Annotated in this window: 106 protein-coding genes, 2 tRNA genes and 1 pseudogene (2 of these 109 running past the window's edge); 70 read left to right on the top strand and 39 right to left on the bottom strand. The window is 61.8% G+C overall.

Annotated elements, in window-relative coordinates:
* From CIW50_RS08225 to CIW50_RS08215, 3 genes are all read right to left on the bottom strand, one after another.
* Window positions 1-239, bottom strand: partial view of an SDR family NAD(P)-dependent oxidoreductase gene (locus CIW50_RS08225; RefSeq protein ID WP_149530779.1) — the start only. The gene continues 508 nt to the left of window position 1, outside the view; only the first 239 of its 747 coding nucleotides appear in the window; the start codon lies at window positions 237-239; the stop codon falls past the left edge of the window.
* A 17-nt stretch (window positions 240-256) separates the two neighbouring features.
* Window positions 257-991: an SDR family oxidoreductase gene (locus CIW50_RS08220; protein WP_068730627.1), complete on the bottom strand. Its 735-nt coding sequence runs from the start codon at window positions 989-991 to the stop codon at window positions 257-259.
* Window positions 992-1,144: 153 nt separating this feature from the next.
* Window positions 1,145-2,983 (bottom strand): IlvD/Edd family dehydratase, encoded by a 1,839-nt coding sequence (locus CIW50_RS08215; protein WP_149530778.1) that lies wholly within the window; start codon window positions 2,981-2,983, stop codon window positions 1,145-1,147.
* 234 nt (window positions 2,984-3,217) lie between these two features.
* Between CIW50_RS08215 and CIW50_RS08210 the strand changes: the two genes are divergently transcribed.
* The 15 genes from CIW50_RS08210 (at window position 3,218) to CIW50_RS08140 (ending at window position 19,821) form a co-directional block, all read left to right on the top strand.
* Window positions 3,218-4,285, top strand: a complete 1,068-nt coding sequence (locus CIW50_RS08210) for an ABC transporter ATP-binding protein (RefSeq protein ID WP_149530777.1) — start codon at window positions 3,218-3,220, stop codon at window positions 4,283-4,285.
* Between the two features lie 72 nt (window positions 4,286-4,357).
* Window positions 4,358-5,683: an ABC transporter substrate-binding protein gene (locus CIW50_RS08205; RefSeq protein ID WP_149530776.1), complete on the top strand. Its 1,326-nt coding sequence runs from the start codon at window positions 4,358-4,360 to the stop codon at window positions 5,681-5,683.
* 97 nt (window positions 5,684-5,780) lie between these two features.
* Window positions 5,781-6,194, top strand: a complete 414-nt coding sequence (locus CIW50_RS08200) for a RidA family protein (RefSeq protein ID WP_172980267.1) — start codon at window positions 5,781-5,783, stop codon at window positions 6,192-6,194.
* A gap of 70 nt (window positions 6,195-6,264) precedes the next feature.
* Window positions 6,265-7,224: a carbohydrate ABC transporter permease gene (locus CIW50_RS08195; protein ID WP_116660289.1), complete on the top strand. Its 960-nt coding sequence runs from the start codon at window positions 6,265-6,267 to the stop codon at window positions 7,222-7,224.
* Window positions 7,217-8,134 carry a carbohydrate ABC transporter permease gene (locus tag CIW50_RS08190; RefSeq protein ID WP_149530774.1) on the top strand — a complete coding sequence of 306 codons (918 nt, stop codon included), beginning with the start codon at window positions 7,217-7,219 and terminating at the stop codon, window positions 8,132-8,134. The genes CIW50_RS08195 and CIW50_RS08190 overlap by 8 nt, the downstream gene beginning before the upstream one ends.
* 159 nt (window positions 8,135-8,293) lie before the next feature.
* Window positions 8,294-9,280, top strand: coding sequence for a D-erythronate dehydrogenase (gene denD / locus CIW50_RS08185; protein ID WP_149530773.1), 987 nt, complete (start codon window positions 8,294-8,296; stop codon window positions 9,278-9,280).
* 7 nt (window positions 9,281-9,287) lie between these two features.
* The gene (locus CIW50_RS08180) at window positions 9,288-10,226 is read left to right on the top strand and encodes a sugar kinase (protein ID WP_172980266.1); all 939 of its coding nucleotides are present in this window, start codon (window positions 9,288-9,290) and stop codon (window positions 10,224-10,226) included.
* Window positions 10,223-10,885, top strand: coding sequence for a bifunctional 4-hydroxy-2-oxoglutarate aldolase/2-dehydro-3-deoxy-phosphogluconate aldolase (eda, locus tag CIW50_RS08175; protein WP_149530771.1), 663 nt, complete (start codon window positions 10,223-10,225; stop codon window positions 10,883-10,885). The genes CIW50_RS08180 and eda overlap by 4 nt, the downstream gene beginning before the upstream one ends.
* Before the next feature lie 49 nt (window positions 10,886-10,934).
* Entirely contained in the window at window positions 10,935-12,104 is a 1,170-nt protein-coding gene (locus CIW50_RS08170; protein WP_149530770.1) for an acetyl-CoA acetyltransferase, read from the top strand.
* A 29-nt stretch (window positions 12,105-12,133) separates the two neighbouring features.
* Window positions 12,134-13,687 (top strand): class I adenylate-forming enzyme family protein, encoded by a 1,554-nt coding sequence (locus CIW50_RS08165; RefSeq protein ID WP_149530769.1) that lies wholly within the window; start codon window positions 12,134-12,136, stop codon window positions 13,685-13,687.
* A 146-nt stretch (window positions 13,688-13,833) separates the two neighbouring features.
* A complete protein-coding gene (locus CIW50_RS08160; RefSeq protein ID WP_283808830.1) occupies window positions 13,834-15,057 on the top strand; it encodes a CaiB/BaiF CoA transferase family protein in 1,224 nt (407 codons plus the stop codon).
* Between the two features lie 3 nt (window positions 15,058-15,060).
* Window positions 15,061-16,227: an acyl-CoA dehydrogenase family protein gene (locus tag CIW50_RS08155; protein ID WP_149530767.1), complete on the top strand. Its 1,167-nt coding sequence runs from the start codon at window positions 15,061-15,063 to the stop codon at window positions 16,225-16,227.
* A 17-nt stretch (window positions 16,228-16,244) separates the two neighbouring features.
* Window positions 16,245-17,381 (top strand): thiolase family protein, encoded by a 1,137-nt coding sequence (locus CIW50_RS08150; RefSeq protein ID WP_149530766.1) that lies wholly within the window; start codon window positions 16,245-16,247, stop codon window positions 17,379-17,381.
* Window positions 17,378-17,746, top strand: coding sequence for a Zn-ribbon domain-containing OB-fold protein (locus CIW50_RS08145; RefSeq protein ID WP_149530765.1), 369 nt, complete (start codon window positions 17,378-17,380; stop codon window positions 17,744-17,746). Before CIW50_RS08150 ends, CIW50_RS08145 begins: the two co-directional genes overlap by 4 nt.
* On the top strand, window positions 17,743-19,821 hold the full coding sequence (locus tag CIW50_RS08140) for an acetate--CoA ligase family protein (RefSeq protein ID WP_149530764.1): 2,079 nt from the start codon (window positions 17,743-17,745) through the stop codon (window positions 19,819-19,821). The genes CIW50_RS08145 and CIW50_RS08140 overlap by 4 nt, the downstream gene beginning before the upstream one ends.
* A 213-nt stretch (window positions 19,822-20,034) precedes the next feature.
* Here the strand turns inward: CIW50_RS08140 and CIW50_RS08135 are convergent, their stop codons facing one another.
* Complete coding sequence (locus CIW50_RS08135; RefSeq protein WP_149530763.1) at window positions 20,035-21,162, bottom strand: S-(hydroxymethyl)glutathione dehydrogenase/class III alcohol dehydrogenase; 1,128 nt, start codon at window positions 21,160-21,162, stop codon at window positions 20,035-20,037.
* A gap of 101 nt (window positions 21,163-21,263) precedes the next feature.
* On the opposite strand from CIW50_RS08135, the gene CIW50_RS08130 reads away from it, so the two are divergent.
* Window positions 21,264-22,151 (top strand): DMT family transporter, encoded by an 888-nt coding sequence (locus CIW50_RS08130; protein ID WP_149530762.1) that lies wholly within the window; start codon window positions 21,264-21,266, stop codon window positions 22,149-22,151.
* 82 nt (window positions 22,152-22,233) lie between these two features.
* On the opposite strand, the gene CIW50_RS08125 is transcribed toward CIW50_RS08130, so the two are convergent.
* The 3 genes from CIW50_RS08125 to CIW50_RS08115 form a co-directional block, all read right to left on the bottom strand.
* Complete coding sequence (locus tag CIW50_RS08125; protein WP_149530761.1) at window positions 22,234-22,599, bottom strand: hypothetical protein; 366 nt, start codon at window positions 22,597-22,599, stop codon at window positions 22,234-22,236.
* Between the two features lie 74 nt (window positions 22,600-22,673).
* Window positions 22,674-24,170 carry a cryptochrome/photolyase family protein gene (locus CIW50_RS08120; protein ID WP_149530760.1) on the bottom strand — a complete coding sequence of 499 codons (1,497 nt, stop codon included), beginning with the start codon at window positions 24,168-24,170 and terminating at the stop codon, window positions 22,674-22,676.
* Window positions 24,171-24,524: 354 nt separating this feature from the next.
* Complete coding sequence (locus CIW50_RS08115) at window positions 24,525-25,184, bottom strand: peroxiredoxin (protein ID WP_149530759.1); 660 nt, start codon at window positions 25,182-25,184, stop codon at window positions 24,525-24,527.
* Window positions 25,185-25,569: 385 nt separating this feature from the next.
* On the opposite strand from CIW50_RS08115, the gene CIW50_RS08110 reads away from it, so the two are divergent.
* Window positions 25,570-26,136, top strand: a complete 567-nt coding sequence (locus tag CIW50_RS08110; RefSeq protein ID WP_149530758.1) for a hypothetical protein — start codon at window positions 25,570-25,572, stop codon at window positions 26,134-26,136.
* Between the two features lie 70 nt (window positions 26,137-26,206).
* On the opposite strand, the gene CIW50_RS08105 is transcribed toward CIW50_RS08110, so the two are convergent.
* Window positions 26,207-28,036, bottom strand: coding sequence for an alkaline phosphatase family protein (locus CIW50_RS08105; RefSeq protein ID WP_149530757.1), 1,830 nt, complete (start codon window positions 28,034-28,036; stop codon window positions 26,207-26,209).
* A 156-nt stretch (window positions 28,037-28,192) separates the two neighbouring features.
* On the opposite strand from CIW50_RS08105, the gene CIW50_RS08100 reads away from it, so the two are divergent.
* From CIW50_RS08100 to CIW50_RS08090, 3 genes are read left to right on the top strand one after another with little or no spacing between them, the layout of a single operon-like run.
* Window positions 28,193-30,208 (top strand): acetyl-CoA carboxylase biotin carboxylase subunit, encoded by a 2,016-nt coding sequence (locus tag CIW50_RS08100; RefSeq protein ID WP_149530756.1) that lies wholly within the window; start codon window positions 28,193-28,195, stop codon window positions 30,206-30,208.
* A gap of 56 nt (window positions 30,209-30,264) precedes the next feature.
* Window positions 30,265-31,086, top strand: coding sequence for an isocitrate lyase/PEP mutase family protein (locus tag CIW50_RS08095; protein ID WP_149531556.1), 822 nt, complete (start codon window positions 30,265-30,267; stop codon window positions 31,084-31,086).
* Window positions 31,087-31,386, top strand: coding sequence for an acylphosphatase (locus CIW50_RS08090; RefSeq protein ID WP_149530755.1), 300 nt, complete (start codon window positions 31,087-31,089; stop codon window positions 31,384-31,386).
* A 6-nt stretch (window positions 31,387-31,392) separates the two neighbouring features.
* Here the strand turns inward: CIW50_RS08090 and lipB are convergent, their stop codons facing one another.
* Window positions 31,393-32,121, bottom strand: a complete 729-nt coding sequence (gene lipB, locus CIW50_RS08085) for a lipoyl(octanoyl) transferase LipB (RefSeq protein ID WP_149530754.1) — start codon at window positions 32,119-32,121, stop codon at window positions 31,393-31,395.
* Between the two features lie 81 nt (window positions 32,122-32,202).
* Here lipB and CIW50_RS08080 point away from each other — a divergent pair, with 81 nt between their 5' ends.
* Window positions 32,203-32,445 carry a FliM/FliN family flagellar motor switch protein gene (locus CIW50_RS08080; RefSeq protein WP_149530753.1) on the top strand — a complete coding sequence of 81 codons (243 nt, stop codon included), beginning with the start codon at window positions 32,203-32,205 and terminating at the stop codon, window positions 32,443-32,445.
* Window positions 32,446-32,546: 101 nt separating this feature from the next.
* Window positions 32,547-32,631 (top strand) — tRNA-Leu (locus CIW50_RS08075).
* Window positions 32,632-33,059: 428 nt separating this feature from the next.
* Here CIW50_RS08075 and CIW50_RS08070 read toward each other — a convergent pair.
* Together CIW50_RS08070 and CIW50_RS08065 are read right to left on the bottom strand one after the other, a co-directional pair.
* Window positions 33,060-34,139, bottom strand: coding sequence for a phosphatase PAP2 family protein (locus tag CIW50_RS08070; protein ID WP_149530752.1), 1,080 nt, complete (start codon window positions 34,137-34,139; stop codon window positions 33,060-33,062).
* A 253-nt stretch (window positions 34,140-34,392) separates the two neighbouring features.
* Window positions 34,393-35,577, bottom strand: a complete 1,185-nt coding sequence (locus CIW50_RS08065; protein WP_149530751.1) for an MFS transporter — start codon at window positions 35,575-35,577, stop codon at window positions 34,393-34,395.
* Window positions 35,578-35,906: 329 nt separating this feature from the next.
* Here CIW50_RS08065 and CIW50_RS08060 point away from each other — a divergent pair, with 329 nt between their 5' ends.
* Window positions 35,907-37,607 carry a UGSC family (seleno)protein gene (locus CIW50_RS08060; protein WP_149530750.1) on the top strand — a complete coding sequence of 567 codons (1,701 nt, stop codon included), beginning with the start codon at window positions 35,907-35,909 and terminating at the stop codon, window positions 37,605-37,607.
* Window positions 37,608-37,648: 41 nt separating this feature from the next.
* Here CIW50_RS08060 and CIW50_RS08055 read toward each other — a convergent pair whose 3' ends face one another.
* Window positions 37,649-38,515, bottom strand: coding sequence for a helix-turn-helix transcriptional regulator (locus CIW50_RS08055; protein WP_149530749.1), 867 nt, complete (start codon window positions 38,513-38,515; stop codon window positions 37,649-37,651).
* 207 nt (window positions 38,516-38,722) lie between these two features.
* Here CIW50_RS08055 and CIW50_RS08050 point away from each other — a divergent pair, with 207 nt between their 5' ends.
* A complete protein-coding gene (locus tag CIW50_RS08050) occupies window positions 38,723-39,937 on the top strand; it encodes an ABC transporter substrate-binding protein (RefSeq protein ID WP_149530748.1) in 1,215 nt (404 codons plus the stop codon).
* Between the two features lie 152 nt (window positions 39,938-40,089).
* On the top strand, window positions 40,090-40,464 hold the full coding sequence (locus CIW50_RS08045) for a hypothetical protein (RefSeq protein ID WP_149530747.1): 375 nt from the start codon (window positions 40,090-40,092) through the stop codon (window positions 40,462-40,464).
* Between the two features lie 8 nt (window positions 40,465-40,472).
* Here CIW50_RS08045 and CIW50_RS08040 read toward each other — a convergent pair whose 3' ends face one another.
* Together CIW50_RS08040 and CIW50_RS08035 are read right to left on the bottom strand one after the other, a co-directional pair.
* Entirely contained in the window at window positions 40,473-41,771 is a 1,299-nt protein-coding gene (locus tag CIW50_RS08040; protein WP_149530746.1) for a polysaccharide deacetylase family protein, read from the bottom strand.
* 120 nt (window positions 41,772-41,891) lie between these two features.
* Entirely contained in the window at window positions 41,892-42,662 is a 771-nt protein-coding gene (locus CIW50_RS08035) for a polysaccharide deacetylase family protein (RefSeq protein ID WP_149531555.1), read from the bottom strand.
* Between the two features lie 172 nt (window positions 42,663-42,834).
* On the opposite strand from CIW50_RS08035, the gene mgtE reads away from it, so the two are divergent.
* From mgtE to CIW50_RS08020, 3 genes are read left to right on the top strand one after another with little or no spacing between them, the layout of a single operon-like run.
* Complete coding sequence (gene mgtE, locus CIW50_RS08030; RefSeq protein WP_149530745.1) at window positions 42,835-44,265, top strand: magnesium transporter; 1,431 nt, start codon at window positions 42,835-42,837, stop codon at window positions 44,263-44,265.
* An 11-nt stretch (window positions 44,266-44,276) separates the two neighbouring features.
* The gene (locus tag CIW50_RS29855) at window positions 44,277-44,660 is read left to right on the top strand and encodes a c-type cytochrome (RefSeq protein ID WP_149530744.1); all 384 of its coding nucleotides are present in this window, start codon (window positions 44,277-44,279) and stop codon (window positions 44,658-44,660) included.
* 41 nt (window positions 44,661-44,701) lie between these two features.
* Window positions 44,702-45,925: a CaiB/BaiF CoA transferase family protein gene (locus tag CIW50_RS08020; RefSeq protein WP_149530743.1), complete on the top strand. Its 1,224-nt coding sequence runs from the start codon at window positions 44,702-44,704 to the stop codon at window positions 45,923-45,925.
* 89 nt (window positions 45,926-46,014) lie between these two features.
* Here CIW50_RS08020 and CIW50_RS08015 read toward each other — a convergent pair whose 3' ends face one another.
* A complete protein-coding gene (locus CIW50_RS08015) occupies window positions 46,015-46,410 on the bottom strand; it encodes a hypothetical protein (protein WP_149530742.1) in 396 nt (131 codons plus the stop codon).
* 218 nt (window positions 46,411-46,628) lie between these two features.
* Between CIW50_RS08015 and CIW50_RS08010 the strand changes: the two genes are divergently transcribed.
* From CIW50_RS08010 to CIW50_RS07985, 6 genes and pseudogenes are all read left to right on the top strand, one after another.
* The gene (locus tag CIW50_RS08010; protein ID WP_149530741.1) at window positions 46,629-46,976 is read left to right on the top strand and encodes a hypothetical protein; all 348 of its coding nucleotides are present in this window, start codon (window positions 46,629-46,631) and stop codon (window positions 46,974-46,976) included.
* A complete protein-coding gene (locus CIW50_RS08005) occupies window positions 46,973-47,458 on the top strand; it encodes a lysozyme inhibitor LprI family protein (RefSeq protein WP_149530740.1) in 486 nt (161 codons plus the stop codon). Before CIW50_RS08010 ends, CIW50_RS08005 begins: the two co-directional genes overlap by 4 nt.
* A 137-nt stretch (window positions 47,459-47,595) precedes the next feature.
* Window positions 47,596-48,309, top strand: coding sequence for a hypothetical protein (locus CIW50_RS08000; RefSeq protein ID WP_149530739.1), 714 nt, complete (start codon window positions 47,596-47,598; stop codon window positions 48,307-48,309).
* Between the two features lie 292 nt (window positions 48,310-48,601).
* Window positions 48,602-48,922, top strand: a complete 321-nt coding sequence (locus CIW50_RS07995) for a helix-turn-helix domain-containing protein (protein ID WP_172980265.1) — start codon at window positions 48,602-48,604, stop codon at window positions 48,920-48,922.
* Window positions 48,923-49,009: 87 nt separating this feature from the next.
* Window positions 49,010-49,828, top strand: a complete 819-nt coding sequence (locus CIW50_RS07990; protein ID WP_149530737.1) for an aldo/keto reductase — start codon at window positions 49,010-49,012, stop codon at window positions 49,826-49,828.
* Window positions 49,829-49,914: 86 nt separating this feature from the next.
* Window positions 49,915-50,717 (top strand): annotated as a pseudogene (locus CIW50_RS07985) (YdcF family protein).
* Between the two features lie 4 nt (window positions 50,718-50,721).
* On the opposite strand, the gene CIW50_RS07980 reads toward CIW50_RS07985, so the two are convergent.
* Window positions 50,722-51,033: a DUF3253 domain-containing protein gene (locus CIW50_RS07980; protein WP_149530736.1), complete on the bottom strand. Its 312-nt coding sequence runs from the start codon at window positions 51,031-51,033 to the stop codon at window positions 50,722-50,724.
* A gap of 116 nt (window positions 51,034-51,149) precedes the next feature.
* On the opposite strand from CIW50_RS07980, the gene tolA reads away from it, so the two are divergent.
* The gene (gene tolA, locus CIW50_RS07975; RefSeq protein WP_149530735.1) at window positions 51,150-52,025 is read left to right on the top strand and encodes a cell envelope integrity protein TolA; all 876 of its coding nucleotides are present in this window, start codon (window positions 51,150-51,152) and stop codon (window positions 52,023-52,025) included.
* Here tolA and CIW50_RS07970 read toward each other — a convergent pair.
* Window positions 52,000-52,716, bottom strand: a complete 717-nt coding sequence (locus tag CIW50_RS07970) for a DUF599 domain-containing protein (protein ID WP_149531554.1) — start codon at window positions 52,714-52,716, stop codon at window positions 52,000-52,002. The genes tolA and CIW50_RS07970 overlap by 26 nt on opposite strands.
* A gap of 128 nt (window positions 52,717-52,844) precedes the next feature.
* On the opposite strand from CIW50_RS07970, the gene CIW50_RS07965 reads away from it, so the two are divergent.
* From CIW50_RS07965 to CIW50_RS07925, 9 genes are all read left to right on the top strand, one after another.
* Complete coding sequence (locus CIW50_RS07965) at window positions 52,845-53,501, top strand: glutathione S-transferase family protein (RefSeq protein WP_149530734.1); 657 nt, start codon at window positions 52,845-52,847, stop codon at window positions 53,499-53,501.
* Between the two features lie 245 nt (window positions 53,502-53,746).
* A complete protein-coding gene (locus tag CIW50_RS07960) occupies window positions 53,747-54,697 on the top strand; it encodes a hypothetical protein (RefSeq protein WP_149530733.1) in 951 nt (316 codons plus the stop codon).
* 50 nt (window positions 54,698-54,747) lie between these two features.
* Window positions 54,748-55,185 (top strand): DUF1489 family protein, encoded by a 438-nt coding sequence (locus tag CIW50_RS07955; RefSeq protein ID WP_149530732.1) that lies wholly within the window; start codon window positions 54,748-54,750, stop codon window positions 55,183-55,185.
* A gap of 1,058 nt (window positions 55,186-56,243) precedes the next feature.
* Complete coding sequence (locus CIW50_RS07950; RefSeq protein WP_149530731.1) at window positions 56,244-57,392, top strand: thiolase family protein; 1,149 nt, start codon at window positions 56,244-56,246, stop codon at window positions 57,390-57,392.
* Window positions 57,392-57,781 (top strand): Zn-ribbon domain-containing OB-fold protein, encoded by a 390-nt coding sequence (locus CIW50_RS07945; RefSeq protein ID WP_149530730.1) that lies wholly within the window; start codon window positions 57,392-57,394, stop codon window positions 57,779-57,781. The genes CIW50_RS07950 and CIW50_RS07945 overlap by 1 nt, the downstream gene beginning before the upstream one ends.
* Window positions 57,782-57,877: 96 nt before the next feature.
* The gene (locus tag CIW50_RS07940; RefSeq protein ID WP_149530729.1) at window positions 57,878-58,738 is read left to right on the top strand and encodes a MaoC/PaaZ C-terminal domain-containing protein; all 861 of its coding nucleotides are present in this window, start codon (window positions 57,878-57,880) and stop codon (window positions 58,736-58,738) included.
* Window positions 58,739-58,860: 122 nt separating this feature from the next.
* A complete protein-coding gene (locus CIW50_RS07935; protein WP_149530728.1) occupies window positions 58,861-59,739 on the top strand; it encodes an SDR family oxidoreductase in 879 nt (292 codons plus the stop codon).
* Between the two features lie 79 nt (window positions 59,740-59,818).
* On the top strand, window positions 59,819-60,775 hold the full coding sequence (locus tag CIW50_RS07930) for a dihydrodipicolinate synthase family protein (protein ID WP_149531553.1): 957 nt from the start codon (window positions 59,819-59,821) through the stop codon (window positions 60,773-60,775).
* A gap of 99 nt (window positions 60,776-60,874) precedes the next feature.
* The gene (locus CIW50_RS07925) at window positions 60,875-61,675 is read left to right on the top strand and encodes an NUDIX hydrolase (RefSeq protein WP_149530727.1); all 801 of its coding nucleotides are present in this window, start codon (window positions 60,875-60,877) and stop codon (window positions 61,673-61,675) included.
* Between the two features lie 7 nt (window positions 61,676-61,682).
* On the opposite strand, the gene CIW50_RS07920 is transcribed toward CIW50_RS07925, so the two are convergent.
* The gene (locus CIW50_RS07920; protein WP_149530726.1) at window positions 61,683-63,251 is read right to left on the bottom strand and encodes a long-chain-fatty-acid--CoA ligase; all 1,569 of its coding nucleotides are present in this window, start codon (window positions 63,249-63,251) and stop codon (window positions 61,683-61,685) included.
* Window positions 63,252-63,614: 363 nt separating this feature from the next.
* Here CIW50_RS07920 and CIW50_RS07915 point away from each other — a divergent pair, with 363 nt between their 5' ends.
* Window positions 63,615-65,675 (top strand): PQQ-dependent dehydrogenase, methanol/ethanol family, encoded by a 2,061-nt coding sequence (locus CIW50_RS07915; protein ID WP_502707399.1) that lies wholly within the window; start codon window positions 63,615-63,617, stop codon window positions 65,673-65,675.
* Window positions 65,676-65,777: 102 nt separating this feature from the next.
* A complete protein-coding gene (locus tag CIW50_RS07910; RefSeq protein ID WP_149530724.1) occupies window positions 65,778-68,459 on the top strand; it encodes a PAS domain S-box protein in 2,682 nt (893 codons plus the stop codon).
* A gap of 3 nt (window positions 68,460-68,462) precedes the next feature.
* Here the strand turns inward: CIW50_RS07910 and CIW50_RS07905 are convergent, their stop codons facing one another.
* Entirely contained in the window at window positions 68,463-68,819 is a 357-nt protein-coding gene (locus CIW50_RS07905) for a GrlR family regulatory protein (protein WP_149531552.1), read from the bottom strand.
* Between the two features lie 418 nt (window positions 68,820-69,237).
* Between CIW50_RS07905 and CIW50_RS07900 the strand changes: the two genes are divergently transcribed.
* Entirely contained in the window at window positions 69,238-69,690 is a 453-nt protein-coding gene (locus CIW50_RS07900) for a hypothetical protein (RefSeq protein ID WP_149531551.1), read from the top strand.
* A gap of 90 nt (window positions 69,691-69,780) precedes the next feature.
* Here CIW50_RS07900 and CIW50_RS07895 read toward each other — a convergent pair whose 3' ends face one another.
* Complete coding sequence (locus CIW50_RS07895) at window positions 69,781-70,059, bottom strand: hypothetical protein (protein ID WP_149530723.1); 279 nt, start codon at window positions 70,057-70,059, stop codon at window positions 69,781-69,783.
* Between the two features lie 493 nt (window positions 70,060-70,552).
* Between CIW50_RS07895 and CIW50_RS07890 the strand changes: the two genes are divergently transcribed.
* A complete protein-coding gene (locus CIW50_RS07890; RefSeq protein WP_149531550.1) occupies window positions 70,553-70,792 on the top strand; it encodes a hypothetical protein in 240 nt (79 codons plus the stop codon).
* Here CIW50_RS07890 and CIW50_RS07885 read toward each other — a convergent pair.
* The 3 genes from CIW50_RS07885 to CIW50_RS07875 form a co-directional block, all read right to left on the bottom strand.
* Window positions 70,761-71,039: a hypothetical protein gene (locus CIW50_RS07885; RefSeq protein WP_149530722.1), complete on the bottom strand. Its 279-nt coding sequence runs from the start codon at window positions 71,037-71,039 to the stop codon at window positions 70,761-70,763. The two genes, CIW50_RS07890 and CIW50_RS07885, sit on opposite strands and share 32 nt — an antisense overlap.
* A gap of 102 nt (window positions 71,040-71,141) precedes the next feature.
* Window positions 71,142-71,360 (bottom strand): hypothetical protein, encoded by a 219-nt coding sequence (locus tag CIW50_RS07880; RefSeq protein ID WP_149530721.1) that lies wholly within the window; start codon window positions 71,358-71,360, stop codon window positions 71,142-71,144.
* Window positions 71,361-71,514: 154 nt separating this feature from the next.
* Entirely contained in the window at window positions 71,515-71,826 is a 312-nt protein-coding gene (locus tag CIW50_RS07875) for a PilZ domain-containing protein (RefSeq protein WP_149530720.1), read from the bottom strand.
* A gap of 279 nt (window positions 71,827-72,105) precedes the next feature.
* On the opposite strand from CIW50_RS07875, the gene CIW50_RS07870 reads away from it, so the two are divergent.
* Window positions 72,106-73,029 carry a hypothetical protein gene (locus tag CIW50_RS07870; RefSeq protein ID WP_149530719.1) on the top strand — a complete coding sequence of 308 codons (924 nt, stop codon included), beginning with the start codon at window positions 72,106-72,108 and terminating at the stop codon, window positions 73,027-73,029.
* 33 nt (window positions 73,030-73,062) lie between these two features.
* On the opposite strand, the gene CIW50_RS07865 is transcribed toward CIW50_RS07870, so the two are convergent.
* A tRNA-Arg gene (locus CIW50_RS07865) sits at window positions 73,063-73,139 on the bottom strand.
* A gap of 193 nt (window positions 73,140-73,332) precedes the next feature.
* Between CIW50_RS07865 and CIW50_RS07860 the strand changes: the two genes are divergently transcribed.
* Complete coding sequence (locus tag CIW50_RS07860) at window positions 73,333-74,775, top strand: O-antigen ligase family protein (protein ID WP_149530718.1); 1,443 nt, start codon at window positions 73,333-73,335, stop codon at window positions 74,773-74,775.
* On the opposite strand, the gene CIW50_RS07855 is transcribed toward CIW50_RS07860, so the two are convergent.
* Entirely contained in the window at window positions 74,772-75,863 is a 1,092-nt protein-coding gene (locus CIW50_RS07855; protein ID WP_149530717.1) for an acyltransferase family protein, read from the bottom strand. The two genes, CIW50_RS07860 and CIW50_RS07855, sit on opposite strands and share 4 nt — an antisense overlap.
* A 206-nt stretch (window positions 75,864-76,069) precedes the next feature.
* On the opposite strand from CIW50_RS07855, the gene ilvA reads away from it, so the two are divergent.
* Window positions 76,070-77,587 (top strand): threonine ammonia-lyase, biosynthetic, encoded by a 1,518-nt coding sequence (gene ilvA / locus CIW50_RS07850; RefSeq protein ID WP_149530716.1) that lies wholly within the window; start codon window positions 76,070-76,072, stop codon window positions 77,585-77,587.
* A gap of 159 nt (window positions 77,588-77,746) precedes the next feature.
* Entirely contained in the window at window positions 77,747-78,199 is a 453-nt protein-coding gene (locus CIW50_RS07845; protein WP_149530715.1) for a hypothetical protein, read from the top strand.
* A gap of 30 nt (window positions 78,200-78,229) precedes the next feature.
* Here CIW50_RS07845 and CIW50_RS07840 read toward each other — a convergent pair whose 3' ends face one another.
* From CIW50_RS07840 to CIW50_RS07830, 3 genes are all read right to left on the bottom strand, one after another.
* Window positions 78,230-80,305: a TRAP transporter permease gene (locus CIW50_RS07840; RefSeq protein WP_246664194.1), complete on the bottom strand. Its 2,076-nt coding sequence runs from the start codon at window positions 80,303-80,305 to the stop codon at window positions 78,230-78,232.
* A 50-nt stretch (window positions 80,306-80,355) separates the two neighbouring features.
* Entirely contained in the window at window positions 80,356-81,507 is a 1,152-nt protein-coding gene (locus tag CIW50_RS07835) for a TAXI family TRAP transporter solute-binding subunit (protein WP_149530714.1), read from the bottom strand.
* A gap of 178 nt (window positions 81,508-81,685) precedes the next feature.
* The gene (locus CIW50_RS07830; protein ID WP_068730696.1) at window positions 81,686-81,907 is read right to left on the bottom strand and encodes an acyl-CoA carboxylase biotin carboxyl carrier protein subunit; all 222 of its coding nucleotides are present in this window, start codon (window positions 81,905-81,907) and stop codon (window positions 81,686-81,688) included.
* Between the two features lie 237 nt (window positions 81,908-82,144).
* On the opposite strand from CIW50_RS07830, the gene CIW50_RS07825 reads away from it, so the two are divergent.
* Window positions 82,145-83,113 carry an IclR family transcriptional regulator gene (locus CIW50_RS07825; protein WP_149530713.1) on the top strand — a complete coding sequence of 323 codons (969 nt, stop codon included), beginning with the start codon at window positions 82,145-82,147 and terminating at the stop codon, window positions 83,111-83,113.
* Window positions 83,043-84,599: an acyl-CoA carboxylase subunit beta gene (locus tag CIW50_RS07820; RefSeq protein WP_149530712.1), complete on the top strand. Its 1,557-nt coding sequence runs from the start codon at window positions 83,043-83,045 to the stop codon at window positions 84,597-84,599. The genes CIW50_RS07825 and CIW50_RS07820 overlap by 71 nt, the downstream gene beginning before the upstream one ends.
* Before the next feature lie 10 nt (window positions 84,600-84,609).
* Here CIW50_RS07820 and fabF read toward each other — a convergent pair whose 3' ends face one another.
* The 4 genes from fabF to CIW50_RS07800 all read right to left on the bottom strand — a co-directional run bounded on the left by fabF (window position 84,610) and on the right by CIW50_RS07800 (window position 89,369).
* Window positions 84,610-85,872 (bottom strand): beta-ketoacyl-ACP synthase II, encoded by a 1,263-nt coding sequence (gene fabF / locus CIW50_RS07815; protein ID WP_149530711.1) that lies wholly within the window; start codon window positions 85,870-85,872, stop codon window positions 84,610-84,612.
* Between the two features lie 51 nt (window positions 85,873-85,923).
* Window positions 85,924-87,207 (bottom strand): MFS transporter, encoded by a 1,284-nt coding sequence (locus CIW50_RS07810; RefSeq protein WP_149530710.1) that lies wholly within the window; start codon window positions 87,205-87,207, stop codon window positions 85,924-85,926.
* A 74-nt stretch (window positions 87,208-87,281) separates the two neighbouring features.
* On the bottom strand, window positions 87,282-88,475 hold the full coding sequence (locus CIW50_RS07805) for an acetyl-CoA C-acyltransferase (RefSeq protein ID WP_149530709.1): 1,194 nt from the start codon (window positions 88,473-88,475) through the stop codon (window positions 87,282-87,284).
* 123 nt (window positions 88,476-88,598) lie between these two features.
* Window positions 88,599-89,369, bottom strand: coding sequence for an enoyl-CoA hydratase (locus tag CIW50_RS07800; RefSeq protein ID WP_149530708.1), 771 nt, complete (start codon window positions 89,367-89,369; stop codon window positions 88,599-88,601).
* Window positions 89,370-89,534: 165 nt separating this feature from the next.
* Here CIW50_RS07800 and CIW50_RS07795 point away from each other — a divergent pair, with 165 nt between their 5' ends.
* The 9 genes from CIW50_RS07795 to CIW50_RS07755 all read left to right on the top strand — a co-directional run bounded on the left by CIW50_RS07795 (window position 89,535) and on the right by CIW50_RS07755 (window position 99,631).
* Window positions 89,535-90,215 (top strand): TetR/AcrR family transcriptional regulator, encoded by a 681-nt coding sequence (locus tag CIW50_RS07795; protein WP_149530707.1) that lies wholly within the window; start codon window positions 89,535-89,537, stop codon window positions 90,213-90,215.
* Between the two features lie 154 nt (window positions 90,216-90,369).
* Window positions 90,370-91,866, top strand: a complete 1,497-nt coding sequence (locus tag CIW50_RS07790; protein ID WP_149530706.1) for a CoA-acylating methylmalonate-semialdehyde dehydrogenase — start codon at window positions 90,370-90,372, stop codon at window positions 91,864-91,866.
* Between the two features lie 87 nt (window positions 91,867-91,953).
* Window positions 91,954-93,099, top strand: coding sequence for an isobutyryl-CoA dehydrogenase (locus CIW50_RS07785; protein ID WP_149530705.1), 1,146 nt, complete (start codon window positions 91,954-91,956; stop codon window positions 93,097-93,099).
* Window positions 93,096-94,166: an enoyl-CoA hydratase/isomerase family protein gene (locus tag CIW50_RS07780; RefSeq protein WP_246664193.1), complete on the top strand. Its 1,071-nt coding sequence runs from the start codon at window positions 93,096-93,098 to the stop codon at window positions 94,164-94,166. Before CIW50_RS07785 ends, CIW50_RS07780 begins: the two co-directional genes overlap by 4 nt.
* A gap of 82 nt (window positions 94,167-94,248) precedes the next feature.
* Window positions 94,249-95,136, top strand: coding sequence for a 3-hydroxyisobutyrate dehydrogenase (mmsB, locus tag CIW50_RS07775; protein ID WP_149530704.1), 888 nt, complete (start codon window positions 94,249-94,251; stop codon window positions 95,134-95,136).
* 14 nt (window positions 95,137-95,150) lie between these two features.
* Window positions 95,151-96,890, top strand: coding sequence for an AMP-binding protein (locus CIW50_RS07770; RefSeq protein WP_149530703.1), 1,740 nt, complete (start codon window positions 95,151-95,153; stop codon window positions 96,888-96,890).
* A gap of 89 nt (window positions 96,891-96,979) precedes the next feature.
* Entirely contained in the window at window positions 96,980-97,441 is a 462-nt protein-coding gene (locus tag CIW50_RS07765) for a MaoC family dehydratase (protein WP_149530702.1), read from the top strand.
* Between the two features lie 12 nt (window positions 97,442-97,453).
* Window positions 97,454-98,371: an SDR family NAD(P)-dependent oxidoreductase gene (locus CIW50_RS07760; RefSeq protein ID WP_149530701.1), complete on the top strand. Its 918-nt coding sequence runs from the start codon at window positions 97,454-97,456 to the stop codon at window positions 98,369-98,371.
* Window positions 98,372-98,410: 39 nt separating this feature from the next.
* Window positions 98,411-99,631, top strand: coding sequence for a BaiN/RdsA family NAD(P)/FAD-dependent oxidoreductase (locus CIW50_RS07755; RefSeq protein WP_502707395.1), 1,221 nt, complete (start codon window positions 98,411-98,413; stop codon window positions 99,629-99,631).
* Here the strand turns inward: CIW50_RS07755 and CIW50_RS07750 are convergent.
* The 3 genes from CIW50_RS07750 to CIW50_RS07740 all read right to left on the bottom strand — a co-directional run bounded on the left by CIW50_RS07750 (window position 99,628) and on the right by CIW50_RS07740 (window position 103,106).
* Window positions 99,628-100,707, bottom strand: coding sequence for a D-TA family PLP-dependent enzyme (locus tag CIW50_RS07750; protein ID WP_149530699.1), 1,080 nt, complete (start codon window positions 100,705-100,707; stop codon window positions 99,628-99,630). The two genes, CIW50_RS07755 and CIW50_RS07750, sit on opposite strands and share 4 nt — an antisense overlap.
* Window positions 100,708-100,769: 62 nt before the next feature.
* Complete coding sequence (locus CIW50_RS07745) at window positions 100,770-102,584, bottom strand: ABC-F family ATP-binding cassette domain-containing protein (RefSeq protein ID WP_149530698.1); 1,815 nt, start codon at window positions 102,582-102,584, stop codon at window positions 100,770-100,772.
* Window positions 102,585-102,593: 9 nt separating this feature from the next.
* Window positions 102,594-103,106, bottom strand: coding sequence for a YaiI/YqxD family protein (locus CIW50_RS07740; RefSeq protein WP_246664192.1), 513 nt, complete (start codon window positions 103,104-103,106; stop codon window positions 102,594-102,596).
* A 127-nt stretch (window positions 103,107-103,233) separates the two neighbouring features.
* Here CIW50_RS07740 and CIW50_RS07735 point away from each other — a divergent pair, with 127 nt between their 5' ends.
* The 4 genes from CIW50_RS07735 (at window position 103,234) to CIW50_RS07725 (ending at window position 106,343) form a co-directional block, all read left to right on the top strand.
* A complete protein-coding gene (locus CIW50_RS07735; RefSeq protein WP_149530697.1) occupies window positions 103,234-104,034 on the top strand; it encodes a hotdog family protein in 801 nt (266 codons plus the stop codon).
* Window positions 104,035-104,940: 906 nt separating this feature from the next.
* The gene (locus tag CIW50_RS07730) at window positions 104,941-105,774 is read left to right on the top strand and encodes an arylamine N-acetyltransferase family protein (protein WP_349636739.1); all 834 of its coding nucleotides are present in this window, start codon (window positions 104,941-104,943) and stop codon (window positions 105,772-105,774) included.
* 87 nt (window positions 105,775-105,861) lie between these two features.
* Window positions 105,862-106,017, top strand: coding sequence for a hypothetical protein (locus CIW50_RS28985; protein ID WP_172980264.1), 156 nt, complete (start codon window positions 105,862-105,864; stop codon window positions 106,015-106,017).
* 83 nt (window positions 106,018-106,100) lie between these two features.
* A complete protein-coding gene (locus tag CIW50_RS07725) occupies window positions 106,101-106,343 on the top strand; it encodes a DUF2171 domain-containing protein (protein WP_149530696.1) in 243 nt (80 codons plus the stop codon).
* Window positions 106,344-106,417: 74 nt separating this feature from the next.
* Here the strand turns inward: CIW50_RS07725 and CIW50_RS07720 are convergent, their stop codons facing one another.
* Together CIW50_RS07720 and CIW50_RS07715 are read right to left on the bottom strand one after the other, a co-directional pair.
* On the bottom strand, window positions 106,418-107,422 hold the full coding sequence (locus CIW50_RS07720; protein WP_149530695.1) for a Bug family tripartite tricarboxylate transporter substrate binding protein: 1,005 nt from the start codon (window positions 107,420-107,422) through the stop codon (window positions 106,418-106,420).
* A gap of 211 nt (window positions 107,423-107,633) precedes the next feature.
* Window positions 107,634-108,539, bottom strand: a complete 906-nt coding sequence (locus tag CIW50_RS07715; protein WP_149530694.1) for a LysR family transcriptional regulator — start codon at window positions 108,537-108,539, stop codon at window positions 107,634-107,636.
* Window positions 108,540-108,644: 105 nt separating this feature from the next.
* Between CIW50_RS07715 and CIW50_RS07710 the strand changes: the two genes are divergently transcribed.
* A complete protein-coding gene (locus tag CIW50_RS07710) occupies window positions 108,645-109,511 on the top strand; it encodes an NmrA/HSCARG family protein (RefSeq protein WP_149530693.1) in 867 nt (288 codons plus the stop codon).
* A 187-nt stretch (window positions 109,512-109,698) separates the two neighbouring features.
* On the opposite strand, the gene CIW50_RS07705 is transcribed toward CIW50_RS07710, so the two are convergent.
* Together CIW50_RS07705 and CIW50_RS07700 are read right to left on the bottom strand one after the other, a co-directional pair.
* On the bottom strand, window positions 109,699-111,315 hold the full coding sequence (locus CIW50_RS07705; RefSeq protein WP_149530692.1) for an ABC transporter substrate-binding protein: 1,617 nt from the start codon (window positions 111,313-111,315) through the stop codon (window positions 109,699-109,701).
* A gap of 192 nt (window positions 111,316-111,507) precedes the next feature.
* Window positions 111,508-111,978 (bottom strand): outer membrane protein assembly factor BamE, encoded by a 471-nt coding sequence (locus tag CIW50_RS07700; protein WP_172980263.1) that lies wholly within the window; start codon window positions 111,976-111,978, stop codon window positions 111,508-111,510.
* Window positions 111,979-112,085: 107 nt separating this feature from the next.
* Between CIW50_RS07700 and CIW50_RS07695 the strand changes: the two genes are divergently transcribed.
* Together CIW50_RS07695 and CIW50_RS07690 are read left to right on the top strand one after the other, a co-directional pair.
* Window positions 112,086-112,640 (top strand): ubiquinol-cytochrome C chaperone family protein, encoded by a 555-nt coding sequence (locus tag CIW50_RS07695; protein ID WP_149530690.1) that lies wholly within the window; start codon window positions 112,086-112,088, stop codon window positions 112,638-112,640.
* Window positions 112,637-112,789, top strand: partial view of a YceD family protein gene (locus CIW50_RS07690; RefSeq protein ID WP_149530689.1) — the beginning only. It continues 438 nt past the right edge of the window; the window shows 153 of its 591 coding nt (coding positions 1-153); it begins with the start codon at window positions 112,637-112,639; its stop codon lies off the right edge, out of view. Before CIW50_RS07695 ends, CIW50_RS07690 begins: the two co-directional genes overlap by 4 nt.

Genomic DNA, 112,789 nt, shown 5'->3' with positions numbered 1-112,789 from the left:
AACTCTTGAAGCGTCGCATCGCGAGCTTCATCAATTGAAGCCACGTCGGTGACGTCGACTTTGAGCGCAATCACTTCGTCGCCGATTTCGCTTGCCGTCTTCACGGCCAGGTTAATATCCTGATCCCAGATCGCCACCTTGGCGCCGGAAGCCACGAAGCGTTCGGTGATCGCGCGCCCGAATCCCTGAGCGCCGCCGGTGACAACGGCGCAGCGGCCGTTCAGGTCGATCTTGTTCATGGTGATGATTCCTTACGCTACAGCGTCCAGCCGCCGTCGATGATGTGCGCGACGCCGGTGGTGAAGGCGCTCTCGTCGCTGGCGAGATAGACGGCGAGGGATGCGATTTCCTCGGCGGTGCCCAGGCGCCCCATCGGCTGCCGGCTCACGAAAAGTTCGCGGCCATTCGGACCAGCGGCCGCGGCGCGGTCGAGCATCGATGGCGTTTCGATCGTGCCGGGGCAGATCGCATTGCAGCGAATGCCTTTGGTGATGTAGTCGACGGCCACAGCACGGGTGAGGGCGGCGACGGCGGCTTTGGTTGCGCCATAGACGTAGCGGTTCGGCGCTGCCTTGAAGACACCGGCGGCCGAGGAAATGTTGACGATCGCACCATTGCCGCGCGCGAGCATGCCGGGCAGGAACGCACGGATGGTCCGGTGCATCGATTTGACGTTGAGGTCGAACGAGAAGTCCCAGTCGGAATCGGAGCATTCCAGTGCTGCGCCATGATGCACGAAGCCGGCGGCATTCAGCAGGATATCGATATCGCCGACCTTCTTCGCCATCGCTTCGACGGCAGCCGTGTCGCGCACGTCGAGCCGCGCGGTCTCGGCGATGCCATCTTTAGTCAACAGCGCCACGCCCTTGTCGTCGATATCGGTGGCGAACACTGTTGCGCCTTCCCGTGCAAAGGCCAGCGCGCAGGCGCGGCCGATGCCGACGGCGCCAGCGGTGACGAAGGCGCGTTTGCCTTTCAAGCGGTCAGACATGTGAGTTCTCCCTGAAATTTTTCATTCACTCTCCGCCGTCGTTGCGAGCTCAGGAAAAGCCGGAGGTTTTTCCCGAGCGAAGCGACGAAGCAATTCAGAAGCCAAGAAGAAAGACCGGATTGCTTCGCTGCGTTCGCAATGACGACCGAGGGATTAGTGGTTATGCCGCGCCGTTCCGACCTTGCCGGCGATATCGTGATAGCGCGTGGCAAGTTCGAGACAAGCACCGGTAGCCTGCTGGCCGACGGTGTTACGATAGAGCTCCTGCCACGGCGTCTGGTTGGCCGGATATTTGAAGCCGCCATTCGCCATCAGTTCGGTGCGACGTCGCTTCAGCTCCTCGTCGGAGATCAGGATATTCGCCGAGCCCTTGTTGAGGTCGATGCGGACCTTGTCGCCGGTTTTCAGGATTGCGAGGCCGCCATTGGCCGCAGCCTCCGGCGTTGCGTTGAGGATCGACGGCGAGCCCGATGTACCGGATTGCCGGCCATCGCCGATGCAGGGAAGCGAGTGGATGCCGCGTTTGATGAGTGCAGCAGGCGGCTGCATGTTCACGACTTCCGCGCCGCCGGGATAACCGATCGGCCCGGTGCCGCGGACGAACAGGATGCAGTGTTCGTCGATGTCGAGGGACGCATCGTCAATGCGGTCGTGATAATCCTCCGGCCCCTCAAATACGATGGCGCGGCCTTCGAACGCATTCAGATCCTTCGGATTGATCAGATAGCGATCGCGGAACTCCTTGGAGATCACCGAGGTCTTCATGATCGCGGAGTCAAACAGGTTGCCGCGTAGCACGAGGAAGCCAGCATCTTTCACCAGCGGCTTGTCGTAGGACCAGATCACATCGTTATCCGGCACTGGCGATTTGGCGCAGTTCTCGCCCATCGAACGGCCGTTCACGGTGATCGCATCTTCATGGATGCGCTTGTGCTTCATCAATTCGCGCACCACAGAAGGGACGCCGCCGGCGCGGTGATATTCCTCGCCGAGATAGAAGCCGGCCGGCTGCATGTTGACCAGCAGCGGGACGTCATGGCCGAATGTCTGCCAGTCGTCGATATCAAGCTCGACACCGATATGGCGCGCGAGGGCATTGATATGGATCGGCGCATTGGTCGAACCACCGATGGCGGAATTGACCACGATGCAGTTCTCGAACGCCTTGCGCGTCAGGATATCCGATGGCTTGAGGTCCTCCCACACCATGTCGACGATGCGGCTGCCCGTCTCATAGGCAATCTGACCGCGCTCGCGATAGGGAGCAGGGATGGCGGCGCAGCCGGGCAGGGACATGCCCAATGCTTCCGCTAGCGAGTTCATCGTCGACGCTGTGCCCATCGTGTTGCAATGGCCGACCGACGGTGCGGACGATGCCACCAGCGTCATGAATTCTTCGTAGTCGATCTCGCCTGCGGCCAACCGCTCGCGCGACTTCCACACCACGGTGCCGGAGCCCGTACGCTGGCCTTCGTGCCAACCATTCAGCATCGGTCCGCCCGATAAGACAATGGCGGGCAAATTCACGGTAGCCGCAGCCATCAGGCAGGCGGGAGTTGTCTTGTCGCAGCCGGTCGTGAGGACGACGCCATCGAGCGGATAGCCGAACAGGATTTCCACAAGGCCGAGATAAGCGAGGTTGCGATCAAGCGCCGCAGTTGGCCGCTTCCCGGTCTCCTGAATCGGATGTACCGGGAATTCCATCACCAGGCCGCCGGCGGCGGTAATGCCTTCGCGCACGCGCTTGGCGAGTTCGAGATGATGGCGATTGCAGGGCGACAGGTCGTTGCCGGTCTGCGCAATGCCGATGATTGGCTTGCCGGACTGCAATTCGTGACGCGTCAGGCCGTAGTTCAGATAGCGCTCAAGATAGAGTGCAGTCATTCCGGGATTGTGGGGATCGTTGAACCATTCGCTCGAACGAAGTTTGCGCTTGGTTGCCTTTGAAGGCGAGGTCCCCGCGGTCGGCGTGGACGAAGTCGGCTTGGTCATCATTTCTCCCGCAGCGCACACTTTACATTCTGGTGCGTCGTCTCTTTTGATTGGTCACGAATGTTTGCACGCCACTGGCCGCTTCGCAATGTTTGCATCTGCGAAGTTTTTCTACGACTATGATCCAACGACACACCGCCGGAAAAGCTGGTAGGATGTCAGACAAGTAAGAACAGGCGGCCCCGGCAATCGGAGGGCGCTGTCTCGAAAATGGGACATTTGGGAGGGAAATGTATGGCGTCCGTGCAGATTCACGACGTGCGTAAGTCTTTTGGCGGTTTTGAGGTTCTCCACGGCGTATCGGTCCCCATCGAGGATGGCCAGTTCGTGGTTCTGGTTGGGCCATCCGGCTGCGGAAAATCCACATTGCTGCGCATGTTGGCAGGCTTGGAGAAGATCACGTCTGGCACGATTTCGATCGGTGACCGCGTGGTCAATGATGTCCAGCCGAAAGAGCGCGACATCGCCATGGTGTTCCAGAACTATGCGCTTTATCCGCATATGACGGTTGCCCAGAATATGGGCTTTTCGCTCAAGCTGCGTGGCGCCGACAAAAGCGAGATCGATCAGAAGGTCAATCGCGCCGCCGATATTCTCGATTTGAGGCGTTTGCTCGAGCGCTTTCCCCGGCAGTTGTCGGGTGGTCAGCGCCAGCGCGTCGCCATGGGCCGTGCCATTGTTCGCGATCCGCAGGTCTTCCTGTTCGACGAGCCGCTGTCGAATCTCGATGCCAAGCTGCGCGTCGCCATGCGCGCCGAGATCAAGGAGCTGCATCAGCGCCTGAAGACGACGACAGTCTATGTCACCCATGATCAGATCGAGGCCATGACCATGGCCGACAAGATTGTCGTGATGCAGGACGGCATCGTCGAGCAGATGGGGGCGCCCCTGGAACTCTATGATCACCCGGAGAACAAGTTCGTTGCGGGCTTCATCGGATCGCCTGCGATGAATTTCCTCGAAGGCACGCTGAAGGTGAATGGCGGACAGCCATGGGTCGAAACGGCCAATGGCGCGAAGCTGCCGATTACGGCAGCGCCTGCGGCAGGGAACGACAAGGCTGTCACTTATGGAATCCGCCCCGAGCATCTCGAATTCGCCGATGACGGCATCGAGGCAGAGGTCGTGGTGGTCGAGCCGATGGGGTCGGAGACTCAGGTCGTCGCCCGCATCGGCACCCAGGACATCATCGCGATCTTCCGCGATCGTCGTCCGGTCGCGCCGGGCGACAAGATCCATCTGAGGCCGCGCGCCAATTCGGCGCATCTGTTCGACAAGGAGACCGGCAAGCGCGTCAACTGACGCGTTCTGCGCCAAATCGATTTCAAAACATTGGTCGATCAACGAACCAATATCACAGGGAGAAGACGAAAGATGACTGGATTTACACCGGATCGCCGATCTCTGCTCAAGGGCGGCGCGATCACGCTGGCTGCCGCGGCGACCATGTCCGCGGATCAACTGTTGGGCTATGCCAAGGCATGGGCGCAGGCCTCGCAATGGAAGCCGGAAGCCGGCGCCAAGATCAATCTGCTGCGCTGGAAGCGCTTCGTCGAAGCCGAAGATGTTGCCTTCATGAAGATCGTCGATGCCTTCCAGAAGGCGACCGGCGTCACCATCAACGTCTCCAACGAATCCTACGACGACATTCAGCCGAAGGCCTCGGTCGCAGCGAATACCGGGCAGGGCCTCGACATGGTCTGGGGCCTGTATTCACTGCCGTTCCTGTTCCCGACTAAGTGCATGGACGTTTCCGACGTCGCCGATTATCTCGGCAAGAAGAACGGCGGCTGGGCCGAGTCCGGCAAACAGTACGGCATGTATAACGGCAAGTGGATCGGCGTTCCGGTCGCCGCGACTGGTGGCCTCGTGAACTACCGCGTCGCTGCTGCTGAAAAGGCCGGGCACAAGACGTTCCCGAACGATCTCGCCGGTTTCTCGGATCTCGTGAAGGGCATGAACAAGAACGGCACGCCGGCCGGCATGGCGCTTGGCCACGCCTCGGGCGATGCCAATGGCTGGGTGCATTGGGCGCTGTGGGCCCATGGCGGCAAGCTGATCGACAAGGACAACAAGGTCACGATCAATTCTCCAGAAACGGCCAAGTCGCTTGAGTATGTGAAGGGCCTCTACGACAACTTCATTCCCGGCACTGCATCCTGGAACGACTCGTCGAACAACAAGGCATTCCTCGCTGGCCAGCTGCATCTGACCACCAACGGCATCTCGGTCTATGTGACCGCGAAGAAGGAAGCCCCGGCGATTGCCGAAGACATGAACCATGCGCATTTGCCGGTCGGTCTGGATGGCAAGCGGCGTGAGCTTCATCTGGGCTTCCCGATCCTGATCTTCTCCTTCACCAAGTTCCCGCAGGCCTGCAAGGCGTTCACCGCCTTCCTGATGGAGCCGGAGCAGTTCAATCCATGGGTCGAGTCAGCCCAGGGCTACCTGTCGCCGTTCCAGCTCGCTTTCGAGAAGAACCCGATCTGGACCGCCGATCCGAAGAACACGCCATATCGCGACGTGGCCTCGACGGCATCGACCCCGGCGGGCGAAGCGCAGATGAGCGAGAATGCGGCGGCGGCGATCGCCGACTTCGTGGTCGTCGACATGTATGCCAATTACTGTACTGGCCGTGAGGACGTGAAGACTGCGATGTCATCAGCCGAGCGCGCGGCGAAGCGCATCTTCCGCGCCTGAGGATGACCTGCCGGCGCGGAGCGACCCGCGCCGGCAACTCTCCGGAGCAGCCATGAATCTCGTTTCACAAAAGGCTGCCTGAATGATGGGAATGGGAATGCCTGAGATCGACTACAAGACAGTTCTTCCGGAAGGCTGGGCGCGGCCGCGCGGTTTCACGCATGCGGTGGTGGCGGGTGGTACGCGGAGCGTCCGCATCTCCGGTCAGCTCGGCAAGGAGAACGGGCAGGGCGAGGTTGCTGAGGGATCCGACTTCGGGACGCAGTGGCGTTACGCGATGGAAAATCTCGTCACCGTGCTGAAGGCGGCTGGCGGCGAACCCAGACAGATCGTGATGCTGCGCGCCTATGTCACCGACATCAACGCATTCAAGACGTCCGGCGCTGCCATCGGCGAAGCCTGGGCTGCGACGCTGGGCAAGCATTTTCCGGCGATGACGCTGGTACAAGTTTCCGCACTGATCGATCCGCACGCTCGTGTCGAGATCGAGGGCGAAGCGATCCTGCCGTAACCGGATAGTGACGCATGACTGACTGCACGACATCAGACCGAAGCCGACATCCGACTGGAGCTATTTTGTAATGACCACGATCCAGACATCGATGCCGGGGGCGGGGAAAGTGATCCCCAGATCCTCGGCCTGGGACCGGCTGCGGATAAACCGCAACTGGCTCGCCATGTGGTTCATGTTGCCGGCTGCGGCCTTCCTGATTTTGTTTCTCGCTTATCCGCTGTTTCTCGGCGTCTGGATGAGCTTCACCGACGACCGCATCGGCCGCGGCGGCGTCTTCGTCGGCCTCGAGAACTATGAGTGGCTTCGCGACGATTCCATCTTCTGGCTCTCGGTGTTCAATACGCTGCTCTATACGATCGTCGCCTCGGCCATCAAATTCGCCGTTGGCCTCTATCTGGCGCTGCTCTTGAACCGGCATATGCCGTTCAAGGCGCTGATCCGCGCCGCCGTGCTGATCCCGTTCATCGTGCCGACGGTGCTCTCAGCCATCGCCTTCTGGTGGATCTACGACTCGCAGTTCTCGATCATCTCGTGGTCGCTGATCAAAATGGGTCTGATCGATCACAACATTAATTTCTTGGGTGACAGCAACTGGGCACGAGGGAGCGTGATCTTCGCCAATATCTGGCGCGGCGTGCCGTTTGTGGCGATTACGTTGCTGGCGGGCCTGCAGACGGTGTCACCGTCGCTCTATGAAGCGGCGACGCTGGATGGCGCCACCTCGTGGCAGCGCTTCCGCTTTATCACCTATCCGCTGCTGACGCCAATCATCGCGGTCGTCATGACCTTCTCGGTGCTGTTTACGTTCACCGACTTCCAGCTGATCTGGGCGCTGACTCGCGGCGGTCCGGTGAATGCAACGCATCTGATGGCGACGCTGAGCTATCAGCGCGGCATTCTTTCGGGTCGGCTCGGCGAGGGCGCCGCCATCGCCACCGCCATGATCCCGTTCCTTCTGGCGGCCATCGCCATTTCCTGGTTCGGCATGCAACGCCGCAAGTGGCAGCAAGGCACTGACAATGACTGATCACGCCGTCGATCACCGTACTGCCGTCGCGCCGACCGTCGAGAAAGACGATCATAGCGAGGGCATGGCTTATCTGGAGTCGCTGCCGAGGCGCATCGTCACGCTCTACATCCCGCTGTTCATCATCGTCGTGATCCTGCTGTTTCCGTTCTACTGGATGGCGCTGACCTCGATCAAACCGGATGAGCAGCTGATCGACATGGAGCGGTTCAATCCGTTCTGGGTGATCAAGCCGACCTTCAAACACATCCAAAAGCTGCTGTTCGAAACCAACTATCCGCAGTGGCTCTGGAACACTATGTACGTAGCCGCAGCGTCGACGCTGCTGTCGATCATCGCCAGCGTGCTCGCCGCCTATGCTATCGTGCGGCTGCGGTTTCGTGGGGCGCAGACGGTCGGCGCGTTGATTTTCATGGCCTATCTCGTGCCACCGTCGATCCTGTTCATCCCGCTGGCATCGGTCATCCAGGCCTACGGCCTGTTCGACTCGCCGCTATCGCTGATCCTGGTCTATCCGACGCTGCTGATCCCGTTCTCGACCTGGCTCCTGATGGGCTATTTCAAGACCATTCCGTTCGAGCTCGAAGAGTGCGCGCTGATCGACGGCGCCTCGCGCTGGCAGATCCTGGTCAAGATCATTATCCCGCTGGCGGTGCCCGGCCTGATCTCGGCCTTCATCTTCTCGTTCACTTTGTGCTGGAACGAGTTCATCTATGCGCTGACCTTCCTGCAATCGACCCAGAACAAGACCGTGCCGGTGGCCATCGTCAACGAATTCGTTGACGGCGACATCTACAAATGGGGCTCGCTGATGGCCGGCGCGCTGGTCGGCTCGCTGCCGCTGGTGATCCTGTATGCGTTCTTCGTCGAGCACTATGTATCGGCGATGACGGGCGCGGTGAAGGAGTGACCTCTTGGTCATTCCGGGGCGAACGCGGCGCCAGCCGCGGGCGAACCCGGAATCCCGACATGTTCATCACCACTCCGGGATTCCGGGGTCGCGCGCCGTAAGTGCGACGCACGCCCCGGAATGACGAGTGAGAAACCAATCAAGAAAAGGAAACCTCCCTTGCACATCCTCATTCTCGGCGCCGCCGGCATGGTTGGCCGCAAGCTCACAGAGAAACTGGTTCGCGACGGCCGTCTCGGCAATCGCGCCATCACCCGCATGACTCTGCAGGATGTGGTGGCGCCGGCAAAGCCCGCGGGTGCGTCGATCCCGATCGAACTGGTGACGTCGGACTTCGCCGATCCAAAGACGGCTGCGCCGCTGGTTGCCCACAAACCGGAGGTGATCTTCCATCTCGCCGCCATCGTGTCAGGGGAGGCGGAGGCCGATTTCGACAAGGGCTATCGCATCAATCTCGACGGCACCCGCTACCTGATCGATGCTATCCGGGCCATCGGTGGCGGCTACAAGCCGCGGCTGGTCTTCACCTCGTCCATCGCGGTATTCGGCGCGCCGTTCCCCGACAAGATCGGCGACGAGTTCATCCACACGCCGCTGACCTCCTATGGCACCCAGAAGTCGATCTGCGAAATGCTGATCGCCGACTACACCCGCAAGGGTTTCCTGGACGGCATTGGCATCCGCCTGCCGACCATATGCGTCCGTCCGGGCGCACCGAACAAGGCCGCCTCCGGTTTCTTCTCCAACATCATCCGCGAGCCGCTGGCCGGTAAGGAAGCGATCCTGCCGGTGTCCGAGGATGTCCGCCACTGGCACGCATCGCCGCGCTCCGCCGTCGGCTTCCTCGTCCACGCTGGCACCATGGACCTTCAGGCGATGGGCCCCCGCCGTAATCTCAGCATGCCCGGCATGTCGGTGACCGTCGGTGAGCAGATCGCCGCACTGGATCGCGTGGCCGGCAAGAACGTTGTCGCTCGTATCAAGCGCGAGACCGATCCGGTCATCACCGGAATTGTCTCCGGCTGGCCGCGTGATTTCGACACCGCACGCGCACTGAAGCTCGGCTTCACCACCGCCGAGAAAACCTTCGACGACATCATCCGCATCCATATCGAGGATGAACTCGGCGGCAAGTTCGTCGATTGAGGCCAACATGCGGATCGCCAGCATCGGCGAATGCATGATCGAACTGCGTCAGATGCCGGGTGGGCACCTGACGCGGTCCTTTGGCGGCGACACGTTGAATACTGCGGTCTATCTCGCCCGGCTTGGCGCGAAGGTCGATTATGTCACCGCGCTCGGTGACGATCCGCTCAGCGACGAGATGATTGCCGGCTGGCAGGCCGAGGGCATCAGCACTGCACGTGTGATGCGCATCAAGGGCAGGCTGCCCGGTTTGTATATGATCGAGACCAATGAGGCGGGCGAGCGCCGCTTCTATCACTGGCGCGATGCGTCAGCTGTTCGCAGCTTGCTAAGTCTACCCGAGACCGACGCGCTGCTGTCGGCGCTCGCGGACTACGACCTGATCTATCTCTCGGCCATCACGCTGTCGCTGTTCGACGTGGCGGGCCGTGACCGCCTGATTGCGGCGCTTCAACATGCGCGCGGCGCAGGTGTCCGCGTCGCCTTCGATACCAATTTCCGCGCCCGCGGTTGGCCCGATCTCGATCTGGCGCGCGTCGCGTTTCAGGATGCTTTTGTGGTCTCCGATATCGTTCTGGCCTCGGTCGAGGACTTGTTGCCGCTCTATCCGGGCGAGGCCGAGGAAAAGCTGCTCTTGCGTATCGACGCAGATGAGGTGGTGCTCAAACTCGATACCCCCGCGAGCATCATACGGCACGATGGCCAGTCGAGGCGTGTCGAGGCCGAGCCGGTCAGTGGCGCGGTGGTCGATACCACGGCGGCCGGCGACAGTTTTGCCGCTGCCTATCTGCACGCACGTCTGAGTGGCGCTCAGCCTGTCGCCGCCGCAAAGGCAGGTCACTATCTCGCCGGGACGGTCGTCTGCCATCCCGGCGCTATCATCCCGTGCGAGGCGATGCCCGATATGATCGCGTTCGACACCCTCATGAGAGGACCATCCGCATGAACAGGCCTCTCGATACCGGTCAGCGTCAGGATTATCTGCGAAAGCTGCTGAAGGCAGCATTCGTCGTTCCCGTGCTCACGATCGAACGTGTTGCCGATGCCGTGCCGCTTGCGCGTGCGTTGGTCGCCGGCGGTATCCGCACGCTGGAAATCACCTTGCGCACCGAGGCCGCGGTGGAGGCGGCGAAAGCCGTCATCGCCGAGGTGCCGGAGGCCATTGTTGGCATCGGCACGGTGCTTACGCCGGCGGATTTCCAGAAGGCCTATGCCATCGGGGCGCGCTTCACGGTCAGTCCCGGCGCGACGCGCGAATTGCTGGATATCGCAGCGTCCAGCGATCTGCCGTTCTTGCCGGGCGTCGCCACCGCATCGGAACTGATGCTCGCGCGCGAACGCGGTTTTGACACTCTGAAATTCTTCCCCGCAGAACAGGCAGGCGGCATCGCGATGCTGCGCGCCTGGGCGGGGCCATTTCCTGACGTGAAATTCTGCCCCACGGGTGGCATTGGCGAGGCCAATGCGGCGAGCTGGCTCAACGAGTCAATGGTTCTGGCGGTCGGCGGTTCCTGGATCTGTCCATCGTCAATGGTACGTTCCGGCGACTGGGCAGGCATAACGGCCATGTGCGCGCGGACCATGAAAACCCTGCAAGCGCCATGAAGCCGGGCTATAACGGGCCCAATACTTGAAATCGATCAGGGAGACGACCATGACTGCCAGCATCGTTGGTTGGGCGCATATGCCGTTCGGAAAATTCGACGCCGAGACCGTCGAGAGCATGGTAGTTCGCGTTGCGACCGAAGCCATGGCCGATGCGGGCATCTCCGCCGCCGATGTCGATGAAATCGTGCTCGGCCATTTCAACGCCGGCTTCTCGCCGCAGGACTTTACCGCGTCGCTGGTGCTGCAGGCCGATCCGGCGCTGCGCTTCAAGCCCGCCACGCGCGTCGAGAATGCCTGCGCCACCGGTTCCGCCGCCGTGCATCAGGGCATCAAGTCGATCGCCGCCGGCGCCGCCAAGATCGTTCTCGTGGTCGGCGTCGAGCAGATGACCCGCACGCCCGGACCTGAAATAGGCAAGAACCTGCTGCGTGCTTCTTATTTGCCGGAAGACGGCGAGACGCCTGCGGGCTTCGCCGGCGTGTTCGGCGGCATCGCGCAAAAATACTTCCAGAAATACGGCGACCAGTCCGATGCACTGGCCATGATTGCCGCCAAGAACCACGCCAACGGTGTCCACAATCCCTATGCGCAGATGCGCAAGGACGTCGGCTTCGAATTTTGTCGCTCCGAAAGCGACAAGAACCCGTTCGTCGCCGGTCCGTTGAAGCGCACTGACTGCTCGCTGGTGTCGGACGGCGCCGCGGCATTGGTGCTGACGGCTTCCGAAACCGCCAAGACCATGGGCAAGGCGGTCAACATCAAGGCCACCGGCCATGCGCAGGATTTCCTGCCGATGTCCAAGCGCGACATCCTTCAGTTCGAGGGCTGCACGGTCGCGTGGCAGAAGGCGCTGAAATCTGCCGGCGTCGAGATTGGCGATCTCTCTTTTGTCGAAACCCATGACTGCTTCACCGTCGCCGAACTGATCGAATATGAAGCGATGGGCCTGACGCCGCGCGGGCAGGGTGCACGCGCCATCAAGGAAGGCTGGACCCAGAAGGACGGCAAGCTGCCGGTCAATCCGTCCGGTGGTCTCAAGGCGAAGGGCCATCCGATCGGCGCCACCGGCGTCTCCATGCATGTGCTCAGCGCAATGCAATTGCTGGGTCAGGCGCCCGAGGGCATGCAGATCAAAAATGCAAAACTCGCCGGCATCTTCAACATGGGTGGTGCCGCAGTGGCGAATTACGTCTCCATCCTCGAGCCGGCGAAGTAACGCGCGGGCGACGCCAAGAAGATCGTACAATGAATGTCGCACAATGGCTGGCGTCGTCGGCACGCCTGCATCCGCAGGCGCCGGCGCTCCTGACCGGCACCACGGTCCAGGCTGACTACGCCACCTTCGCGCGCCGCGCCGCGGCCATCGGCGCGGGATTGATGCGCGATTATGGCATTCAGCCCGGCGACCGCGTCGCGCTGTTCATGTCGAATGCCACGCAATATTTCGAATGTCTTTATGCGGTGTGGTGGATCGGCGCTGTAGTGATCCCCATCAATGCCAAGCTGCATGGCCGCGAGGCCGCATGGATCTGCGATAATGCTGGCGCGAGGCTGGCCTTTGTCGATGACGACAGCCGGTCGGCGCTGGTCCAGGTCGAGGAAGACCTGCCGACCGGCATGCAGATGCTGTCCATCGACAGCGAGACGTTTCACGAATTGCAGCATGGTGAACCGGTATCCGCGGTGCCGCTGTCTCGCGACGACAACGATCTCGCCTGGCTGTTCTACACGTCCGGCACCACCGGCCGGCCGAAAGGCGTGATGCTTAGCCATGGCAATCTGGTGGCGATGTCCATGTGCTATCTCGCCGATGTCGATCAGGTGCATCAGCGCGACGCCATCCTCTATGCCGCGCCGATCTCGCATGGCGCCGGTCTCTATAATTTCATCCATATCCGCATGGCCGCACGCCACGTCGTGCCGGAGAGCCAGGGCTTTGAGCCCGACGAAGTGCTAGATCTCGGCAAGCAACTCGGCGATGTCGCGATGTTCGCGGCACCCACCATGGTGCGGCGCCTCGTCGATGCGGCGAAGAAGCGCGGCGAGAGCGGCGAGGGGTTGCGCACCATCGTCTATGGCGGCGGGCCGATGTATCTGGCCGATATCCGCGACGCCATCGCGACCATGGGCCAGCGCTTCGTGCAAATCTACGGCCAGGGTGAAACGCCGATGACGATCACCTCGCTGCCGCGGGACTTCCATGCCGACACTGGGCACCCACGCTATCTCGAACGCCTCGCATCGGTCGGTCCGGCGCAGAGCGTGATGTCGGTGAGGATCACCGATGCCGACGGAGGGCCTTTGCCGGTTGGCGAGACCGGCGAGGTCGAAGTCAAGGGCCCGGCGGTGATGCTCGGCTACTGGAACAACGACAAGGCCAATGCCGAGACGTTGAAGGACGGCTGGCTGCGCACCGGCGATGTCGGCCGGCTGGATGAGGATGGCTTTCTCACTTTGTCCGACCGCTCCAAGGACGTCATCATTTCCGGCGGAACCAATATCTATCCGCGCGAGGTCGAGGAGGCGTTGCTGACGCATCCCGCCGTACGGGAAGTCTCGGCCATCGGCGCGCCCGAGCCGGACTGGGGCGAGGTCGTGGTCGCTTGTGTGGTGCTGGAGTCCGGCGCGTCGGCCGACGATGCTGCGCTCGACGCGCATTGTCTCGCCAATATCGCCCGTTTCAAGCGTCCCAAGCGTTATGTCTATCTGGATGTGCTGCCGAAGAACAATTACGGCAAGGTGCTGAAGACCGAATTGCGGGAGATGATGCGCGCAGCCTCGCCGCCGAAGGCCGGCTAACCATTACCACTTTGATGCGAACCGGCACTCCGCGCATAAGGCTCCGCGTCTGGCGCCCTTGCGCCTGCAAAGCCGCTCCCGCTAAGACGAAGCCAATAGCGGCGCAGACGAGCGCCAGATCACACGCTTTTCGGGAGCAAACGGCTTTGGCGGGACCACTTCACGGGATCAAGATCATCGACATGACCTCGGTGATGATGGGGCCTTATTGCACCCAGACGCTGGGCGACTATGGCGCCGATGTCATCAAGGTGGAGTCCCCCGATGGCGACGTGGTCCGTGCGATCGGACCGATGCGTAATCCCGGCATGGGGCCGATCTTCCTCAACACCAATCGCAACAAGCGCTGTGTCTGTATCGACCTCAAGAAGGAAGAAGGCCGCGAGGCTCTGCTGAAGCTGGTCGCGACGGCCGATGTGCTGGTCTACAATGTCCGTCCGGCGGCCATGGTACGGCTCAGTCTCGGCTATGACGTGGTGTCGAAGATCAATCCACGCCTGATCTATGCCGGCGTGTTCGGCTTCAGCCAGGCCGGCCCCTATGCTGCAAAGCCCGCTTACGACGACCTGATTCAGGGCGCCACCGCGCTCGCCGCCCTGAATGCGCGGATCAGCCCGGACGGCGTGCCGCGCTATGTGCCGAATGCGCTGGTCGATCGCATCGTGGGACTGAATGCGCTCGGCGCCATCCTTGCCAGCGTGGTGCATCGCGACCGTACTGGCGAGGGCCAGCGTGTGGATATTCCGATGTTCGAGACCATGGCGGGCTTCATGATGGGCGACCATATGGGCGGGTTGACCTTCGATCCGCCGCTCGACAAAGGCGGCTATGGCCGTCACCTGTCGCCGGATCGTCGGCCGTACCAGACCTCGGACGGCTATATCTGCGCCATGGTCTATAACGACAAGCAGTGGAAGAGCTTCCTCAAGCATGTCGGCCGCGAGGAGCTGTTCGATGATCCGCGCTTTGCCACATTCCCGCAGCGCATCCAGCATATCGATACGGTGAATGCCGAACTGTCGCGCATCTTCAAGACGAAGACGACCGCGGAATGGGCCAGGCTGCTGGACGAGGCCGACGTGCCGTCGACTCCGATGCACACGCTGGAAAGCATGATGCAGGATCCGCATATGCTAGCGACCGACTTCTTCCAGCAGGTCGAGCATCCGACCGAAGGCGCGGTGCGCAACATGAAGGTCGCGGCCACGTGGTCCAAGACGCCGGTCGATCTCTCACGTCTCGCCTCGCACCTCGGTGAGCAGAACGCTGAAGTGCTGGCCGAGGTCGGCTATACGCCCGAGCAGATCGAGAAAATGCACAAGGATGGCGTGCTCAAACAGGCCGCTATCCCAGATACGTCGGAGCTGTAACGCATGGATTTCGCCCTCGACGCCAACCAGGAATCCATCCGCGATGCCATCGAAAAGATCTGCGCGCGTTTCGACGATGCCTACTGGCTGAAGAAGGACAAGGAGGGCGGTTTCCCCATCGACTTCCACAAGGCGATGGCCGATGCCGGCTGGCTCGGCATCTGTATTCCCGAGGAATATGGCGGCTCGGGATTGGGGATCACCGAGGCCGCGATCATGATGCGGGCGATTTCGGAATCCGGCGCCGGCATGTCGGGTGCTTCCGCCGTGCATATGAATGTGTTCGGCCTCAATCCGGTGGTGGTATTCGGCACGCCCGAGCAGTGCGCGCGCATGCTGCCGCCGATCGTCAATGGTACCGAGAAATCCTGCTTCGCGGTGACCGAGCCCAATACCGGCCTCAACACCACGCAGCTCAAGACCCGCGCCGTGCGCAAGGGCGATCGCTACATTGTCAATGGCCAGAAGGTCTGGATCTCCACCGCGCAGGTCGCCGAAAAGATACTGCTGCTGGCGCGCACCACGCCGCTGGAAGACGTGAAGAGCCCGACCCACGGCCTCAGTCTGTTCTACACCGATCTCGACCGCTCAAAGATCGCCGTGCACGAGATCGAGAAGCTCGGCCGCAAGGCCGTGGACTCCAACGAGCTGTTCATCGCCGATTTCGAGATTCCGCTGGAGGATCGCATCGGCGAGGAGGGCCGCGGTTTTGAATATATCCTGCATGGCATGAATCCGGAGCGCATCCTGATCGCGGCGGAAGCTGTCGGTCTTGGCAAGGCTGCGCTGAGGAAGGCAACTGACTACGCCAAGGCGCGCAACGTGTTCAACCGCCCGATCGGCCAGAACCAGGCGATCCAGCATCCCCTGGCGAAGAACTGGATGGAGCTCGAAGCCGCCTGGCTGATGACGCTGTCCGCTGGTTGGCAGTATGACCAGGGACTGCCATGTGGTCCTGCAGCGAATTCAGCGAAGTATCTCGCGGGCGAAGCCGGCTATCACGCCTGCGAGCAGGCGGTGATGACCCATGGCGGCTTTGGTTACGCCAAGGAATATCACGTCGAGCGCTATTTGCGGGAGTCGCTGATCCCGCGTATCGCCCCGATCAGCCGCGAGCTGATCCTGAGCTTCATCGCCGAGAAGGCGCTCGGCCTGCCGAAGTCGTATTAGGGCAAAGAGAAACCGACATGAGCTACATCACCGGCGTCGGTCTTCTCCCTTACGGCAAGCACGAGGGCTCATCGACCATTGACCTCATGAGCCGCGCCGCCGAGCTGGCACTGGCCGATGCCGGGCTGAAGCGCACCGATATCGACGGCTTCCTGTGCGGCTATTCCACCACCATGCCGCATATCATGCTCGCCACCGTGTTCGCCGAGCATTTCGGCATCACGCCATCCTATGCCCATGCGATCCAGGTCGGCGGTGCCACCGGCATGGCGATGGCCATGCTGGCGCATCAACTCGTCGAGGGCGGCGTGGCCAGACATGTCCTCGTGGTCGGCGGCGAGAACCGTCTCACCGGCCAGAGCCGCGATGCCTCGATCCAGACGCTGGCACAGGTCGGTCATCCCACCTACGAAGTGCCGCTCGGTCCGACCATTCCGGCCTATTACGGCCTCGTCGCCAATCGTTACATGCATGAATACGGCGTCACGCAGGAAGACCTCGCCGAATTCGCGGTGCTGATGCGCCAGCACGCGATGACCCATCCCGGTGCACAGTTTCACGAGCCGATCACGGTGGCCGACGTGATGGCGTCGAAGACCATCGCCACGCCGCTGAAGCTGCTCGATTGCTGTCCGGTCTCGGACGGAGGCGCGGCCTTCGTCGTCAGCTATGAGCCGACCAGTTCAACCAAAATCCGCGTCCGCGGCGCTGCCCAGGCGCATACGCATCAGCACATCACCGCCGCGCCAGCATTGTCCGAACTCGGCGCCGAGATCGCCATCGCGCGTGCGAAGAAAGCGACGGGTATCGAGATCTCCGACGTCCGCTACGCCGCGGTCTATGACAGCTTCACCATCACACTGGCGATGTTGCTGGAAGATCTGGGTCTCGCCGGCCGCGGCGAGGCGGCGGCACGCGTGCGCGCCGGCCATTTCGGCAAGCACGGCGCGATGCCGCTCAACACCCATGGTGGTCTACTGTCTTACGGCCATTGCGGCGTCGGTGGCGCCATGGCGCATCTGGTCGAAACACATCTGCAGATGACGGGTCGGGCGGACAATCGCCAGGTCAAGGATGCCTCGGTGGCGCTGCTTCACGGCGACGGCGGCGTGCTGTCGTCCCATGTCTCGATGTTCTTGGAGCGCGTGTCATGAGCGAGCTCAAACCCGCCGCCGACTGGACCACCGGCACTGAAGCGATCAGCTACCAGAGCTGCGGCGCCTGCCGATCGATCCAGTACTTCCGCCGCTCGTTTTGTGCCGCCTGCGGGTCATCTGATCTCGCCGACAACGTCGCGAGCGGCGAGGGCACCGTCTATGCGTCCTCCCTCGTGCTGCGCGCGGGTACGCCCGAAGCGCGCGAGCACGTGCCCTATAACATCCTGCTCATCGACACTGCCGAAGGCTTTCGCATGATGGCCCACGGCGCCAACGATCTCGTCATCGGCGACAAGGTGAAAGCCGGCTACCGGCAATTCTCCGGTCGCCTCGTACCGTTCTTTGAAAGGGCTCCTCAATGAGCCGTCTGCGCTTCGCCCTCGATCCGAAATCCGTGGCCATCATCGGCGCCTCGGAAAATCCCAACAAGGTCGGCGGCCGTCCGGTCCACTATCTCCAGAAGTTCGGCTTCAAGGGCAAGATCTACCCGATCAATCCGTCGCGCACAGAGATCCAGGGCGAGAAATGCTACAAGAGCCTCGCCGATCTGCCTGAAGCGCCGGAAATGGTGATCGTCGCTGTCGCTGGCGATAATGCCATTGGCGCCGTCGAGGATTGCGCCAAGGCCGGGGTCAAGATCGCACTGGTGATGGCCTCGGGCTTTGGCGAAGTCGACGCGATCGCCGGCAAGGCCAAAGAGCGCCGCATGGTCGAGATCGCGCATAAACACGGCATGCGCATCGTCGGCCCGAATACACAGGGCCTCGCCAATTTCGGCACCGGCGCCATCGCGTCATTCTCCACCATGTTCATGGAATTAGACCGCGTCGAGGGACATGTGGCCATGCTCAGCCAGAGCGGCGCGCTGTCGACCGTGCCGGTCGGCTTCCTCAATCCGCGCGGCATCGGCGTTCGCCACAGCCATGCCACTGGCAATGACAGCGACATCACCGTCGGCGAACTTGCCATCGCGGTGGCGGAAGATCCGGAAGTGAAGCTGATGCTGCTCTATCTCGAGAGCATTCCGGAGAAGAAGTATCTGGAGGAACTCTCCGAAGTCGCGCTTCATCGCAAGCTGCCGATTATCGCGCTGAAATCCGGCCGTACCGATCCCGGCAAGGCGGCGGCGCAGTCGCATACCGGCGCGCTCGCCAATGAAGATCGCGTGGTCGATGCCTTCCTCGAACATCATGGCATCTGGCGCGCCCCCGACATGCGCGGTCTCGTCGAGGCCACCGAGCTTTATCTCAAGGGCTGGAAGCCGCAGGGCCGTCGCCTCGTCGCGATCAGCAATTCCGGCGCGGTCTGTGTCATGACCGCGGATGCTGCCTCGACCGTCGGCATGCCGATGGCGAAGCTGGCACCCGAGACCGACAAGAAGCTCAAGGGCATTCTGCCGAGCTTCGCGACCACCACCAACCCGATCGATCTCACCGCGGCGCTGCTGTCGAACAGCCGTCTGTTCGGCGACATCCTGCCAGTGATCGCAGAAGATCCCGCAGCGGATGCGTTCGTTATCGGTGTGCCTGTGGCGGGCCCGGGCTATGACGTCCCGGCCTTTGCACGCGATAGCGCGGCTTTCGCCGAACAGATCGGCAAGCCGCTGGTGGTCGCCGCGACGCAGCCCAGCGTCGCCAGGGAGTTCCAGGCGCAGGGTGTCTCGGTGTTCCCGACCGAGGTCGAGGCGGTCACCGCGCTGAATCAATATGTGTCGCATCATGAGCTGATGGCGCGCGTGAAGGCGCGCAAGCGCGTTCCGTCGTCCGCATTGATCTCGGCCGACAAGACCGTGATGCTGAACGAGGCCGACAGCCTGAATGCGCTTGCGGAGCGCGGCATCCCGGTGGTGCCGTATCGGCTCGTGCATTCCCGCGCCGAGGCCATTGCAGCCTTCGAAGCCATCGGCGGGCCGGTGGTGGTGAAGGGCTGTTCTGCTGACATCGCTCACAAGTCGGAGCTCGGTCTGGTCAAGATCGGCGTCAAGACGCGCGAGGACGCGGGCGATCTCTATACCGAGATGGAAGAGATTATCCGCAAGCACGGCTCGCGTTTTGATGGTGTGATCATCGCCGCCATGGCCTCCGGCCGCCGCGAGATCGTGATCGGCGCCCATCGCGATCCCGTCTTCGGCCCGGTGGTCATGGTTGGTGATGGCGGAAAATATGTCGAGGTGTTCAAGGACACCGCGCTGCTGCTGCCGCCGTTCACCAGGGACGATGCCAAGCGCGCGCTGGCGAAGCTCCGCATCGCGCCACTGTTCGAAGGCGTCCGCGGCGAGCCGCCAATGGATGTCGATGCGCTGGTTGATGCGGTGGTGAAAATCGGCGAGCTGATGGCGGATACGTCGGCCAAGGTGATGAGCATCGACCTCAATCCGGTGATGCTGAACACGGATGGCTGCGTCGTGGTGGACGCCGTGGTGTTCAAGGGGGAGTAAATTGTAGGGCAGGGTCGCTCATGGCCTCCCTCCCTCCAGCGCAGCGAAGCTGCGCTGGAGGGAGGGGCGGCCGAGCGAAGCGGAGGCCGGGATGGGGGTGCACGGCGTGAGGTCGTCGTGTGTGGCACGACCCCACCCGTCTCGACCGCTACGCGGTCGATTCACCCTCCCCACAGCGCGCGGCTATGCTGCGCTTGGGGGAGCGACAAGAAGCTAGAACGTCACCACGCCGCGGATGCTCTCCCCGCGCTTCATCAGCTCAAATCCCTTGTTGATGTCGCTCAGTGGCATCACGTGGGTGATCATCGGATCGATCTGGATCTTGCCCTGCATGTACCAGTCGACAATCTTCGGCACATCGGTGCGGCCCCGCGCGCCGCCGAAGGCCGAGCCGCGCCAGACGCGGCCGGTCACCAGCTGGAATGGTCGTGTCGAGATCTCCGCGCCGGCCGGCGCTACGCCGATCACGATGGATTCGCCCCAGCCGCGGTGGCAGGCTTCCAGCGCCTGGCGCATCACGGTGACATTGCCGGTGCAGTCAAAGGTGTAATCGGCGCCGCCGATCTGGTCTGCGCCCCGCTTGGTCATGTCGATGAGGTGAGGGACGAGATCCTTGCCCAGCTCCTTCGGATTGACGAAGTGGGTCATGCCGAAGCGCTCGCCCCAGGCCTTGCGGTCATTGTTGATGTCGACACCGATGATCATGTCGGCGCCGGCGAGGCGCAGGCCCTGCAGCACGTTGAGGCCGATGCCCCCTAAGCCGAACACGATGGCCTTGGCGCCTTGCTCGACCTTGGCGGTGTTGAACACCGCGCCGATGCCGGTGGTGACGCCGCAGCCGATATAGCAGACCTTGTCGAACGGCGCGTCCTCGCGGATCTTCGCCACCGCGATCTCCGGCAGCACGGTGTAATTCGCGAAGGTCGAGGTGCCCATGTAGTGGTGCACCGGCTTGCCCTCGAGCGAGAAACGCGAGGTGCCGTCGGGCATCAGGCCCTGGCCCTGCGTCGCGCGAATGGACGTACAGAGATTGGTCTTGCGCGACAGGCACGACGGGCACTGGCGACATTCCGGCGTGTAGAGCGGGATGACATGGTCGCCCTTCTTCACTGACGTGACGCCGCGGCCGACATCGACGACGACGCCGGCGCCTTCATGGCCGAGGATCGCCGGAAACAGACCTTCGGGATCGGCGCCGGACAGCGTGAACTCGTCGGTGTGGCAGATGCCGGTAGCCTTGATCTCGATCAGCACTTCGCCGTCGCGCGGACCTTCGAGCTGAACGGTGGTGATCTCCAGCGGCTTGCCGGCACTGATGGCAACGGCGGCACGAACGTCCATGGCAAATTCCTTCGATAATGATCTCGGTGTTGTGATGTCAGGCGGCAGGCCCGCGCAAACAGCCATTGCCGCTTAGCACATGATCGGGCACTGAGCAGCCCATGAAACAGGTTCAGAAAAGCGATCTGGAAACCCTGATCGGCCGTGCCGCGCCCGTCGTTTTCGTGCTGCTGTGGTGCACCGGCTTCATCGGCACGAAATATGTGCTGAACAGCGCCGAGCCGCTGACCTATCTCACTGTGCGCATGATGCTGGCCGTCGCGATCATGGCGGTGATCGTTGCGTGGGTACGACCGGCATGGCCGGATCGCGCGGGCATCGGCCACAGCATCATCGCCGGGCTGCTGGTGCAGGGGCTTTATCTCGCCGGCACCGTGTTTGCGGTGGCGCACAAGGTCCCGGTCGGTTTGTCGGCGCTGATCCCGGGTCTGCAGCCGATCCTCACCTCGATCCTCGCCAGTCGGTTTCTCGGCGAGCGCGTCACGCCGCTGCAATGGGGCGGGCTCGGGCTCGGCCTCGCTGGCGTGTTGCTGATCCTGCAGGGGCGGCCGATGACGGGCGAGGCGGGCTGGGGATGGTTTGCGTCCGGTGTTTCGCTGGTCACGATCACCGTCGGCACGCTCTATCAGAAGCGCTATTGCGGCGGCATCGACTGGCGCACCGGCAGCTTCATTCAGCAACTCGCAGCAATGGTTATGCTCGGCATCGGCGCGTTGGCCCTTGAGACCAATGTGATCCACTGGTCGGCGGAGTTCGTGCTGTCGGTGGTGTGGCTCGCGGTGGTGCTGTCGATCGGCACGGTCGGGCTGCTGTACTGGCTGCTGCGGCGTCAGGCCTCGAGCCGGGTGGCGAGTCTGTTCTATCTGGTGCCGGCGGTGACGGCGCTGATGGCCTTCATTCTGTTCGGCGAGAAGCTGGATGCCGTTGCGATCGTCGGCATGATTGCCTGCGGCGCCGCGGTGTTGCTGGTCAACCGCGCCAGGGCCTGACGCCATCCTGCGTCAATCCAGACCCCTGACATGAAAAAGCCTCCGGGCTTGGACCCGGAGGCTTTCACATCTGCGAAGAAGCTTACTTCTTCTTGGCAGCCTTCTTGGCCTTCTTGGCCTTCTTCGGAGCGGCCTTCTTGGCGGCCTTCTTCACGGTCTTCTTGGCAGCTGCCTTCTTCACGGTCTTCTTGGCAGCTTTCTTGACGGTCTTCTTCGTTGCTTTCTTAGCCATTGGTCTCGCTTTCTGGGTTTTCTTCTTTGAAGCTTTCTTCGCAGAAGATTTCTTGGTGGACTTCTTCGTCTTCTTAGCCGGGGTCACTTTCTTTGCGACTTTCTTTGCGGCCTTCTTGACCTTCTTCGCCACCGAGGTGGCGACTTCCTTCGTCGCGTCGGCTGCGCTGCTAAGCGCGTCCGTCATTTGCTCCAGGACTGGAGTGTCGTCGTTCATAGTATCCCCCAACATTGTCGACTTTTTCACGTTAGTCCGATTCGGGCGCGTGTTGAAGAGTGTGTCATGGACAGTCAACTATTTCGTATCGTTGTGTACGCCTTTAATGCGCGCTCGCGACCGACTTTGTGATCGACGATCGGCGACGGATAGTCTTTGCCCAGAGTGATTCCCGCACTTTTCAGTTCGAGTGGTGAAGCGCTCCAAGGCTGGTGAATATGTTTTGTGGATAGTTCGCTCAGTTCGGGTACCCAGCGCCTGACATAAACACCATCGGGGTCGAACTTCTCACCCTGTAAGATCGGATTGAAGACGCGGAAGTAGGGCGCAGCATCTGCACCGGAGCCCGCGACCCATTGCCAGTTGGCCGGATTGCTGCCCGCATCGGCATCGACAAGCGTATCCCAGAACCACTTCTCGCCTTCGCGCCAGTCGATGAGCAGATGTTTGACGAGAAAGGATGCGACCACCATGCGTACGCGATTGTGCATCACACCGGTGTGCCAGAGCTCGCGCATGCCCGCATCGACGATAGGATAGCCGGTTAATCCGCGTTGCCACGCACGCAGCGCCTTGCGATCGGTCTTCCATGGGAACTCATCGAAGGATGATTGCAGATTGCGCGTGGCCAAATCGGGAACATCGAACAGCAGATGGCGGCAGAATTCGCGCCAACCGACTTCGCTCATGAACTTCGCGATGTCGTTGCTGTGCTTCGGATGTTCTGCAGCTGCGAAATGCGCGGCAGTCCAGATCTGTCGCGGACTGATCTCACCGAAGCGAAGATGCGGCGACAGGCGCGATGTGATCTCGCGGTCGGGTCGATCACGATCGCTGCTATAGCCCGCGATCTCCTTGAGGAAGCGCTTCAGATGTTTCTGAGCTGCGGCTTCGCCGGGCGTCCACATCTCGCGCAGACCGCCGGCCCAGTCGGGCTTCGATGGCTCTAGCGCCCAGTCGGCGAGCTTGTCGCTCTTCACTTTCGGTGCGGGTATTAGTTTCTTCGGCGCCGGAAGCGGCTTCGCCGGTTCGCCCATCGCCTGAACGCGCCGCCAGAACGGCGTGAACACGCGCAGGCCGCGGCTCTCCTTCGTGCCGGTCTCCTTGGCGCGGATGGTCGCAGGATGTGCCAGGAGATCGCCCGGAAAGTTCTGCGTGCCGACATCGAGGTCGGCAAGCGCTTCGGTCACGGCGTCGGCGACCGTGAGATGCGGCGCCTGCGCGATCTCGTTCCAGAAGACGTGGCTGGCATCGACTGCTCGCGCCACATCGACAATGACGTCGGCCGCAGCGCCCTTGCGCAGCACCAGTGTGCCGCCGATGGCGTCGAGGCTTGCGCTGAGTGCGCGCAGCGACTGCGCCAACCACCATCTCGTCGCGCCGCCCATGGGCCGCGCCTGCGGCGGCTTCAATGCCTTGCTCTGTTCATCAAGGATGTAGAGACAGATCACCGGCGCATTGCGCTTGGCCGCAGCATGAAGGGCCGGGTGATCGGAAAGACGAAGGTCGTCGCGAAACCAGACGATGACAGGTGCTTGCGTCGGTGTTGGGATCGAGGATTGATCGGTCATCACTTCATCTAACACGGACCTCGGGTGATCGATCCGGCCTCGAATACCGCGCAAGCTTGCAACCTTGCGCGTGCTGGCGCGTAGTATCAGGACATTTATTACCGAATTGGTGCTGGAGGCGGTTTCGAAGCGATACGCGGTTCTCCAGGTGCGACGTTGATCGTCATGCTGCCGCAGGATCTGCTCTGCCTCTGCCTCTGCCTCGGCTTCGTCGCGAGAGCTCCCGCAATGACCTGGAGAAGGCGCCCCCATGACGACGGATCGTGCTTGCAGCGTCGATTCGACGGGTCAAAAAAAAGAGGCGCCGCGATTTCCTCGCGGCGCCTCTGTCATATCTGTAAGTCGATCGCAGTCTTACTTCGGCTGCGGCACGATGCGGATATAGGGCTTCGGTTCTTTCCAGCCGTTCGGGTAAATCGTCTTGGCTTCGTCATTGGTCACGGAGCCTGCGATGATCACGTCCTGGCCCTGCTGCCAGTCGGCCGGCGTCGCGACGCGATGCTTGGCGGTCATCTGCAGTGAATCGATCACACGCAGGATTTCCTGGAAGTTGCGACCGGTTGTCATCGGATAGACCAGCACCAGTTTGATCTTCTTGTCCGGCCCGATGATGAAGACGTTGCGCACGGTGGCGTTGTCCGCGGCGGTGCGGCTGTCGGCATTTCCCGCCACGTCGGCCGGAAGCATGTTGTAGAGCTTCGAGACCTTGAGGTCGGTATCACCGATCATCGGGAAGGTCGGGCGGGCGCCCTGGGTTTCGTTAATGTCCTCGACCCACAGCGCGTGCTTGTGCACGGGATCGACGCTGAGGCCGATCAACTTGACGCCGCGCTTGTCGAACTCCGGCTGAAGCTTGGCGAGCGCGCCGAGTTCGGTGGTGCAGACCGGAGTGAAATCCTTCGGATGCGAGAACAAAAGAGCCCAGCTATCGCCGATCCAGTCATGGAACTTGATGCGGCCGGCTGTGGTTTCGGCCTCGAAATCGGGCGCGACGGCGTTGATCTGGAGCGTCATGGATGGACCTCATGTCATTCTAGTTACAGATGAATTTTGCGAGCGAACTATAGAGGCGCGCACTGGTAAATGGAACTGTCCGGCAAAAAGGACAAGAACTTTCTTCAAATTCGGTGCGCGCTGGCATCCAGTTTCACGCAAGGGGGCTGCGGCAAAACACCCACGCAACATGATGTTATCGGGTGCCGTGATGTTGCCTCCCGTCCGGCGCAATCCCGCCTGACCGGATCGCCACATCTGATCGAACCAGACGGCGCCCCAGCGCGACTGAACTGCAACGGTTAGGGATAAGAAAAACTCCCGCCCATTTCTTAACCGAGCGTTAAGTCCGTCGTGGAATTGCTGGGCTATGTTGTGAAATATGCTGCAAACAGAAGAGCTTGAAATGTCATCCGCTGCCGCTGCCGACGTATTCGGCGCCATCGAAACCTCCACCATCGACAACCATCGCGCCGCGGCGCAGGCCCTCGCCATCGTGCGTGATGGCGTTATCACCGGCGAAGGCCCGACCACCCGTGGTCGTATCCATTTCTCCCGTGCACTCGATGCCGATGACGCTGCCTGGTGTGAGCGCATCCTGGGTGCGTCGGCACTGGCCAGCCAACCGGTCAGCCGCGACGAGGCCGAGGCACTGTTTGCGATCAACGAAGCTGCGGCCGAGCGCAGCGATGATGGACGTTTCGACGACCTGTTCGCCAAGGCTGTCGTGCATCACGCCGCCTCCGCGTCGGGCCTGCCGGTGCCGCCGCGCGCGGTGGCGCTGTCGCCCGATGTTGCCATCGAGACCTGGGCGCCGACCAAGGCCGTCGGCGTGAATATTGAAGTGCTCGAATGGATCGCGTCGCAGATGCGCGCCAAGCGTGTCAGCAATGCCGCCGTCATGACCCTGATCACGACCGTGGTCGGCGCCGCAACCCTGCAGCTGCCGAACGTGTTCGACATCGGCATGTAAGCCGGTCGCAGATCATCAGAATACGAAAACGGCGGAGCATGGCTCCGCCGTTTTTTGTTGGGGCTGTCTCTTACTTCGCGTCGAGGCCGACAGTCCGGCCCGGGAAACCGGCGACATCGAAATATTTGTGCTCGCCGACCTTCTGCAGTTGCAGCACCGTGACCAGCCCCTGATCGTCGGGCGCCGAACGCATCACGTCGGTCGTTGCCGTCGGCGTCTCGCCAGTCACCGTCGCTTCGCTCATCACGCGGCCGATCAGGCCGCCTTTGGACTCGCGCTTGAGACCGAGCAGATGTGCGGCAGTCATGCCGGTATCGGCATTGCTGACCGGCAGGGGATCGACGAAGCCGGCTTTGAAGTCCGGGCCGATCGCCGCCATGAAGTTGTGGGTATCGCCACGCCCGAACGAACCATGCATGCCCTGGCCCTGGCGCAGTACGGTGTCGGCGACCTCGACCTGGCACGCCGCCGGCTCCTCGCAGCCCTCCGAATAGGAGCGGAACGAGACGACGATCGCCGGATGCGGCGTGATGGCTTTGCCGGACAGGTTGATCGACGACAGTGGCAGCGCGCCGGGGAAGGAGCCCAGCGAGTCCTCAACGAAGATGCCGCTGATGTAATCCTGTTTCAGCAGCGCCTTCACGGTGCGGTCGGCGAGGTCCTTGTCGCCGGTCGGCAGATAGATCAGGTCGGAGCCGCCATTGGTGGCGATGATCAGATCCGGCTTGTCTTTATCCTTGCCGATGAAGGCATTGCCGGCCTTCGGATACGCATTGTCGGCAACCGCGGCGAATTTGTCGTTGGCATCGAACAGCGGCATCTCCAGCGACTTGGCGAGATCGATGGCGAGGAAGCCCAGCGGCAGGAAGCCTTCCGGCGTATCCGCATAGGTACCCTTGATGGTCGCCGAGGTCTTGCTCTCCTTGGAGATCGTCGAGAAGCCGTGATCCGCCGAGATCATGATGTTGGTGTTCGCAGCGAGGCCGAGCTCGTCAAGCGCCTTGCGGAGCTGCGCGAGATTGTCGTCGGCATTCCTGATCGAGGCGAGCGAGGAGGGGCCGTTGACCCCCGGCGTCACCTTGTTGAGACTGTCGCCCTGATTGTGCTGGGTGCCGTCGGGATCGCGCGACCAGAAGATCAGCACGAACGGTTTGTTGCGCGCCTTGAACATCGGCAGCACTACTTTGCTCGCGACGTCAGCCATATAGGCCTGCTGCTTGATATTCGCCTCGACCGTGCCCGGCGTCTTGGCGTCGCCCGCTTTGCCATTCTCGCCGCGGCCGGGTGTTTCCACCGCGAGGCCAGCCTTCGCAAGGGCATCCTTCATCTCGTCCGACAGAGGGATGCCGAGCAACTTTCCAGCTTTGTCGATGCCGCCGGTCTGGTCGTCGATGGTGATCGTCTCCTTGCCGGTGCGTTCGGTGTGATCGAACATCAGCGTCGGGCCGACCTTGCCGATCGCGGCGGTGGAATAGCCGGCCTTGCGCGCGGCCTTCAGCAGCGTCTCCTCGTTGAGGTAGTCGCCGTTGAACTGCTCGTCGAGGTCGCCCAGCACCTGATCGTGTTCGATGAAGGGGATCGGGCTGTTGTTCTGCACCGGGGTCGGATGGCCGGTATAGATCGAGTTCGAAAACACGCCGGTATCGCCGAGATAGTGGCCGGACGCCATGCCCGACGCATTGGCCATGGTGAAGGTCGGAAACAGCGAGTGCGAGTTCTGGAAATTGACGCCTTTATCCCGCACTGCGGACATCGCCGGTGCCGTTTCCGGCGTTACTTTCAGCGCCCGAAGCCCATCAGGTACGAACAAAATGAGGTTGCGGGGAGGGCTGTTTTGGGCGAAAGCCGTTGTTGCGGATATAAGAGTAAGACTGAGGGAGAGGATGGTGGCGCAGCGCATGAAAAACCTCGCTTCGAAAGAACTCGGCCGATCCGGTCCAGACGTCTTCTCTAGTTTTTGTCCGCGACAGAATTGTTACGACTGCGGCGCCATGCCACATTGTACCGTCGCCTCCATCTTTCCGATCCCGCCTCAAGGTTGCAAGTAAGACAGCTCATGTTCAAAAAAATTCTGATCGCCAATCGCGGCGAGATCGCCTGCCGGGTCATCAAGTCGGCCCGCAAGATGGGTATCAAGACCGTCGCCGTCTATTCGGAAGCCGATCGCGATGCGCTCCATGTCGAGATGGCCGATGAGGCTGTCTTCATTGGGCCGCCTGCCGCGGCCGAGAGCTATCTCCTGATCGAGAAGATCGTCGAGGCCTGCAAGAAAACCGGCGCCGAGGCCGTGCATCCCGGCTACGGCTTCCTGTCCGAGCGCGAGGCTTTCCCGCGCGCGCTGGAAGCAGCCGGCATTGTCTTCATCGGCCCGAACCCCGGCGCCATCGCTGCCATGGGTGACAAGATCGAATCCAAGAAGGCTGCGGCGAAGGCCAACGTCTCGACCGTGCCGGGCTATCTCGGCGTTATCGAGGACGAGAAGCATGCGGTGAAGATTGCCGACGAGATCGGCTATCCCGTGATGATCAAGGCCTCCGCCGGCGGCGGCGGCAAGGGCATGCGCATCGCGCATTCGACCTCGGAAGTGGCTGAAGGCTTCAATCTCGCCAAGGCCGAGGCGAAGTCCTCGTTCGGCGACGACCGTGTCTTCATCGAGAAGTTCATCGTCGATCCCCGCCACATCGAAATCCAGGTGCTCGGCGACAAGCACGGCAACGTGATCTATCTCGGCGAGCGCGAATGTTCGATCCAGCGCCGCAACCAGAAAGTCATCGAGGAAGCGCCGTCGCCGCTGCTCGACGAGACCACCCGCCGCAAGATGGGCGAACAGGCCGTCGCACTCGCCAAGGCCGTTAATTACGATTCCGCTGGCACGGTGGAATTCGTCGCCGGTCAGGACAAGAGTTTCTACTTCCTGGAAATGAACACCCGCCTGCAGGTCGAGCATCCGGTGACTGAGCTTGTCACCGGCGTCGATCTCGTCGAGCAGATGATCCGCGTTGCGGCCGGCGAAAAGCTGGAGATGGCGCAGAAGGACGTCACGCTGACCGGCTGGGCCGTCGAGTCCCGCGTCTACGCGGAAGATCCGTTCCGCAACTTCCTGCCGTCCATCGGCCGTCTGGTGAAGTATCGCCCGCCGGCCGAGAGCAAGTCCGACAACATCACCGTGCGCAACGACACCGGCGTGCAGGAGGGCGGCGAGATCTCGATCTATTACGATCCGATGATCGCCAAGCTCGTGACCCACGCGCCGTCGCGCGCCGCCGCCATCGAGGCGCAATCTCACGCGCTCGACGCCTTCTATATCGACGGCATCCGCCATAACATTCCGTTCCTGTCGGCGCTGATGAGCCATCCGCGCTGGCGCGAGGGCAATCTCTCCACCGGCTTCATCGCTGAGGAGTTCCCGAAGGGTTTTGCCGCGCGGGCGCCGGAGGGTGAAGTCGCTCGTCGCATCGCCGCTGTGGCCGCTGCCGTCGACTCCATCTACGGCGAGCGCAAGCGGCAGATTTCCGGCCAGTTGATCGGTCGTCCGGTGACCCGTGCCGGTCGCCGCGCCGTCTGGCTGGAGCGTGAGGAGATCGCGCTCGATGTAGCCCGTGACGGCGATATCGTGACCGTGGCTTTCGTCGGCACCGACGGCAAGACCGGTACGCCGCATAAGCTGGCGTCGTCCTGGAAGCCCGGCGTGCCGGTGTGGGAAGGCACTATCGACGGACACAACGTGGCCATGCAGGTGCGCCCGATGGCGTCCGGCATCCGCATCGCCCATCAGGGCTACGAGGTCGCAGTCAATGTCTTCACCGAGGCGGAGGCTACTGCTGCGCGCCTGATGCCGGTCGGCGTCAAGGCTGATACCGGCAAGAAGCTGCTATGCCCGATGCCGGGCCTCGTGGTGTCGATCGCCGTGACCGAAGGTCAAGACGTCAAGATCGGCGAGACCCTCGCGGTGGTGGAGGCGATGAAGATGCAGAACGTGCTCCGTGCCGAACGCGACGGCACCGTCAAGAAAATCCATGCCGCTGCCGGCGCAACGCTGGCGGTGGATGCGCTCATTCTTGAATTCGCGTGACGACGTTTCGGCAGCGCCGTTACGGATTGCGGGCGATCCTGTCCGGCGATCGCTGCATGCGCCCGGGATCGGTCTATGACGCGATCTCGGTGCGCATCGCCGAGGACCTCGGCTTCGAGGTCGGCATGTTCGGCGGATCGGCGGCGTCGCTCGCCATTCTCGGCGATCCTGACCTCGCGCTGATCACGCTCTCCGAACTCACCGAACAGATGCGGCGGATGTCGCGCGCCGGCTCGCTGCCGGTGCTGGTCGATGCCGATCACGGCTATGGCAATGCGCTCAATGTCCGCCGCACGGTGGAGGAGCTGGAAGCCGCAGGCGCCGCCGGTCTTACCATCGAGGATACGCTGCTGCCTGCGGCCTTCGGCGAAGCCAGGCCACAACTGATCTCGGCGGAAGAAGGGGTCGGCAAGGTCAAGGCTGCGCTGAGTGCGCGTCAGGATCCGGCGCTGGTGATCGTGGGGCGTACTGGAGCTGCATCCATCACATCCTTGGACGACGCGATCGCGCGTGCGAAATCCTATGAAGCTGCGGGCGTCGATGCGCTGATGTTCACCGGCCTCAAGAGCCGCGCGGAACTGCAGGCGGCGGCTGCGGCGACGACGCTGCCGATCGTGTTCGGCAATCCCACCGACGATATGGACTGGGACTTCCTCAGCGCCCAGCGCGTTCGCATTGCCATTCAGGGGCACGCGCCGATCTCCGCGGCGACGGCCGCCGTCCATGCGACGCTGAAGGCCGTGCGCGACGGTGCGGCGCCTAACGAATTGAAGAATCTTGCATCCGCCGAGTTGATGGAGAGCGTGACGCGCGGTGCCGTCGTGAAGCAGCGCGGCATCGATTTCCTCGGCTTGAAAGATTCGGGGCTCAAGAAATAGATGAGCGACGTGATCCGCCACGTCGCCATCCGTGGCCGCGTGCAGGGCGTCGGCTATCGCGCCTGGACCGAGCATTCCGCGTCGTCGCTCGGCTTGCAGGGCTGGGTGCGCAATCGCCGTGACGGCAGTGTCGAGGCCGTGTTTGCCGGACAAGCTGACATCGTCGAGCAGATGATCGCCGAATGCCGGCGTGGACCGATCTCGTCGCGTGTCGATGCCGTCGATGTGACCGATGCCACGGCTGACATGCTCAGGCTCGGCGGCGCAGGTGGCAGCTTCGCGATGCTGCCGACGCTCTGAGCCTGTTCAGAGCGTCGCTTCCGTCGCAAGCTCTTCCGCCTCGCCAAACACTTCGCCAAAGGCCTGACGCAGCGCGACATCCACGTCGGTCATGCCAACCGGCAGGCCGAGATCGACCAGGCTGGTGACGCCGTAGCGCGGATCGACCACGCCGCAGGGGACGATGGCGTCAAAATGCGCCAGATCCGGTTCCACATTGATGGCGATGCCATGGAACGAGACCCAGCGCCGCAATCGTACGCCGATGGCCGCGATCTTGTCCTCGAATCCCGCGCCCTTGTCGGGGCGGGCGACCCAGACTCCGACGCGGTCCTCGCGCCGCTCGCCCTTCACGTTGAAGGCGTCCAGCGTCCGGATGATCAAGGCTTCCAGTGCGGCCACATAGGCCCGCACGTCCGGCCGGCGTGCCTTGAGGTCGAGCAACACATAGGCCACCCGCTGGCCGGGGCCGTGATAGGTCACCTGACCGCCGCGGCCGGTCTCGAACACCGGGTAGCGGGCATCCAGCAAGTCATCCGACTTGCCGGAGGTGCCGGACGTATAAAGCGGGGGATGTTCCAGCAGCCAGACCAGTTCCGGCGCGGTGCCATCGGCAATGGCGGAAGCCCGGGCTTCCATCTCGGCCACGGCCTCCGGATAGGGAATCGGGGTATCGGATACCCGCCATTCTACCGCTCGTCCGCCCGGAGCCCGGGAAAACACTGTCAAATCGAGGGTTTGGCGGTCATTAACCATTGGCTAACCATAACATGTTGATCTCGCAGGCACTGCAATCTTGCATCTGTGCGATCCTGCATCTGGGAACTTGAGGCCGACGTGCCAACCCTCGATAACATTACCGTCGATATCATGGTGGTCCTCGGCACCACCTCGATGCCTGTCCATCAGGTGATGCGGCTGAGCCGCGGCGCCATCATTGAACTGGATGCCACAGAGCAGGACGAGGTCAAAATCCTCGCCAATAACCTGCCTGTCGCCAGTGGTGTGGTGATGGTCGATCGCAACCGGATTGCGGTCGAGGTCAAGCAGATGCTGCCCCGGGCGCCTGACCACAGATAGGTGGCCCTGAGAGGCCAAGAGGCCTTGTCTCCCCATCATTGGTTTGTTACATCGGCGCCGGTTGATCCGGCCGGGCGATTTGCCCTCGCCGGATTTCTTTAGCGCTCGTGGCGGAATTGGTAGACGCGCTGCCTTGAGGTGGCAGTCCGTAACAGGGTGGGGGTTCGAGTCCCTCCGAGCGCACCACACCTCATCCTTGAAATTGTTGGATTATTCGTGGTTTTCCTCACACTGGTGCGTGAGGGAACAGACGATAATCGCCGGCATTACGCCCGCATTCGTCAAGCCGGTTCGACTCGGTCGTCCCGTTGATCGGCGTGACCCGGGAACATCCAGCCTCTCTTAACGGTATCGCGCGTGGATGCTGTCGAGCGGATCGTGAGCAAACCTTTCCGACGGCCCGAGGCACCGAACTCGCGTTTGATCCACATAAACAGAAAACGCCGCGCGCATGTGCATGCCAAAGTGGAACCAGAACGCGTTCGACAATGACTTGCTGGCAGCCATTGTCGCGGTGGCGCTCTCGGGATTCGTCACGCTCGTGTTGTGGGTCATTTTCGGACCGCCCTGATCGCGCCGCGGGGGGGGGGGGGGGAGTGTTGGCTAGCTAGGCGCTAGATCGCTCCAGCTAGCGCATTGCCGCCAGATTGAGACGTTCTGGAATGAACTCTCTTCATCGAACGGACGAACGCGATCGACAAGGCGGTCACGACACCGCTTGCGATCAGGTCTGCCAGATAGTGCCCTCCGACCGGCAGTGTCGAGATGATCATGACACCGTTGATCAGCAGGGCGGGCACGAAAGTATAAAGTCGATCTCTCAAGGCGTAAGTCGTGACCACGCCGAGAATCGTATGACCGGAAGGGAAGGTCACCAGGCAGTTGATGTTAGGGGTGTCGAAATCGATCAGAGGCGGCTGCGCGGATCGGAACTGCATGAGCAGTTGGTACCACCAGGTGCCGGCATCGGCGCCGAAGTTGCCGAATGTCTCCAGAGCCGGTTGATGTAAAGCGTAAGCGCCAGCACCCGGCAGGATTAGCATCCCCGCAGCGATGCTGATGGAAGTCAGGCACAGCAGAGCCATGAACTCCGCTAATCTTTCGAGGCGATTCGAAAGACACAGCCAGAGCATCGTGAAGAGCAAGACGTGTCCCGTATTCTGATAGGCGCGGAGCAGAGCGCGACTGATCAAGTCGTTGCTGTTAGCCCAAGCTACGAATGACTTCCAATCGAAACCGAGACTTGCGTCCAGGGCGGCAAGCCGTAGATCCTGCAACGGTAACGCAGCGCTAGCTGCGAGGCAGCAAAAGATGATGACGACGGCGGCCAATAGCGCGAAGGCGACCATCGCCACGGTGACCGTCCCCAGGCAATCTGCGATAAGCTTGAGCAGTCGTCCGATCGGATCGGTTTTGCCTTGGAGCCTTTGGGAGATCAATTCGCACAGGAGCGCGGCAAACAGGCTGAACGAGATCACCCGCACGATTGCTGTCGAACTGGACGGAGCCAACTGAAGGTCCGTCATGGCGATCCATACCAGATCGACGATCGCCATACCGATGATGACGGACCACGCCAGCTTCATCAGGCCGCTGGCCGCCGCTCCACCTCGCGCCAGAAGCGCGACCTGACCGGTGATGGTGATCAGGAAACGAAGCGAGGAATTGAGGGTGGGAGTACTGCATGCGTTCACCGCTATCTATCTCCGAAACATCCAGCAACAACTGAACATTCGAACTAACAGTCACTCGCCCATGGGTGGTATTGTTTTACGAAGCGCCGCCTGCCTTTTGCCCCTCAAGGTTTCAAATGAGCGGGAAAATTACCTTCAATTTGATCGAGTGATAGCTCGTGAACCGATCAGGGCAACGGCCGGCCGCTGAAGCATTCTTCCCTGAACCGCGCAGCGGCGCAGACACAATTGAAGCGAGGCAGCGCGCTGGGTTTCACCCGCTCGCCGCCAGCACCAGCGCGCAGATCGCCGCGACAGCGCCGATCACGAACGTCGCGCCATAGCCAAATACTCCGGCGGCATAGCCTACCGCGGGCGCAGTCAGGCCGATCGCGAGATCGAAGAAGGCGATGAAATTCGCCACCGCGCGGCCGCGCTGTTCGATCGGCACGCGGCGCGTGGCTTCGACGCCCATCGACGGGAAGATCAGCGAGAAGCCGATGCCGGTGACGAGCGCGCCGAGCAGCGCGAGCATCGGGCTCGTGGACAGCCAGATCAGCGCCTGACCAAGGGCTTCGATGGCCAGCGATGTCATGGCGACGCGCGCGCCGCCGAACTGGTCGGGCAAATGGCTGCCGACCAGACGCACAAAGATGAAGCCCGTCGAGAACGCCGCCAGCGCGATGCCGGCGCCGGACCAGCCGCGTTCGACATAAGTCAGCGCCAGAAAGCCGGTGATCCCCGCGAAGGGGATGGTGGCCAGAAACAAGACCGTGCCCGAACGCCAGATCAGGCCGATCACCTTGTAGAACGGCGTGCGTTCGGTGTTGCCACTGACCGGCACGTCGGGGATCGCATAGGCGATGGCCAGCGCGATCAACGGCGAGATGGCCGCAAGCACGCCGACGCCGGCAAAGCCGATGGAGGCATAGACCGCAAGCCCGATCGGTGCGCCCAATCCAATCGCCGAATACATGGCGATGCCCTGCCATGACATCACCAGACCGGTACGCTGCGGGCCGAGCCGTCCGATGCACCAGCTCATGGCGCCGGTGATGAACAGGCTCTCGCCGAATCCGAGTGCGACGCGCCCGGTCAGCAGCAACGCGAGCTTGCCTTCGCTTGGCAGCGGCGCAACGGCAGCAAGCAGATAGAACAGGCCGGCCAGCGCCGACAGCGGCAGGCCGAGCCGGATCGCGTAACGCGCGCCGTGGTGATCGCTGAGCGTACCGGCGCGATGGCGCGTGAGCACCGTCACCACCGACTGGATGCCGATCGCAAAGCCGATCACACCGGCCGAGAAGCCGAGCTGGTCATGGATGTAGAGCGAGATCGGTGGCAGCGGCAGGCCGACCGAGAGAAAGCCGAAAAAGACGATCAACACCTGCTTGATCAGGCTCTTGCGGTCGTCGCGGCTGAGCGACGCAGTTTTGAATTTTGGAGGAGCGTTCTGGTTCATGTCGACGTGCTTTCGAGGCGGCCAGCCGCGTTGGGCTGTCCGGAGCTGAGCACGTTGAGTGACGTTAACGCTTACGGCGGGGAGACACCCTGCAATGACGGCTGGTTACGGCGAAGCAGGTTCCCCTGTCAAGGTTGCGGTTTACCGACCAGCCAGCCGTGGCGCGTTGACGGGGTTGTACCTGGACGGGGTCTGATCTCCGTCAAGCCGGACATCGAAGCGCGTCACGGTCCCGCAAGATAACGAAACTTATCCAACATCATTCAATATTCGCGCGCCCGCTCCAGGCAAAGTCCTTGCAACACGTCAGTGCAAGGAACCATCGGATGATGACAGCTACACCTCATCGAACGGTCTGGCCGGGAGGGGCGCCTTCGATCGAGATATTTTATCCAGCGAACCGCCCCGCGACCCTTGCAGGCCGCCGGATTGCTTTCGTCTGGGACTACCTCTTTCGCGGCGATGAAATCTTTGCGCTCCTGGAGGAAGCTCTGGGCGAAGTCTGTCCGGGCGCAACCTTCGTGAGCTACGAGAAGTTCGGAAATACACTCGGCGGCAATGATCGCAAGGTGCTCGCCGAACTGCCGGGCAAGCTCGCTGAACATGGTGTGGATGTGGTGATTTCCGGCATCGGCTGCTGCGGCGCCTGCACGCCGGCGGTCATGCGCGCCAGTGCCGCAATCGAGAAGGCCGGCATTCCAACGGCCTCGCTGGTGTGCGAGGGCTTTGCCGGACAGGCCCGTGCAGTATCTCCGGGTCTTGGTTGCGCCTGGCTGCCCGTGGTGGAGATGCCAGGATATGTCGACAGCCTGAGCAATGCCGAATTGCGTGACATGGTGCTGTCCCACACGGCGAATGCCGTCGTGAAATGTCTTACTGCACAGCCGGCGCCGCCAGGAAAAGCGGCCAGGGTATATTCGCCGACCGAGATTGTGGCGACGGGCGACTTCAACGAGATCAACGATATCTATCGGGTCGAAGGATGGTCCGACGGCTTGCCGGTCGTTCCGCCGACGCGTGACGCGGTGGCAGAGTTCTTGAAGTTTACGCCATATCCGCCGGACAGGCTGATTGGCTGCGTTCAGCCATCCGGATCCGGCGTGACGATCTGGAATGTGGCGGTCAACGGCGTCATGGCCGGCTGCGCGGCAGAATATATGCCGGTCCTGGTCGCCATCGCCGAGATCATGGCCAGCCCCGCCTACGGGGTCGAGCACAGCGGCGACACGACGGGCGGCGATCCGCTGATCCTGCTCAATGGTCCGGTCATTGAAGCGCTCGGGTTCAATTGCGAAAACGGCGCGATGCGTGAAGGGAGCAGGGCCAACACCACGGTGGGACGGTTCCTGCGTCTCTTCCTGCGAAATGTTGTCGGGCTGCGGCCGGGAGAGGGCGACAAATGCACGTTCGGCCATTCCGCCCGCGTGGTCCTCGCCGAGCACGAGCCGGAAGTCGTAAAGCTGGGCTGGACGACGTTCGCAGGGCGCCAGGGCTTCGCAAAGGGCTCCAGCATTGTAACGGTCGGACGGTTCACGGGCGACACCGTTGTCGGCTCCATCTACGGCCGCGATCCCGAAGACATCGCGATCTATCTTGCGGACGGTTTGATCCGTCAAAGCTGTTGGGAACTATGTTTCACGGCCGGCCTTGCGCCCGGCACCCTCCGCCCGCTCGTGGCGATCAGTCCGATGGTCGCCAAGACGCTGGCGAAGGCCGGAAGCAATATCGAGAATCTTCGCGAACGGCTTTATCGCCATGCCCGGATTCCCGCCTGGAAGTTCGAAGCTTACATCGGCAAATACTCTAACTGCGTTCCGGGACGCAGAACGTTGCGGCGACTTCATGAAGACGGGCTTGCTGCCGCGCATTTCGCGGAAAGCGACGATCCAAACCGGCTAGTGCCCATCGTCGAGCGCGTGGAACATATCCTGATCGTCGTGTCGGGCGATCCGTACCGGTCTAACGCGATGGTGTTCGGCAGCAATGGACTTCACGGTTTCCCGACCAGCCGGGAAATACGGCTTGCGTGACCGGTGGCCGGGCGGTCTTTCCTCTGCGACGGCGTCAGTCGTTACAGGCCGGGAAGCGGCCACGTGATGCGCGGACGGCTGGTCGCCGGCCGCGACTGAAAGGCGAGATGGTCTTTCCTGAGCCGGCCGGGCGTGATGCCGGTCACCCGCTTGAAGGCGCGTGTCAAATGGGCTTGGTCCGCGAACCCCGTTGCAGCGGCAACATCTGCTACGCTTTGCCCCTTGGACAGCATTTCGAAACTCCTGTGAAGGCGCTGTTGCATGTGCCAGGCATGCGGGGGCATTCCGACGATAGCCGTGAAGCACCTGACCAACAGAAAGCGATCAACCCGCGCAAGTTGCGACAGCTCGGTGAGCGTGACGTTACGATGAAGATAGGCGGCGAGATATGCCTTGCAGGTCTCGACCGCGCGCAGTTCGATCGGCTTGTGAGATGCCCTCTGCGGAAGGCGGGTATGCCGGGTCAGAAAATGCTCCAGCACGTCAAGTAACGCTTCCTCCTGCCGAAGTACGGGCGCTCCATTGAAGCTGCGGAACAGCGCCTGCAGAACGCGATTCATTTCGTCATCGCAAATTGCGGTCTCGCAGAGAAAGCGTGCGCCCTGAGGGTGATGCCGTTCGAGTACGTCCGATGGAATGGTTATCGTGTGATAGTACCATCCACCTTCGACGCCTGGTTCGGCCGCATGCACTTCATGCGGAGGCACCGCCAGAATTTTCCCCGCATCGGCGAAGTGAGTCACGCCTCGGCAACGCAGCGCCTGTACGCCGTCGCTCAAGAGCGACAGCATCAATCCGTCGTGGCTGTGTCGGGGCAGAACATGGTCGCGATATCGCCCTGCGACGACCTCTATCCCACCCAGATCGTGCAGTTTCAGGCCTCGGGGAAGAGTCTCTTCGATTGCCATGCCCGAGCTTAGGAGGGGGGCGTGGCGGGAAGCAAGCGCTTTGCGTCCGGCCGGCCTACGCTCGCGAAATATCCAATAACGTTCAAGCTTTCACACGCTTCCTCCGGCACTCGGGAATCCGGCCATGTTTTTGCATGATTGGTTTCGAGAGCGTTTTGGACGGGGTGAGCCGATCGGCGAGGTCGGCTGTCGTGAGAGGAACGTGGAATGCCAAGCTCAAAGTCTCGTTTCATGCTGCTGGCGCTTGCGTTGGTTGCGCCCTTTGCGACGCTCGGCGACGGTCGCGCTGAAGACGCGCCGCTTCGAATCGGTGTTCTCAACGATCAGTCAGGCAGTACCGCGGACGTGACCGGGTTGGGGTCGGTGATCGCGGCGCGTCTTGCGATTGAAGACTTCGGAGAGAAAGTGCTTGGGCGTCGCATCGAACTGCTCTCCGCCGACCATCAGAACAAGACCGATATCGCAGCGGCGATCACGCGCCGATGGATAGACGTCGAGAATGTGAGCGCCATCGTCGACGGTGGCACCTCCGCTGCCGGACTGGTGATCCAGGATATCGTCAAGGAGAAAGAAAAGATCGCCATGTTCTCCGGCCCGGCGACGTCCGACCTGACCGGCAAGGCCTGTTCGCCTTTGGGCTTTCACTGGACCTACGACACCTATGCGTTGGCCAATACGCTGCCGAGAGCAATGGCGAAATCCGGCGTCGACACCTGGTTCTTCATCACGAGCAACTATGCGTTCGGTCATGCGCTCGAGCGGGACGCAACGACAGCCATCGAGCGGCTGGGCGGAAAGGTACTCGGCCGCGTCAGGCATCCGCTCGGGACGGCCGATTTCTCATCCTTTCTGCTGCAGGCACAGGGATCCGGTGCCAAGATCATCGGTCTCGCCAATTCGGGCGATGACTCGCTGAACACGATCAAGCAGGCCGATGAATTCGGTATCGTGAAGGGAGGCCAGCGACTCGGCGGCCTCCTTCTTCTCATCAACACCGTGCATGGTCTCGGGCTCAAGGCATCGCAAGGCATCGTTATCGCCGAGGCCTTCTATTGGGACCTGGATGACGAGACGCGCCGCTTTTCCAAACGTTTCGAAGCGCTCGCCAAGAAGAAACCCAATATGATCCAGGCGGGCGTTTACAGCGCAGTCACTCACTATCTGAAATCCGTTCAGAAGGCGGGCTCGATCGCCGGACCAGTCGTCTCCGATACGATGCGATCGCTGCCCGTCAACGATTTCATGAGCAAGGACGTCAAGATCCGCAAGGATGGTCGCGTCATGCGCGACATGCATCTGTTTCAGGTTAAATCTCCATCGGAGTCCACAGGACCCTGGGATTACTACCAGTACCTTTCAACCGTTCGGGGCGAGGACGCATTCAGCCCCATAGCGGAAAGCGAATGTACGCTGCTCAAATAGATGCGTTGCGTGGGCAAGGCCGATTTGGCTTAACCAAACCGGAAGATCGATTGCAGTTGTCGTCGCATTTTAGCGCTCCCGTAACGATCTGCCGCTAGCAGTGCCGCACCCGGCGGCGACCATCCCGTGCCGGTCGATCTTCCGGAGCGGACATGAAATATCTGAGCTATGCCTATCGTTTCCTCTCCAACTTTGCCTTTCTGGCGCTGGTCTATTTCAGCCTGAATTTCGTCGGCACCTATCAGCAGCGCGCCATCGTTGCGGCGCTGGTGCTGGCCTATGCGGGTATGCGTGCGATCTCGGCGCTGCGCACATTCGTCTTCTTCAAGGCGATCGAGAAGCTCGAACTCGAGACGCGCCGGCTCGGTGGATTGGCAGGCGAAGGCCCGTCCGCCGTGTCGTCGCGCAAGGCTGTCGTGAAGGACGTGGTCGATCAGCGCCAGGCCGGCGAGATGAAGTCCTATGTCGACCTGCTGTTTCTCGGCATCATCGTGGTGCTGTGTATCGCCAAGATCGTCACCGAATAATCGCGCGCTCAGTGCGGGGCGGCGGTCGCCGTCGGATGCAGGCCCGGCGGAATGGCGCCGGGAATGGTGCGCCGGGCGGCGCTGGCATCGAGCGAGATCAGTTTCCCGATGGCATCTGATTCAGCGGCACGGACCGGAACCGTCTGCTGCGCGTGATGCGGCAGCCGGATCAGCGCGTTGATCGGCCGGTTGAGGCGCTCGGTGATTTCGAACAGGTCTGAGGCCGGCACCGGCAGCGAGGCATTGCTGGTCATCGTCTGCAGCGTCGCGACGCGCGGCCATGGTGCCTGTTCAGGCAGCGGCATGGCATTGCGCGGGCGGCGAATGCGATCGAAATTCTCGGTCAACGACAGCATCTGGTCGGAGGCCGAGATCGCCGGCACCGGCAGCATGTCCTCATGGGCAAAGGCGAATGTCGGCACCTTGTGCCAGCGTGTGACGGCGACCGTCTCGGAGACCGGATGCAACTGCCACTGCTGCGGCTCCGTGGGCGTCTTCGGCTTGTCGGGCGTCGCCGCCTCGACATGGACGATGCGGTAGCCGCCGGCCTTGAGGTCGCGCAGGATGCCGGGCAGTGCGGCCACCGTGCGCGGCTGGATATCGTGCAGCAACAGGATGCCCTTGCCCTTGGCGGCGATGCGCGAGATTGCGAGGTCATGGACCTTCTGCGGCGACACGTGGCGCCAGTCGTCGGCCGGGAAATCGGCGCTCCAGGTCTGGATGCCCTTCGAAGCCAGATAGTCCTCGACGACACTCGCGCGCAGCAGGCCGGGAATCCGGAAGAACGGCGACAGCAGCGCAGGGTCACCGAGCGCCGCCGTGGTGTTGGCGATGCCGTCGTCGATTTCCTGCTGCGCCTTCTCGATCGGCATGCGGTTCATGCTGAGCGGATGGTTCTGGCTGTGGGTGCCGACGGTGTGGCCGAGCGCGATCAGCTTGCGCACGCCCTCGGGATGCTCCTTCGCCATGCGTCCGATGATGAAGAACGTCGCCTTCACGCATTCGGAGGCCAGAATATCGAGGATCGCATTCGAGTGTTTCGGGATCGGGCCGTCGTCGAAGGTCAGCACGACCTCCTTGTCCTGAAGCGGCAGCGTCTCGGCATATTGCATGGTGCCGATCCTGGGGTGTTCGCGGGGATCGACCACGATGGTGCGCGAGGTGCCGAGCGCGTCGGGGTTGCCCGGACACGCCTCAGCCGAAAGCGCCGTCGTGGGGGAGGCTGCGGTGGCGGCGAACAGGGTCAGGCCGGTAAGCAGGCTCAGGCACAGAAGGCGTCGCGCCCGGTCAGTCGTCGCCTTGTCCATCAGTCGATCCGTCACTCGCTTCAATTTCGGCCGCAAGGTTAGCGGGGCGGCTGTGAACGCAATGTTAATCATGTCGGCCCGCGGCGGTATTTTCCGCATCATCGTCTATTGGGATTTGCTCTATTGGGAGCGGGCCGGGGAGCCGGCGGCAGGTGGTACGATATGGACCACCCGGTAGCGGTTCTCCCGGAGATAGCGCAGGAAATCGGGCAGCATCGCGGCAGTCTGCGCCTTGGTGTCGTGAAACAGGATGATTCCCCGCCCGGCGGCTTTCAGCCGGCCGGTAATCAGCTCCAGTTGCTGCTGCGGGGTCATGGGATTCCAGTCGCTGGCCCAGAAATCCGCGCCGAACACCGCGATCCGGCGGGATTGCAGCAGGTCGAGCAAGGCCGGCGTCGACTCGAAATAGGGGAATCGAAAGAACGGCGTGGTTGGCACTGTGGTCGCCTTGCCGTTCAGGGCCATTTCGTCGGCGCTGATGCCCCGGTCGATCTGTTCGACGGCAGCCGCATTGCTGATCTTCTTCAGGTCGGCATGGGCGAGGGTGTGGTGGCCGATGGTGTGGCCCTCGGCCGCCATGCGCTTCACCAGCGACGCATTGGCTGTGGCGCTGTTGCCGATCAGGAAGAAGGTCGCCCGAACACATTCGCGCGACAGCGCCGTGAGAATCTTCGTCGTGGTCGGCGCATTCGGGCCATCGTCGAAGGTCAGGACGACTTCGTGGTCTTCCAGTGGCAGCGTATCCGGAAAGCTCTGGGTGCCGACGCGCGGAGTGATCTTCGGATCGACCGTCAGGACGCGCGCAGTGCCCAGCGTATCCTTGCGCGGGCAGTCTTCGGCATGTGCGACAACGGTCGATGCAATCAAGGCAAAGATGGCGGCCTTCAACACGATCACGACACTTTCCCGGCCGCTGATTTCGCGCACCGCATTTTTCCGATTGCATCAGGCATTGCGCATTGGGTAATGCCTGATGCGAGCTTCCGTTCACAGATGGATTAGCGCATTTCCAACAGGATAGCGCTAGCTCCGTCACCCCCCAAACAAGCAGGCGAGGTGCGGCATGGCCGATGACGTCGATCTCGCCCAATCGGTCGCTCCCGAGGAATTGTCGGCGCTCGACAGGATGCCGATGCGCAATGATGAAGGCGACATTCGCCCCGAATTTGTCGAGGCGATCTCGCACGCGGTTCAGGTTGCCGATACCGCATTCCTCAAGGAAATCGTCGGCGAGCTGCATGAGGCCGATCTCGGCGATCTGATCGAGGCGCTCGATGCCGACGAGCGTGCGCCGCTGATCGAACTGACCGGCGCCGATTTCGACTTCTCGGCGCTCAACGAAGTCGACGATGCCGTCCGCGAGGAACTGCTCGAGGAACTGGAGCCTGAAACCGTCGCCGAGGGTGTCCGCGAGCTCGATTCCGACGATGCCGTCGAACTGCTCGAAGGCGTCGACGAGGAGGTCCAGGACGAGATCCTCGAGAAGCTGCCGCTGTCCGAGCGCGTAGCGCTCGAGCGCAGCCTCACTTACCCCGAAAACTCCGCCGGCCGGCGGATGCAGACCGAATTCATCGCGGTGCCGCCGGACTGGAATGTCGGTCAGGCCATCGACTATATGCGCGAAACGCCGGACCTGCCGGACCGTTTCTACGAGATTTATTCCGTCGGCGCCGACCAGCGCTGGCAAGGCGCTATTTCGCTGGACGCGTTGCTACGCGCCCGCCGCCCGATACTGCTGGCCGACCTGATCGACGAGGACCGCCGCCGCGTCTCGGTAATGGACGATCAGGAGGAAGTGGCGCGGATGTTCGGCAAGTACAATCTTGTCGCAGCACCCGTGGTCGATACCGACGACCGGCTGGTCGGCGTCATCACCATCGACGACGTCGTCGACGTCATCGAGGAGGAGGCCGACGAAGACCTCAAGGCGCTCGGCGGCGTCACGTCGGACGAAGAGCTGTCGGACAATTTCTGGACCATCGCCAAGGGGCGCTTTACGTGGCTGCTGATCAATCTCGCCACGGCCTTCATCGCGTCGTCGGTGCTCGGCCTGTTCGAGGACCAGTTGCAGCAGATGGTGGCGCTGGCGGTGCTGGCGCCCATCGTCGCCAGCCAGGGCGGTAATGCCGCGACCCAGACCATGACGGTCGCGGTGCGCGCATTGGCGACGCGGCAGCTCAATCCCAACAACGCCCTGCGCATCGTCATCCGCGAAGGCCTCGTCGGCCTGATCAACGGACTGGCCTTTGCCGTGATCACCGGCATCGCAGCCTATGCCTGGTTCAAGACGCCAGGCCTCGGCATCGTCATCGGCCTTGCGATGATCTGCAATCTGATCGCCGGCGCACTCGGCGGCATCCTGATCCCGATGGTGCTCGAACGGGTGAAAGCCGACCCCGCGGTGGCCTCCGGGACATTCGTGACCACGGTGACCGATGTGGTGGGCTTCTTCGCTTTCCTGGGGATCGCGACGCTGTGGTTCGGGCTGAAGTGAGGCAGAGCACTATGATAGTTAGGAAAGGGGGCGTTGCTACTGCAATAGCGATAGTGCTTTGTATGCCGTCGATGTCTCTCGCAGACAGCAGGAATGGGGAGCGGATTTTTTTAAGCCGTTGCGCAATGTGCCACGGAAACGACGTCAAGGGCACAGGGCCTTTGGCTGATAAAAGCAATCCGCCTGCACCCAATCTCACAACACCCGAGTTCAAGAAGCGCTTACTTGATTATCCCGGCGTCATTGTATCATCCGTGATACTCCGTCCCAACGGCGATCTTATTCCAAGGACCTTGCGGGAAAACGGCGTCAAGTTGCCTCCGTTCGCATGGACGGTTAAGGACTTCCGCGATCTGAATGAGTATCTGACTGACAAGATCGCTAAGACCAAATGATCAAGGCGTCGCGTGACGCATCGACATAACAGGAGAAATGCATGCCGGCTCTGCCGCTCTCGGGCATCAAGGTTATCGATATGACGCGGGTGCTTGCCGGCCCGATCGCAGGTCAGATGCTCGGCGATCTCGGTGCAGAAGTCATCAAGATCGAACGCCCCGGAACCGGCGACGATTCCCGTGCATTCGGCCCTCCTTATCTGAACGATCCGGAAGGCGGCAGGCACGACAATTCGTTCTATCTCTGCGCCAACCGCAACAAGAAATCGGTCACCGTCAATGTAGCCAAGCCTGAAGGCCAGGAGATCGTTCGCGAACTCGTCAAGACCGCCGACGTGTTGTTGGAAAACTACAAGGTCGGCGACCTCAAGCGTTATGGCCTCGACTACGACGCGATCAAAGCCATCAACCCGCGCATCGTTTACTGCTCGGTGACGGGCTTCGGACAAACCGGTCCCTACGCCACACGCGCCGGCTATGATGCGATCCTGCAGGCGATGGGTGGTCTCATGAGCGTGACGGGCCATCTCGATGGCGAGCCCGGCGAGGGCCCCATGAAGGTCGGTCCCTCGATCGTGGACTATATGACCGGCTTGAATGCCACCATCGGCGTGATGTCGGCGCTCTATCATCGCGATGCCGGCGGCGGCGAGGGACAGCAAATCGATGCTTGTCTGTTCGATACGGTGATCGCCTCCCTTTCACATTGGCTCCAACCCTATCTCATCAGCGGAAAAGTCCCGCCACGGCGCGGAACCTGGGGCAATGGCGGCATGCCTGCCGGTGTCTTCCGTTGCACCGATGGCGAGTTGATGCTCGTGAATGGCAATGACGGCCAGTTCCAGCGGACATGCGAAGTGCTCGGAGAGCCGAACCTGGCCAAGGATCCGCGCTTCCTGAAGAACAACGATCGTGTCCAGCATGGCAAGGAGATCATGGCCATCTTCGCCGGTCTTTTCCTGAAGCAGCCCGTCGCCTACTGGCTGGAGCGTCTGGAGGCGGTCGGCGTACCGTCCGGCCCCATCAACGACTTCGATCAGGTTTTCGCGGACCCTCATGTGAAGTCCCGCGGTATGCGCGTGAGCTCGAACCATCCCTTCGAGCCGGCGCTTTCGCTCGTACGAAATCCGCTGATGTTTTCCGGCACGCCGATCACCGAATATCACGCGCCGCCACTTCTCGGCGCCAACACGGACGAAATCCTGTCCACCATCGGCTACGACGGTGAACGGATCGCCGCGCTGAGGACGAAGGGCATCGTCTAGGCCGGTCGGGGCAGGCGATCGATGGCGTCACAGCTGTATTCGCTCTCATCTCCGACCGACCGCAAGTCGGTCGGAGAGCCAATTAAACTTTAGCTGTTCGCTCGCGCGTTCATGCTTAACGTTCGGCCATCGGATAGCCACGAACACACCGCGGCTGGTAGTCCTCCGACGAGCCCAACCATCAATATTGGCCATAAGTCGTTTGATTCTCCCCACATGAAACGCATGACCAAGACTGCAGGGAGTGCTGCCGTCACCGCCGTTCCCATAACTCGGAGTAGCTTTGCAGAAAGCATCCAATCGACCCAAGCCAGCAGCAAGGCCGGGATAACCGCGATTGCGTAGGACTCAACCATCCAATCCAGAAGATTCTTAAACCCATCAGGCGCCGTGAATACGACCAACGCAAGAGTCGGAAAGAGAGCCGGGAAAATCAGAAAGCGTTTCATGCCACCTTCGTCAGTCTTCGTGGCGATCTTGTTCAATTTTGAAGTCTCATAGTGTTGCCAGCGGCGTAGCCGGTGGGTGCCCCAAACCGGTCCTGCCGTCGTTATCCGTCAACGTAGCAGCGTGCTCAACGCAATAATTGCAGCACCAAGGCCGGGCTTGCGGCGACAGCGGCACTCAAAGCGATGCCGACAGAACCTAGGGCGAGAGCGCCAACAAATCCGTGCTGCTGCCAGCCATAAGGAGCACTGAAAATGTGGCCGCTCCAACTACAGATATCGTCCATACAACTCGAATTGCGATCTTCAGAGTCGCCACGTCGGCGCTCCTATTCCACATTCAGATGAACCAATGCTGGGCCTTCGACGACCAAAGCTGCATGCGTCACTTATTGTCTGAAAATCTCGTGAGCGAGGTCAAGGCATATTCAAAGGCATTGATTGAAGAGAGCGTAGCGCAAGCCGCGTACCCGCTCGTTTCGCTTTCCCACTCGACGTCCGGCCCTTCCGCCACACCCGCCGGTGTACCGGCTCGCGGGGCTTCATTTGCTCACAGTGGTATTGCGTTCCATATTTTCGATGCGCCGAACGGAGATCTCAAATGAAGCTCAAACTTTCCGCCGCGCTGCTCGCCGCAAGCCTCCCGCTCTCATCGATAGCTTTCGCCCAGGGCACCGCGCCCGCCGACGTTGCAGTGATCGATGCTTGCCTGAAGACCGCGGAGGAAACCGGCGGTTTCGGCGGCGCGTGTGTCGGGCTCGTCGCCGACCCCTGCATCAAAAAGGCGGAGGGCGTGAATGACGATGTCGCCAAATGGAGAGCCTGCGCGGCGCGCGAACTCGCCATTTGGACGCAGAAAACCAATGAGGCGCTAAAGAAGGTTGAGGCCGGCGGGTTCGCCGACAAGATCAAGGCGGTCAAGGAGTCGCAGAAAACCTTCGCCGCATCGCGTGATCGCTTCTGCGTGGTCTTCGACAAAGTCGAGCCCGGCATGTACCGGGGCGACGCGAACTACTGCCGCCTGCGCGAGACCGCGAACCGCGCGCTGAGCTTGATCAAGCTCGGCGCTGCGGTCAACGAGCACTGAGACCTCTTAGTCCCACTCTCAATTGCCTCTCGCATAGGCGTATCCTCGATGTGGGGGCAGAGCGCGAGAGCTTTCCGCTGTTTTTGCAAACGACGTGACAGCCCTTCGAACAAAACCTGAAGTATTCCTCTTTCGTCATGATCTTATTTGGTTCGACCATCCTTGTTAAACGAGAGAAGCTATTGCAGATGCGCTCAATTTCTAATGTAAGCCAATACAGAGTTGATGGTCGAAAGTCGCTCTTCTTGCTCCTGCTTTTATTTGCGATCCCCTCGGATGACTGCTCCGCGCAGACACCGCCGCCCCCAATCAACGAACGTGCGTTCGAGCGCGTGCCGCCGACAGTCGTAACGAGGTTGGCGACCCGCTTTTCGCTAGGCTCATTTGCGGGCCGCTTCGAGGAGACGCGGCTCGACGCGGTTCGCGAAGCCTTGGGCGAAGGGACCATCCAACACCGAGGCGACGCTGGAGATAGTATCTATTGGCTGTGTTATCGGCGCACGCAGCATCGATTGTGGGTCGCGTCCGGCGGGGAGATAGGCGGCCCGGATCATCTCGTCACGGAAATCGTTGAAGAGCTCACCGAGAAAGACGCCGGGGCTTCGACCGATTGCGGCGTTATCCCGGAAAAATTCTCGCCTGTCATCTTCGACGGCAAGCTGCATTTAGGTATGTCGCGTCAGGAGGTAATCACGGCGTTGGGACCGCCGTCGAAGTCGGAAGCTGCTCAGATCGTGTATTCGCACGAGGGAAAGCTCGCAGACGGTTTCGATGAGACCGCTTGGCTCATTCTCCGATTTCGTGAAAACAAGCTTGTGTCCATGCGCGGCAGCAAGACCACAACGAATTGAAGTGGCTGCGAGCACCGTTCGCGCTTTGCGACGAATGGGAGCGAGCCATGCCCGCTCCCGCACGACCTGCATCACATATCCGAGCCGAATGCCTATCGATGCCCGGATGGCGGCTCATGGTTCAAAGCGGCCTCGCTCGCCGAAGCATGTTTCAAGCGGTTTCAGCAACAAGGGTGCCCGGCCATCCCGCATCTCTTGGGGCCGATGATCGCCAACACCGGGATCGCCGGCTCACTTGTCTTCACGGCTCCTTAACGGTAATCGACGACCATCGCGCGCAATGAGGTCGAACATGCGCTTGCGGTTGAAGGCTGACGGACGGATCGTCGAATTGCGGGACGGGCACGAAGTGCCGCTGGTTCCCGATATGCCTGTCGTGCCGGAACCGGTCGCGGTGCGACACGGCGACGCCGAAGTTCGCGATCTGCGCCGCCGTGCGCAGCTGACCCAGATGGAATTTGCCGCGCGTCTTGGCGTTCCCGTCGAGACGATCCGCAACTGGGAGCAGGGCAAGCGCATGCCGCGCGGTCCGGCCCGTGCCTTGCTGGCGGTGATTGCTCACGCGCCCGAGACGGTGTTTGCGGCGCTCGCGCCGGTTGCTGCGGACGCCTGAACGATCGTTGTGGATCACCGTTGGCGCTGACCCGCCAACGAAAAGCTTGTCGGCGTTCGTATCGTTCCTCTGTCAGAGGAGAAGATGATGCAGTTCGTGGAAGCAAACGGCGCCCGCATCCCGGCCATTGGCCTCGGGACGTGGGAACTGCGTGGCCGCGCTTGTGCACGCACCGTCGAGCAGGCGATCCGGCTCGGCTATCGCCACATCGACACCGCACAGATCTATGAGAACGAGCGCGACGTTGGCGAGGGCATCCACGCGTCGCATATTCGCCGTGACGAGATGTTCGTCACCACCAAGGTCTGGACCACGCATTTCGCGCCTCACAATCTCGAACGCTCCGTGAAGGAGAGCCTGACCAAGCTGCGGATGACCGAGGTCGATCTGCTGTTGCTGCACTGGCCGAACCCGCAGGTGCCGCTGGAGGAAACGCTCGGCGCGCTGGCGCATGCCAGGCAGATGGGCCTGACCAGACATATCGGCCTGTCGAATTTCACCGTGGCGCTGATCGAACAGGCTGTGGCCGCATGCCCAGCGCCGCTGGTCTGCGATCAGGTCGAATACCATCCCTATCTCGATCAGGCGAAGGTGCGCGAGGCCTGCCGGCAGAATGGTCTGGCCATGGTCGCCTACAGCCCGATCGCCCAGGGCAATGTCCGCGGCGATGAAACGCTTGCTGACATCGGCAAGGCACATGGGAAGAGCGCGGCACAGGTTTGCCTGCGCTGGCTGGTCCAACAGGGCGCGGTAGCGATCCCGCGCACATCCAAGGTCGAGCGTCTGTCGGAGAACATCGATGTGTTCGATTTCATGCTCTCTGAGACCGAGATGTCCCGGATTTCGCAGCTGGCGCATCCGAAGGGGCGACTGACCAACTACGGCTTCGCGCCGAAATGGGATTGATCCATCAGGCCAGCCGGCATTTGCCGCATTGATCTTGCAGACGGGATGGCTCATGCAGTGACACCGTCCGGCGAGCCAAGGGCCTCATGTTCTTCACTTTCTCCAAGATGCTCGGCTTCTTCATGGAGCCGTCCAATGCAATCGCCGTGATCTGCGTGATCGGCATTGTGCTGGTGTTTTTCAGCGCCAGCGTGTCGGGACATTGCTGGTGACCTTTGGCATCCTGTTGCTGCTGCTGTTCGGCTATTCGCCTGCTGGCAATGTGCTGATGCTGTCGCTGACCGAGCGTTTTCCGAAATGGCAGGACGATGGCCGTGCACCCGACGGCATCATCGTGCTCGGCGGGGCCATCGATCCCGATAGCTCCGCTGCGCGTGGGTCGCTGGAGATCAATTCGGCCGGCGAGCGGGTCACGGCGATGCTGGAGCTGGCGCGCCGCTATCCGCAGGCGCGCATCGTCTTCACCGGCGGCGCCAGCAGCCTGATCGAGAAGTCGCTGTCCGAAGCGCCCACTGCCGGCGAGCTGCTGCGGCGCTTCGGCGTGGCGTCCGAGCGCGTTACGCTGGAGACCGAGTCCCGCACCACCGACGAGAACGCCGTGTTCACCGCGCGGCTGGTGGCGTCAAAGCCCAGCGAGCGCTGGCTGCTGGTGACATCGGCCTGGCATATGCCGCGCGCGATCGGCGCGTTCCGCAGGGCCGGATTCGATGTCGAAGCCTATCCGGTGGACTGGCGCACCCGCGGCTGGATCGACGCCACCGAGACCTTCGATTCGGCCAGCGCCGGCCTCAGCCGGAGCGACCTCGCGGTTCACGAATGGGTCGGACTGATCACCTACTGGCTCGCTGGCCGCAGCAGCGAATTGCTGCCGGGGCCGAAGAAGCGCTGATGCCTCACTCGGGCTTCGGCAGCCCCAACCGATACACGCCGCGGAAGTCGTTGGGATCTTCGACCGGCTTGCCCTTGCGATAGATCACCAGCCGGCCGGCCAGCGCCAGTGTGACCGCCGCGCGGCGGATCGGCATCAGCAGCGCGTGCCAGTCGCCCTCAGGCTCGATCACATGCGCGATCTCCGGCGGGCTCAGCGTGCCCGCGCCGTTGCGGGTGAGCGCGTCGAGGATGGCCTCGTCGAGTGGCAAGGGCTTGGGTTTCGGGGCCAGCTTGGCGGCTGACGGCTTCGGGGTCTTCGGAGGGGATTTGGCCATGCACTGCCATGACCGATCGCACCGCGCGACGCAAGCTGTGGCATGGCGGTCATGGCGCGGGGAGGGGCGCGGCGCTATGGTCCGGCCAGTCGGCGTACAGAAGTCCCGTTAGGCGTATGGAACCAAAGCACCTCATCAGCGCAGCGATTGCCATCTCGGTGGCGTGCCATCTCGCTTTGGCGACCGGCGTGTACTTCGCCGATGCGCGGCCGGCCGAGCACCATGAGGAGAGCGTTGCCGTCGATCTGGTGACGCCGCAGGAGCTCGCGGAGGCTGAAAAGAAGGCTGAAGAGACGCCGCCGGAGCCGGAGAAGAAGCCGGAACCGGAAAAGCCGGAATTCAGGCTGCCTGATTTGACCAACAAGCCGACTTTGGAAGAGCAGAAGACGCAGGCCACAGCCGCCAAGCCGCAGTCGTCGACTCAAAATACGCCGCCGCAGCCACAGAAGACGTCCCCGCAGCAACCCGCGCCGTCAGCACAGCAACAAGCCGCTCAGCAGCCGGCGGCCCAGCAACCGCCGCCGCAGCAGCAAGCGCAACAGCAGGCAGCCCTGCAGTCGCAGCCTCCGGCACCGCAGCCCGGGCCGCAGCAGGTGCCGCCGCAGCCCGAGGCGGACATCACCGTGAAATACGGCGTCATGCTGGGATTGCCGGAGGGGTTTGGCGGCGGAGCCTCGGAACAGGCGGATCTGTCGAAGCTCGACATCGGCGCCTTCCGGCGGCATCTCAAAACCTGTTCGAAATTGCCCGCCACCGTTGCCCGCGGCGATGACGCCAGGGTCAAGCTGCGCGCGGTGTTCTCGCCGGATGGCCGGCTGGTCGCCGAACCCACGGTGATCGAGGTCCGGCGGCCGGCGAAGGCCGCGCTGCTGATGCAGGCGGCCAAACAGGCGCTGGAAGCCTGCCAGCCCTATGCGATGCTGCCGGCCGACAAGTACGACGAGTGGAAAGTGCTTGATCTCGATTTTACGCCGCAGGATTTCGCGGGGTAACCCTCAACTCGGCATCGGGCGCCATGGCCTGCCAGGCATTGGAGGCGAATTGCCGGCGCCAGGTCACGATCACCACGGCTGCCGTCGAGACCAGAAACACCCACGGGCTGACGAACCAGCCGAGATAACCGAGCGCGAAGAAGAAAGCGCGCTGCCCGCGGTTGAAGTGCCGCGCTGCCGCGCCGAACATCCTGGTCGTGCGCACCACATGCGCTTCGGCCTCCGGTGTGTCGCGCTTCGAGGCCAGCGGCATCGCGCCGATCAGGATCGCGACGTAGTTGAACAGCCGGTACGACCAGGCGAATTTGAAGAACGCATAGACGAAAATCAGAATCAGCCCGAAGCATTTGATCTCCCACATGCCGGGCGTGGTGTTGAAGCCGAGCGGCAGGTTCTGCATCATCGGCATCACTTCGTTGGTGGCGCGCAGCAGTGCCAGCGAGCCGCCGATGGCGATCAGCGTGGTCGATGCGAACCAGGCGGTGCCGTTCTGCAGCGAGGTCATGATATGGGTATCGACGATGCGCGCGTCGCGCTCCAGCAAGCGGCGCATCCAGACCTCACGATAGGCGTGCATGCGTGCCGACAGGCTGTCGCGGCCGTATTTGGTGTGCTCCAGCGTGATCGCATAGGTCGTCCACTCCAGGATGAAGAAGCCCAGCGCGAAGACGTCGACCCAGGAATAGTTGATCATGAAGCACCTACTGTATCAGTTGGCACTTCTGCCACGCATGCCGTGATGCAGCAACAAGCCTGTGCACGCAGCTTGCTTGCAGAGGCGCATGCGTGGCAATTTACCGGTCTCGCAAGGAGTGGTTGATGTCGCTGACGCTGGTGATCGGTAACAAGAATTATTCGTCGTGGTCGATGCGGCCGTGGGTTGCGCTGAAGGCTGCCGGCATCCCCTTCGCGGAGGTGTTTGTGCCGCTGTACACGGATGCCGCCGACAAGCAGCGCATTCTGGACGTCACCCCGTCCGGCAAGGTGCCGGCACTGGTGGATGGCGAGATCACCGTGTGGGATTCGCTGGCGATCATCGAATATGCCGCAGAGCGTTTTCCCGACGCCATGCTCTGGCCGGAAGACCGGGCCGCGCGCGCCCATGCGCGCTCGGTGTCCGCCGAGATGCATTCCGGCTTCATGCCGCTGCGCAACGAATGCGGTATGAATCTGCACCGGCCGGTCCGGGCCAAGGCGCTGTCCGACGATGCCAAGGCCAATATCAGGCGCATCCAGCAGATCTGGGCCGATTGCCGCGCGCGTTACAGCGCGTTTGGCCCGTATCTGTTCGGCGCCTTCAGCGGCGCGGATGCCATGTATGCGCCGGTGGTACACCGGTTCCTGACTTACGACATCGATGTCACGCCGGAAGCGCGCGCCTATATGGACACGATGCAGGCGCTGCCGGCGTTCCGGCAATGGACCGACGAGGGTCTTGCCGAAACCATCGTCATCCCGCGTTTCGAGGATGACTGAAGCGTTTTCGAGCGAAGTGGATACCGGTTCGCGTCCAGAAAACGCGTCAAAATAAAAAGATGGGGCCTGGATTCTGGTTTCGTCAGAATCCAGGCCAGCGTCGCCACGATTTCGTCATGACCGCGGCCGTGCCATAACAACCGCATATTGCGGGTTCATGGCAACCCGACTTTCTTTGGAAGCATTTTCTTCGGAAGCAGGGCTTTCTTTGGAAAATTGGCTTCCACATATGCAGGGACGACTCGATGAACGGGGTATGGGCGAATTCGCTCGATCAAATCTGGCGCGCGCCGACGCTTCCGATGTGGCTCGCGCTGGCGGCCTCCGTCTTCTTCGCCCTGATCGTGCTGGCGACGCTGCTGCGTGCCGAGAAGTCTGTCGCCAATGGCGCGCTGACCGTGATCACGCTGCTGGCGATCGGCGTTGCCGCTGCAGCGACGCTGCGCAAATCCGAAACCGCAGGGCAGGGCGCATCGCCCTCCGTCGTTGCAGCGCCTCAGGTGAATGCCTCGCTGCCAGCGCTGTCCTGCCTCGACGATCTCGCCGGCGATATGGTGCTCGCGGGTTGCGAGAAGGTGCTGTTCGGCTCGGCGGATTCTGTGGCGGCTGCCGTATCGGCCTCGGCTGCGCAGATCAATCGTTTGATCTCGTATGGCGATGTCGCCGCAGCGAATAAATCCATGACGCCCGAACTGGCCGGGCTGCGCCGCGCGATCGAGCGTGATCGCTACGGTCTGGTCGCGTATGTATTGCAGTCGCGCGATCGCTGCATGCCGGAGAGCTGCGCTGCCTATGCCGCGCTGACCGATCACAAGCAGATTGCCTCTAATATGGAAGAGCGCACTTATGAGGGTCTCGTGACGCGCTATGCGCCCGGCTGGAATGCGCCGCCTGCGGCTGCAGCCGCTGCGACGGGCGCGCTGGTGGGGTTGCCGGCGTCGGTTCCGACCGGCAAGCCGACCACGGCCGATTTCCCGTCCTCGTCGTCGATCCCGCCGATCTCGATCATGACGGAAACGCCCGTGAAGCCACCGGCAGCGGCCAATGCGCAGGCGCCTGCGCCACGCGCTACGTCGGCAACTCCGCCCGCTGCGGCGAAGAAGCAACCCGCAGCGAAGGCTGCCGCTCGTCCACAGGCACCTGCCGCCGCAGCGCCTGTGCAGCTTGCGCCGGAAGCTCCGCGGGCCGATAACTGAGCGGTGGATAACGCCTTATAAAACCGCGTCTTGGTGCTGATTTCTGACCTATGCCCCTGCATCTCATCAAGCTCGCCGTCGGCTGTGAATCCATCGCGGATTTCAAGAGCTATCTCGCTGAACGGATGCGTGCAGCAAAAGCGCGTGGCGCGCCCCAGCATCACATCCACATCACCCGCATGGTGCCCAAGCGCGATGCCGAACTGCTCGACGGCGGGTCGCTCTACTGGGTGATCAAGGGCGAGATCGCTTTGCGCGAAAAGATTTTGGCCATCGAACCGTTCCGTGACAGCGACGGTATCAATCGCTGTCGCGTGGTGATGCAGCCGAAACCCGTCACCGTCGCGCCGCGCCCGCTGCGCCCGTTCCAGGGCTGGCGCTATCTCACCGACAAGGACGCGCCGCCGGATCTCGGCAAGGCCGCGGCGAGTATCGAAGCTATGCCGGAGCCGATGCGGCGCGAGCTGCGGGAACTGGGACTGCTGTAGGGCAGGGCTCGCTCGTCATCATTGCTCCAGCCTCGTCATTCCGGGGCGCGCGAAGGCGGTAATGCCGCCGAAGCGAACCCGGAATCCCGGAGTGTTTTGCGCTGAACATGTCGAGATTCCCCGCCACTCCAATTGGAGTGGCTGAGGTTCGCCTGCGCGAAGGCGCGCAGCCCCGGAATGACAGTGTGGGGCGCTTAAACATTTTTTCCTACCCGCCGTTGACAATATCCCTTCTTTGATTATATTCCCCTTCGTCCTGCCCCACCGAGAGGGGCGATCGCGATCGTCACGTTCGCGGGGTGGGATGCGGTGGGCGCCGGAGATGCGGCGTCACGCGGTTCATGGGGGACGTCTGTCTTCGGGCAGGACGGATCTGCGCCAGCACTGCCACTGGCAAGGAGACGGCCGACCTTCGGATGGAAAGACCCTTTGGACAGAGTGACGGACGACTTCATCCGAGGCGTTCGGTTCTTGGCTGCGCTAATCCGACCTCATCGCAATGGGGTCTAATAATGGTGGGTCTGAGGGTTCATCTGGAAAGCCGGGCACCCCGTCAAACACCGCGTGCGGAACGCTGGGCACTTGCCCTGCGCGTCCGAAAGTCCTGATGCATTCACTATTGCGGAAGACCGCATCGCATCAGGCCCAAGGGTGCAACGGGCACCCGGCGTTCCGCGCGCCCTCTCAAGGGAGGGTGGGAATGCGATAGACGACGGCGCCCCCGCGCCGCAAACAACAGGGGTGATGACGCGCGTCCGAAGAGCAGTGGCTGTTTGACAGTTGAATCCGCATCGAACGTCGCGGCCTGCGCGTAACGCGCGCGCTATCCTCGGCGGAGTCCAGCCCACCACTTCCGGAAATCCAGACCTCCGCTTTTGTGAGAGCTCGCTGACCAGATTGGTAAACAGCTAAATCACCGACGAAAAAGCTCCCGGCTGTGTTGCATCCATTCCGCTCTGTGAAATTCACGTCCGCAGCGTGAAATGTTGTCGCTTGCCAAGGCTGCCGCGAAAGGTCACAAAAAACTGAACTGGACGAAACACAAATCGGAGAGACGTTTGAGCATCAAGGGCAAGGCATATATCGCCGGCATCTACGAACACCCGACCCGGCATGCGCCGGATAAATCCATCGCGCAGTTGCATGCCGAAGTCGCCAAGGGCGCGCTCGAAGATGCAGGCCTCTCCCATAAGGACGTCGACGGCTATTTCTGCGCCGGCGATGCGCAGGGAGGCCTATGGCCGATGGTCGACTATCTCGGCCTCAAGCCGCGCCATGTCGATTCAACGGAGACCGGTGGCTGCTCCTACATCATTCATCTCGGCCATGCCGCGCAGGCGATTGCTGCGGGCAAGTGCTCGATCGCACTCGTTACACTGGCCGGCAAGCCGCGCACCGGCGTGATGCCACCGCGCCTGCAGGGCGCCGAAGCCGATTTCGAAACCGCTTTTGGCGCTACCACGCACAATGCCTATGGCATGTGTGCCATGCGTCACATGCACGACTACGGTACGACCAGCGAACAACTCGCCTGGATCAAGGTCGCGGCCTCGCATCACGCGCAATACAACCCGCACGCGATGCTCAAGGACGTCGTCACCGTCGAGGACGTGCTGAACTCGCCGATGATCTCCGATCCGCTGCATCGCATGGATTGCTGCGTCGTCAGTGACGGCGGTGGCGCGATGATCGTCACCACGCCCGAAATCGCGAAGAGCCTGAAGAAGCCGCTGGTGCGCCTGATCGGCCACGGCGAAGCCATGAAGGGTCCGCGCGGCGGCAAGGATCTCGACCTGACTTACTCCGCAGGTGTGTGGTCCGGTCCGCGTGCTTTCGAGGAAGCCGGCGTGACGCCGCAGGACATGAAGTACGCGTCGATCTATGACAGCTTCACCATCACCGTCCTGATGCAGCTCGAGGACCTCGGCTTCTGCAAGAAGGGCGACGGCGGCAAGTTCGTCGCCGACGGCAACCTGATCTCGGGCGTCGGCAAGCTGCCGTTCAACACCGATGGTGGCGGCCTGTGCAGCAACCATCCCGTCAATCGCGGCGGTATGACCAAGATCCTCGAAGCCGTGCGCCAGCTGCGCGGCGAAGCCCATCCCAAAGTGCAGGTGCCGAATTGCGATCTCGCGATTGCGCATGGCACCGGAGGCCTGCTCGGCGTGCGTCACGCCGCATCGACCGCTATTCTGGAGCGCGTGTAATGACTGAAGCCAAGAAGTATCCGACCCCTGTTGGCAATCCTGAATCGCAGCCGTTCTGGGATGCGGCCAAGGACGGCAAGTTCATGATCAAGCGCTGCACGACCTGCGGCGAAGCGCACTTCTTCCCGCGCGCGATCTGCCCGTTCTGTTTCTCCGACAAGACCGAATGGGAGCAGTCGTCGGGTGAGGGCGAGATCTACACCTACAGCCACATGCGTAAATCGGCGACCGGCCCTTACGTGATCGCCTATGTGACGCTGAAGGAAGGTCCGTCAGTACAGACCAACATCGTCGATTGCGATCTGACGACGGTGAAGATCGGCCAGAAGGTCAAGGTGGTGTGGAAGCAAACCGACGGCGCACCGCTGCCGTTCTTCACGCCGGCGTAAGCATCGTACTCAGACTGTCATCACGCGCTTTCGCGGGTGATGACAGTCTGAAATCACCACTCGACGTAACGAACAAGAAACTGGGAGCGAAAGCCAATGCCCATCAACTACGAAGCGATGATGGCGATGAAGAACATCGGCCAGAAGTATGCCTGGACCGATCGCGAAGTGATGCTCTACGCCTACGGCATCGGCATGGGCGCCGATCCGATGGACGAGAAGGAACTCGCTTTCGTCAACGAGGGCACCTACACGCCGCGCCCGCTGAAAGTCGTGCCGACCTATGCGTCGGTCGCTGCCTGGGGCTCGAGCCCCGGCGAGATGAATCTCAACAAGCTGCTGGTCGTCGACGGCGAGCGCGATATCACCTTTCACAAGCCGATGCCGGTCGCTGCCAGGATCACTGCCGATAGCAGCGTGCTCGGCGTGTTCGACAAGGGCGCCGACAAGGGCGCGGTGATCCTGCACCAGACCATCCTGCGCGATGAAGCCGGCGAAGCGCTGGCGACTCTCGTGGCCTCGCGTTTCGCGCGCGGCGATGGCGGCTTCGGCGGCAAGTCCGAAGGCCAGCCCGAACCGCATGCGATGCCGAAGCGCGCGCCGGACCGTACCATCGACATCACCACGCGGCCCGACCAGGCGCTGATCTATCGCCTGTGCGGCGACCGCAACCCGCTGCATAGCGATCCCGAATTCGCCAAGCGCGCCGGCTTTCCGCGCCCGATCCTGCACGGCATGTGCACCTATGGCCTGACCTGCCGCGGCGTGCTGCAGACCTATGCCGACTACGATCCGTCCGCCTTCAGGCAGCACGCGGTCCGCTTCTCATCGCCGGTCTATCCCGGCGAGACTGTGAGCATGGATCTGTGGAAGGACGGCAACGTGGTGTCGTTCGAGGCGAAAGTAAAAGAGCGCGGCGTTACCGTGATCAAGAGCGGCAAGACCGTGCTGGCGTAACAACACGCTGTCGTTCCGGGGCGCGCGCATCTTCGCGCGCGAACCTCAGCTACTCCAATTGGAGTGGCGGGGAATGACGAGGAACTAAAACAAGAACTAAAAAACCACACAGGGAGAACGTCATGGGTCTTCTCGACGGCAAGGTTGCCATCATCACAGGCGCTGGTGGCGGCCTCGGTGAAGCCTACGCAAAGCTGTTCGCGCGCGAGGGCGCATCCGTTGTGGTCAACGATCTCGGCGGCCCGCGTGACGGCTCTGGCTCCGATCTCTCGATGGCGCAACAGGTCGTCGACGCCATCAAGAAAGAGGGCGGCAAGGCCGTCGCCAATGGCGCCGACATCTCGACCATATCAGGCGGCCAGTCGGTGTTCGACGATGCCATCAAGGCGTTCGGCAAGGTCGACATCCTCGTCAACAATGCCGGCATCCTGCTCGACCAGACCTTCGCCAAGGCTTCCGAGGCCGCCTGGGACAAGGTCATGAAGGTGCATCTCAAAGGCACATTCTGCGTCACCCAGCCGGCCTTCAAGTGGATGAAGGAAAATGGCGGCGGCGTTATCGTCAACACGTCCTCGACCTCCGGCCTGATTGGCAATTTCGGCCAGAGCAATTACGGCGCGGCCAAAGGCGGCATCTGGGGCCTTTCCAATGTGCTGGCCATCGAGGGCCGCAAATACAATATCCGCGTCTGGACGCTGGCGCCGGGCGCGCTGACCCGCATGACCGCTGACCTGCCGCGCTATATCGAAAATCCCGGCGCGGCCCTGGGGCCGGACGGTATCGCGCCGGCGGTGCTCTACATGGTCAGCGATCTCGCCGGCAGCCAGACCGGCAAGGTTCTCGGCGTGTCCGGCCCGCGCGGCGTCCGCGAGATGAAGATGATGGAAATGGAAGGCTGGAAGCCGCCCCATGATGGCTGGAGCGCGCAGGATGTGGTGACCCATGCCGGCGAGATCTTCTTCTCGGACGAGGCAAGCCAGCACGGGGCACGGCGTTTTTGAGGGGCATCTCAGCCCGGTTCGGGCGGACAGATCGGATATTTCCCGGTAGAATGCCGGCATCCATTCACAGAGGCCCATGATGAAACTGACCGCCAAAGCCGCCGGCACCTTCGCCATCGCACCGACCCCATTCCTCGACGACGGCCGTATCGACGACAAATCGATCGACGGCCTGACGGATTTCTACGCCCAGGTCGGCTGCAACGGTGTGACCGTGCTCGGCATCATGGGCGAGGCGCCAAAACTGGAGGGGGCCGAGTCCGAGGCCGTGGCCACCCGCTTCATCAAGCGCGCCGGCGACAAGATGCAGATCATCGTCGGCGTTTCCGCCCCCGGTTTCGCCGCCATGCGTTCGCTGGCGCTGAAGTCGATGGATGCCGGCGCTGCGGGCGTCATGATCGCCCCGCCGCCGCATCTGCGCACCGACGACCAGATCACCAACTATTTCAAGCAGGCGGTGGACGCTATCGGCGACGACGTGCCGTGGGTGCTGCAGGACTACCCCCTGACCCTCACCGTGGTGATGACCCCCGCCGTGATCCGCAAGATCATCATGGACTCCAAGTCCTGTGTGATGCTGAAGCACGAGGACTGGCCGGGCCTGGAGAAGATCACCGCGCTGCGTAACTTCCAGAAGGACGGCAGCCTGCGCGAAACCTCGATCCTCACCGGCAATGGCGGTGTGTTCCTGGATTTCGAAATGGAGCGCGGCGCTGATGGCGCGATGACCGGCTACGCCTTCCCGGAACTGCTGATCGATGTGGTCAACCTGCAGAAGAAGGGCGAGCGCGACAAGGCGCATGACCTGTTCGATGCGCATCTGCCGCTGATCCGCTACGAGCAGCAGCTCGGCATCGGTCTGGCGGTCCGGAAATATGTGCTCCAGAAGCGCGGCGTTATTGCATCAAGCGCGCAGCGCAAGCCGGGTGTGGCGATCACGGCGCAGGCGAAGGCGGAAGTCGATTATCTCCTCTCGCGCGTCGCGCGCTACGACAAACGCGCGAACATCGCGCCGCAGTCGAGTGCTGCGGGCTAGTCAATTTAGCAAACGTCATTATGCCCGGGGCGACTCCCGGGCATAATATTTTGAATGAGAAGCGGCATCGTCCAAGAATGCCGGTCAGGGAGAAACTGAATGCCAAGCGAGCCCGGCGTTGTGCGTCCTGCTTCCACCATCCTCCTGCTGCGCAAGGGTGCAACCGATGCCATCGACGTCTTCATGATGGTGCGGCACTATCAGATCGAATTCGCATCAGGCGCGCTGGTGTTTCCCGGTGGGAGCGTCGATGCCGGTGATCGCGAGATCGGTACGCAGCCGAACCTCTATAGCGGCGGCGACGGTCTCGATCCCGATGCGCTGGCATTCCGTATCGCCGCGATCCGCGAGACGTTCGAGGAAAGCCGCATCCTGCTGGCGCGGCCGCGCGGCTCCAACGACCTGATCGCCGCAGCGAAAGCGAGCGCCATCGCCGATCAGCATCGCGATGCGCTCAACGAAGGCAAGGTCAAATTCGCTGACATTATTGCCGAGAACGATCTGGAGCTCGCGCTCGATCTGCTGGTGCCCTACGCACACTGGATCACGCCGGAAGGCATGAAGAAGCGCTTCGACACATGGTTTTTCCTCGCCGAGGCACCGCCTGAACAGGTCGGCATGCATGATGGCAAGGAGTCCACGGATTCGATCTGGCTGTCGCCACGCGAAGCGCTGGCAGGCGGTGCATCGGGTCGTTTCACGCTGCCGTTCCCGACCACGCGCAATCTGATCAAGCTCGGCAAGCAGCCCAGCGTTGCGGGAGCACTCGACGACGCCAACCGCAGCACCATTGTCAGCGTCACGCCCATCGTCACGGGCGATGGCGACAAGCGCCAACTTCGCATCCCGATCGAGGCTGGCTATGACGGCGAGGTGTTCGAACTCACCGGCGCGCCGTAGTTCGGGCTTATCCCGCCCTGGCTTGCGGCGCTGCTGCGGCATTCTCCCAGAATGGCCGTCGCAGCTCGCGCTTCAGCACCTTGCCGGCACCCGATAGCGGGAAGGGTTCGCTGCGCACGTCCACGCTGCGCGGGCACTTGTAGCCGGCGATCTTCTCCTTGCAGAAGGCGATGATCTCGGCGGCATTGACACTCGTACCGGGCTTCGGAATGACGAAGGCATGCACGGTCTCGCCCCATTGCGGGTCGGGAATGCCGATCACGGCGCATTGCGCCACGGCCGGATGCTGTGCGACGACATTCTCGACCTCGGTGGAGTAGACGTTCTCGCCGCCGGAGATGATCATGTCCTTCATCCGGTCGACCAGATAAATATAGCCTTCGTCGTCCATGTAGCCGCCGTCGCCTGTGTGCATCCAGCCGTCGATCACGGCTTTCGCGGTCTCTTCCGGTCGCTCCCAATAGCCCATCATCACGTTCTGGCCGCGCACCGCGACCTCGCCGACTTCACCATTCGGCACAGGCTTGCGATTGGCGTCGACGATGCGGGCCTCGCAGCCGATCGCCGCGCGGCCGCAGGCGCGCTGACGGTTCTTGGCCGTGGCTTCCTCACCGATATGCTGATCCCACGGCAGATGCGTCGCCAGCGGTGACAGCTCGGTCATGCCATAGAGTTGGTGGAATTCGGTGCCTGGCATTCCGGTCATCGCGCGCTTCAGGAGCGCATCGTTGATCGGCGATGCGCCATACATCATGATTTTCAGAGATGATAGATCGGCTGTCTTGAATGCGGGGTGATCGACCAGCATCTGGATCATGGTCGGGACGATCAATGTCGCCGATACTTTCTCGCGAGAGATGGTCTGCATCACCAGTTCCGGATTGAACATCCGGACGATGACATTGGTGCCGCCAGAGGCGAGCGAGGTGAACATCACCCCGCCATTGGCGACATGAAACATCGGCGCGGCATTGAGATAGATCGAACCATGGGGCAGGAGCCCTTCGCTCATCATATGCAGCGAGTTGCTCATGATATTGCCGTGGCTCAGCATCACTCCCTTGGAGCGGCCTGTCGTTCCGCCGGTGTAGAAAATGCCGGCCAGTTCCTCCCGGCCGCGCATGGCATCCGCAATCGGCGCAGTCGTCTCGATGAGCTCATCATAGTCGTGCGCTTCAGCCGGGCCTGTATCGTCATCGGCATAAACCAGCGTCAGCGGCATAGCTTTCGCCAGTTCGACACCCATGTCAGCGAATGCGTTGTCGACGACCAACGCGCTGGCTCGGCAGTCGAGCAGGGAGTCGAGAATTTCAGCGTGGCTCCAGCGCACATTGGTTGGCACGATTACGGCGCCGGTCCAGGCGATGCCCAGATAGAGTTCGAGATAGCGGTCGGAGTTCAGCATCAGCACCGCCACGCGGTCGCCGTGCTTGACGCCAAGCTTTTGCAGTGCACCAGCAAAACGCGCGACGCGGTCACCAACCTCGCGCCATGTCCGACGGCGAGCGCCGTCGATGGTGGCTATTGTTTGCGGGCTGGTTTGCAGCGCGCGGCGCAAACCCTGCGTGATGTTCATGGCGTTTCCCCTCAATACTGCGGATGCTATGCGCATCTCTGTCGTGCGATCATAACGATAGGTGAGGGGCGGGCAAGCGTGGTCGATCGCCTGTATCTCACCAGATGGTTCAAAGGATCTCCGCGAACTTTGCGATGCAAAACGCGACAGAGAAAAATCTGGAGCTGTTCTCATCTGTTGACGATTCAACTCCTGCGCGTAACATCGCAGCAGGCCCGCCAGAGGCCATTGGGAGTGAAATGCATGAGACAGCTTGCTCGTCGGGGCGCATCCTCGCGTCCATTTTTCAACGGGACACTCAACTCACATATTATACGGCACCGTTGGCTCCGAACATCCATCGCAGTCGCATTTGGTGCAACGTTGTTGGGCGGTGCGGCCCATGCGCAAACCAAAGGCTCGCCGGACCATATCAAGGCGGTTACATCGGCAATCGATAGTGCTGCGATTACGGCCAATACGGCGACGTCAAAGGACTGGCCGACCTACGGCCTTGATTATGCCGAGACACGTTTCAGCAAGCTCAATCAGATCTCGGCCGAGAACGTCAAAGATATCGGCTTGATGTGGACCTATAATCTGGAATCCATCCGCGGCGTCGAGGCGACGCCGCTGGTCGTTGACGGCATCATGTATGTGTCGGCGCCGTGGAGCGTCGTGCATGCGGTCGATACCCGCACCGGCAAGCGGCTGTGGACCTTCGATCCGGGCGTTGATCGCGAGAAGGGCTATCGCGGCTGCTGCGATGTCGTGAATCGCGGTGTCGCACTCTACAAGGGTAAGGTGTTCGTCGGCTCCTATGACGGCCGGCTCGTCGCGCTGGATGCCGCAACGGGCAACAAGATCTGGGAGAAGGACACGGTCATTGACCGCAAGATGTCCTACACGATCACCGGCGCGCCGCGCGTGTTCAACGGCAAGGTCGTGATCGGCAATGGCGGTGCCGAATACGGTGTACGCGGCTACGTGACGGCCTATGACGCAGAGACCGGCAATCAGGCCTGGCGCTGGTTCACGGTGCCCGGCGATCCGGCCAAGCCATTCGAGGACGACTCGATGGCTGCCGCAGCCAAGACCTGGGATCCCGCCGGAAAATACTGGGTCAATGGCGGCGGCGGTTCGGCATGGGATACGATCACCTTCGACCCCGACCTGAACATGGTCTATATCGGCACTGGCAACGGCTCGCCCTGGAATCGCAATCTGCGCAGTCCGGCAGGCGGCGACAATCTTTATCTCGGCTCCATCGTCGCGCTGAATGCCGATACCGGAAAGTATCTCTGGCATTATCAGGAGACGCCCGGCGACAACTGGGATTACACCTCGACCCAGCCGATGATCCTCGCCGATCTCACCATCGATGGTGCGCCGCGCAAGGTGGTGCTGCACGCACCGAAGAACGGCTTCTTCTTCGTCATTGATCGCACCAACGGCAAGTTCATCTCGGCGAAGAACTTCGTCGATGTGAACTGGGCCACAGGCTATGACGCCAGTGGTCGTCCGATCGAGGTGCCGGAAGCGCGCTCGGCGGACAAATCCTTCGACAGCATTCCCGGACCGTTCGGTGCCCATAACTGGCACCCAATGTCGTTCAATCCGCAAACCGGGCTGGTCTATCTGCCAGCGCAGGGCGTGCCATTGAACCTCACGGGTGAGAAGGCACTGGTGCAGAATGCGCCGGGGTCGAACAAGTTTGGCGGCACCACCGGCTGGAATGTCGGCTTCTCGCTCAATGCGGCGCCGCCGAAGAACCTGCCGTTCGGTCGTCTGATCGCTTGGGATCCGGTCAGGCAGAAGGAAGCCTGGCGCGCCGAATACATCGCACCCTGGAACGGCGGCACGCTCACGACAGCCGGCAATCTCGTGTTCCAGGGTTCCGCCGATGGTCGTTTCATCGCCTATAACGCCAAGACAGGTGAGAAGCTCTGGGAAACGCCGGTTGGTACCGGCGTGGTGGCCGCACCTGCGACCTATATGGTCGATGGTGTGCAATATGTCTCGGTGGCGGTCGGGTGGGGTGGCGTATTCGGCATCACCCAGCGCGCCACGGATCGTGAGGCGCCCGGCACGGTCTACACCTTTGCCATTGGCGGCAAGGCGCCGTTGCCAACCTTCACCAAGTACCAGATTGGCAATCTGCTGACTGGCGTGAAGTACGACCCTACTCACGTCCCGGAGGGTACCTCGATCTATGTCAACGCCTGTGCGACTTGCCACGGCGTGCCCGGCGTGGACAAGGGCGGTAATGTGCCCAACCTGGGCTACGTCTCCACCGAGACCATCACCAACCTGAAGGACATCGTCTTCAACGGGCCATTCAAGGACAAGGGCATGCCTGATTTTACCGGCAAGCTCACGGAAGCGGATGTGGTCAAGATCCAGGCCTTCATCCAGGGCACGGCCGACGCGATACGGCCGAAATAAACACCATGCTGGACGGTTCGGCCCGATCGGGCCGTCCAGCATGTTCCCCCCGCACCTGAAGTCAGGATATATTGGGACGCTCTGAAGTCCGGTCCCACACCCATGTCCTCTGCCATTGCGGCATTCTTTCAGCGGGTCCGATCATCCTCGCTCTCGATCGGCCAGCTGACCTTTAGCGGGTTCCTGCTGGTGTTGACGGTGATCCTGATCACCAGCATCGCCAGCGTGGTCGCGATCCGTCATATCGACAATACCTTCGCCGAGCTTGAGCGGCTGCAGACCGTCGGCGATCTGGCCGAGAACATCGACCGCCGCCTGATCAGCCTGCGGCTGGCTGCACGCGATTTCGTCACCGATCCCGATGCACAGCCGGAAAAGGTCTCGCAGGCTGCCACGGCGCTCGGCGATCTCCTGAAGAAGACCCGGATCGAGCTTGCGCCCGAGCAGCGCGACATGATCGACGGTGTCGATGCGCGGCTGACCAAGTATCGCGAAGGGATCGAACGCGTCTCGTCGCTGATCGCTCGTCGATCCGCTATGCTGGCGACGCTGCCGCCGCTCCGCGAGCAATTCGAGAACGCTGTTCCGGATGTGACAAATTCGAATGCCGCCAAGGCCATGTTCCGGGCGCAGAACGAGATCGCGGCGGCTCTGCTGGCGCGCGATCCGATCGGGGCCGAGCAGGCTGCACAGCGTATGCGTGCGCTGCCGATCGGTACGCCCGCGCTTCGTGCGGCCGCCGATGCCTACACCGATGCAATCATTTCGATATCGGAAACAGAAAGCGAGATCGCCGATCTCGACAGGGATGTGCTTGGCGCCGAAGGGCGGCTGATTGGTCGGGTGACTGAACTATTGCGCGAGCTCAGCGCCCGTCGCGGCAGGGTCTTGTCGCGTGAGTTCGCGCGCACGCTGACCGAGGCGAGATGGCAAAGTATTATTCTTGGCACGGCGGGCGTTCTGGTCGGACTGCTGGCGGCGCTGTTCGTCGTGCGGCGGATCGTGAAGCCGCTGAAGGCGATTGCCAGGTCGATCCGTGCGCTAGCGGGTGGGGCCAAGTACACGCCGATCCCGGCCATGGATCTGGAGAATGAAATCGGTGACATCGCGCGCGCCGCGGAGGTGTTTCGCAGGACGCTGGTCGATGCAGATGCCGCGCGCGAAGCGGCCTTGCATGCGTTGGCCGAGCAGAGGCTGGCGGAAGAAAGTTATCGGAAGCTGTTTGAAGGATCCGTCGACGGCATCTATGTGACGACGCCTGCAGGCGCGCTGCTCAATGCCAATCCGGCGCTGGCGCGGATGATGGGGTATGATTCACCGGAAGAGCTGATCCGCGCCACGCTGGATATCTCGCGCAATATCTATGTCGATCCCGCGGCGCGGGCTGAGTATCAGCAGCGCATGGAAAGCGACGGCATGGTGCGCGAATTCGAGTATCAGGTCCGTCAACGCCACGACACGGTCCTCTGGCTGTCCGATAGCGCTACGGCGGTCCGCGACGAGAATGGCGAGGTTGTGCGCTATGAGGGAACAGTCCGCGACATCACCAACCAGAAACATGCTGAAGCGGCGATCAGGGAAGGCCGCAGGTTGCTGCAGCAGGTCATCGATACCGTTCCTGCCGTCATCAATGTCAAAGACACTGATTTGCGATACGTTCTGATGAACCGGTATATGGCGGGAATTTTTGGCATTGATCCCGGTGAGGCGATCGGGAAAACCACCGGCGAGTTGATGATGCGCTTTGGCGCGTCAAAGACCGATTCCCCCGACAAGCAGGTGCTCGAGACGCGGAAGGGCCTTGGCTTCTACGAAGAGGAATACAAGGACGCCGCCGGCGTCATGCGGCAGTGGCTGGTCAACAAGCTGCCCTTGCTGACGGCCGATGGTGATATCCAGAACATCGTGACCGTGGCGCTCGATATCGGCCAACGCAAGCGCAGTGAGCAGGAGATGCTCAAGGCCAAGGACGCTGCCGAAACGGCGCTGCGCAATCTCCGTGAGACGCAGAATTCCCTGATCGAGGCGGAGAAGCTTGCGGCCCTTGGGCGGCTGGTTGCGGGTGTTGCCCATGAGGTCAACAATCCCGTCGGTATCAGCCTGACGGTGGCGTCGTCGCTGGAACGCAAGATCGCGCTGTTCGGCGAAGAGGTCGCGCGCGGTGAGCTGCGCCGCTCGACTCTGATGGAGTTCATCGATTCCAACCGCGACGCGGCGGCGCAATTGGTCGCCAATCTCAATCGTGCGGCTGAGTTGATCCAGTCGTTCAAGCAGGTTTCCGCTGACCGCAATTATTCCGACCAGCGCGTCTTTGATCTCGCCGATCTCACCGAACAGGTGGTGATGAGTTTGAAGCCCGGGTTACGAAAACAGAAGCTGGCGCTCTCGGTCGACTGCAAGCCGGGACTGACGATGAACAGCTATCCGGGCCCGTATGGTCAGGTGCTGACCAATCTGTTCCTCAATTCCGTCGCTCATGCATTTCCCGATGGCAATGGTGGCTCGGTCGAGATCAAGGTGCAGGAAGCAGGTAACGACCATGTGGAAATTCTTTTCACGGATAACGGTGTCGGCATGAGCCCGGAGGTTCGGCGGCGTGCTTTCGACCCGTTCTTCACGACGCGCCGGGATCAGGGTGGCACGGGCCTCGGCCTGCACATCGTCTACAGCATCATCACCAGCCGCCTCGGCGGACGTCTGCATCTGCAGTCCGCCCCGGGGCAGGGAACACGCATCCAGATCATCCTGCCGCGCGTCGCGCCGCTGGAGATGGCAGCCGAGTAAGACCTATTCGGCGTCGGCAAGTTTGCGCAGCGTGGCGCGAAAAATCAGGCTGTTTTTTCCAACCAAGGCCGTCCCATTCATGGTTGCGGCGGTGTCCGTGAAGGTGCCGGATACGCCAATGCCCACAGGCTGGGATTGACCGCCAAATAGCGGGCTCATGTTGGGGCTCGGTGTGTGCTGCATGACCGAGACTTCGCCCTTGAAAGTATCTGTTCCCGCATTCACGACATAGCTGCCGACATAGAAAAGGTAAGCGTCGCCGCCGAGAATCTCGCCATTGCGAAACACGACAACACCGCTGCCTTTGCCCGAGCGACCGTCCTGAAGGTCGACATGGATCGAATAAAGTGCGTTTTTCATAATGTCCCGGTGACACAACCCGTCCCTTGGTTGTGCACTTTCAAGTATGGCAAACACCGCCTGTCAGCGTCAACGCAGCAAACACGCGTCAATGGCGCTTAGTTCGAGCGCGGGTTGCACCTCAACACCGGCCGCAATGTAGTTAAAAAGATTGGGTAGCTAGTAGATAGTTTTTCTTACGACGGTATTGTGATCTCGCTTGCAGAGTTATCACCACAAATTCGCTGCAGTGCGAAGAGAATTTACGGAGTAGAATAAGAATCGCTTATCTTTTTGTCGAGCTTCTGCCGCAATGATAGGCCGCAGTCGCTGTTCGTAAGTCGTGTAATCGCTTGGCGTGGACGATACGGAAGAGGCGGGCACGTTGCCCGCGACAAAACTGAACATCATTGTGCCGGCCGGGGGCTGGAGCAAGCAAATGAGCGACTGGAAGACTTCCGGCGCCGATGCGCCGTGTTCACAAGGTAGTTTCTCTCATTATCGACGTTGCAGGCGTCGTGATGGCTGGTTGAAGTTAGGAGCGCCAACTGTTGGCGTCGCGGTGCTCCTGTCGATGCCGTTGCTGCAAAGCGTCGCTGCGCGCGATCGCGGGCAATTTGCCAACAGCAGTCCTGATCTAAAAGCCTGGTTCGACAGTCTGCGCAGCGGCAAGGGGCCGTGTTGTTCCGATGCCGATGGCAGTGCGGTCAGCGATGTGGACTGGGAATCCAACAGCGGGCACTACAAGGTGCGGATCGACGGGGCGTGGCTCGATGTGCCCGATGAGGCTGTCATCACAGTGCCGAACCGCGTGGGTCGCACCATGGTGTGGCCGATACAGGGTTCGTCCGGAACGCTGATCCGTTGCTTCATGCCAGGTAGCATGACGTAGCTGGTCACGACACCCGGCGGATCGATGCGAGCGTGACGATCAGCGAGATCGCCGCGAGGACGATCATCACTGCGTCGTAAATGTCGAGCGTCAGCGGCAGGCCGAGCGTCGGGATTGCCAAGCCTGCGATGATAGTTGGCAGGCTGAAGGCGAGAGCAGATGAAGTGCGACCAGCAGATTGAGCGCATAGGCGGAGAATACGGTCGTGACCATCACTGGCGAGAGGTGCCAGTGATCCTGATAGATTCGGTAGAACGGCGTCGGTGCGCTGGCGAACATGGCAACAGTGCCGAGCGTTGCGATCTGAAAGACGATGGACGCGCGACGCGTCATCACGCCTTTCGGCCAGGCGTCGAGACTGCTGGACATCGAGGAAGAGGCCTATTGGACGATGTGAGACAAGCCCAATGGTCGCTTCCGTCCTTGATTGATTTTACCGCTGCCCGATGCTCACCAGGGTGATGCGGACGGTAATAGTGGACAAGGACGATGCATACCCTGCCAAGTCTTCACAATGCGGCTGGCTCGCGCCCTGGGCAAGATTGCATAGCTCGTTTTGGATACCGCCCCTTAACACGGTGCGAATCTCTCCTATACTCAAGGTGTCACAAACAACGAAAGGAGGTGGTCCAGTGTCTAATTCCAAGCGCTGTCACCTCGCTGAGGCCGCCCGCTAGGCTCATGTTTTGAGCTTGGGAAGGGCGCCTCGGCGCCTGGTTCAGCGAGAACAGGGAAAGGGCGCGCCGAGCGATCGGGCGCCCTTTCTTCTGAGTCAAATCTGGTGCGCCGTGAAACAGGACGCTTGATCCAAGACCGATCCGTGCCAATCTATCCGGCGTTGCTTGTGTATGGAGTAGCAGCAATGCCGGGAACTCCGCGTGATCTTGCCGAGAGAATGGCCGCGCGTTCGAGGCGGCGTGCCAGCGATGACGGTTATGTACGAGAAACCTTCAAGCAGCCGCGTGACAATGCCCGCAAAACAGCGCGGGCTTTTCTGCAGCGCTTTCCCAAGCAAGCCTATATGAGTGAAGTTGAGCGCTGGCGCGAGCTGCCAGACGGCGACATTGAATTTACGATGCGACGGTTGCGCACCGCTGATTGAGCTGACAGGCGGCAATCATGCGGCTCATGTCGTGCTCGCTCGCGCCCGCGGCGTCTGATTTCTCAACCGCGTCGGCTGCGCATGCGTGGATCGCATAGCCCATATCGAGAACACGACGCGGCGGATCTTCCTCGCCCAGGCCGACTTCCATCACCAGGCCAGTTTCGGCGGCATGCTGCCAAACATCCGATTTGCTGGGAAAGGCCTTGCTGACTTTGACTGAGTTGGAAAACAGCGCGTAGGGCATGCGGCAAACCTCCGTGTCGAGGCGACAACGCGGAATATGGCATCTGGTTGCACTGCAGCAAGTCCGACTTTCGTTATCCACGGGATCGTGAAGATGGGCCGGTTAGTCCCGTTGGGTGATCTGCAGTTCCAGCAGCGCCATGGCCTGTAGCATCGTGGGATCGCGTTCACCCTCGCGTGTGGTGCGCAGGATGCTTTCGGCAATGGATTGCACGTGAGCGGAGTTGACGGGATGCGGGAGCGTTGACACGGCTCCGTCAAGCGCCTGCTTCATCACTGAGATCGTATCTGGCGGAAACGCGGCATGCGAAAAATTCTTCACGGTGGCTCCCGGGTTCAAACGGATAAACGCACCCAACTATTGACGGGACAAGAGTCGGAGCGCGCGAATGTTCCTGCCGCAAAGGTGGGCAGATCCGCGCATCAGCGTCGGGCCACGTGTCAGGCGCCGAGTTCCGAAAACGGTCCCGCGGAAGTCAGGACTCGACGTCCGCCGGCCGGGCAGCTTTCTTCTTGGCGCCCTGTCGCAGGAATGTCGCGCCGATCTCCTCCCCATTGACCCAGGCGAGCTCGCAGCGACGGAACGCCAGCCCGGTGGACGACAGCAAGAGGAAGAACTCCTTGAGATTGATACCCTCGATCGAACTCTCGACGACAAGGCGCGCGCCGGTCTCGGACACATCCATGATGCGGCAGCTGCGGCGCCATGTGCCGTCAATGGCCATCAGCCAGACGGGGAAACCACGCTCGAACGCGACGCGGCCAGTATTTCGTTTTTCAGGGATCATGGACGCTTCCTTGGCGCCGGGTATCTTAGCTTGGATGGTGGTAACGGCTGGTAAATACCGATGACAGCAGGCCTTTGCTGTTCAGCACGCCATCGAGTTGCTGTTTTGAAAGGGCGCCGCGGCGGCGCACAGTCTCATTCGGTTGAGTGGTGCAACCACAACAACGGGTTCCGGACACGGCGGTTGTAGAGATTCGCGTTAACGAAATGGTCACAAGCTGGTGCAATGTAAAATAGAATCAATAGCTTATTGGACGGCTTGGCCGGAGCAGGGGACCGCATGAACACGCCAGCTGCTCTGATATCTGTCGGCGTGGGTGCAGCGTTTTTTGCAGCCGCATCGGCGTTCTATTATCAACCGTCCTTCATTCGGCCCGACTATGCGCTGGATGCCATCCTGACAACCAATCACTCCAAGGCGCGTGCTGCAGTCACGCGACTCTTGCTCAATCCGTCATCTGCGCAATTCGATGTCTTGCGGTCGGTTCAGGTCGATGCCGGGAAGTATGTTTGCGGCACCGTGAACGCTAAAGACAGATCGGGGGCCTACAGCGGGCACCGAGCTTTCGTCTACGCGGTCGCCATCGACTTCGCGCGTATCGACGACAACGGAGAGATCGCGCAACGGCACGATGCCTACAAGGCCTGTCCAGTCTCTGAAGAAGAAGAGAAGCTGGCTCAAAAGAAGATCGGAATATCGCCCGGTGCGCTCCAGGCGATCAAGCTGCTTCAAAAGACGCAGCCGACAGGCGATCCGTCGGTGCTCACGGACATGGCGTCGCAACTATCGCCTACCGGCGGTGGGCCGGCCGGGACGACCGAGCAGCAACTCGGCCGTCTGGCAGGCCAACCCGGTTCGGGCGGGCAGCAATCGGGAAACCAGACATTCAATCGCGCGCCCGGCCCCGAAGCGGACTGGCGTTCCGACAAGCCGCCGACCGCCTGGCCAGTCTTTCCGCCGGACCACGTGTTGGCAAAGCCTGTGCACAAACGAACGAATGCCGAGGCGTTGGTGCTGGCAAAATCGGTTGAAGATCTCTGGGCGAAGTTCAAAGCAGGAACCTCATCTCAACGGCCTTCGCTAGACGAAGTTCGGGAAGCTCTTCGGGCTCTCATGGCGATCGATGCCAAGAGTGCGGATTTTCCTCAGGCTTGGGCAGCATTCGTGCGGTTGAGGATGATTGAGCGCGAAGCGAACGCCTAGTTTTTGAAAAAACGAATGGAAACAAACGCTTAATGGTGCACTCGGAGCGATTCGAACGCCCGACCCTCGGAATCGAAATCCGATGCTCTATCCAGCTGAGCTACGAGTGCGACGGCGGCACCATAGCGGCGAAAGTCGCAAAAGCTAGCCCCGCCACGGGGCATCGGTTTTGCCTGACGTCTGGAGCGCTGCTTGGGATGGGCAGCCAGATATCTGCCAATCGATAGGTCCACATTGCCGCGTGCAGATTGGTGCCGGTATCGGACAGGTGGCAGCGACCGGAGAACGCTATAGTCTGGCTTTATGAATCAAGGCCGACTCAAATCCGGTCCGGTGGATTTCGTCCTGTCCGGGTGGCTGCCAACCGCGCTGCTTCTAATCGTCACGGCGGCGGTCGGTCCCGCGATGGGCGGTTTGTCGCGGCCGCTTTTCGTGCTCGGCTGCGCTGCCACTGGTTGGCTGGCGTGGCGACGCAGCACTGCGGCCCATGTTCAGTCGGCAATTCTGCTGTTTGCTTTTGCGCCGTTAGTGCGACGGATCGTCGACGTCACGGTCGGTTATGATCAATCGAGCATCATGCTGATTGGACCTTTGATGTTCGTTCTGACGTCATTGCCAAGTCTTTGGGCGGTGCTGTCGTCGCCCGAGCGGCTGCGCAATCCCTGGCTGATCGCGCCCTTCATTGTGTTGGGATGTGTCGCCTATGGCGCGATGCTGTCGGTGTTTCAGAACGACTGGCTCGGCGCGGCGACGGGGGCGCTGAGATGGGGCGCGCCGGTGCTCTATGGCCTGGCGTTGCAACAGCGCTCTAATTCGGACGGCGAACTCGTCAATGCCATGGCGCGTATCTTTCTGGTGGTGCTGCCGCTGACTGGTCTCTACGGCATATGGCAATATGTCGATCCGCCGGCCTGGGACCGGTTCTGGATGAACTATGCCTCCATCCTGTCGGCAGGATATCCGTTGCCCTATATGGTGCGGGTGTTCAGCACGATGAACGGTCCCGCCACTTACGCGACCTTCACTGCGACGGGACTGCTGTTGTTGGGCTTCCTGAGACCGGGCTGGCAGTCTTTGATTGCCTTGGCGCCCGCAGCATTAGGCCTGTTGCTGTCGCTGTATCGGACCGGCTGGATCGCGCTTGCGGTGGCCGTGGCGTTCTGCATGGTGTTTCGATCCACACGGCGGCGGGCGCTTGCGACGGGGCTTGGCATCGTCGGCGCAGCCATGGCCGCGGTGCTATTCACCCCCTTCGGCGATGTGATCACGGACCGGCTGCAGTCGCTCGGCAGCGGCTCCGAGGATGGCAGCGGCAACGAACGTCTCGAAGAATTCGTGACGCTGTGGAATACACCTGACAGTATGGTGATGGGATCTGGTTTCAGCTTCACCGATATCGGTGTCGCAGGCACCATGCCGGTCGATGGCCAGATCATTGCGAGCTGGCTCACGTTCGGCATTCCCGTCGGACTGCTTTGTTTGGCAGCCTATATCTGGGTCGGGGTCTGGAGCACTTCTGCGGCATGGCGGATGCCGACCAAAGAAGGCGTGGTGCTCGGCGCTCTGTCGCTCGGCGGTATCCTGATTCACTTGCCCCTGACCAGTATCTCGTCAAGTGAGATATCCGCTCTGTTCTGGATGATTTTCGCGATGGCCTGTCCGCATGACCAGACGGTTAGGCCAGCCGAGGACGCCACAATGCCCCTGGAGCAGACGCGGACCGGAATCCGGGCCGGGAGAGTTTAGTCCAACCGGGCTGCCTGGCTGACAAACGGAGTGGGTGCAGGTTTGCGCCTCGGCATTGGCGCAAGCCCGAGTGGTGCCAGCAGGTTCAACCGTTGTAAGACAACATGTGCCGCCATGGGCAGGGCAATGCCGGCCGCTGTTCCTGCAAGCAGATAGGCCCATGGCATTGGTGGCACATGCAACGTCTGCATGATGATCCGCGTTCCCGACCCAGCCATGATGTGCAGCACATAGATCGTCATGGACATGACGCCGACCAGCGCCAGCCAGCGGTGCCGCGTCTCGTTGAGCAATTTGCAAAGTAACACCGTGCTGGTGATGCCGAGAATACATGCCGGAAGCGAAGCCGCGCCATTCGCGTCGAAGCCGGAGAGATGTCCTCCAACGGCAACCGCCGTAGCGAAAGCGGCGGCGGTCACGATTAGCAGCGTCCAGCCAACTCGCCCACGAGGTTGCCATGTCATAACGACGCGGGTTGCATAGAGACCTGCGACATAGAACGGCAGGTGGTGCATGGTGAGCGCAAGATCGGGACGGATCGGCAACAGCATGAATGCAATCAAGCCGACGATCGCAACGACAATCATGATGGTGCGATTGGGAACGAGCGCCGCCAATATGTGGCAGATCATCAGAGCATATAGAAACCAGAACTGTGCCATCGGCCGATACCAGATAGCCGCGAGATCGCTGGTGGTGATCGGAATATTCGCGTTGTGCGGTATCAGCATGATCACGCCGCCCTGGATCAGCGACCAAAGCACATAGGGATAGGCGATCGTCCATGCCTTGCTGACGAGGAACGGCCGAACGCCGCGTGTGAGGCTGCGTTGTACGTTCAGTCCAGCGAGAAAGAAGAACAGCGGCATATGGAAAGTATAGAGCGCATAACTCATCCACTGCGCGAGCGGTCCGTCAGGAAATAGATGCGGCGGTATCAAGCCGCCGAGCACGTGGCCATAGACCACGAGAGTGACGCCTATGCCACGCGCAAAATCGATCCAGATCTGGCGCGTGCGATCGCTTTGGGGGCGTGATGGTACTGCTTGTTCCGTTGGCGATACTTGCATGGCGTGGGTGCCGCTCATTTAATGGTCCGGATCGGCAAGCCAACATACACAGAGAGCCGTACACCATCGTTAACGCGGATATGGGAAATCGTGCCCAGTCGGACACGTGTTTAGGCGCAAACGGGGCTTGATTTCTGGGTCATTTCGGTGCCCATCTGCCCCGATAAGCCGCTCGCAAGCAGTTTTATGCTCAACTGGTGCGCCTACACGTTCAAGGACCTCTCGTGACTGACTACGTTCGCAAAATCCTGGACAGCCGCGTCTATGACGTCGCAATCCAGACGCCGCTGGACCCGATGGTTCGGCTGACCGCGCGCATGGGGAGCCCCGTGCTGCTCAAACGCGAGGATTTGCAGCCGGTCTTCTCGTTCAAGATTCGCGGTGCGTACAACCGCATTGCGGGGCTGTCCGCGGAGCAGCGCGCGGCCGGCGTGATTTGCGCATCTGCTGGCAATCACGCGCAAGGCGTAGCGCTGTCGGCGCAGCGGCTCGGAATCAAGGCAACCATCGTGATGCCGGTGACTACGCCGCCGATCAAGATCGATGCTGTCAGATATTGGGGCGGCAATGCCGTGCTGTTTGGCGATACGTTCGACGAGGCCGCAGCGCATGCGCGCAAGCTCGAGGCCGAACAGAAGCTGACCTTCGTGCATCCCTATGACGATCCCGATGTGATCGCGGGGCAGGGCACCGTCGGCATGGAAATCCTGCAGCAGTATCCCCATCCAATCGAGGCGGTGTTCGTGCCGATCGGCGGCGGCGGCCTTGCGGCCGGCGTTGCGTCCTTCATCAAATTTCTACGCCCGGAGACCAAAGTCATCGGTGTCGAACCAGTCGATGCCGCATCGATGAAAGCCGCGATAGATGCTGGCGAGCGCGTCGTCCTCAATCGCGTCGGTTTATTTGCCGACGGAGTGGCCGTGCGCCAGGCCGGCGTTGAAACATTCCGACTCTGCCGCGAGTTGCTCGATGGCGTGATCACGGCAGATACCGATGAGATGTGTGCCGCCATCAAGGATATCTTCGAGGATATGCGCGTGATCGCGGAGCCGGCTGGCGCCCTGGCGCTGGCAGGATTGAAGAGCTATGCCGCGAGCAATCCGATGCGTACCGGTGCGCTGGTTGCTATCAACAGCGGCGCCAACATGAACTTCGATCGCCTGCGGCACGTCGCAGAGCGTGCCGAGGTCGGCGAGGCCCGCGAGATCCTGCTGGGCGTGACCATTCCGGAGCAGCCGGGCAGCTATCGCCGCTTCATCCAGACCATCGGCAATCACAACATTACCGAGTTCAACTATCGCTATGCCGATGCCAAGGAAGCCAATGTCTTCGTTGGGCTGAAGCTGAGCGGCGCGAAGAACGACAAGGGCGAGCTCATCGGGCAGTTGCAGGCGCTCGGCTACAAGGTGCTGGACATCAGCGCGGACGAAACCGCCAAGCTGCACATCCGCTATATGGTTGGCGGGCGAGCACCGCCGGCTTTGCGGGACGAGGTTATCCTGCGCTTCGAGTTTCCGGAGCGTCCGGGCGCCTTGCTGAAATTCCTCGACCAGATGGGCGCGGACTGGAACATCACGCTGTTCCATTACCGTAACCACGGCGCGGACTACGGCCGGGTGCTGGTTGGGATTGAAGTCCCGCAGGCCGACCGCTTGACCCTGACGCAGCGGCTGACCTCGCTGGGCTATCCCTATGAAGACGAAACGCAAAATCCGGTCTACCGGATGTTCCTGAACGGCTAGACCGGGTGGGGCAGAGAGTGAGGCAGGGCCGGTTCCTGCCTTTTTTTCGCTCAAAGGCGATGCTTAACGGAATACTAGCACTGTCCGGCCAGAGTCGGGTGGTGTGCTGATGCCGAAAAAGGGCGTTGGCTTGGGGTCCCTTACCGGTTTCATCACGCGATGCGTCTTTCGCTGCTGCCTGTCCTGATGTCCCTGCTGGTGCTGTCTGTAGCTCCGGCACGGGCAGATCTGCGCATCACCCGGGACCACGGCGGCTATGTCGAGGAATACAAGGCCAAGTATGAGCGCATCCGCGACCGCAAGGAGCGGGTGATCATCGACGGCATCTGCAATTCGGCCTGCACGCTGGTGTTCGGCATCGTACCGATGAACAAGGTCTGCGTGACGCCGCGCGCCAGCTTGGGCTTCCATCAGGCCTATTACGACAAGGCCTTCACCTTCGGCATGAAGGTGATCAGCTACGAGGGTACCTCGGACCTGATGGCCTACTATCCGCCGCCGGTGAAAGCGTGGCTCGCGCGCAACGGCGGCCTGACGCCGGAAATGAAGAAGATCAAGAACGGCATGGACCTCTGGAAGATCGTCGATCCCTGCCCGGAAGAATTCTTCTAGCGCGTATTGCAACGCTGCTAACGCCATCTCTCATGACATTGCCAGCCGCGTCGGGCTACGCTTGATCAGCGCCAGTGCTACCAGGATCGTCGGCGCCAGAACGCAGAGCGCGAGGCCGGTGATCTGCCACTGCGACAGCGGATTGATGCCGCCGCCCGGCGTCGCCAGCATGAAGCCGCCAATGACCAGCAATATGCGGAGCGGCCACTCCATGGCGCCGGCACGCCTGAGGTCGCCGACGAAGGCCTGATAGCCCTGGATGCCGCCGCAGATGAACAGCGTCCCGATGCCGGCCAGCGTCATCAGGCCAAGGCCTGCGAGATAGGGGGCGTCACCCTGCAGCACCAGCGCCGGATTCATCACGAAGAAGAACGGGATGAAGTAGATGATGCTGCCAACCCACATGCTCTCCCAGCCGGTCTTCATCGCTGGTGAGCCTGCGATACCTGCCGCTGCAAATGATGCGATGGCGACTGGTGGCGTGATCGACGACAGCATGCCCCAATAGAAGATGAACATATGCACGGCCATGCGATTAAGGCCGAGCTTTTCCAGCGCCGGTGCTACGAGAATGGCAAGGAAGATATAGCAGGCGGTGGTTGTCAGTCCGAGCCCGAGGATCAGGCTGGTGAGGGCGCACATCAGCAGCAGCAGGAACGCGTCGCCGCCGGCGATCCGCAGCAGGTCGTTGGCGAGGCTGGAGACCACTCCAGTCATCGAGAAAGCGCCGATCAGGAGGCCGCAGCCTGCAAGGATGCCGATCAACTCGACAAAAGTGCGGCCATTGACCTCGAGGAATTTCGAGATCGTGCTCATGGTCCAGCGGGTATCTTTGGAGAACAGCTGGTTCAGCACCAGCAGCAGCGCGGTGGCATAAAACGGCGCATGGCTCTCGCGCTTGAAATACAGCAGCATCACGACCAGCAGCGCGATGACGAAGATATAGTACCAGCCGTCCTTGATCGTATCCTTGATCTTCGGCAGCTCGGATCGCGGAATGCCTTCGAGCTTGTGGCGGGCGGCATAGGAGTCCACCTGCATGAACAGGCCGACATAGAACAGCACCGCCGGAATGATCGCCGCCAGCGCCACATCGGCGTAGCTCACATTCAGGAACTGGGCGATGACGAAAGCCGTCGCGCCCATCACCGGCGGCGCCAGTACCGCGCCGGTCGAGGCGCAGGCCTCGATGGCGGCGGCATAAGACGCGCGGAAGCCGCTCTTCTTCATGACGGGGATGGTCATGGTGCCAGCGGTCAGCACATTGGAGATGATCGAGCCAGACATCATGCCGAGCAGACCGGATGCAAAGATGCAGACCTTGGCGGCACCTCCACGGAAGGTGCCGCACAGCGCGAAGGCAATGTTGATGAAGAACTTGCCGGCTCCGGTCATCATCAGCGCGGTGCCGAAGACGAGGAAGCCGATGACAGTGTCAGCAAAGGCCTGAATCGGAATGCCGAGCAGACTCTCGCCTGACAGCACGTGATAGGCGGTGGTCTGGTCGAGCGTCAGCTGCGATCCCCGAAATGGTCCGAGCCAGCTCGCTTCGGCGAAAAGCGGATACACCGTGAACGGGAACACACTGAGCAGTAAGCTCCAGCCTCCCGTGCGGCGCAGCGCCTCCATCAGTACGGCCCACATCACGAGGCCGGCGGCTATCACATTGGTCGGCGCGCCATCGGATTCCCAACCGGCCATCGCGGCCTTGCGGATGTTCATCATCAGCCAGATCGCCGCGCAGAAGGTCGCGACAAACAGGACAAGGTCATACCAAGGGATGCGATCGAGCGGCGACTTTTCCGAGTTCGGAAAGATCAAGAACGTGAACGGCAGCATCAGAGCGATGAGCAGATAGAAATACTCGGTGTTGAGCTGCGTATAATCGACAAAGAAGCGCAGTGTGAATTGTTGGTTGATGCACAGCAGGATGGTTGCGGCCGTGGCTGCGATTAGGGCCCATCGCCAACCTCCGCGCAATACGCGGACGCGGGTGACTTCCGCTTCCTGCATATTGCCGATGCCGGCATGGGGGTCTTCGAACTCGATCCGTTTGGGCGCGGATGGCATCGCGGACGTCAAGTCCGGGGAGGGGGTGTTAGACATGAAAAATCCCGGAAATATCTTGAGAGGTCCGCGCGCTCTTTGGTGTGGGCTTATTCGAAGCCGTTCGGCATGTTGGCTTTGGCGAGAGCTGTCGCGCGCGCCTTCATCCAGCCCTCGAGATATTCCTTCTCACCCAATGAGGCATTGGCCTTGGAGTAATCCGTCCAAGCGGCCTTCAGAACGTCTTGTCGCCTGAACAGCCCGTCATTGTGCTTCTGGTCGTCGTCGGTCCAGTTGCCGGCTTCCTTCATCGCTTTCACCGCGCCGGGATGGAATGGCACCACCCATTTCATGGTCTGGCGCTTGGCGGCGAGACCGCCGGCGCCCGGTGCGCCGTCCTTGTAGTCGTCGTAATTGACGATCATCGCCTTGACGATGGGGTAGATCACGTCCGGCGATTGCGAACCATAGGTCACGAAAATCGGATAGGGGTAGGTGCCCATCTCGATCGGCTTGTCCGCCGTAATGCCTGCGCCGCAAGTCGCCATCATCGGTGTGAAGAACGCGCCGACCTTTTGCACGCGCGCCCAGCCTTCCTTGTCGGCGTGCGGCAGCGGCGGCCAGATGATGCCGCGTGGCGAATTTTCGAGTTCACGGGCAGGGCCGGTGATTGTGGTGGCGAAACCGGCATCAGCATCGTTGTTGATGATGCCTTTCCACATCGCGCCGTAGCTCGCGAATTCGACGACCTTCACGTCTTTCTGCGTGAGACCGGCGAAAGCGATGATCGCGAGCGCGTTCTGATTGAGTGCGGGGGACCCGACCACGAATCCGAGACGCTTGCCGCGCAGTTCCTTGATCTGGGTGATGCCAGTGTCCTTGGCGACACCGACCGAACCGCCATTGCAGTCTGTGGTACCGAGTAGAACCTGCAGCGACTGCGGGCCCCATTCCTTGGCGCCGAATTCGAACACGCCTTCTTGCGCAAAATACGATCCTGAGCCCATGGCCGATGCCACCGCACGACCGGCGCGCAATGGTGCGAGCCGTGCGACATCATTGCCGGCAGGCAGCACGCGCACGTCGGTGGAGTATTTGTCCTTCATCATCTTGCCGACGGCGACGGCGATGTTGAAGCCGGCGGTGCCGGTGTCATAGGCGGTGACCGCCATGGTCGGTGGAAGTTTGATATCCTGTGCGCATACAGCGCCGGTCGTAGTGAGCACGGCAACGGACGCCAGCGCGATAAGCCGGTGAAGCATTTTCCCCTCCAGATGCATTCGCTTTGCGAATTGCTTTTTATTGTCCGGCGATCATGTCATCGCCGTCAGGCGCTGGCAATGTCCTGAGGCGGTTCGCTGGATGATGGGAGTGGTCACCATTTCAGACAGAATGCCGCAGCACATTGGCAAGGCAGTCGAGGTCGTCACTGCACTTTGCTCACGTCTCGACTGTGCCGAGCAATTGTCCTTCCGCGACCACGTCGTCGACCGCGACGATCATCGATTTGATTTTACCCGCGGCAGGAGAGGCGACCGGAATTTCCATCTTCATGGCTTCGACAAATGCCACTTCGTCTCCTTCGTTGACGGAATCGCCGGTTGCGAGCGGCAGTGAGCAGATGCGGCCGGCGACTTCGCTGAGGATCTTGATCTCTGGCATGGTGTTCTCCGCGATCACGCGGGCGGCTGCTCGCTATAGGTGTAGCGCCGACGCGACCGACAATTTCTAAGAATGAGAAGAAACGAGCAGCTTGGTGTTGTCGCCGCAGATTGCCTGAGGTAGCGTAGCCCGCAAGTGGAATATAATTCCGCAGAGTGGAACGGGACGGCGGCGCACATCGGGGCAATCCAACGGATTGGCTCCCCGCGGGATGCGTCGTCTTAAGGGAAACGCATCATGGGACGACGTTCGGAACGGCTCAGCAAACAAGGTATGCTCGCCAGCGACCTGGCAGGTGACGGCGATGTGATCCAGGTGGTCTCGCGCGCCTTTGATATTCTTCGCTGCTTCGAGGGCCATGATGCCCGACTCGGCAATCTCGAAATCTCCAATCGCTGCGGTCTGCCGCGCTCCACCGTATCGCGCCTGACTCACACGCTGACGCGTATGGGCCAGCTCGCTTATCTGCCGGGCGATCAGAAGTACCGCATCGGATCGAGCGCCGTCGCCATGAGCGCGTCGATGATGCGTGGCCTTCAGGTGCGCAACCTGATCCGCCTGCGCTTGCAGGAAGTGGCGGAGCAGGTGCCGGGCACCATCGGCTTCACAATCCCCGATCGTTTCCACATGGTTTATCTCGAATATGCCCGCGCTGAACACGCGCTCGGACTGCATTCGACCACCGGTAGCCGTATTGCCATGGGCCGGACTGCAGCCGGTCATGCCTACACCGCAGCGCTCGATGAAGACGTCGGCAATGCGTTGATCAACGATATCGCGCGTGAAATGCCCGAGGACGCCAAGATCCTGCGCGACAAGATCGTCGGGAATCGCGAATGTCTGCGTGATAACGGCTACGTTCTCGCAGGTGGCCTTTGGTCGCCGCATATCACCGGCATCGCTACGCCGATCTGGTCGCCGCAGTACCAGACCTATGTGGTTGTGACTATCGGGCTGCTTGCCGCGATGTATGACGAGCAGCGTCTGCGGGACGAGATCGCTCCCATCCTGCGTCAGCTCAGTAGTACGATCAGCATGATGGTTCAGAATGCAGATAGTGGTCTGACAAGCGCGCCTGTTCCAGATGCGCCTCCTGCGCCAACAACTCAGAAAAAAATACTCCCGGAGGGAATAAATGAACTGGAAGCCGGAACTCGACGACCTCGCCCGGCGCGAAGCCTTCGCGCGGGAGATGGGGGGCGCTGACAAGGTCAAGCGGCAGCATGACCAAGGCCGGCTCACGGTTCGTGAGCGTATCGACAAACTGATCGACGCAAAGAGTTTTCATGAGGTCGGCGCGATCTCCGGTGTCGGCGAGTATGATGCGTCGGGCGAACTGACAAATCTCACGCCAGCGAACTGTGTGTTCGGCCGCGGCAAGATCGATGGCCGTCCCGTTGTTGTTGTCGGTGACGATTTCACCGTGCGTGGGGGCTCTGCCGATGCGTCGATCTCCGCCAAGCCGCTGATGGCCGAGGAGATGGCCCACGAATTGCGGCTGCCGATCATTCGTGTAATCGAAGGTTCAGGCGGCGGCGGCTCTGTGAAAACAATCGAAACACGCGGCGCTGCCAATCTGCCAGGCGGTGTCGGCGGCACGCGTTCCTACTGGTACACGCTGGCCAATATGGCACAGGTGCCGGTAGTTGGATTGGGCCTCGGTTCAGTGGCCGGTCTTGGCGCGGCGCGGCTGGCCGCGAGCCACTATTCGGTGATGACCAAGAATTCGGCGATGTTTGTTGCTGGTCCTCCCGTTGTGGCGCGGCTCGGACAGTCGCTGGACAAGAAAGAGCTTGGCGGCTCGGATATTCAGACCCGTGCTGGCGGCGTCGATCATGCGGTTGAGACCGAGGAGGAGGCGTTCACCTGCGCGCGCCGCTTCCTGTCATATCTACCGTCCTCGGTTTACGGGTTGCCTCCGACAATCGAGTGCCATGACGATCCGGAGCGCGCCGAAGAATCGCTGCTGAATGCCGTGCCGCGCAATCGCCGGCAGGTCTACAAGATGCGCCCGATCATCGACGCCGTCGTCGACAAGGGCTCGTTCTTCGAGATGTCGGCCAATTTCGGCCGACCGATCATCACAGGCTTTGCGCGGCTCGAAGGCCGCGCGGTGCTGCTGCTCGCCAGCGATCCATTCCACTATGGCGGCTCTTGGACCGCGGAAGCGTGCCAGAAGGTGGTGCGTTTCGTCGACCTCGCCGAAACTTTCCATCTGCCCGTGGTCTATCTCATGGATTGTCCGGGCTTCATGATCGGGCTCGACGCGGAGAAGGCGGCGACCATCCGTCATGGCGTGCGCGCCATGGCCGCGGTCAATCAGACGACAGTGCCGTGGTGCACGATCATCATCCGCAATGCGTTCGGCGTCGCCGGTGTGGTCCATCAGCCCGCCAATCGCTTCTCGATGCGCTATGCATGGCCCTCGGCCTATTGGGGCTCTCTGCCGCTGGAGGGCGGCATCGAGGCAGCCTATCGCGCCGAGATCGACGCAGCAGAGGATCCCAAGGCCAAGCAGCAGGAGATCGAGGACCGCCTCAACAAGCTGCGCTCGCCATTCCGGTCGGCCGAGAAGTTCTGGGTCGAGGAAGTCATCAATCCGACGAAGACGCGTTCGCTGCTGTGTGAATTTGCGCGTCTCGCCGAGCCGCTCCGCACGGCGGGACCGTCACGGCTGGCGATGCGGCCGTAAGAGCTACGGCTTACATTCGCCGTAGCAAGATACTGGCGTTGACGCCGCCGAAACCGAAGCCGTTCGACATCGCGTGCTCGATGGACATCGGGCGCGCGTTGCCGCGGATCAGATCGATGCCTTCCGCCGCCGGATCGGGATTTTCGAGATTGAGCGTGGCCGGAGCGATCTGATCACGCAGGGCGAGAATCGCGTAGACCGCCTCCAATCCGCCGGCCGCACCGAGCAGGTGACCCGTGGCTGACTTGGTCGAACTCACAGCGACCCCGCCGTTCGTTCCGAAGATCGACTTGATCGCTTCGAGCTCGCCGTGATCGCCGACCGGCGTCGATGTCGCATGGGCGTTCAGATGCTGGACATCGGCAGGCGTGATGTTGGCTTGTGCCAGAGCGATATCCATCGCGCGTCTTGCGCCGTCGCCGTCCTCTCGACCAGCGGTCATATGGAACGCATCGGACGTCGTGCCATAGCCGATTAGTTCGGCGATAGGTTTGGCGCCGCGCGCCAAGGCATGGTCGCGTTCTTCGAGCACCACGACCCCGGCGCCTTCGCCCATCACAAAGCCGTCGCGGTCGCGATCGAACGGACGCGAGGCGCGCTCCGGATTGGCGACGAAGTCGGTGGAGAGTGCGCGAGCGGCGGCGAAGCCGCCGAGGCTGACGCGGTCGATGCACGCTTCGGCGCCGCCGGCGATGGCGACGTCCGCTTCGCCGGAGCGAATGAGACGTGCAGCGTCGCCGATCGCCTGCACACCGGCGGCGCAGGCTGTCACGGGTGCGCCGAGCGCGCCTTCGAAGCCGTAACGGATCGAGATATGACCGGCTGCGAGATTGACCAGGAATGAGGGCACAGTGAACGGCGACAGCCGGCGGATGCCCTTGGTGTCGGTGGTGCGGACCGCGTCGGCAATCGCCGGAAAGCCGCCGATGCCGGAGGCGATGATCGTGGCCGTGCGCTGGCGTTCTCGCGCATCCCTGGGCTGCCAGCCGGCCTGCGCGATGGCCTCATCGGCGGCCATCAGCGCAAACAGGATAAAGCGATCCATCTTCTTCTGATCCTTGCGCGCCGCCGCCTTGTCAGGATCGAAACCGCCTTCCGGATCGTTCGCGATGTCGGGCACCTGGCCGCCGACCTTGGCGGCGAGATCAGTGGTCATGGCTTCCGGTAACAGGCGGATGCCGGATTGACCGGCGAGCAACCGGGACCAGTTGATCTCGACGCCGCAACCGAGCGGCGACACCGCTCCCATCCCCGTAATTACAACGCGGCGCATGATGTATTCCCGTTCTGATATGAGTGACGAGCAGCCTGAATCCTGCGGGGATCAGGCGGTCGCGACCTTCTTGTCTTTTGAAATCGCCAGCACGATCAGCGCTGCAATAATACATAGCGCACCTGCCGCGAAAAAGGCAGGCAGATAGCTGAGCAGTACCGTGCGCGACAGGCCAGCGCCGAATGCCGCCGTTGCCGCGCCTAACTGATGGCCGGCGAAGATCCAGCCGAACACCAGACCCGCGCGTTCGGGACCGAACTTGGATGCGGTGAGGCGCACGGTCGGCGGCACGGTGGCGATCCAGTCCAGGCCATAGAACAGCGCGAAGAGCGACAGACCATAGAACGAGAAGTCGGTGAACGGCAACGCCAGCAGCGAGAGGCCACGCAGGCCATAATACCAGAACAGCAGGTAACGATTGTCATAGCGATCCGACAGCCAGCCCGATGCGATGGTGCCGACGAAATCGAACACGCCCATAGCCGCAAGCAGCCCGGCCGCCTGAATCTGCGGGATGCCGAAATCCAGGCACATTGGAATGAGGTGAACCTGAACCAATCCGTTTGTGCTGGCGCCACAGATGAAGAACGTGGCGAACAGGATCCAGAATACCTTCGTCTGGGCTGCATCGCGCAGCGCGCCAAGTGCCGCGGCCATTATCGGCGAGGTGTTTGGTGCCGGAGCCACCAGCGGTTCGGTGCCGGTATCTCCATAGGGGCGAATGCCAAGGTCGCTTGGACGATCGCGCATCACCAGCAGCACGCCGAGAGCGGCTACCGCCAGCATCACGCACATAAGCGCCAGTGCCCAGCGCCAGTTGCTGTGCTCGGTGATGCTGGCGAGGATCGGCAGGAAGATCAGCTGACCGGTCGCTGCGCTCGCTGTGAGGATGCCGACGACAAGACCACGGCGTGCGCTGAACCAGCGCGCTGCGACTGTAGCGCCGAGGACGAGCGCGGTCATGCCAGTGCCGATTCCGACTGCGACGCCCCAAAGCGCCATCAGTTGCCAGACCTGCGTCATCCCGAGGGACAATATGAGGCTTGCGGCGACAACGAGCAGGGCCATGAGCGTGACGTTCCGCAGACCGTAGCGGTTCATCAGTGCTGCTGCGAATGGCGCCATCAATCCAAACAATACGAAGCGGATCGACATGGCCGAGGAAATCTCGGCGGTGCTCCAGCCGAATTCTTTTTGTAGCGGCACGATGAACACGCCGGGCGCTCCCACCGCCGCGGCGCTGACAAGTGCTGTCACGAAGGTTACGGCGATCATCGCCCATCCATAGTGGATGTTACGGCGGGCGAGGGCAGTCGAGAGCCATCCGGAAATCATCGGTATTCCTGCAATCAATGAGAATGGACGTCGCGACGATCATCGCCGCGACGATCATAACTGGGAAAGGGGTATCAGTGAATGATGCGTTCGATGGCGATCGCAGTCGCTTCACCGCCGCCGATGCACAGCGCCGCGACGCCGCGTTGCAGGCCTCTGGCTTCGAGCGCGTGCAACAGCGTCACAATCAGCCGCGCGCCGGTCGCACCGATCGGATGGCCGAGGGCGCAGGCGCCACCATTGACATTGAGTTTGTCGCGGGGAATTCCGAGATCGCGTTGCGCGGCCATCGGCACCACGGCGAAGGCTTCATTGATCTCGAACAGGTCGACATCGCCGACGCTCCAGCCCACTTTATCGAGCAGCTTGCGGATCGCGGGGATTGGCGCGGTGGTGAACCACTGTGGCTCCTGGCTATGGGTGGCATGGCCGTGGATGACGGCGAGGGAGGGGAGACCGTCGCGGTCCACGAGAGATCGCTTGGCTAACACCAGAGCTGCCGCGCCGTCGGCATTGGCTGAGGAGGCCGCGGGCGTGATGGTGCCATTGCTGCGGAAGGCTGGCTTGAGATTGGGAATCTTGGCAGGATCGACCTTCAGGGGATGTTCGTCATTAGCGATTTCGCGCGAACCGGTCTTCTCGACGACGGTCAGCGGCGTTATTTCGGCCCTGAACGCGCCGCTCTCCACCGCCTTCCGCGCGCGGGTTAGCGTCTCAATCGCATAGGCGTCCTGATCTCCACGCGTGAACTGATAGGCCTCAGCGGTGGCTTCGCCGAAGTCACCCATCGAGCGGCCCACCTCATACGCATCCTCAAGCCCATCCATCAGCATGTGATCGATGATGCGATCATGGCCGACGCGGTAGCCGCCACGCGCCTTCTGCAGCAGATAGGGCGCATTGGTCATGCTCTCCATGCCGCCGGAGACGACGATCTCCGCAGATCCGGCATGGATAATGTCATGTGCCAGCATGGTGGCCTTCATGCCCGAGCCACAGACCTTGTTGATCGTGGTGGCTCCGGTCGCGTCCGGCAGTTTGGCGCCGCGTGCTGCCTGTCTCGCTGGAGCCTGGCCCTGGCCAGCCGGAAGCACGCAGCCCATGAAGACTTCATCGATGCGGTCGGGTGTCAGCTTGGCCCGTGCCACGGCGGCACCGATGACGTGGCTGCCGAGTTTGTGGCCCGAGAAAGACGACAGCTCGCCCTGGAAGCGGCCGAGCGGCGTGCGGGTTGCGGACACGATGACAACAGGATCGGAGGCGGGCATGACGGTGTTCCCTCGCGCAAGCGCGGATCATTAAGATGATACTCATCATATGATGCGTTGCGAGATATGCAACGCCGCCGAACCGAAATTTGTTGTGGCAAAAAATCTCGCGAGATGAGGGGGCTAGCGCTTGCGATTGATGAAGCCCTGCATCAGTCGCTGTGGCTCGCCGGTCAGATAGGCCTCGCCGAATACGCCGACGCTGAGATTGATCGATTCCTTCAACGGCAGTTCTTCCCACTGTTTCAGCAAGGCTTTTTGAGATCGCATGGCCTCGGGACCACACTCCAGTATGGAATCAATGGTCTTCTCGACTTCCGCATCGAGCGCGCCTTCGGCGGCGACCACGTCGACCAGACCCCAGTTCAGCGCTGTCGGTGCATCGATCGTGGCGGCGGTCATGATGAGCCAGCGCGCACGGCCCCAACCGATCAGGCGCGGCAGCAGAGCGGCGTGGATGACCGAAGGGATACCGACCCTGACCTCGGGCATGGCATATTTCGAGTCGTGCGCCGCGATACGGAAATCGCAGGCGGCAGCGAATTCCAACCCGCCGCCGAGACACCAGCCCGGGATGCGGGCGATCACCGGCGCGGGGAACGCGCGCGCGGCTTCGCAGAGGTCGCGCAGGCCAGAGATAAATTTCTCCGCGGAGGCCTGATCCAGCGTTGCCATTTCCTTGATATCGGCGCCGCCAATCATGCTCTTTTCGCTCTGACCGGCGATGACCAGCGCGCGAATGGAACGTTCCGTGGCCAATACCTCGATGCCCTCGCGAACGCCCTTGATTGCGGCTGAATTGAGAATATTGAGTGAGCCGGCATTGCAGATCGTCAGCCGAACTATACCTCGCGGGTCACGTTCGACGCCGCAGTGGGGATTGAGCATATGCATGAAATCGTCTCGTCCCTTGTGGCCGGCGTGGATCGCCGGTCTTGTCGTACCAATTCCGCGGCAAATTGCGTTGTTGTCAAGACCTGCGGCCAAACGCACGTTGCACGTGTGGAGCAGTGCAAGTAATATGATCGACATCATTTATTTCTCTTGAATGGACCGCTGATGCGCTATTCCAAGGAACACAAGCTTGAGACGCATGCGCGGATCGTGAAGAAGGCATCGGTGCGTCTGCGCGAAAAGGGCGCGCATGGCATCGGCGTGGCCGATCTCATGAAGGATGCGGGTCTCACCCATGGCGGCTTCTACGCGCATTTCGATTCGCGCGAAGCGCTGGTGATCGAAGCCTTCGCCTATGCGATGGACCGCTCGACTGATCGCTGGCGCCAATTGGCCGGCCAGGCGGCTCCGGACCAGCGTCTGGCAACGTTCGTGGCCTCCTATCTGTCGCCACAACACCGCGACAATCCCGGCCATGGCTGTGCTGTCCCGGCGCTCGGCGCGGAGATCGCCCGCGAAAGCCCGAAGACCCGCAAGGCCTTTGCAGCCAAGCTCGATCAGATGATCGAGATGATGTCCGAGCAATTTCACGGCGGACCGAGCAAGTCGGCGCGCAAACATGCGATGGCGGCGCTTGCCACCATGATGGGTAGCGTCGTGCTGGCCCGTGTCGCGGGCAATGGTGACTTGTCCGAGGAGCTCCTGAGCGCAGGCCGCGAAGCCGTTCTGGAGCGTGCTGCAGCGCCGAAGCCTGCGGCGTCCAAAGCTGCATCCCCCAAGACGACGCCGAGAAAGCCGACCGCGAAAAAGGCTGCGACCAAAGTTGCCTCCTCCGCCAGGAGCTGACGATGGAGGCGCCGCCTGGGACATTGTCGCTGCGGTGACATTTTGACGGGCGGCGAGCCCGCAATTTCGCAAATCCGCCGCGCGCGCAGGGCCTTTCCAAACACCAAAAAGCCTGATCAACATCGGGCCAAATTTGGCTTCCAGGAGGAAACGCATGCGCACGATCGGACATTTCATCGGCGGCCGTGAGGTCGAGGGCAAATCCGGACGTTTTGCTGACGTCTTCGAGCCGATGACCGGCGAGGTTCAGGCCAAGGTTGCACTGGCCAGCAAAGCGGAAATGCGCGCGGCTGTCCTCAACGCCGCCGAAGCGCAGGTCGCCTGGGGCAATACCAACCCGCAGCGCCGCGCCCGCGTGCTGATGAAGTTCCTCGAGATCGCCAATCGCGACTACGACAAACTGGCCGATTGCCTGGCGCGTGAGCATGGCAAAACCGTGCCTGACGCCAAGGGTGACATTCAGCGCGGCCTGGAAGTGATCGAATTCGCCTGTGGCATTCCACACCTGATGAAGGGCGAGTACACCGAAGGCGCCGGCCCGGGCATTGACATCTATTCAATGCGCCAAGCGCTCGGTGTCGTGGCCGGCATTACGCCGTTCAACTTCCCGGCGATGATTCCGATGTGGAAATTCGGCCCGGCGATCGCCTGCGGCAACGCTTTTATCCTCAAGCCGTCCGAGCGCGATCCGGGCGTGCCGATGATGCTCGCCGCATTGATGATCGAGGCCGGCTTGCCGCCGGGCATTTTGAACGTCGTCAATGGCGACAAGGAAGCCGTCGATGCGATCCTCGACGACGAAGACATCAAGGCCGTCGGCTTCGTCGGCTCGTCGCCGATCGCTCAGTACATCTACGAGCGCGCCGCTGCGACCGGCAAGCGCGCGCAGTGCTTTGGCGGCGCCAAGAACCACGCCATCATCATGCCCGATGCGGATATGGACCAGACCGTCGATGCGCTGATCGGCGCCGGCTACGGCTCGGCAGGCGAGCGCTGCATGGCGATCTCGGTGGCTGTGCCTGTCGGCAAGACGACTGCCGATCGCCTGATGGAAAAACTGATCCCGCGGGTGGAGAGCCTGAAGATCGGCACCTCCGTGGATCCGTCGGCCGACTTCGGCCCGCTGGTGACCAAGGAAGCCGTCGACCGCGTCAAGAACTACGTCGATATCGGCATCAAGGAAGGCGCCACGCTCGCCGTCGATGGCCGCGGCTTCAAGATGCAGGGCTACGAGAACGGCTTCTATATGGGTGGCTGTCTGTTCGACAATGTCACCAAGGACATGCGCATCTACAAGGAAGAGATCTTCGGGCCCGTGCTGTCGGTGGTGCGTGCCCACGATTACGAGGAAGCCCTCGCGCTGCCGTCGGATCATGACTACGGCAACGGTGTCGCAATCTTCACCCGCGACGGCGACGCAGCGCGCGACTTTGCCGCCAAGGTCAATGTCGGCATGGTCGGCATCAACGTGCCGATCCCGGTGCCGATCGCCTATTACACCTTCGGTGGCTGGAAGAAGTCCGGCTTCGGCGATCTCAACCAGCATGGTCCGGACTCGATCCGCTTCTACACCAAGACCAAGACGGTGACCGCGCGCTGGCCATCGGGCGTCAAGGAAGGTGCCGAGTTCTCGATCCCGTTGATGAAGTAAGACGATACAAGCGGCCCGGCGCACCTCACATGTGGTGAACCGGGCCGTTTCATTTTCCACTGATCACAAATCAACAAGAAGGGCGTGATGCAATTCGCTCTCGATGAGGAACAGACCGCCGTTCGCGACATGGCGCGCGAATTTGCTGCGGAAAAGATCGCTCCCTTTGCGCTTAAATGGGACGAGGAGAAGCATTTTCCCAAAGAGGTGATGCGCGAGGCCGCATTGCTCGGCATGGGCGGCATCTACATCCGTGACGATGTGGGCGGCTCGGCGCTGACACGTTTCGATGCCGCGCTGATCTTCGAAGCGCTGGCGACCGGTTGCCCAACCACCTCGGCCTTCATCTCGATCCACAACATGGCGTCGTGGATGATCGACTCCTATGGGAATGAGACACAGCGCCAGAAGTGGCTGCCGCGTCTCTGCACGATGGAGCTGCTGGCGAGCTATTGTCTGACTGAACCGGGCTCGGGATCGGACGCAGCGGCGCTGCGCACCCGCGCCGTCGTCGATGGCGATCATTACGTTCTCAATGGCCAGAAACAGTTCATCTCCGGCGCTGGCGATACCGACGTCTATGTCGTGATGGTCCGCACCGGTGGCGAGGGCGCCGGTGGCGTCTCCACCATCGTGGTGGAAGCCGGCACGCCCGGTCTGTCGTTCGGCAATAACGAACGCAAGATGGGCTGGAACGCGCAATCAACCCGCGCGGTGATCTTCGAAAATTGCCGTGTGCCGATCGCCAACCGACTCGGAGACGAAGGCATCGGCTTCAAGATCGCCATGGCCGGCCTCGACGGCGGCCGCCTCAACATTGCAGCGTGTTCGCTCGGTGGCGCGCAGTCTGCACTCGACAAATCGCTCAGCTACATGAAAGAGCGCAAGGCGTTCGGCAAACGGCTCGATGAATTCCAGGCGCTGCAGTTTCGTATCGCCGACATGGCGACCGAACTGGAAGCCGCACGTACCTTCCTGTGGCGGGCGGCGGCGGCACTCGACCGCAAGGATGCCGATGCCGGCATGCTCTGTGCGATGGCCAAGCGCTTTGGCACCGATATCGGTTTCGAGGTCGCCAACGATGCGTTGCAACTGCATGGCGGCTACGGCTATCTCGCCGAATACGGTATCGAGAAGATCGTGCGTGATTTGCGGGTGCACCAGATCCTTGAGGGCACCAATGAAATCATGCGGCTGATCGTGTCGCGCAAGTTGATCGAGGGCGCACGATGAGTTCGGACGTAATGGCCGAGACCGGCGACCTGATTGTAGCTCGCGAAGGCGCAGCCGGTGTGATCCGTCTGAACCGTCCGAAGGCGCTGAATGCCCTGACGCTGGAGATGACCCGCGAAATCGCCACGGCGCTCGATGCATTCGAGGCAGATCCGAAGGTCGCATTGATCATTCTCGAAGGTGCTGGCGAGCGCGGATTGTGTGCCGGCGGCGACATCCGTGGTCTCTATGAGAGCGCCAAGGTGAAAGGCGATCTTGGGAAGATCTTCTGGCGTGAGGAATACATCGTCAACGCACGGATCGCGAAATTCCCGAAGCCCTATGTGGCCTATATGGATGGCTTCGTGATGGGTGGCGGCGTCGGTCTCGCCGGTCATGCCAGCCATCGCATCGTCACGGAGAAGACGAGGATGGCGATGCCGGAAGTCGGTCTTGGCTTCTTTCCTGACGTCGGCGGCACCTGGCTGCTGTCGCGCGCGCCGGGCGAACTCGGCGCTTATTTCGGTCTGACCGGACTGACGGCAAATGGTGCCGATGCGCTTGCTGCACATATGGCGGACGTCCTGATCGATACCGTCAATTGGCCGACATTGCGCGAGGCGCTGACAAAGCTGTCGGCGGGCGCCGATGCAGCGTCGGTGATGACGACACTCAAGAAGTTTGCAGCTCCGGAACAAACCGGTCCTGTCACGGCGCAGCGTGCGCTGATCGATCGCGCTTTCGCCCATGACAGCGTCGAGGAGATTGCGGCTGCGCTTGAGCAGAACGGTTCGGATTTCGCGCTGAAGACGCTCAAGGCCATGTCCGACAAGTCGCCGCGGGGGCTCAAGGTTACCCTGAAGCTGCTGCGGCTCGCGCGCGCGTCGAATTCGCTCGAGGAATGTCTGTCGCGCGAATATCTCGCGGCGCTCGAAGTGTTCGACAGCCAAGACTTCGTCGAAGGTGTGCGTGCGGCGATCATCGACAAGGACCGCAATCCGAAATGGCAGCCGCCGGATCTCAAGGGCGTGACGCCGGAGATAGTCGCGCGCTATCTGGCCAAACGGGATGTTGAGCTGACCTTCTGAAGGTCGAGCGTTCTGAACGAAAGTTGGATTTCGCCGTTTTCATCAGGCTTTAAAGACAAACAAACGATCACGAGGGCAGGACATGACCAGCATTGCATTCATCGGTCTCGGCAATATGGGTGGCCCGATGGCCGCCAATCTGGTCAAGGCGGGCCACAAGGTCACCGGTTTCGACCTCGTTGAGGCGTCCCGCGCGCAGGCCAAGGCTGATGGGCTGACCATCGCTGACAAGGCGGTCGATGCCGTGAAAGGTGCCGAGGTCATCATCACCATGTTGCCGGCCGGCAAGCACGTAGTCTCGGTCTGGAGCGAGGTCATTCCCGCAGCAAGCAAAGGCGCACTGCTGATCGACTGCTCGACCATCGACGTGGAGAGCGCCCGCAAGGCGCATGAACTGGCGGCTGCGCAGAAGCTGCCATCGATCGATGCGCCCGTCTCTGGAGGCACCGGCGGCGCCAAGGGCGCGACGCTGACCTTCATGGCCGGTGGCGATGCCAAGGCGTTCGCGTCAGCCAAGCCGATCCTCGAAGCCATGGGCAAAAAGATCGTCCATTGCGGCGATGCCGGCGCGGGGCAGGCGGCGAAGATCTGCAACAACATGATCCTCGGCATCTCGATGATCGGCGTCAGCGAGGCTTTCGTGCTCGCCGAGAAGCTCGGCCTGTCGCATCAGGCGCTGTTCGATGTGGCCTCGACCTCGTCGGGCCAGTGCTGGTCGCTGACCACCTATTGCCCGGTGCCCGGACCCGTGCCGACATCGCCGGCCAACAATGAATACAAGCCGGGCTTTGCCGCGGCGCTGATGCTCAAGGATCTCAGGCTGTCGCAGGAAGCCGCCAAGGCCGCCGGCGCCAAGACGCCGCTCGGAGCGCATGCCGAGAGCATCTATGAGACCTATGAGAAGGAAGGTCACGGCGGAGATGACTTCTCCGGGATCATTCATCACCTTAGGCATTTGATGCCGAAATAGCGGAGGGCGTTGGCATGACGACGTTCAAGCAAGCCCGCGCCTTCCTCCTCGAACATCGCACCGACTACGACACAGCCGTTGCCGGCTTTCGCTGGCCAGATCCGGTCGATTTCAACTGGGCGCTTGATTGGTTCGATGCCGAACTCGCCAGCGATCCCGCGAGCAAGGCAGGCACGGCGCTGTGGATCGTCGATGCTGCTGCCAATCGCGAAACGAAACTGTCGTTCGAGACGCTGTCACGGCGCTCCAATCAGGTCGCGAATTTCCTGCGCGCACAGGGGCTGAAGCGCGGCGATCATCTGTTGCTGCTGCTCGGCAATGTGGTGCCGCTGTGGGAGACCATGCTGGCAGCGATCAAGCTGGGCGTTGTCATCATTCCCGCGACCACGTTGCTGACGCCGGATGAATTGCAGGATCGGCTCGATCGCGGGCGTGCAAAGACGGTGGTGGCCTCGCAGGATCAGGTCGCGAAATTCGCGGGCCTGCACGGCGTCAGTGATCTGGTCCGCATTGTTGTTGGCACAAAGCAGGATGGTTGGCTCGCTTTCGAGAGTGCTGCCGATTTCCCCGAGACGTTTACGCCGGATGGCGCGACCAGAGCCGACGATCCCATGCTGCTCTATTTCACCTCTGGCACGACGGCCAAGCCCAAGCTGGTGCGGCATAGCCAGCGCAGCTATCCGGTCGGTGGGCTCTCGACCATGTTCTGGATCGGGCTGCAACCGGGCGACATCCATCTGAACATCTCTTCACCGGGCTGGGCCAAGCACGCCTGGAGCTGTTTCTTCGCGCCGTGGAACGCCGGCGCGACTGTGTTTGTGGTCAACCAACCGCGCTTCGACGCCAAGGGCCTGCTTGCCACCATCGGCCGTTGTGGCGTGAGCACGCTCTGCGCGCCGCCGACGGTGTGGCGGCTGTTCATTCAGGAGAAGCTCGCCACCTTCAAGGTGGCGCTGCGCGAAGTCTGCGGTGCCGGCGAGCCGCTCAACCCGGAAGTCATCGATCAGGTGAAGAGCGCCTGGGGCCTGACTATTCGCGACGGCTACGGCCAGACCGAGACCACCGCACTGGCCGGCAATTCGCCGGGGCAGGCCGTCAAGGTCGGCTCCATGGGCCGGCCGCTGCCGGGCTACAACGTGCGCGTCATCGATGCTGACGGCAATCCGGCCAAGGAGGGCGAGGTCAGCCTGCTGCTCGGCGCCGATCGTCCTGCAGGGCTGATGCAGGGCTATCAGGCCGATGACGGCAGCGTCAGCGGCGCGAGCGGCGACGCCTATCGCAGCGGTGACGTGGTGTTTGTCGATGACGACGGCTATCTCACTTTTGTCGGCCGCTCCGACGACGTGTTCAAATCGTCGGACTATCGCATCAGCCCGTTCGAACTGGAGAGCATCCTGCTTGAACATGACGCCGTGGCTGAAGCCGCCATTGTGCCGAGCCCCGATCCGATCCGCCTGGCCATCCCCAAGGCCTATGTGCTGCTGGTCGGCGATGCCAAGCCGTCGGCGGAGACGGCTTTGTCTATCTACGAGCATCTGCAGGTCCGGCTGGCGCCGTTCAAGCGCATCCGACGTATCGAATTCGTCAGTGAATTGCCGAAGACGATTTCGGGCAAGATTCGCAGGGTCCATCTGCGCCGGCTCGAACATGCCAACGATCGCAACGATCCACTCCGCGGCGTCGAGTTTCGCGAAGAAGATTTCCCGCAATTGCAGACCGCCCGTGCGGCGGGTACGCCCGATTCGGAGCGGTAATTTGGCGCGCTTTGCATGGCTGCAGCGCACAATTTCGCTTGGCTGTGGCCTGCCTGTTGTGGAATGTGCGCGCAAACAATGAGGATTGAATGAGCGTGTTGATCGAACGTGATGCCTATATCGCCATGGTGGGCAAGGACGTCGGCGTGTCGCCTTGGCATGTCATGGACCAGAAGCGCATTGATGCGTTCGCCGCGGCGACGGAGGATTTTCAGTTCATCCATGTCGATCCCGCGCGTGCGGCAGCGACGCCGTTCGGCTCGACCATCGCGCACGGCTTTCTGACCATGTCGATGCTCTCGGTGTTCTCCTACGAGGCGTTGCCGCAGCTCGCCGACGTCGCCATGGGCGTCAATTACGGTACCGACAAGATTCGCTTCGTGTCGCCGGTCAAAGCTGGGTCGCGCATCCGCGGCCGCTTCACGTTGACCGAGGCGACATTGCGCAAGCCGAAGGAATTGTTCACACGCACTGCCGTGAGCGTCGAGATCGAAGGCGAGAGCAAGCCGGCATTGGTCGCCGACTGGCTCGGCCTTGTCTATTTCAATTGAGGAGCATGCATCATGACCATCAGGTTTGACGGCCGCGTCGCCATCGTCACCGGCGCCGGTAATGGACTGGGCCGCGCCCATGCGCTCGGCCTCGCGAAGCTCGGTGCCAAGGTCGTCGTCAACGATTTCGGCGGTGCGCGCGATGGTACCGGCGGTTCGCTGACTGCAGCGGAAACTGTGGTCGAGGAAATCCGCGCGGCCGGCGGCACGGCGATGGCCGATGGCGCGGATGTGTCGAATTTCGAACAGGTCACGGCGATGGTCCACAAGGCCACCAAGGATTGGGGCAGCGTCGATCTGATGTGTGCCAATGCCGGCATCCTCCGTGACAAGTCGTTCGCCAAGATGGAGGTCGCCGATTTTGCCAAGGTATTGGACGTGCATCTCACCGGCACCTTCTACTGCTGCAAGGCCGTGTGGGAAGGCATGCGCGCGCGCAATTACGGCCGTATCGTTCTCACCACGTCGTCGTCGGGTCTGTACGGCAATTTCGGCCAGGCCAATTATGGTGCTGCCAAGACCGGCATGGTCGGCCTGATGAATGTGCTCGCCGAGGAAGGCCGCAAGACTGATATCCGCGTCAACATCGTGTCGCCGACGGCGGCCACGCGGATGACCGAGGAACTCCTGCCGGCGCAGGCACTGCAACTGATGAAGCCCGAGGCGATCACGCCGGCAGTCGAATATCTGCTGAGCGAAAATGCGCCGACCAAGACGATCATGGGTGCCGGTGCAGGCTCCTTTGCAGTCATCAGGATTCTGGAAAGCGAAGGTGTCAATTTCGCTGAAGCTGACTGGAGCCCGGACACGATTGCCGCGCATTTCGCGGAGATTAGTGATATGTCCAAAGCCAAGGCGCTGGACGGCGCTTTCCACCAGACCCAGAAGTATGTCGAGCAGGCTGCCACACGATTGGGCGTGAAAGCCTGATCGCTTGCTTCATCACCGCGTGTGACCGTGACTGAGCCTGTGAAGAACCAAGTTGCGGTCATTGGCGCAGGTCCTGCGGGGCTGATGGCGGCCGAGGTTCTCAGCCGTGGCGGCGCTGCCGTCACGGTCTATGATGCGATGCCGTCGGCTGGCCGCAAGTTCCTGATGGCCGGACGCGGCGGGCTCAATCTCACCCATAGCGAGCCGTTGCCGGAATTCCTTAAGCGCTATGGCGCAGCAGAGGCCCGGCTTGCGCCGTCGATCGCGGCTTTTACACCGACGGCTTTGCGTGAGTGGAGCGACGCGCTGGGGCAGCCGACCTTTGTCGGCTCCAGCGGCCGGGTGTTTCCTCAGGCCTTCAAGGCATCGCCGCTGCTGCGTGCGTGGTTGCGGCGGCTGGACGAGAGCGGCGTGCGGTTTGCCTTTCGTCAGCGCTGGACCGGATGGGACGGCGAAGGTCGTTTGACATTTCAGACTCCGAACGGCGCGCAGGCGATCGCCTCCGAGAGTGCTGTGCTGGCACTTGGCGGTGCAAGCTGGCCGCGGCTTGGCTCTGACGGTGCATGGGTCGATGAGCTGGCTGCAAGGGGCGTCAGCGTCGCGCCGCTGCGGCCGGCGAATTCCGGTTTTACGGTCGCGTGGTCGGAAATCTTCAAGGACCGTTTCGAAGGCCAGCCGCTGAAGAGCGTTGCGCTGTCATTCGGTGCACACAGGGTGCGCGGCGAGGCGATGGTGACGCGCGCCGGCATTGAGGGCGGCGGCATCTATGCGCTGTCGTCGGTGTTGCGTGAGGCCGTCATCGCGGACGGCAAGGCTACGCTGAAGATTGCTCTGCGACCCGATCTCGACGCGGGCGAACTGGCAGCGAAGCTGGCGGCTTCGCGCGGCAAGCAGTCGTTCTCCAATTTCCTGCGCAAGGCTATCCATCTGTCGCCGGTGGCGATTGGGTTGTTGCAGGAAGTCGCCGTCGCGGAGGGGCTTCAACTGGCGTCGCTCTCGCCGGAGAAATTGGCGACGCTGATCAATGCCGTGCCGGTGACGCTCAATGGCGTTGCGCCCATCGCGCGCGCGATTTCGACGGCTGGAGGTATCTCGTTCGATGAGGTCGACGACGCCTTCATGCTGAAGCGCTTGCCCGGGACTTTCGTCGCGGGCGAGATGCTGGACTGGGAAGCGCCGACCGGCGGCTATCTGCTGCAGGCATCGTTTGCGACGGGCGCAGCGGCCGGTGAGGGTATACTGCGCTGGCTGGCGCGCTAGCGCAGTTTGCCGCGCGCGGCGATCGGCAGCGTGCCGATGATCTCGTCACCGCGCACCATCACCACTTCATCGAACATGTTGACGACCACGCAGACATGGTTCGGCACGATGCGAACGACGTCACCGACATTCGGGCGGGTGTTGCTGCGTCCGAGATCGAGGAAGCCGTGCTCCTCGGCGAAGCGCGCGATCTTCGCCTCGGGGTGTTCAAGGATCAGGCCGTAGCCATCGAGGCCGCCGGTGTCGGGCGTCAGCGTCTTTGAGCCGGCATCGAGAATACCGCGTTCCGGGCCGGCGCGGCTGACCACGGTCGAATAGACGTTGAGAGCGCAGTCGTCCCAGGTGGCGGAGCCGGCGGCGACCTGCATCCGGTCGTTGTAGACATAGGTGCCGAAGCGATGTTCGGTGGCGCCTTTCAGCTTGCCGACATTGGCGAGGTTCGGTGTGCCGCCAGTGGAGACGATGGTCGGCTCAAGGCCAAGCGCGCGAACGCCGGCCAGTGCTTCATCGTAGAATTTCTGAGCGTCGGGCCAGCCGGTTTCGGTCGGATACAGCATGAAGCCCGCGAAATTCAGACCCTTCGAGGCGGCTATCTCCTTAGCGAGCGCAATCGCCTCGGCGGGTGTCTCGACGCCGGCGCGCTTGCGGCCGGTATCGCATTCGACGACGACGTTGACATTGCGGCCGGACAGCGCCGCGGCTTTCGGCAGGTCGCCGATGACAACAGAATTGTCGGCAGCCACGGTGACATTGGCTTTTGCCTGCAGTGCGCCGAGCCGCGCCATCTTCTCGTCGCCGAGCAGGTTGTAGCTGATCAGGATGTCGTCGATCCCGGCATCGGCCATGATCTCGGCCTCACCAAGCTTCTGGCAGGTGATGCCTTTGGCGCCCGCCTCGATCTGCATCTTCGCGATCACCGGGCTCTTATGCGTCTTGATATGCGGCCGGTTGGCAACGCCGGCATCGTCGCAGATCTTCTGGATACGCGCGATGTTGCGCTCGACGCGGTCCATGTCGATAACGAGGGCAGGCGTGCCGTAGTCGCGGGCAATCTTGGCGGCGAGCGATGTGGTCATTTTGTTATTCTCCTGCGCGTGTTCTGATCGCAAAACCGGCTCCCACTTTTGCGGAACACGCGCTATGCGTTCTCGATCTCTTCGCGGAGCATTTCCAGCTCCAGCCATTGCTCTTCCGAGTCCTGCAAGTCCTTCTGCGCCTTCGAGAGTGCAGCGGTTGCGGTATCGAACTTCTTGCGATCCTTCTTGTAGAGATTGGGATCGTCGAGATGGCGCTGCTGCTTGGCGATTTCGGACCGCAGGTTGTCCATCGCCTTCGGCAGGGTTTCCAGCGCGTGCTTGTCCTTGAAGTTCAGCTTGCGCTTGGCGGCAGGCTTGGACGAGTCCGACTTGCCGTTGCCGTTGCTTCTGGCGGCAACGGCCTCGGTCTTCGCCTCGCGCTTCAGATCGGCGCCGCGCTGCGCCAGCATGTCTGTATAGCCGCCGGCATATTCCATCCACTTGCCGTCGCCTTCCGGCACGATCACTGAGGTGACGACGCGGTCGAGGAAGTCGCGGTCATGGCTGATCAGGATCACGGTGCCCGGATAGTCGCTGAGCATTTCCTCGAGCACGTCGAGGGTTTCGAGATCGAGATCGTTGGTCGGTTCGTCCAGCACAAGCACGTTGGACGGCTTGGCCAGCGCGCGCGCCAGCATCAGGCGGCCGCGTTCACCACCGGACAGCACTTCGAGCGGCGTGCGCATCTGCTCCTGGCCGAACAGGAAGTCCTTCATGTAGCCGACCACATGCTTGGGCTGGCCGTTGACCATCACGTGGTCGCCGCGTCCGCCCGTCAGCGCTTCCGCCAGCGTGGTCTTCGGGTTGAGGCTTTCGCGATGCTGGTCCAGCGTCGCCATCTCGATATTGGCGCCGAAGCGGACGGTGCCGGAATCCGGCGGTTCGGCGCCGGTCAGCATGTTGATCATCGTGGTCTTGCCCGCACCGTTCGGACCGACCACACCGATGCGATCGCCACGCTGCACCCGGATCGAGAAGTCATCGACGATCTTGCGGTCGCCGTAAGTGCGCGAGATGTTCTTGGCCTCGAAGATCAGCTTGCCGGACTTTTCGGCTTCGGCAGCGGCGAGCGATGCATTGCCGGTGGCGCCGCGATAATCGCGGCGCTGCGCGCGCAACTCGTGCAAGCCGGCGAGGCGCTTGACGTTGCGCTTGCGGCGGCCGGAGACGCCGTGGCGCAGCCAGTGTTCTTCATTGACGATCTTGCGGTCGAGTTTGTGCTGGTCGCGCTCTTCCTCGGCGAGCACGTCGTCGCGCCACTCCTCGAACGCGCTGAAGCCCTTGTCGATCTGGCGGATTTGGCCGCGGTCGAGCCAGGCGGTCGAGCGCGACAGATTGCTGAGGAAGCGGCGGTCATGGCTGATCAGCACCAGCGCACAACGACGACTCGCCAGTTCGCCTTCGAGCCACTCGATCGTCGTCAGATCGAGATGGTTGGTCGGTTCGTCGAGCAGCAGGATGTCGGGCTCGGGCGCCAGCACGCGGGCCAGCGCCGTCCGGCGCGCTTCACCGCCTGAGAGATTGTTCGGATCTTCGTGGCCGGTGAGGCCGAGTTGCTCGAGCAGATACTGCGCCTGGTAGATGTTGTCGCCGTCATGCATGCCGGCTTCGACATAAGCGAGTGTCGTCGCATAGCCGGAGAAGTCCGGCTCCTGCGGCAGATATTGCACGGTGGCGCCGGGCTGCACGAAGCGGCTGCCCTTGTCGTTGTCGACAATGCCGGCAACGATCTTCAGGAGCGTCGATTTGCCGGAGCCGTTGCGGCCGATCAGGCAGACGCGCTCGCCCTGCGACACCGAGAGTTCGACGCCGTCGAGCAGCGGCGTGCCACCGAAAGTCAGAAAGATATCTTTGAGCTGGATAAGCGGAGGAGCCATAAGGTCAGTTCAACTTTGTTTCGGCGCGGGCGCAAAGGCCGGGTCGCGCTGGATGCGGCGGATGGTTTGATCCAAGGCCGACAGGAACGCCGAGCGGTCGCGCGGCGCGAATGATTTGGGACCACCGGTGATTTCGCCCGATGACCGCAGATCGGTCATCAGGTTGCGTACCGCGAGCGTCATCCCGATGGATTGTTCTGTGAACGGTTTGCCGTTGGGCGCGATCACCGCGGCGCCCGCTTTGACGCAGCGGCTGGCCAGCGGAATATCGGCTGTGACCACGATATCGCCCTTCCGGGCGCGTTCCGCAATCCAGTCGTCGGCTGCATCCATGCCGGCGCCAGCGGACACCATGTCGATCAACGGATCCTGCGGGATGCGGATGAAGTTCCCGGCCACAACGGTGACGGGCAGGCTGAAGCGGGCGGCGACGCGGTAAATCTCGTCTTTGACCGGGCAGGCGTCGGCGTCGATGTAGATTCGCATGCTCAAGGGATCGAAGTTCCGGAAAAAGGCAGTCATTTGCGGGTGGGCGATGCGGCGCTGACGCGGGACAGTTCCCCGCCGGTCGCCTTGCCTCGAACATGGTGACGGGTATCATCTCCCGCCAATGCGAACACTCAATTTCGCGCAGTTTTCGGGAGGAATCATGACAAAGCGGCTCGAACCATACCGTGTCGAGGCCTTTAACACGGCCAAACAGTCCGAAAACAAGATGCATGACGATTCTGTTGCCCGAAAATTCGGCTTCAGCGGCGGTCTGGTGCCCGGCGTCGACGTGCTGGCCTATATGATCCACCCGCCGGTCCAGCATTGGGGCCGGGATTTCCTCGAACGGGGCCTGATCGAGGCCCGATTCACCAAGCCGGTCTATGACGGCGAGACCGTCGAGGTGATCGCCGAGGAAGCCGGCGAGGGGCTCGCGCTGAGTGTTGAGGGCGGCGGTGAGATTCGTGCGACCGGCACGGCGTCGCTGACGGCCTTCCCGGTGGTGCCGTTGCTGCAGGACTTTCCGGACACGGCGGCGGTCGCCGCGCGGCTCCCCGTCAATGCCGAATCCTATGCGCTGGACAAGTGGCTCGGCACCGCGCCGCGGGTCTGGCCGGAAGATGGACTTGCCGAATATCTGGGTGAGGTTCGCGAGGCCGACGATCGGTATCTGCGCGAGGGGATCGTGCATCCCGGCGTGCTGCAGCGGATCATGAACAAGGTGCTGGTGGACAATGCACTGCTCGGGCCGTGGATTCACGTCGGCAGCAGGATGCAGCTGCTGGCGACCGCGAACACCGATGACGAATTGATTGCGCGCGCGCGGGTGACCGCCAATTACGAGAAAAAGGGGCATCGCTTCGTCGAGCTCGATGCGCTCATCGTGGCCAATGGCACAACACCCGTCGCGCATTGCCAGCATATCGCGATCACTCAGCCGCGCGAGGTCGTGGCGGCGTAAGCGAGGCTCGTCATGGCCGGAACATCTAGCGAAGCGAGCTTCGCTAGATGTTCCGGCCATCCACGCCTTCCTTCGCTTGCGTCAAGGCGTGGATACGCGGCATGCGCCGGGGATGGCGCCGTCGCGCCATCGCAGATTCAACTGTCAAACAGCCACGGTGCTTCAGACATGCGTCATCGCCCCCATTATTTACGGCGCGGGGGCGCCGTCGTGGTTTGCATTCCCGCCCCCTGTGAGAGGGCGTGCGGAACGCCGGGTGCCCGTTGCACCCTTGGGCCTGATGCCGATGCGGTCTTCCGCAAGGTTATGCATCAGGACTTTCGGAGGCGCAGGGCAAGTGCCCAGCGTTCCGCATGCGGTGTTTTTTCGGTTGCTTGCGCTTTGCCATGGCGAACGGTTCTGTCGAACGATTCCATCACCAAAATTACAGTCCCAAGGCGAAGGGACAGGGTGCCTCAAGCGAGTAAGCCGAACGCGTTTTGACTTGGTCGTCCGTCACGTGATCTGCAGGTTTCTTCCATCTCAAGACAAACCGTGCCGCCTGTCCCAGTGGTATCCTGACCACAGACGATTCGGCCTGCCGCAAGACAGCCGTCACCCACATCTCCCGTGACGCCGCATCTCCGGCGTCCACCGCATCCCACCCCGCGAACGTGACGATCGCGATCACCCCTCTCGGTGGGGCAGGACGGAAGGAACATAATCCATATGGGGATACTGTCAACTAGAAGATAGGAAAAAATGTTTGGGTGCCCAAGCTTTCATTCCCCGCCACTCCAATTGGAGTGGCTGAGGTTTGCGTCCGGCCAGTGCCGGCCGCGCCCCGGAATGACAGCTCGGGCGGTACATTGTCGCCCGCTGCTGTCGGATGGGCTATGTCAGGGGCGAGATGATGAAGAGGCAGAAATGATGACGGATGTTTTTCGGCTGGATCGCTATCTCGCGCGGATCGGCTTTGACGGACCGGTTGCGCCGGATCTGGCTACCCTGAGAGCCATTCACGCGGCGCAGGTCGATGCGCTTCCGTTCGAAGGCCTCAATCCGTTGCTGGGTCTTCCGGTCAAGCTGGATATGGCGTCATTGCAGCACAAACTCATCGACGGCCGGCGCGGAGGCTATTGCTATGAGCTGAACGGGATGCTGCGGGCTGCGCTCACTGCGATCGGTTTCAAGGTCACAGGCTTGGGCGGGCGGGTGCGATGGAATGCGCCGCCGGACAGTCCGCTGGGGCCCAGGACGCACATGATCCTGAAGGTCGATCTTCCGGACGGGCCGTATCTCGCCGATGTTGGCTTTGGCGCCTGCGTGCTCGATGCACCTCTGCGGCTCTTCACGGGTACCGAGCAGCAAACGGCGATGGGGACCTATCGGCTGACCGAAGCCGATGGCCTGTTGTCGCTGAGTGCGAAGCGGGCGGACAGCTGGCGCACGATGTATGTGTTTGACCTCGCGCCTCAGCTTCCATCGGATTACGAACTCGGCAACTGGTACACATCGACCAGTCCCTTCGTGCCCTTCACCTCGACGCTGGTGATGGAGCGCGTCAGCAGCGACCGGCGTCATAAACTGGTCAATCGCCACCTGATCACGGAGGGATCTGGCGGCGAACCGGTGTCTGAGCGCGTGCTCGGCAGCGCTGCGGAGTTGCAGCAGGTTCTCGAAGAGACCTTCGGTGTCACGCCGCCGGCCTCCGCTGACGAGATATTCGCGGTCATCACCGCAAACGCGGAGCTCCGTTGACCGCAGCGAAATCCCACCATTCCGCCCCGGTTGCGGCGAATGACGCGTTCGGCTAATTCGCCTCGAGATTATCACGAGGGCCGTCAAATGTCGCTGTCATCCGCCAAGAACTATGCGCTACGCGCCGCCAAGTCGCAGGATCAGAAGGAAGCCACCGAGCTGCTGTCCAAGGCGATCATGGAATTGACGCTGGCGATCGAGGCGCAGGACGCCAAGATCAAGAAGATTAACAAGGGCGCATGACCGGGTCGCTGATCTCGTCGTCTTGCGATTGAACCTATCGGGCAGCCGCACGTTTAGTGTTCCCCACATCGGAAGGACATGACATGAGCGCGCTCAGTAAAATTCGGGAACATATGGAAGTGATTGGCGCCGACGGCGTCCATGTCGGCACTGTCGACAAGGTCGAGGGTAATCGCATCAAGCTGACCAAGAAGGATAGCGGCGAGGGCAGCCACAAGGGTCATCATCACTTTATCGATGGCGGTCTGGTCGCCGAAGTGGAGGGCGACAAGGTGCGGCTGTCAGCCAATGGCGACGTCGCCTTTGCCATGGAAGAAGAGAAGTAAGACGGAAAAACCCCGCGGTGTGAACCGCGGGGTTTTCGCTCAGATCACTCACATGGAGCGAGGTGAGGCGCGCCTCACTTCACCTCCATCTGCAGTCCTTCCTTGTCGATGATGGTCTTGAACTTGGCCGTCTCAGCCTCGACGAAGGTCTGGTACTGCTGGGGCGTGCCGTAGTCTGACACGGCGCCCATGGCGGCGATGGTCTTCTTGGTCGCATCGGTACCGAGCAGAACCTTGATCTGCTCATTGAGCGAGGTCACGGCTTCGGTAGGTGTGTTCTTCGGATAGAATACGCCGAACCATGACGCGACGTCGAACTTCTCCAGCTCGGGCGCGGTCTCGCGCATTGCCGGGACGTTTGGCGCCTGCGCGTTGCGCTGCTGCGTGGTGACGGCGAGGCCGGTGAGTTTGCCGTCAAGCACCTGCGGCAGCGACGGATAGAGATTGTCGAACAGGATCTGGATGTCGCCAGCGAGGGCCGCCTGCAGCGCAGGGCCCGCGCCGCGGAATGGGACGTGCTGCATCTTCAATCCGGTGAGCTGGAGCCACCATGCGCCGGTGAGATGCGGGCTCTGGCCGACGCCCGACGAGCCATAGTTCAGCTTATCCGGATTGGCCTTGATATAGGCGATCAGTTCCGGGATCGTCTTGATCGGCACGCTTGGATGCGCGCAGACGATGTTCGGAATCTTGATCATGTTGGAGACCGCCTGCAACTGATCGCTCTTGTAGGTCAAGTTCTTGAAGATGCTGTAGGCGATGGCGTTGGGGCCGGGATTGCCGACCAGGATGGTGTGGCCATCGCCCTTGAGGCGCGCGACTTCGGCGGTGCCGATGGTGCCGCCGCCGCCTGAGCGATTTTCCACCACCACCGACTGGCCCCACACCGGCTGTAGATGCGCGGCGAGCATACGGCCCATCACGTCGGTGGAGCCGCCGGCTGCGGCGGGCACGATGACGCGGACGGTCTCAGTGGGCTTCCATTCGCCGGCGCCGAGGCTGGCGCGCGGCAGGATCGCGGCGCTGGTGATCGCGGCCGCGCCGGTCAGCACGCTGCGGCGGGTGATGAGTCTGGTCATGGTTTCTTCCCCTCGATGGTGTCGTTTTGGTTTTGATGTTGTCGAAACCGTAATCAGACGCGCCGCTCCGGACAAGCCGACCTTGTGATGCACCTTGTGGAAGTGGGAAAAAAGCCCCGTGGCGAGTGCCGCGGGGCTTTTGCAATCGGGTCGTCAGCGGGGCGGACGACGCATCGCTCATCCGCCCTATATTCGTGACCCACCTGGGGCCTCAGGCCCCGATATAGGCCGCCAGTTCGTCGGCTGTCCCCTTCGGAAAGGCATCCTGCAAGTAGTCGAGAAAGGCGGAGACGCGCGCGCTCAGCAGCCGCCGGGACGGATAGAGCGCCCATAGCGCAACATCCGGCCCGTCGACATCGCCCCACTGCACCAGCGTGCCGGCCGCCAGATCGTGACTGACGAGTGATAGCGGCAGCCGCCCGGCGCCGATCCCGGCGCGGACAGCATCACGGACCATGAGCAGCGATGGGAGCCGCAACACCTGATCAACCGCGATGCGTGATTTGCCGCCCGGCCCTACGACATTCCAGATTGCCGATCGGTCGCCCGATCCGCGTCCCACCGCCGGAACGGCGGCGTGATCCGGCGTTGCGAGATCGGGTCTTGCGAGACCCGGGTTAGCGACGACGAGCAACCGGTCGCGCAGAAATATCCGTCCGACGAGGCTGATGTCCGGATCTGGATTGACGCGGATGACCAGGTCATAACCCTCCTCGACCATGTCGACGGTCCGGTCTTCCATCGTGATCTCGAGCCGGACCTCCGGATATTTCAGCGCGAACCCGGCCGCCAGCCTGCCCATTGCGGTTTGTGAGAACAGCATGGGCGCGCTGATCCGCAGTGGGCCGCGCGGTCTTTCCGCGCCCGACGCGATGGCTGCCGCCGTCTCGTCGAGCTCGGTGAGCAATGCCCCGGTTCGCTCGAACAGCGCCCGTCCTTCCTCGGTGAGCTTCAGCACGCGCGCCCCGCGCTCGAACAGGCGCAGCTCAAGGGTGGCCTCCAGTTCGGTGACGCGGCGCGACAAGGTCGCCTTGGGGCGCCCGGTCGCGCGCGCGGCGCGGCCAAACCCACCGTGCCGGGCGACGAGATTGAAATCGGCGAGGGCGAGCAGATCCATGTGTGTTCCGCTAGTGGGACAGTCTGTCCAGATATAGCATCTACCGGTTCGAATGCGGATCATCATTTTTGGAGTGTCTTTTGACCCCCAACCGGAGTGATCCCCATGACCATCCTCGTTACCGGCGCAACCGGCACAGTCGGCCGCCAAGTCGTTGAACAGCTCGCCAGGCGCGGCGCCGATGTGCGCGCGCTGGTCCGCGATCCCGCCAAGGCCGACTTTCCGGCTGGCGTCGCGGTGGCGCAGGGCGACCTGCTCGATGTCGACAAGCTGCGGGCTGCGCTGTCGGGCGTCTCCACGCTGTTCCTGCTCAACGCCGTGGTGCCCGACGAATTCACCCAGGCGCTGATCACGCTCAATCTCGCCCGTGAGGCCGGCGTCGAGCGGATCGTCTATCTGTCGGTGATCCATAGCGACCGCTACGTGAACGTGCCGCACTTCGCGGGCAAGTTCGGCGTCGAGCGCATGATCGAGCAGATGGGCCTCAAAGCCACCATCCTGCGCCCCGCTTACTTCATGCAGAACGATCTCACTATCAAAGACGTGGTGACCGGATACGGCGTCTATCCGATGCCGATCGGCAGCAAGGGGCTCGCCATGATCGACGCGCGCGACCTTGGCGAGATCGCGGCCATTGAGCTGCTTCGCCGCGAGCGGGCCGCTCCGTTTCCCCTCGACCGCATCAACCTGGTCGGCCCCGACACGCTGACCGGCGCGGATGTCGCCGCCATCTGGACCGAGGCTCTCGGCCGCCCGATTGCCTATCCGGGCGAAGACACCGCCGGCTTCGAGCAGAATCTCCGGCAGTTCATGCCGAGCTGGATGGCTTTCGACATGCGCTTGATGGGCGAGCGCTTTGTCACCGACGGCATGCTGCCCGAGGCCGGCGACGTCGCACGCCTCACCGCGCTGCTGGGGCGCCCGCTGCGTTCCTATCGCGCCTTCGCCGCCGAAGTCGCAGCCGCGCTCTGACGGCACCGGCAAACGCCGTTTGCACACGTTCCCTTCACCTCTCTCCCGGCGCGAAGCAAAGCTTCGCTACAGAGGAGAGAGGTGAGGCTCGTAGCAATCACTAAACGCTGACGAGGTTTTTGATCCAGGGCGGGTCATGCTGGACGGCGGACATCAGAGCGTAATCTACCCTACGATTTCCGCGACGTTACGCTTTCTTGATGCTGCGGTAGTCGAGCTGGCGGTGAAACCAGTATGTGTAGCCCGAGATATTTTTCTGCATCGCGAGGCTGAGATAGGGCTGAACCAGCGGGATGCGCGGCACCTCATCGAAGGCGATGTCGATCATCTTCTTCACCGCAGTCTCGTAGGCCGGTTTGTCGCCACTGGCATGGCTCGCGCGCGCCGCATCGATCTCCTTGTCGAGGGCGGGGTTCTGGTAGCTCATGGTGTTAAAGATGGCGTTCTGGCCGTGATAGGTGAGGAAGAAGAAATATTCCGGATAATCCAGCCAGCCCGAGAAGAAGTTGATCATGAAGGGCATGGTCTTCTTGGTCATCTCGCCGCGCCAGTTCGAACCCGGGATCTTGTCAATCCGCGTCTTGATGCCGATGGCAGCGAGGTTCTCCTGAACCAGCACGGCGATCGGCTCGGAGATGGTGCTCTGGCCGATGTCGAGCGAAATCACGGTCTCGAACCCGTCGGCCATGCCGGCCTCGGCGAGCAGCGCCTTGGCTTTGGCGAGATCGGTCGTGTAGCCGGTGGGGCAGGGCCATGCGGTGCTGCTGACCTTGTTGGAGGCGGCGCCATAGAGCGGCTTGGCTGCGCCGAAGAACGCGGCATCCATGATCTTCTGATACGGCACCGCATAGGCCACAGCCTGCCGGACCTTCACATTGTCGAAAGGCGGCTTGGTGACGTTCAGCTCGATACAGTACATGCCGTTGGAGATCGGATTGGCGGCGACATTGAACTTTTTCTCCTTCAGCTCTGCATAGTCCTTCGCTGGCACTTCGAACGAGACGTCCGCGTCGCCACGCTCGATCAGCGCGCGGCGATTGCCGGCCGACGGCACCATGCGCCAGATCACGCGCTTCAGCGACGGCAGCGGGCCGCATTTCCATGCGTCGTTTCGGATGTAAACGACCTCGGTGCCCGGCGTGTATTTCTCGACCTTGAAGGCGCCGCCGCCGGCCATGTTGTTCTTCACGAACTCCATGCCCCACGGATCCTTCTCGGTGGCGTTCTTCTTCACCAGGGCCGAATTGTAGATCGCCGGAATGACCACCGCGATATCCGGCATGGTCAGCGCGTCCGGCTTCACGAAGTCGATGCGGAAGGTGTAGTCGTCAATCGCCTTGAACTGGTCGGTCTTGAGCATGCTGCCGACGGCCATCTGGCTGGTCGGGAATCCGCCGACCGAAACGGCGCGGTCGAACGACCATTTGACGTCGGCGGCCTTGACCGGCGTACCGTCATGGAAGCTCGCATCCTTGCGCAGATGGAAGGTGACGCCTGTGGCATCGATCTCCCACGTCTCGGCGAGTTCGGGGGCGAGCTTGCTCTGGTCGTAGGAGGTCGAGCCGTCCGGCAACGTTTTGGTCGCATAGGTCATCAGGCGGTCGTAGCAATTCCATGACACCTCATAGCCGGGGCGATTGGTACCGACGCCCTGCACGTCGAGATTGTTGGGGCCACCCTCGCTGATGATCAGCAGCGTCTCCTGCTTCGACTGTGCTTGCGCATGCGTCAGCGGCGCCAGTGCGGCGAAGCCGCCGACGACGGTCGCGGCGGTGGCGGAATGGAGAAATTCTCGGCGGTTCATAAGATGTCGTCTCCTGATCGGCATTCGCTCAAATGGGCACGAAGCGTGCTGCGTAAGGGAGCAAGCGACGTGCCAGATCGGAAGATTCGATGCGTATGGGCGATCAAGATTCGCTGACGGACACTGCGCCAACAAAAAGCCCCGCAGCGTGTGCTGCGGGGCTTTTGCAATTCAGCGATTTGATAGTTCCGCCTAGCGGAAGCTGATCAGCTTGAACAGCGGCGTGAGGTAGCTCATCTCCTGGCCGGATGTCGGCGTGGTGCGGCTGATGAAGTCGAAAATCTTGCCGTCCTGCAGACCGTAATTGGCGAGCCGGATCACCTTGCGGTCCTTGTCGAAATAGATCGCGATGACGCGCTGGTCGGTGACCTTCTGCGGCATGAACGCGACGGCGCGTTCGGCGCGCTGCGAGATGTAATAGAACACTTCGCCTGATAGCGTGGCGACGGTGGAGGGCGTGCCCATCACGATCAGCACCTGATCCTGGCTGGCGCCGATCGGAATCTGCTCCAGCGCGCCGGGGGGCAGGATGTAGCCCTTCTGGAATTGCTCGGCGCAGGCGCCCAGCGTGACGCACAGGGCCGCGACTGCGAGTGCCGCGCGCATGCCGCGCCAGCCACGTGTCGGCCGCGCCTTCGCGCTGGTGGAGGTCGAAATTGTCATAGCGGAGGGGGTCCCATCCTCTTGCATCCCGGAAGGCGTTGACGTACCGGGCAGAACCTCTGAATGCAACATGCGCGCGCCCGAGGGGCCCGCCTGAGGAACCCAAGATGGTCTGGCCGTTCAGTCACTTCAGAAAGCCCCCGGCGCCGTTGCGCGGCACCATTGAAGCCATCTATGGCATGATCGTGGCGCAGGCGCGAGAACCCTTGTTTTATCGGGACTTGGGGGCACCGGATACGGTAAACGGGCGTTTCGATATGTTGCTGCTGCACCTGTGGCTGGTGCTGCGCCGGCTGAACCCGAAGGATGAGTTGTCGCAGGGGCTTTTCGACAGGTTCTGCAGCGATATGGACGATAATCTGCGCGAGCTCGGCACCAGCGACGTGAAGGTGGCGAAAAAGATGCGGGAATTCGGCGATGCCTTCTATGGCCGGACAGGCGCCTATGACGCAGCGCTGGGCGCGGGCAGGGAGCCTCTGGCGGCGGCGCTGTCGAAGAATATCTATTATGGCATGAATATCGAGAACGCCCGGCGTCTCGCTGTTTATGTCGAAGTGGCGAATGCCCATCTGGGTACGCTCGATACAACGACACTGACATCAGGCGCGTGGCATTTCCCGTCGCCCGAGATCGCTCTAAAGACAAGTTTGGTAACGACATGAACAGACCCGACCGTACCGTGGATCTCACGCCGCCCTGGAGCGTGCCCATCGCCGTGATCCAGATTCCCGAGACGGGGTTGGCACGCGACATCGAGGCCACCCCCGCGCAGCGCGAGGGAATCGCCGCGCTGGGCGGTCTCGTCAGCGTG

Source organism: Tardiphaga sp. P9-11 (genome assembly GCF_008329525.1).
GTDB lineage: Bacteria > Pseudomonadota > Alphaproteobacteria > Rhizobiales > Xanthobacteraceae > Tardiphaga.
Note: the sequence above shows the minus strand (reverse complement) of the source record. Positions and strands in the feature narration are given on the sequence as shown.

What these genes read in the sequence shown, in the direction of transcription:
- CIW50_RS07935 (WP_149530728.1), top strand. Translation starts at nt 58,861, where the DNA reads ATGGGTCTTCTCGACGGCAAGGTTGCCATCATCACAGGCGCTGGTGGC.
- CIW50_RS07730 (WP_349636739.1), top strand. Translation starts at nt 104,941, where the DNA reads ATGATGACGGATGTTTTTCGGCTGGATCGCTATCTCGCGCGGATCGGC.
- CIW50_RS08105 (WP_149530757.1), bottom strand. Translation starts at nt 28,036, where the DNA reads ATGCGCTGCGCCACCATCCTCTCCCTCAGTCTTACTCTTATATCCGCA.
- CIW50_RS08215 (WP_149530778.1), bottom strand. Translation starts at nt 2,983, where the DNA reads ATGACCAAGCCGACTTCGTCCACGCCGACCGCGGGGACCTCGCCTTCA.
- CIW50_RS07870 (WP_149530719.1), top strand. Translation starts at nt 72,106, where the DNA reads ATGAACACGCCAGCTGCTCTGATATCTGTCGGCGTGGGTGCAGCGTTT.
- CIW50_RS08190 (WP_149530774.1), top strand. Translation starts at nt 7,217, where the DNA reads ATGACTGATCACGCCGTCGATCACCGTACTGCCGTCGCGCCGACCGTC.
- CIW50_RS08020 (WP_149530743.1), top strand. Translation starts at nt 44,702, where the DNA reads ATGCCGGCTCTGCCGCTCTCGGGCATCAAGGTTATCGATATGACGCGG.
- CIW50_RS07745 (WP_149530698.1), bottom strand. Translation starts at nt 102,584, where the DNA reads ATGGCTCCTCCGCTTATCCAGCTCAAAGATATCTTTCTGACTTTCGGT.
- CIW50_RS07910 (WP_149530724.1), top strand. Translation starts at nt 65,778, where the DNA reads ATGTCCTCTGCCATTGCGGCATTCTTTCAGCGGGTCCGATCATCCTCG.
- CIW50_RS07860 (WP_149530718.1), top strand. Translation starts at nt 73,333, where the DNA reads ATGAATCAAGGCCGACTCAAATCCGGTCCGGTGGATTTCGTCCTGTCC.
- CIW50_RS08090 (WP_149530755.1), top strand. Translation starts at nt 31,087, where the DNA reads ATGAGCGACGTGATCCGCCACGTCGCCATCCGTGGCCGCGTGCAGGGC.
- CIW50_RS08055 (WP_149530749.1), bottom strand. Translation starts at nt 38,515, where the DNA reads ATGGCAATCGAAGAGACTCTTCCCCGAGGCCTGAAACTGCACGATCTG.
- CIW50_RS07700 (WP_172980263.1), bottom strand. Translation starts at nt 111,978, where the DNA reads ATGACAATTTCGACCTCCACCAGCGCGAAGGCGCGGCCGACACGTGGC.
- CIW50_RS07720 (WP_149530695.1), bottom strand. Translation starts at nt 107,422, where the DNA reads ATGACCAGACTCATCACCCGCCGCAGCGTGCTGACCGGCGCGGCCGCG.
- CIW50_RS07725 (WP_149530696.1), top strand. Translation starts at nt 106,101, where the DNA reads ATGAGCGCGCTCAGTAAAATTCGGGAACATATGGAAGTGATTGGCGCC.
- CIW50_RS08200 (WP_172980267.1), top strand. Translation starts at nt 5,781, where the DNA reads ATGCCTGAGATCGACTACAAGACAGTTCTTCCGGAAGGCTGGGCGCGG.
- CIW50_RS08145 (WP_149530765.1), top strand. Translation starts at nt 17,378, where the DNA reads ATGAGCGAGCTCAAACCCGCCGCCGACTGGACCACCGGCACTGAAGCG.
- CIW50_RS07835 (WP_149530714.1), bottom strand. Translation starts at nt 81,507, where the DNA reads ATGCTTCACCGGCTTATCGCGCTGGCGTCCGTTGCCGTGCTCACTACG.
- CIW50_RS07875 (WP_149530720.1), bottom strand. Translation starts at nt 71,826, where the DNA reads ATGATCCCTGAAAAACGAAATACTGGCCGCGTCGCGTTCGAGCGTGGT.
- CIW50_RS08000 (WP_149530739.1), top strand. Translation starts at nt 47,596, where the DNA reads ATGATCTTATTTGGTTCGACCATCCTTGTTAAACGAGAGAAGCTATTG.
- CIW50_RS07810 (WP_149530710.1), bottom strand. Translation starts at nt 87,207, where the DNA reads ATGATTTCCGGATGGCTCTCGACTGCCCTCGCCCGCCGTAACATCCAC.
- CIW50_RS07740 (WP_246664192.1), bottom strand. Translation starts at nt 103,106, where the DNA reads ATGACTGCCTTTTTCCGGAACTTCGATCCCTTGAGCATGCGAATCTAC.
- CIW50_RS07710 (WP_149530693.1), top strand. Translation starts at nt 108,645, where the DNA reads ATGACCATCCTCGTTACCGGCGCAACCGGCACAGTCGGCCGCCAAGTC.
- CIW50_RS07800 (WP_149530708.1), bottom strand. Translation starts at nt 89,369, where the DNA reads ATGCATATGCTCAATCCCCACTGCGGCGTCGAACGTGACCCGCGAGGT.
- lipB (WP_149530754.1), bottom strand. Translation starts at nt 32,121, where the DNA reads ATGGTTAATGACCGCCAAACCCTCGATTTGACAGTGTTTTCCCGGGCT.
- CIW50_RS07830 (WP_068730696.1), bottom strand. Translation starts at nt 81,907, where the DNA reads ATGCCAGAGATCAAGATCCTCAGCGAAGTCGCCGGCCGCATCTGCTCA.
- CIW50_RS07900 (WP_149531551.1), top strand. Translation starts at nt 69,238, where the DNA reads ATGAGCGACTGGAAGACTTCCGGCGCCGATGCGCCGTGTTCACAAGGT.
- CIW50_RS07750 (WP_149530699.1), bottom strand. Translation starts at nt 100,707, where the DNA reads ATGACCACATCGCTCGCCGCCAAGATTGCCCGCGACTACGGCACGCCT.
- CIW50_RS08220 (WP_068730627.1), bottom strand. Translation starts at nt 991, where the DNA reads ATGTCTGACCGCTTGAAAGGCAAACGCGCCTTCGTCACCGCTGGCGCC.
- CIW50_RS29855 (WP_149530744.1), top strand. Translation starts at nt 44,277, where the DNA reads ATGATAGTTAGGAAAGGGGGCGTTGCTACTGCAATAGCGATAGTGCTT.
- CIW50_RS07905 (WP_149531552.1), bottom strand. Translation starts at nt 68,819, where the DNA reads ATGAAAAACGCACTTTATTCGATCCATGTCGACCTTCAGGACGGTCGC.
- fabF (WP_149530711.1), bottom strand. Translation starts at nt 85,872, where the DNA reads ATGCGCCGCGTTGTAATTACGGGGATGGGAGCGGTGTCGCCGCTCGGT.
- CIW50_RS08210 (WP_149530777.1), top strand. Translation starts at nt 3,218, where the DNA reads ATGGCGTCCGTGCAGATTCACGACGTGCGTAAGTCTTTTGGCGGTTTT.
- CIW50_RS28985 (WP_172980264.1), top strand. Translation starts at nt 105,862, where the DNA reads ATGTCGCTGTCATCCGCCAAGAACTATGCGCTACGCGCCGCCAAGTCG.
- CIW50_RS08110 (WP_149530758.1), top strand. Translation starts at nt 25,570, where the DNA reads ATGTCATCCGCTGCCGCTGCCGACGTATTCGGCGCCATCGAAACCTCC.
- CIW50_RS08135 (WP_149530763.1), bottom strand. Translation starts at nt 21,162, where the DNA reads ATGGACGTTCGTGCCGCCGTTGCCATCAGTGCCGGCAAGCCGCTGGAG.
- CIW50_RS08045 (WP_149530747.1), top strand. Translation starts at nt 40,090, where the DNA reads ATGAAATATCTGAGCTATGCCTATCGTTTCCTCTCCAACTTTGCCTTT.
- CIW50_RS08155 (WP_149530767.1), top strand. Translation starts at nt 15,061, where the DNA reads ATGGATTTCGCCCTCGACGCCAACCAGGAATCCATCCGCGATGCCATC.
- CIW50_RS08180 (WP_172980266.1), top strand. Translation starts at nt 9,288, where the DNA reads ATGCGGATCGCCAGCATCGGCGAATGCATGATCGAACTGCGTCAGATG.
- CIW50_RS07940 (WP_149530729.1), top strand. Translation starts at nt 57,878, where the DNA reads ATGCCCATCAACTACGAAGCGATGATGGCGATGAAGAACATCGGCCAG.
- CIW50_RS07715 (WP_149530694.1), bottom strand. Translation starts at nt 108,539, where the DNA reads ATGGATCTGCTCGCCCTCGCCGATTTCAATCTCGTCGCCCGGCACGGT.
- CIW50_RS07925 (WP_149530727.1), top strand. Translation starts at nt 60,875, where the DNA reads ATGCCAAGCGAGCCCGGCGTTGTGCGTCCTGCTTCCACCATCCTCCTG.
- CIW50_RS07980 (WP_149530736.1), bottom strand. Translation starts at nt 51,033, where the DNA reads ATGGCCAAATCCCCTCCGAAGACCCCGAAGCCGTCAGCCGCCAAGCTG.
- CIW50_RS07840 (WP_246664194.1), bottom strand. Translation starts at nt 80,305, where the DNA reads ATGTCTAACACCCCCTCCCCGGACTTGACGTCCGCGATGCCATCCGCG.
- CIW50_RS07735 (WP_149530697.1), top strand. Translation starts at nt 103,234, where the DNA reads ATGACAAAGCGGCTCGAACCATACCGTGTCGAGGCCTTTAACACGGCC.
- CIW50_RS07770 (WP_149530703.1), top strand. Translation starts at nt 95,151, where the DNA reads ATGACGACGTTCAAGCAAGCCCGCGCCTTCCTCCTCGAACATCGCACC.
- CIW50_RS07855 (WP_149530717.1), bottom strand. Translation starts at nt 75,863, where the DNA reads ATGAGCGGCACCCACGCCATGCAAGTATCGCCAACGGAACAAGCAGTA.
- CIW50_RS07955 (WP_149530732.1), top strand. Translation starts at nt 54,748, where the DNA reads ATGCCCCTGCATCTCATCAAGCTCGCCGTCGGCTGTGAATCCATCGCG.
- CIW50_RS08170 (WP_149530770.1), top strand. Translation starts at nt 10,935, where the DNA reads ATGACTGCCAGCATCGTTGGTTGGGCGCATATGCCGTTCGGAAAATTC.
- CIW50_RS07825 (WP_149530713.1), top strand. Translation starts at nt 82,145, where the DNA reads ATGGGACGACGTTCGGAACGGCTCAGCAAACAAGGTATGCTCGCCAGC.
- CIW50_RS08195 (WP_116660289.1), top strand. Translation starts at nt 6,265, where the DNA reads ATGACCACGATCCAGACATCGATGCCGGGGGCGGGGAAAGTGATCCCC.
- CIW50_RS08095 (WP_149531556.1), top strand. Translation starts at nt 30,265, where the DNA reads ATGCGCCCGGGATCGGTCTATGACGCGATCTCGGTGCGCATCGCCGAG.
- CIW50_RS07785 (WP_149530705.1), top strand. Translation starts at nt 91,954, where the DNA reads ATGCAATTCGCTCTCGATGAGGAACAGACCGCCGTTCGCGACATGGCG.
- CIW50_RS08040 (WP_149530746.1), bottom strand. Translation starts at nt 41,771, where the DNA reads ATGGACAAGGCGACGACTGACCGGGCGCGACGCCTTCTGTGCCTGAGC.
- CIW50_RS07790 (WP_149530706.1), top strand. Translation starts at nt 90,370, where the DNA reads ATGCGCACGATCGGACATTTCATCGGCGGCCGTGAGGTCGAGGGCAAA.
- CIW50_RS07820 (WP_149530712.1), top strand. Translation starts at nt 83,043, where the DNA reads ATGAACTGGAAGCCGGAACTCGACGACCTCGCCCGGCGCGAAGCCTTC.
- CIW50_RS07995 (WP_172980265.1), top strand. Translation starts at nt 48,602, where the DNA reads ATGCGCTTGCGGTTGAAGGCTGACGGACGGATCGTCGAATTGCGGGAC.
- CIW50_RS08115 (WP_149530759.1), bottom strand. Translation starts at nt 25,184, where the DNA reads ATGACGCTCCAGATCAACGCCGTCGCGCCCGATTTCGAGGCCGAAACC.
- CIW50_RS08060 (WP_149530750.1), top strand. Translation starts at nt 35,907, where the DNA reads ATGACAGCTACACCTCATCGAACGGTCTGGCCGGGAGGGGCGCCTTCG.
- CIW50_RS07895 (WP_149530723.1), bottom strand. Translation starts at nt 70,059, where the DNA reads ATGTCCAGCAGTCTCGACGCCTGGCCGAAAGGCGTGATGACGCGTCGC.
- CIW50_RS07705 (WP_149530692.1), bottom strand. Translation starts at nt 111,315, where the DNA reads ATGAACCGCCGAGAATTTCTCCATTCCGCCACCGCCGCGACCGTCGTC.
- CIW50_RS07780 (WP_246664193.1), top strand. Translation starts at nt 93,096, where the DNA reads ATGAGTTCGGACGTAATGGCCGAGACCGGCGACCTGATTGTAGCTCGC.
- CIW50_RS08065 (WP_149530751.1), bottom strand. Translation starts at nt 35,577, where the DNA reads ATGAACCAGAACGCTCCTCCAAAATTCAAAACTGCGTCGCTCAGCCGC.
- CIW50_RS07765 (WP_149530702.1), top strand. Translation starts at nt 96,980, where the DNA reads ATGAGCGTGTTGATCGAACGTGATGCCTATATCGCCATGGTGGGCAAG.
- CIW50_RS07920 (WP_149530726.1), bottom strand. Translation starts at nt 63,251, where the DNA reads ATGAACATCACGCAGGGTTTGCGCCGCGCGCTGCAAACCAGCCCGCAA.
- CIW50_RS07890 (WP_149531550.1), top strand. Translation starts at nt 70,553, where the DNA reads ATGCCGGGAACTCCGCGTGATCTTGCCGAGAGAATGGCCGCGCGTTCG.
- CIW50_RS07760 (WP_149530701.1), top strand. Translation starts at nt 97,454, where the DNA reads ATGACCATCAGGTTTGACGGCCGCGTCGCCATCGTCACCGGCGCCGGT.
- CIW50_RS07795 (WP_149530707.1), top strand. Translation starts at nt 89,535, where the DNA reads ATGCGCTATTCCAAGGAACACAAGCTTGAGACGCATGCGCGGATCGTG.
- CIW50_RS08165 (WP_149530769.1), top strand. Translation starts at nt 12,134, where the DNA reads ATGAATGTCGCACAATGGCTGGCGTCGTCGGCACGCCTGCATCCGCAG.
- CIW50_RS08130 (WP_149530762.1), top strand. Translation starts at nt 21,264, where the DNA reads ATGAAACAGGTTCAGAAAAGCGATCTGGAAACCCTGATCGGCCGTGCC.
- CIW50_RS07990 (WP_149530737.1), top strand. Translation starts at nt 49,010, where the DNA reads ATGCAGTTCGTGGAAGCAAACGGCGCCCGCATCCCGGCCATTGGCCTC.
- CIW50_RS07965 (WP_149530734.1), top strand. Translation starts at nt 52,845, where the DNA reads ATGTCGCTGACGCTGGTGATCGGTAACAAGAATTATTCGTCGTGGTCG.
- CIW50_RS08100 (WP_149530756.1), top strand. Translation starts at nt 28,193, where the DNA reads ATGTTCAAAAAAATTCTGATCGCCAATCGCGGCGAGATCGCCTGCCGG.
- CIW50_RS07945 (WP_149530730.1), top strand. Translation starts at nt 57,392, where the DNA reads ATGACTGAAGCCAAGAAGTATCCGACCCCTGTTGGCAATCCTGAATCG.
- CIW50_RS08140 (WP_149530764.1), top strand. Translation starts at nt 17,743, where the DNA reads ATGAGCCGTCTGCGCTTCGCCCTCGATCCGAAATCCGTGGCCATCATC.
- CIW50_RS07805 (WP_149530709.1), bottom strand. Translation starts at nt 88,475, where the DNA reads ATGCCCGCCTCCGATCCTGTTGTCATCGTGTCCGCAACCCGCACGCCG.
- mgtE (WP_149530745.1), top strand. Translation starts at nt 42,835, where the DNA reads ATGGCCGATGACGTCGATCTCGCCCAATCGGTCGCTCCCGAGGAATTG.
- mmsB (WP_149530704.1), top strand. Translation starts at nt 94,249, where the DNA reads ATGACCAGCATTGCATTCATCGGTCTCGGCAATATGGGTGGCCCGATG.
- CIW50_RS07695 (WP_149530690.1), top strand. Translation starts at nt 112,086, where the DNA reads ATGGTCTGGCCGTTCAGTCACTTCAGAAAGCCCCCGGCGCCGTTGCGC.
- CIW50_RS08050 (WP_149530748.1), top strand. Translation starts at nt 38,723, where the DNA reads ATGCCAAGCTCAAAGTCTCGTTTCATGCTGCTGGCGCTTGCGTTGGTT.
- CIW50_RS07960 (WP_149530733.1), top strand. Translation starts at nt 53,747, where the DNA reads ATGAACGGGGTATGGGCGAATTCGCTCGATCAAATCTGGCGCGCGCCG.
- CIW50_RS08120 (WP_149530760.1), bottom strand. Translation starts at nt 24,170, where the DNA reads ATGACCGATCAATCCTCGATCCCAACACCGACGCAAGCACCTGTCATC.
- CIW50_RS07930 (WP_149531553.1), top strand. Translation starts at nt 59,819, where the DNA reads ATGAAACTGACCGCCAAAGCCGCCGGCACCTTCGCCATCGCACCGACC.
- CIW50_RS08005 (WP_149530740.1), top strand. Translation starts at nt 46,973, where the DNA reads ATGAAGCTCAAACTTTCCGCCGCGCTGCTCGCCGCAAGCCTCCCGCTC.
- CIW50_RS08205 (WP_149530776.1), top strand. Translation starts at nt 4,358, where the DNA reads ATGACTGGATTTACACCGGATCGCCGATCTCTGCTCAAGGGCGGCGCG.
- eda (WP_149530771.1), top strand. Translation starts at nt 10,223, where the DNA reads ATGAACAGGCCTCTCGATACCGGTCAGCGTCAGGATTATCTGCGAAAG.
- CIW50_RS07885 (WP_149530722.1), bottom strand. Translation starts at nt 71,039, where the DNA reads ATGCCCTACGCGCTGTTTTCCAACTCAGTCAAAGTCAGCAAGGCCTTT.
- CIW50_RS08150 (WP_149530766.1), top strand. Translation starts at nt 16,245, where the DNA reads ATGAGCTACATCACCGGCGTCGGTCTTCTCCCTTACGGCAAGCACGAG.
- CIW50_RS08125 (WP_149530761.1), bottom strand. Translation starts at nt 22,599, where the DNA reads ATGAACGACGACACTCCAGTCCTGGAGCAAATGACGGACGCGCTTAGC.
- tolA (WP_149530735.1), top strand. Translation starts at nt 51,150, where the DNA reads ATGGAACCAAAGCACCTCATCAGCGCAGCGATTGCCATCTCGGTGGCG.
- CIW50_RS07845 (WP_149530715.1), top strand. Translation starts at nt 77,747, where the DNA reads ATGCGTCTTTCGCTGCTGCCTGTCCTGATGTCCCTGCTGGTGCTGTCT.